Consider the following 115,343-nt stretch of genomic DNA (forward strand, 5'->3'; position numbering starts at 1 on the left):
TTATCACCAATTGGATTATCAATGGTTTCTAAATTAGCACCATTACGTTTATCATCTTTAATGATGGGAACTTGGTTCTTAGCAAATGCTGCGGCTAACAAATTTGCAGGAACATTAAGTGCTTTAATTCCTGGTGGTGAAGATGGTACTGGAGGAGCAACTTCATTTATAGGTTTTCAAATTACTAACCTGTATGAATTTTTCATTTTGTTTATTATTATGTCGGGAGCTGCTGCAGCCATTCTTTTCGTACTGAGTTCTTGGTTAGAAAAAAGAATGCACAACGACCATATTGAAGGTCAAACAGAATAAGTGATAAAATAAAATATTTTTTATATCTTTCAAACCTACAAGAAACCCTTGTAGGTTTGTTTTTTTAATACAATAAATTATGTGGAAAAGTCATCCTAAAGCATTGCCTTACTTGTTTTTATCTGAAATGTGGGAGCGTTTCGGTTACTATTTAATGATTGGTATTTTTACCTTATATCTTAAAGATGTTGAAGCCGGATTCGCTATGACCGAGAAAGAAGCATCCGATTTATACGGAACTTTTATCGCTTTGGTCTTCTTAACACCTTTTATTGGTGGATTAGTTGCCGATAGATATTGGGGCTACAAAAAATCTATCGTAATTGGTGGTATTATGATGGGAGCGGGTTATTTCATGATGGGAATTCATGATATTACAATGCTTTACATTGCCATGACTTTAGTTATTGTAGGGAACGGTTTTTTCAAACCAAATATCTCAACACTTTTAGGTAATTTCTATACTGAGGATAAATTCAAAGACAAAAAAGATGAAGGCTACAACATTTTCTACATGGGAATTAACGTTGGAGCGTTCATTTGTAACTTCTTCGGAGCCGCTTTACAAATTTTATTAGGTTGGCAATATGCCTTCATGGCGGCTGGAGTTGGAATGTTCATTGGTGTAATTGTTTTCTTATTAGGAACAAAACACTACGGAAATCAAACTGATAAAAAAGGAGTACAACCTGGCGACATGCCTTTTTATAAAATTGTACTTTTCATTTTATTACCATCAGCAGTTTTTGGAGTTATTGGTTGGTTATTAAAAGGAGTAACTTCTGAAGCAAATCCTGGTGGTTATATTTTTGGTTCGGATAGTACCGATGCCTTTATTTTTGCTTGTATTCCAGTAATTTTCTTCTACGGAAGTTTGTATTTCAAAGCTAAAGTGGAAGACAAAAGACCAATCGGAGCTTTGTTAACCATTTTCGCAGTGGTAATTTTATTTTGGGGAGTTTTCAAGTTGAATGGTTCTGCATTAAACACTTGGGCAGACCGTTATACCGATAGAGAAATAACAGGAACGACTCAAACCGTTTTCAATGGATTGAAATTAGCCAAAGAAGTAGAATACAAAAAAGACACGGTTGAATTATACGATGCCAGTTTCCGTATTCAAAAAGTGGATGGAGAAGTTCAAAAAACGGTAGATTATCCTGTTTATTTCAGAAACGTAGCAAAAGATAAATTACCTGAAGAAGGAGCAACAGTTTCGCTTTGGGCAACCAATTTAAGTCAGTCGATTAATCCAGGTTGGGTTATTATTTTAACACCTTTAGTCGTAGCTTTTTTCACATTCTTAAGAAGCAGAAAGAAAGAACCTTCAACACCAACAAAAATCGCATTTGGATTATTAATTTCAGCTTTGTCAGTTTTAGTAATGATTGCTGCTGTAAATATGGGAGCAAACGGTTCTGAAAAAGTAAGTGTTTGGTGGTTAGTGGCTAATTACGGAGTAATCACCATTGGAGAATTATTCTTAAGTCCGATGGGATTATCAGTAGTTTCAAAATTAAGTCCAACGAACATTACTTCATTAATGATGGGCGGTTGGTTTTTATCTACTTCTATCGGAAATAAATTAAGTGGTGTATTAGCAAGTCTTTGGGATACTTATGATAACAAGCAAGACTTCTTTTGGATTAACTTCGGATTATTAATGTTTGCAACTTTGTTAATGTTCATTTTATTGAAACAACTAAACAAAGTAATGCAAGAAAAAGGAATTCACTAAGATGCAAGCAACTCAAACTATAGAAGAAATTCAAAATTTTGAAGGAAAATATCCAAAACAACTTTGGTATTTATTCTTTAGCGAAATGTGGGAGCGTTTCTGTTTCTACGGAATGCGCGGTATGTTAACTTTTTTCATGGTTCACGAATTATTCATGAAAGAAGATGTGGCTAATTTACAATACGGAGCAACACAAGCCTTCGTTTATGCTTTTACATTTGTTGGGGGATTATTTGCTGATAAAATTCTAGGATATAGAAAATCGCTTTTTTGGGGAGGAATTATGATGATTATCGGGAGTGCAATTTTAGCATTCGATCCCAAACAATTCTTTTTCCTTGGAATAGCTTTTACTGTAATTGGAACTGGTTTTTTTAAACCTAATATTTCTACTATGGTAGGAACATTATACAAAGCCAATGATGCAAGAAGAGATGCTGGTTTCTCATTGTTTTATTCTGGAATTAATATTGGTGCACTTTTAGGAGGTTACGCTTGTATTTATTTAGGTAAAAATTATTCTTGGAACTTAGCTTTTGGTTTAGCAGGAATTGTAATGACAATTAGTTTAGTTACTTTTCTATTTACGCAAAAAAGTATGGCAAATATTGGACTTTCTCCTTTATTGCATCTGCAAGATTCGAAAAGAAAATTATATGAATATGCAACGTATATTGGAACAATAGTAGCTATTCCACTAATTATGACAATGGTTTCCAATCCAGAATATACTGATTATTTCATGTACACAATCGGACCAATTACATTGTTGTATTTGGTTTACGAAATGCGAAATTTTTCAATTCAAGAAAATAAAAAATTAATTGCCGCAATGGTGTTTATTGTTTTTTCAATTTTCTTTTGGGCATTTTTTGAGCAAAGTGGTGGTTCATTGAGTTTGTTTGCTGCTAATAATTTAGATAGTGATTTTTTAGGTGTTAATTTAGATCCAAATGGAGTAAATAATGCAGCTAACTCTTTATTCGTAATCATTTTTGCACCACTTTTAGGATTGGTTTGGGTTTGGTTGAATTCAAGAAAAGCCGAACCTAATACGGTTGTTAAATTTGGTTTAGGATTTTTGTTTTTAGCTTTGGCTTTTTATACGTTTTATTTCACTCGATTTTTTGCTAATATTGATGGAATGACTTCGTTGGAAATTTTTACATTGGCATATTTCATTATTACATTTGGAGAACTTTGTTTATCACCAATCGGGTTGTCGATCATGACCAAACTATCTCCATTAAAATTACAAGGAGTAATGATGGGAATGTGGTTTTTAGCAAGTGCTTACGGGCAATATGTCGCTGGTATTTTAGGTGCTGGAATGTCAAGCGCTAATGAAAATGCCTCAAAGGCAGAAAAGCTAATTACTTATACAGATGGCTATCAACAATTAGCTATTTATGCCTTAATCGCAGGGGTTGTTTTAATAGCGATATCACCTTTGGTTAAAAAATTAATGCAGGAAGTTAAGTAGTTAACATTTTCTGGCATCTAATTTGATTAATTTTGTTTTATAAAATTTAAAATATGAAGAAGATTTTAGTAATAGCGTTTTTAACTTTGACTAGTATGTCAATGCAAGCGCAAGAAGAATTAACTTGGCATACTGATATGTCAAAAGCAACCGATATTTCTATAAAAGAAAATAAACCTATGTTCTTGTTTTTTACAGGTTCCGATTGGTGCGGATGGTGTATTCGTTTGCAAAAAGAAGTTTTTAAAACGCCAGAATTTATTAAATGGGCAAAAGAAAATGTTGTTTTAGTTGAATTGGATTTTCCAAGAAAAAATAACCAAACAGAAGATATTAAATTGCAAAATGCTCAATTACAACAACAACTTCAAGTTAGAGGATATCCAACTGTTTGGTTTGTAAGTGCTGCAAAAACGGCTGACGCTAAAGTAAATTTAAATGCTTTAGGAAGTTCTGGTTATGTAGCTGGTGGTCCAAAAGTTTGGATTGACGGAGCTAATCAGATTATTCAGAAAAAATAAGAATTATTTCAATCTATAGAATCCCTTTTCAGCAATAGCATGAAAAGGGATTTTCTCTTTTCTACAAGTCGCTTCCCAAACTTTAATGGTGTTTTTATAATTGCTTTTATCTGCAATAATTTCTTTAGGTTTCATTTCTAAAATCAAACGTGATAAATTGATTTTTGGATTTTGGGTAAGCACAATAATTTCAGGACGAATTGAGGTTTTATATATTCCTAAACTATCAATAACTAAAATTCTTTTATTCTGAAATGAAATCGTGTTTTGTAATGGAAAAATGCGCAACGAATCAGAAAATGTCCCTCGGGTGTAGTGATTTAAAGTAGTGTTGTGATTTTCTGGAATATCGCTAAAAGCCATTACGTTGTTTTGATTTTTGATACCAATTAGCGTTGTTTTTTCATTGAAAATCACCAATTCACTGCTGTTGTTTTCGTTCCATTTTATACTGATGTAACTCAATTGGAAGAGTAAAAGTGTTCCTAGAATATATTTTACATTTTTAACTTTAGCGTGATACAACCAATAGACAAAAGCAATTATGACTAAGTACAACGAAAAAGTCAGCCAACCAGAAAACGAAATATTCGTAATAATACCACTTTTAAATTGTGCAATCCAATGAATGTAATCGTTCATAAATTGAATGCTGAATTCTAAAATTTTCCCAAGAAAAACCGCAACAGAAGGAAGAATGTAATTAAGTGGTAAAATCACAATTCCAACAATTAAAACCAAACTCGATAGCGGAATGATTACCAAATTAGCTAATAAAAATAATAAAGGTAATTGGTTAAAATAATACAAACTCAAAGGTAAAACACCAATTTGCGCTGCTAAGGAAACTAAAATTGTATCGGTGAAGTAAATCGAAATTTTATTGTCTGTAAAATAAAACTTCTTATAAAAAGGTTGAAATAACACAATCGATAAAACAGCAGCATAACTCAATTGAAAACCAATATCAAAAATGGCATTTGGTTTCACTAATAAAATAAGAAAAGCAGAAATAGCCAAGGCGTTATAAATCGCTTTTGGTTGGTTAAAGTAATTCCCAATACTAATGAAACTAAATAAAGTCACTGCTCTGGTTACCGAAGCTGGCAAGCCGGTAAGTAAAGCAAACAACCATAAAATTCCCAAGAAAATCAACAATTGAATTTCCGCTCCAAATTTCATTCTTTTTAAAGGTTTCAATAAGAACACAATAAAGAAGTAAATGATGGAAATATGCAAACCCGAAATAGCTAAAATGTGAATTACACCAGCATTGGAATAATCGGCAATGGTTTCTTTGTCTAATTCCAATCGTTGTCCTAAAATTAAAGCGTCAATGATGGCTTTGGTTTTGGGTTCAAAATGATGAATGTCGAAACTTTTACTAAGATTATTTCTTAATGTTTCAATATAAAAATCAATCGTTTTATGTGTTTGAATGATTTTAATTTGATTTTCACGAGTATAAATTTGATGAAATACGTTCTGCTTTTCAAGGTATTTAGAATAATCAAATTGGTACGGATTAAAAGCTTTTGGGATAGGATAAACGGCATTATTTAACCAAATTTCATCACCTGAATGTAAGGTTTCATAGTTTGTTTTTGGAACATAAAGTAATAGTTGCCCTGAAGCTATTGTATCATTAAAATGTGAAAGTGTAATAAAATATTTGTTGTATTTTTCATTTGGTTTTAATGTAGTTGAAACGATTGCTCGAATTGAATTCGTTTCTTCAAATGACTTTTTAGAGTAATGATTTTTCGAATTTAGATCAGAATGAATATAAAAACTCATCATTCCTAAAGTAAAGGCGAGTAGGTAAGTGGCAATTCCAAAAAGAGTATTTTGAAGCAAAGCTTTTTTACTTTTCCAAAATAGAAAACAAAAAATCCCTAAACACAAAAACAATGAAACAATAAGAGTTGATAAACTCCATTGCAAGTTATATTCTGCAATAATACCTATCGCAAAACTAATGGTAATGGTAAGTAAAGGAAACTTAAATACTTTCAATCACTGTTGTTTTTGAAGTAGTATTTAGTTTTAAGGAGTTGGGACTTCTCATCCCAAAAATATAAAAAATCAGTTAAGTTTCTAATAAAATGATGAGAATCTTCTTTATTTTTTAAAAGAATTTACAATCAATTCGGCTGTTTTTTTGCTAGCGCCTTCTCCTCCTAATTTTTGTTTCAATTCAGTGTAATTGTTCAATAACACAGCGCGACTTTCGGAATTTAGAATTTTATTCAATTCTAATTTTAAGTTTTTTGTGTTCAATTCTTCTTGAATTAATTCTTTAACCACTTCTTTGTCCATGATTAAATTTACCAATGAAATGTATTTTAGAGTGATAATGCGTTTAGCAATTTGGTACGAAATATAACTTCCTTTATAACAAACTACTTCAGGAACATTAAATAAAGCGGTTTCTAAAGTTGCCGTTCCAGAAGTTACTAATGCAGCATGAGAATGACTCAATAAATCATAAGTTTTATTCGAAATAAATTTCACGTTTTCATTGGTCAAAAACGTTTTGTAAAATTCGTATTCCTGACTTGGAGCACCAGCAATCACAAATTGATAATCCGGAAAATCTTTCACTACCGAAAGCATAATCGAAAGCATTTTAGCAATTTCTTGTTGGCGACTTCCTGGTAATAAAGCTATAATTGGTTTTTCAGATAACTGATTTTCTTTTCTGAAAATTTCATCCGAAACTTCAGTTCTACTTGCAATGGCATCTATTAACGGATGACCTACAAAATGAACTGGAAAATTGTGTTTTTTCTCGTAAAAATCTTTCTCAAACGGAAGAATTACATACATAAAATCCACATCGCGTTTGATAGCTTTGATGCGATTTTCTTTCCAAGCCCAAATTTGAGGTGAAATGTAATAATGTGTTGGAATGTTGCGCTCTTTTGCCCAAGTCGCAATGCGCATATTAAATCCAGGATAATCGATAAAAATAATCGCATCAGGTTGAAATGCTTCAATGTCTTTTTTACAAATTTTGATGTTGTTCAAAATCGTTTTTAGGTTCATGATAACTTCAATAAATCCCATGAAAGCCAATTCACGATAGTGTTTGACTAAAGTACCGCCTACATTTTGCATCAAATCGCCACCCCAAAAACGAATTTCGGCTGATGGATCTTTTTCATACAAAGCCTTCATTAAGTTTGAACCGTGTAAATCGCCCGAAGCTTCTCCTGCTATGATGTAATATTTCATTTATTTTTTCTTTATAATTCCCAAGAATTCAATTGTTGCATTGCATGATGTGCAGTTAAATCAAATTGTACCGGTACAATCGAAATGTAACCATTTTCTAAAGCCCATTCATCGGTATCTGTTCCTTTGTCTAAATTGACAAACTTACCAGTTAACCAATAATATTCTTTTCCTTGTGGATTTGTTCTTTTATCAAATTCTTCTTGCCACATAGCTTTCGCTTGGCGGCAAATTTTTACTCCTTTTATTTCTTCTTTGCTTAATTTCGGGAAATTAACATTCAAAATTACACCTTCAGGTAAACCATTTTTCAAAACTTCATATGCAATTTGTTTGATATGACCTTTGATGGGTTCAAAATCGGCATCCCAACTATAATCTAACAATGAAAATCCGATTGCAGGAATGCCTTCGATTCCAGCTTCAACCGCAGCACTCATGGTTCCAGAATAAATAACATTAATTGAAGAATTAGAGCCGTGATTAATTCCAGAAACACATAAGTCGGGTTTTCTTTTTAGTATTTCGTTTACTGCAATTTTCACGCAATCTACTGGAGTTCCACTACAACTGTATTCTTGTTCAAGTTCATTGTCTAAATGTACTTTTTCTAGTTTTAAAGTGTTGTTAATGGTAATCGCGTGTCCCATTGCGCTTTGTGGACTATCTGGAGCAACAACTACAACATCACCAAGTTCTTTCATTACTTCAATTAAAGCGCGAATTCCCGGTGCAACAATACTATCGTCGTTAGTTATCAGTATAAGTGGTTTTGACATTCTTCGTACATTTTTTGCTAAATTAAATAATTTAAACCAAAACCTTTTTTTTGTATGCCTATTTTTGTTGGTTTAACAAAAAATTATAGTATTTTGCACACTTGTGGCACGATTTTTTGTTTAATTTAGTTGAAAATTTTTCAATGAAACGAATAGTGGAATTTATGAAAAGAAATTATAAGGTTATATTGTTGGTAACTGCTTTATCAGCAATATTGTGGAGTTTTGTTCCTAGTGAAAAAAAGGAAGACCCAGAAAAAGACAAACTTTTGTTAGAACTGCTAACTTTTGTTTTAGAAAAAGGACATTATAGTCCGGTTGAGTTAAATGATGACTTTTCTAAAAAAGTGTACAGTAAATATTTGAACAATATTGACCCAACAAAACGATTCTTTTTACAAAGTGATATAGATGAGTTCAGTAAATATGAAACTCAAATTGATGATATGATTAAAAATAAAGATTTAACATTCTTTAATTTAACTAATTCTCGTTTGTTGAAAAGAATGAAAGAATCTAGAGCTATTTATGAAGAAATTTTAGATAAGCCTTTCGATTTCAAGATTAATGAAAGCATAAATGTAGATTATGAAAAACTGCCATTTAGTAAAAATAAATCTGAATTAGTTGACAGATGGAGAAAGCAATTAAAGTTGTCTGCGCTTTCTTCTATTACAGATAAAGAGCAACTTGAGGAAGATAAAAAGAAAAATGATGCCAAATATGAAGTAAAATCATTTGAGACGCTTGAAAAAGAAGTTAGAGAAAATTCTTTAAAATCTTTAAATGAATATTTTGATTTTATTGAAAAAGAGTTAGAAAGAGACGATTGGTTTGCAATATTTTTAAATTCAATTGTAGAACGTTTTGATCCACATACATTCTATTTTTCTCCAGATGATAAAGAGAAATTTGATGTAAGTATGAGTGGAACATTCCAAGGAATTGGTGCGCGTTTACAAAAGAAAGAATCTGGAGTTGAAGTTTCAGAATTAATTTCTGGTGGTCCGGCTTGGAGAGGAAAAGAATTAGAAGCTGGAGATTTAATCCTTAAAGTAGCTCAAGGAAAAGAGGAGCCACTTGATATTGCAGGAATGCGTTTGGATGATGTAGTGAAAAAAATCAAAGGGCCTAAAGGAACAGAAGTTCGATTAACAGTTAAAAAAGTTGACGGTACAATAAAAGTTATTTCAATTATTAGAGATGAAGTTGAAACTGAAGAAACGTTTGCTAAATCTAGTGTAGTTGAGAAAGATGGTAAAAAATATGGAATTATTTATTTGCCAAAATTTTATATCAGTTTTGAAAACAAAGAAAATCGTGATGCCTTCAAAGACGTCGCAGCTGAAATCGAAAAATTAAAAGCACAAAACATCGATGGTCTTGTTATGGACTTGCGCGATAATGGAGGAGGTTCTTTGGAAACAGTTGTTAAAATGGTAGGGTTGTTTATTCCAGAAGGGCCAATTGTTCAAGTAAAAGCTCCAGGAAGAAACCCTGAAATTTTACCAGATCCAGATAAAAGAGTTCAGTACGATGGACCACTTGTAGTAATGATTAATAATTTCTCGGCATCAGCTTCAGAAATTTTTGCGGCAGCAATTCAAGATTATAAACGAGGAATTGTTGTAGGTAGTAAACATTCTTATGGTAAGGGAACTGTTCAAAACATGATTGATTTGAATCAATTCATCAGAGGAAATTCTTATGGTGATTTAGGAGCCTTAAAAACAACTATTCAGAAGTTTTATAGAATTAATGGAGGGTCAACTCAAAAAGAAGGTGTAAAAAGCGATATCGTTTTTCCAGATCGTTTTGCCTATTTAGATATGGGAGAACGTGATGAAGAAAGTGCATTGCCTTGGGATAAAATAGAACCAGCAAAATACCAACCGTTAAATATTAACTATGATAATGTAATTGCAAATAGTAAGAAAAGAATTGCTGCTAATCCAACTTTTAATCTTATTGATGAAAATGCAAAATGGATTTTTGAACGTAAAGATGAAAATGATTTCAGTTTAAATTTAAACGAATTTAATAAAGAAATTGCAGTTGCAGATGAGAAGATTAAGAAGTTTAAAGCTATCTCAGATTATAAAAACAAGTATCAGTTTACTTCTTTACCCGATGAAGTTGCGTTGTTTGAAAAAGACACGTTATTGAAACAAAAAAGAGAGCGTTGGCATGAAGACATGCAAAAGGATATTTATATGGAAGAGACTTTAAATGTCATATCTGATATTAAATTGTTAACTAAAGCAAAAGGATTTACTCAGAAATTGAGTATGAATTAATAAAGTAAAAGGAACAAAAAATCCCGATTCGTGAGAATCGGGATTTTTTGTTTTTAGTTGTTTCTACTAGTTAAAAGCTTGTTCTAAATCAGCTAATAAATCTTCGATATCTTCAATTCCTACGCTCAAACGAACTAAATCATCTGAAATACCTACTTCTTTTCTTTTATCTTCTGGAATAGAAGCGTGTGTCATTAAAGCTGGATGATTCGCTAACGATTCCACTCCACCTAAAGATTCTGCTAAAGTGAATACTTTTAAATTTTCTAAGAATTTAATCGCATCTTCTTTTTTACCTGATTTGAAAGTAAAGGTTACCATTCCTCCAAAACCACTCATTTGCTTTTTAGCAATTTCATGAAATGGATGTGATGCTAAACCTGGATAATACACTCTTTCCACTAAAGGATGATTATCTAAATATTCCGCTACTTTCTCACCATTTTCGCAATGACGTTGAACACGCAAATGCAATGTTTTAATTCCTCTTAAAACCAAGAAAGAATCCATTGGCCCTAAAGTTGCTCCAGTTGCAAATTGTTTGAAATGTAATTCTTCGCCTAATGCTTTATCTTTGATAATTAAAGCACCTGCAATAACATCTGAGTGACCTCCTAAATATTTAGTTGCTGAATGCATTACAATATCTGCACCTAAATCCAATGGTTTTTGTAAATATGGCGTTGCAAAAGTATTGTCTACAGCAAATAAGATATTGTGCTTTTTAGTAATCTGAGCAATCGCAGCTATATCCGCTAATTTCATTAATGGATTAGTCGGTGTTTCTACCCAAACCAATTTTGTGTTTTCGTTGATTAACGATTGGAATTTCTCCAAATCATTCATATCTACAAAATGAAATTTGATACCGCTATCTTTGTATAATCTTGTGAATAATCGGTATGTTCCTCCATATAAATCGTCCATTGCGATGATTTCGTCACCTGCTTTGAACATGCGCAACAAACAATCGGTTGCTGCTAATCCAGAAGAAAAAGCTAAACCTCTTGCTCCGTTTTCGATACTTGCTAAAGCATCTTCTAAAGCGGTTCTTGTTGGGTTTGCTGCTCTACTGTATTCGTAGTCGCCAATTGGTTTTCCAGGACTTGATTGCACATAAGTCGATGTTTGAAACACAGGAGGCATTACCGCTCCCGTTACTTTTTCATGATGTTGTCCACCATGTATCGTTTTTGTATTGAATTTCATTTTAAAAAATTTTTACAAAGGTAAATAAAAGTTGGTTGATGCTACTTTTCGAATCGTTAACAATTCGCTAAATATGCTTTTTAATCGACATCATAATTCCTAAATGAATTCCTTCATGATAATTATTGAACTCCATCGCTTCTTTCCAAGTTCCTAAATGAAATCCGGTTTTGGTTTGATACGGATGATATTCTTTGAAAATTCCGACTTCAAAATCAGCTTTCGTTTTTTCAACCATTTCGGATAATAATTTCTTGATTTCATCTACTTCTGCTTGAGTAGTTTTTCCATCTGGACGCGATCCATTTTGATATTTCTCAAAAAGCGAATCGGAAATATGCATTGGTAAACCTGATAAAGCATAGACCAATTTCTGTTGGGAAACAACTACGTGTCCCAAATTCCAAATCAAATTATTGCTCATTCCTGCTGGAATTGTATTGAGTTGTTCTAATGAATAATTATCAAAAAACTTCAAATAAATATTTCTGCTGGTTTCCCAAATTCTAAAAGTTGCTTCCATTGCTTAATTTTTTATAAAATTACTGATTTTTAGAATTCAAAAGGCTGTATTTTTGCATCAGAAATTGAAAAACATCAAAATGAACAAAATATACTATTTGGCTTCGTGTGATACCTGCCGAAAAATCATCAAATCACTTCCAAATTCTGATAAATTAACGTTTATCGATATTCGCCAAAATCCAATTTCGGAAAGCGATTTAGAAGAAATGTATCAACTTTCGGGAAGTTACGAAGCGCTTTTCAGCAAAAAAGCTCAGTTATATAAATCATTAGGTTTAAAAGATAAAAATCTAACTGAAGCCGATTTCAAAAAATACCTTTTAGAACATTACACGTTTTTGAGTCGTCCCGTTGTTATTTTTAATAATGAAATTTTTATCGGGAACACGCAACCTAATATACTTAAACTAACAAAAGCTCTTCAAAGTGTCTAAAAGAAGTTGGGCATTAGTTGCCGCCACCTTAGTTTCCATCATTTACGGCGTAACTTTTACGATTGCTAAAGATGTGATGCCAAAATATGTTGACGCATTCGGGTTTATCGTAATGCGTGTTGGTGGTTCGGTTTTGTTATTTTGGTTGATTTCCTTTTTTGGTCCAAAAGAAAAAATTGCTAAAGAAGATTTTCCTCGAATTGTTGCAGCTGCGTTCTTCGGAGTAGCTTTTAATATGCTGACTTTTTTCAAAGGATTGAGTTATACTTCGCCTATTATGGGAGCCGTTTTGATGGTTACAACACCTATGATTGTGCTTGTTTTATCGGCATTCATCATGAAAGAACGCATGGAAAACCGAAAAGTATTGGGAATCATTTTAGGCTTAGCTGGAACGATAACTTTAATTTTATACGGAAAATCATTGGTAAACGCTACAAATGCAAGTTTAGGAAATTTATTGGTTTTTGTAAACGCGGTTTCATACGGATTTTACCTCATTATCGTGAAGAAATTAATGGATAAATACAACGCCTTTACCTTCGTAAAATGGATTTATACTTTTGGTTTTTTGATGGTATTACCTTTTGGTTGGGGCGAATTTCAAGCTATAGATTTCGCTAATTTACCAACGGATATTTTCTGGAAAATTGGTTTCGTAGTGGTGTTTTCAACGTTCTTAACGTATTTGCTAAATTTAGTTTCCATGCGCGAACTAAAACCAACAACCGTAGCGGTTTTTATTTATTTACAACCACTTTTTGCCACTATTTTTGCAGTAAGTTTAGGAAAAGACGATTTGAGTTTGGTGAAATTAATTTCGGCAGTGTTGATATTTGTCGGAGTTTATTTGGTAACGCAGAAAGCCTCCCCCAACCCCTCCAAAGGAGGGGAGAAAACTTCCTAAATAATTTTAAATCACAAATAAATACACAAACTTATTCCCCCTTTGGGGGTTAGGGGGCATTTTCTTATCTTTGAAGACATTTTTATAACGTATGATACACTCCATGACGGGTTTTGGGAAAGCATCTTTGCAATTACCAACCAAAAAAATTACCGTAGAAATCAAATCGCTAAACAGTAAAGGTTTAGACTTAAATACGCGAATGCCATCGGTTTTTCGTGAAATGGAATTGGGTTTACGCAATCAAATTTCGCAACGTTTAGAGCGTGGAAAAGTTGATTTTTCGCTTTATGTTGAAGTAACTGGCGAAGAAACCACTTCAAAAATCAATGTACCGATTGTGAAAGGGTACATTAACCAAATGAAAGCCGTAATTCCAAATGCAGATGAAACAGAATTGATGAAAATGGCGGTTCGTATGCCTGATGCTTTAAAAACCGAGCGCGACGAAATCGATGAAAACGAATGGAAACAAATCCAAACCGTGATTGATGAAGCGTTGGAAAACATCGCGAATTTTAGAAAAGATGAAGGCGCTTCTTTAGAAAAAGAATTCCAATTGCGCATTTCAAACATCAATAATTTAATGAACGAAGCGGTTTCTTACGATGCTGAACGCGTTGAAACCGTAAAAACTCGTTTACGTACTGCTTTAGATGAATTAAAAGTCAATGTAGATGAAAATCGTTTCGAACAAGAATTGATTTTTTATCTAGAAAAATACGACATTACTGAAGAAAAAGTACGTTTGGGCAACCATTTGAACTATTTCTTAGAAACCTTAAACGGAACAGAAGCTAACGGAAGAAAATTAGGTTTCATCACGCAAGAAATGGGAAGAGAAATCAATACCATGGGTTCAAAATCGAATCATACCGAAATGCAAAAATTGGTGGTGATGATGAAAGATGAATTGGAAAAGATTAAGGAGCAAGTATTAAACGTTTTATAGTTTAAGCCACAGATTACACAAATTTTCACGGATTAAAATCGTTATAATCCCTTAATCCGTGGCAAAAATAACAACACAATGACCAAAGGAAAATTATTAGTATTCTCTGCGCCATCAGGTTCAGGAAAAACCACTATAGTAAGACATTTATTAGCCCAACCCGATTTGAATTTAGAATTTTCGATTTCGTGTACAACGCGTGCACCTCGTGGCGAAGAAGTACATGGAAAAGATTATTATTTTATTTCTTGGGACGAATTCAAAAAGCATATTAAAGCGGAAGATTTCGTGGAATGGGAAGAAGTCTACACCGATAATTTCTACGGCACTTTGAAAGCCGAAGTAGAACGAATTTGGGCTTTAGGAAAACACGTAATTTTTGATATTGATGTAGCGGGCGGATTGCGTATTAAAAGCAAATTTCCAAACGAAACGTTAGCGGTTTTCGTAAAACCACCAAGCGTTGACGAATTAAAGCGTCGCCTAAAACAACGTTCTACAGAAAGCGAAGACAAAATCAACATGCGTATCGCAAAAGCATCAGTAGAATTAGCAACTGCACCTCAATTTGACACCATCATCAAAAATTATGATTTAGATGTGGCAAAAGAAGATGCGTACAAATTGGTAAAGGATTTTATTAGTAAATAAAAAGTATAGCACAAAGTCTCACTAAGTTATGCACCAAGTAGCACAAAAAACTTCGTGAAACTCTGTGTAAAACTTCGTGAAACTCTGTGTAACAAAAATGAAAATAGGTCTGTATTTCGGAACGTTTAATCCCATTCACATTGGGCATTTAATTATTGCCAATCATATGGCAGAGCATTCTGATTTGGATCAAATTTGGATGGTGGTTACACCTCATAATCCGCACAAACAGAAAAACACCTTGTTAGATGATTACCATCGTTTGCACATGGTGCATTTGGCAACGGAAGATTACCCAAAAATCCAACCTTCGGATATCGAATTCAAATTACCACAGCCGAATTATACCGTAAATACCTTGGCGCATTTACAAGAAAAATTTCCAAAACACGAATTTTCTTTAATCATGGGCGAAGACAATTTGAACTCGCTTCACAAATGGAAAAACTACGAAGTTATTTTGCAAAACCATAATATTTATGTTTATCCGCGACTAAATTCAGGTGAAATTGACGAGCAATTTATAAATCATGAAAAAATTCATAGAGTTGGTGCGCCAGTAATTGAATTATCCTCAACCTTCATTCGCGAAAGCATTAAAAACGGTAAAAATGTGGTTCCAATGTTACCGAATAAAGTTTGGGAATATGTGGAGCATAATATGTTTTATAAAAAGTAATCGAATGCAAAATGCCGAACTAGAAAAGCTGATTGAAAAGCAACCAAAAAAGAAGCTTTCGGTAGTAGATTCTATTTTTGACAATCCATATTTTGTTAGGTCAAAAGAGTACGGTTCGACCATTGAAAATTATAGTGAAGAAATCGTTTTTAATAATACAGGCTCTGATAAATACATATATTTTGTTTTCGGATTTATGATTTTTATTTTTGGCTTTCGTGCGATTGAAGATGTTTTTAGTAGATATTTAGTTTTCGGTTTATTAGTTGTCTTAATACTTCTTGTTTGGTATAATAAAACAAAAAAAATAGAAGAAATTAAAATTTCAAAAGCAGGTATTGAAATTAATAAAACCCAATATTTTTGGAATCAAATTTATGATTATGGTTTTACGATTGAACCCAAACACAAAAGTTCTACGTATTATTTAGAAATCTTTATGATAACTGGTAAGAAGGAACGTTTCGGTTTATATAATTATTCAAACCCTGAAGAAATTATAGAAACAATGAATTTTTTCAGAAATAAATATAATTCTAATCGAAATCATTCTTAACATTCCTTTACCATTCGTTCCCAATCCCATTGCGTAACTTTGTATTCTTAAAAAGAAAAAGTTATGAAAAAAGTATTATTTGTAGTTACCTCTCACGACAAATTAGGAAATACAGGAGAAAAAACTGGTTATTGGACTGAAGAATTGGCTGCCCCATATTATGAATTATTAGACCAAGGAATTGAAATTACTATTGCAACCCCAAAAGGAGGCGAACCACCAATTGATCCTAAAAGCGAAGACCCAAGTGCTGCAACTGAAGACACAAAAAGATTTGACAATGATAGTGAACTTCAAGAAAAACTTAAGAATACCATTAAACTGTCAGATGTAAATCCAGCAAATTATGATGCGGTATTCTATCCAGGTGGACATGGTCCATTATGGGATTTAGTTGATGATAAAAATTCTATTTCTTTAATTGAAACTTTTTACAACAGCAATAAGCCTGTTGCATTTGTGTGTCATGCTCCTGCTGTTTTGAAAAACGTAAAAATAAATGGTGAATTTCTTGTTAAAGGAAAAAATGTAACCGGATTTTCAAACGAAGAAGAAGATGCGGTTGGTTTAACTAATGTTGTTCCGTTTTTACTTCAAGATGTATTTAAAGAAAATGGTGCAAATTACTTAAAAACAGAAAATTGGCATCCCTATGCTGTAGAAGATGGTCTATTGATTACAGGACAAAACCCTGCTTCATCTAAACCTGTTGCACAAATATTATTGAACAAATTAAAATAAAATGTTATGCTAAACTTCGAATTATACAATCCTGTAAATTATGTCTTTGGAAAAGGGCAAATTGAAAAACTAACTGAATTAGTTCCTTCAAATACTAAAATTCTTATCGCTTATGGTGGCGGAAGTATCTTCAAAAATGGTGTTTACGACCAAGTAAAAGCCGCTTTACCCAATCACGATATCGTAGAGTTTGGTGGCATCGAACCAAATCCTCGATTTGAAACTTTAATGAAAGCTGTTGCAATTATTCGTGCTGAAAAAATCGGATTTATTTTAGCTGTTGGTGGCGGAAGTGTGATTGATGGCGTGAAATTTATTTCGGCAGCTGTGAATTTTGAAGGTGACGAAGCCGATATTTTGAAAAAACGAATTTTATTCAAAGATGCTTCTAAAGTAATTCCTTTTGGAACTGTTTTAACCTTGCCAGCGACAGGTTCTGAAATGAATTCAGGCGCTGTGGTTACGATTGAAGCTACACAAGAAAAATTAACGCTTGGCGGAAGCGCTTTGTTTCCAGTATTTTCAATTGTGGATCCAACCGTGATTACTTCATTACCAAAAAGACAATTGCAAAACGGTGTTGTGGATGCATTCACACACGTTATGGAGCAATATTTGACCTATACTCACGATGCTTTATTGCAAGACCGAATTTCAGAAAGTATTTTACAAACATTAATTGAAATTGGTCCCGATGTAGTGGAAAACCCGAGTGATTATAAATTGGCTTCCAACTTTGTTTGGAGTGCCACAATGGCATTGAATGGATTAATTCAAAAAGGTGTTCCTTCGGATTGGGCAACGCATATGATTGGTCATGAATTAACGGCTTTATACGAAATTGATCATGCGAGAACTTTGGCTATAATTGGTCCAAATTTATACCGCGTGATGTTCGACACGAAAAAAGAGAAATTAGCACAATACGGTCAACGCGTTTGGAACATTCAAGGCAATTCAACTGAAGAAATTGCAGAAAAAGCGATTGAAAAAACGGTTGATTTCTTCCACAAAATGGGCATGAAAACCAAAATTTCAGAAAACGTAGAAAACATCGAAAAAACAGCCGATTTTATCGTAAAACGTTTCGAAGAAAGAGGTTGGAAAGCCATGGGTGAAAAGCAAAACATCACTTTAGAAAAAGTGAGAACTATTGTAGAAATGAGTTATTAAAAAATACCTATTCATCATAATAAAGGCGCGGAGTTTTTCTTCGTGCCTTTGTATTAAAAAGAGTTTCGCAAACGTTTTTTGTAAATCCTTTTTAAATGCCTATTTTTGATGTTCTAAATTAAATCGTAAAATGGAAAAAAAGCCAAAATTTGCCGTCATTGGAGGAGGAAGTTGGGCTACTGCAATTGCGAAAATGCTTTGTGAAAATCAAGACGAAATCGCTTGGTACATGCGAAGCACGTATGCTATTGAGCATTTGAAACATCAAAAACACAACCCAAATTATTTAAGCTCGGTTGCGTTTGATACCAATAAATTAAAACTTACAAACGATATCAACGAAGCAGTTGCTTATGCTGATTATGTGATTTTTGTAGTTCCTTCTGCTTTTTTGAGTAAAGAATTGGAAAGTTTAACTGAAAGTTTAGAAGGAAAAATCATTTTCTCTGCGATTAAAGGAATTGTTCCAGAATCGAGTTTGATTGTTGGTGAACATTTTCATACCAAATACGATATTCCATTTGATAATATTGGGGTAATTACGGGTCCCTGTCATGCGGAAGAGGTGGCTATGGAACGTTTATCGTACTTAACCATTGCTTGTAGCGATAGAAAAAAAGCCAAATATGTGGCTAAAAATCTGAGCTCACATTACATCAAAGCAAAAACTACTGATGATATTATTGGAACAGAATATGCTGCCGTTTTAAAGAACATATATGCTATTGCCGCCGGTATAGCGCATGGTTTAGGCTATGGCGATAACTTTCAAGCGGTTTTGATGAGTAATGGTATTCGCGAAATGAAGAAATTCATTCGTAAAGTACATAAAATGAAGCGAAACATTAATAATTCGGCTTATTTGGGCGATTTATTGGTTACTGGATATTCGGTATTTTCTCGAAATAGAATGTTTGGAAACATGATTGGAAAAGGTTACACTGTAAAATCAGCACAAATGGAAATGAGCATGGTGGCTGAAGGATATTACGCTGTAAAAAGTGCCTACAAATTAAATAAAGAATACGGAGCTGATACTCCGATTATCGACGCCGTTTACGAAATTTTATACGAAAACAAAGACGCTAAAGCCGTTTTTAAAGAACTAACAGATAAATTAAATTAATACATGCTATCATTAAAAACAGGTTCAATCGATCATTTAATTGATCATCCTGGTATTATTACGGCTTTTACAATTACCATCATTGCGATGTTGGTTTTAGATTTAGGAGTTTTAAACAAAAAAGGTCACGTAGTTTCCAATCGCGAAGCGGCTATTTGGTCGGTGATTTGGATATCTTTAGCCATGGGATTCAGTGGTATTATATATCACTACATGGGAGCGGAGAAATTCATGCAGTTTCAAGGCGCGTATTGGATAGAAAAAGCGCTTTCGGTTGATAATTTATTCGTGTTTATCTTGGTATTTGGTTACTTCAATGTTGCAAAAGAAGCCCAACACAAAGTATTATTTTGGGGTGTAATTGGCGCTTTAGTTTTTAGAGCAATCTTTATTTTTACCGGAGTTTGGTTACTAAATTATACGTATTTACCCGAAATGGAATTGTTCGGTCAAGTGGTGAAAATTAATTATTTGCTAACCATTTTCGGAATTATTCTAATTGTTGCTGGAATCAAATCTGGTTTTAGTAATGAAGAAGATGAAGGAAGTAAAGATTTTAGTAAAAGTGCGGGTTCAAAGCTAGTACACAGGTTTTTTAAAGTGAGTCCCAATTTTGATGGTGATAAATTCTTCACCATTCAAAACGGAATTAGAATGGCAACACCTTTATTTGTGGTGGTTGCAATTGTTGAGTTTACGGACTTATTATTTGCTGTAGACAGTATTCCAGCTATTTTTGCTATTGCACCAGACGATCCATTTATTTTATATACGTCTAACATTTTTGCGATTTTAGGATTACGTTCATTGTATTTCCTTTTGGCGAACTTTATGTACATGTTTAGTAAGTTGAAATACGGATTAGGATTTATTTTGGCTTTTATCGGAACTAAAATGATTATAGCGCCGTTCTACCACGTTCCAACGAGCTTATCTTTAACTGTTGTTGGTTCTGCTTTAATCTTGTCTGTAATCGCTTCTTTGTTGTTTCCCGATAAGGATTAATTTTTATTCAACACAATATAAAACCGCAGATTCACAGATTAATTAGTTTAAATCTGCGAATCTGCGGTTAATATTTGGTTTTTATTTTATTGTAATCTCATCTACAAAAATAAACGCATCGCCACCAGCGCCTTGATGCCATTCTGGTAATTTACCGAAGTTTTTAGCGATAACTTTTACGTAACGTGCTTTTTTTCCTTTGTTTTCGTTTGATGTGAAATTCAAAATCGTATTTTCTTCTAATTTTGGATCTAACGTATTGTTTACCGAACCGAAATACGTAAAATTCACATTATCATCCGAAATGTAATATTCCACTTTTGTAGGCATTAAAATCCACGAACGTTGGTCTTGTAAAAAACGAGCTGAAATTTCTGAAATGTTTTTCACTTCTTTTAAATCGACAACCGCTTCAAAATCCTGACTTTGGTAACCTTGCCAATCGCCTTTTCTCCAGTTCTCTGTTCCTAAAATACCATCTAACAACCCTTCTGGACCACCCGCATGATATTGCGGATTGTAAACCGATTTTATATTGATGCTGTAGTTGTTTGGTTTTTTGAAAAAGGTTGCGGAAATGGTATCACTTGTTTTACCAAAACCATCATCAGAATAAAATCTTATTGTTGCTGTTTTGTCTAACATTATCTTTTCATTGAACATAACAAATTCGGAATTATTTATGCTATAAAAAAACTCTGTAGGATCATGAAATGAATCAAATGTAATTTCTAAAATATCTTTAAATGATTTGCTTGAAGCCATGATAACTGGAACTGGAAAAATATCATCATTACCAGCTGCTCGATAAATATTAATTTTTTCAACTTGTTCGTTTTCAATATATTCATTATCCTGAAATTTACTCTCTTTAGAAATTAGTTTATTATTTCCGTCTTCAAAATGAATTTTGGCTGAATCAAAATATGGTTTAGTCAAAACCCAATGATTCTCAGCAGGTGTAACCTGATATCTACCAATCGAACTCAACACATACCAAGCACTCATTTGACCGCAATCTTCATTTCCAATTAAACCATCTGGCGAATTAGTGTAAAAATTATCTAAAATGTAATGTACTTTTTCTTTTGTTTTTTCAGGTTTTCCCACATAATTATACAAATACGCAACATGGTGACTTGGTTCGTTCCCATGCGCATATTGTCCAATTAAACCCGTAATATCAACTTGTTCTCTCCCGGTTGTTTTACTTTCAGTAGTGAACATTTCATCTAACTTGGCTTCAAATTTTTCCTTTCCTCCATAAGCCTGTATCATACCATCAATATCTTGAGGTACAAAAAAAGTATATTGCCATGCATTAGCCTCAGTGAAATTATTATTTACCTCTTTTGGATCAAAAGGTGTGTCCCAACCACCATTTTTCTTAGGTTGGATGAACGTATTTTTTCCATTGAAAAGGTTTTTCCAGTTTTGAGAACGCATCATGAAATATTGGTAATCATCAGAATGCCCCAAAATAGCTGCCATTTGGGCAATACACCAATCGTCATAAGAATATTCTAAGGTTTTGGAAACGCTTTCGTGTTCGTCGTCAATAGAAATGAAGCCGTTTTTCTTGTAGGCATCCAAACCTAATACATCACGCATAGCAGAAGCTTTACTGGCTTCAAAGGCTTTTTCGTAATCAAAACCTGTAATTCCTTTTGCCATCGCATCTGCAATTACAGAAACAGAATGATAGCCAATCATACAATCGGTTTCATTGGAAGCCAATTCCCAAACCGGTAATCTACCGCCTTGCTCGAATTGTTTGATGAAGGTGTTAATGTAATCGGCTGTTCGTTTTTTATCAATTAAAGTATACAACGGATGCGCAGCTCTAAACGTATCCCAAAGCGAGAAAACTGTGTAGTAATCAAATCCTTCTGCTGTGTGAATTTTGTTATCTCTACCGCGATATTTTCCATCTAAATCTTGTGCAATATTCGGTTGCATCATGGTGTGATACAAAGCCGTGTAGAAAATCGCTAACTTGTCTTTATCATTGGAAGTAACTTCAATTTTTGATAATTCTTTGTTCCAAAGGGTTTCTGCTTCTTTCTTAACTTTATCAAAATCCCAATTTTTGATTTCAGAACTGTTTAATTTGGCTCCTTCATAACTCGTTGGTGAAAGCGATACTTTTACGAGGATTTTTTCACCTTTTTTGACTTGTTTTGAGAAACTCATAGCCACTTTTGACCCAGAATATTCTTTTCTATTACTTACTGAATCAGATATAAATTTGTTGAAGTTCATCGGTTTGTTAAACTCAATTCGTGCATACACATATTGATCTCTTGCCCAAGCTTCGCTTCTTCGTAACACTTCAATAGTTTTATCATCGATTACTCGAATTCTTCCTTCCAAAAGCTTATCGCGATGATTCAAATCTAAAATAATATTAGCTAAACCAGCTTTATTAAACGTATATTCATGAAATCCCACACGAGTTGAAGTGGTCAAACGTACATCAATATTGTGTTTGTCTAATTTCACGGAGTAAAATCCAGCGGAAGCTTTTTCATTGGCATGCGAAAAAGTTGAAGAATACACTTTATTATCAAACGAAGGCTCACCCATTGTTGGCATCAACATAATATCACCATAATCTGAAACACCGGTTCCATTCAAATGTGTGTGCGAAAATCCGTAAATCAAATTATCCGAATAATGATAACCGCCACAGCCATCCCAACTGCCATCGATTCTTGTATCGGGAGAAAGTTGTACCATTCCGTAAGGCACAGTTGCACCAGGAAAAGTATGTCCGTGACCGCCTGTTCCAATAAATGGGTTGACGTGTTTGGCGTAATCTTGTGCTTGGGAAAAAGTAGTAGTTAAAAAGGCTAAAGCAATAAGAAATGGTTTCATGTTGTGTTGTTGAAAAAATTTCTTAAAGGTAAAAATATTTTCTTTTTTTAAAGAATGATAACTCAGATTTTATGGATTATCTAAAAGATAAAAATGAAAACCGCAGATTCGCAGATTAATAATCCAATCTGCGAATCTGCGGTAAGTTTTTTAAAATCTAATTTGCAAAAACGCCTCTTTTGTTGATAATTGGTAAATCGGCAGTAGCTTTTTCGTTGATGGAATTGGTTCTAAAAACAAAAGTTTTATCGAATAATTGACCGTTTGCGAAGTATGACAGCATGAATTCGTTATTCAATTGCAAAACATTGTTTTCTAACAATTCAACTTTAACGGCGGTTCTTGGTTCTACTTTGGCAAACGCATGACGGAATGTTCCTGTTCTACGTTCTTCACCATTGATTAAACCATAAGCGCGAGAAACTACCATAGCCATTTCTAGCAAATCATCGGTATCGTTTATTAAATAAGCGTACCAAGAATTTTCCATAAAATCGTCGTTCCATTCTTGAAAGGCTACAATGTGAACGTTTGCTACTTTTGGGATGATAATATCTTTTTTCATATTCTGAAGAATCCTGACAGGTTTTTGAAACCTGTCAGGATTTAAATTATATACTTGATTTAAATTGCTCTAAGAAACGTACATCGTTTTCATAAAACATACGGATATCACCAATTTGGTACAACAACATAGCAATACGTTCTACACCCATTCCGAAAGCGAAACCAGTATGTTCGTCTGGATTGATGCCGCAGTTTTTCAAAACGTTTGGATCTACCATTCCGCAACCACCAATTTCTAACCAACCGGTTCCTTTGGTAATTCTGTAATCGGTTTCAGTTTTTAATCCCCAATAAATATCAATTTCAGCACTTGGTTCTGTAAATGGGAAATACGAAGGACGTAAACGAATTTTCGATTTTCCGAACATTTCTTTCGTGAAATACAACAACGTCTGTTTTAAATCGGCAAACGAAACGTCTTTGTCAATATACAATCCTTCCACTTGATGGAAAATACAGTGTGAACGCGAAGAAACTGCCTCGTTACGGAAAACTCTTCCTGGAGAAATCGTACGGATTGGCGGTTTGTTGTTTTCCATATAACGCACTTGCACTGATGAGGTGTGTGTACGCAATAAAACATCAGGATTAGTTTGAATGAAAAAAGTATCCTGCATATCTCTTGCTGGATGATATTCTGGTAAATTTAATGCGGTAAAATTGTGCCAATCGTCTTCGATTTCTGGACCTTCAGACACGTTGAAACCAATGGTTGAAAAAATATCAATCATTTGATTTTTTACAATAGAAATTGGATGGCGCGAACCAATGTTCATCGCTTCTCCCGGACGCGTTGTGTCGCCGTAAATTCCTTTTGCTTCTTCTTTATTTTCTAAAGCGTCTTGAATGGCTTTTACCTTTTCTTCTGCCGAAGTTTTCAATTCGTTGATAACTTGTCCAAATTCTTTCTTTTGTTCGTTTGGAACATTTTTGAATTCAGCAAAAAAGTCTTTCAACAAGCCTTTACTTCCCAAATACTTGATTCGGAAGGCTTCTAATTGTTCTTTATTATCGGTTTGAAAAGATTTTACTTCTTCAATATGGGCTTTAATCGTTTCTGTCATCGCTCTTTGTATAAAGGTGCAAATTTAGTGATTTTTAGTGATTAGTAAATAAAAAAGTGAATAGTAACTAGTAATTAGTGATTAGCAAAAAACACAAAAGAAGAAAAGCTAATCACTCTTCACTCTTCACTAATTACTCTATCAATTCTTTCTCTAAAAAGTAACTCACTATGGCTTCTTTCATTAGTACGGCTTGTTCGCCTGCTTTTAAAGGTGGTAATTCTTCTTTTACTTTGTAATGTGGCCAACCTTCGTTATCAAAATACTCAAATTCGTAGTAACCATAAGGTTCTAACAAACGGCAAATGGCAATGTGCATTAGGTTTACTTTTTCGTCTTTTTTGAAAGTAGCATGAATTTTTCCTAATTCTTGTACACCGATTAAGTAGATAATTCCTTCTAAATCAAGGTCTTCTCCGCCTGAAAATTTTTCTGATAATATAGTGACAACGCTTTCCCAACGCTGTTTTAATTGTTCGTCTCTTGACATTTTTTTAAGTTTGAAGCTGGAAGCTGGAAGCACGAAGTTTCCCATCAATCCAATAATGTTTCTGCAAAGATAACAACAGAAAACTACTTTCAACAATTCTTTTATCTTTATTCTTTATTCTTTATTCTATTTTCTTTCAAATGAGTTTTATTGATATTGTTTTTGCGGTTTTATTAGGTTTTGCGGTTTATAAAGGATTAAAAAACGGACTTTTTGTGGAAGTCGCTTCTCTATTAGCCTTGGTTGCTGGAATTTATTTAGCGATTAAATTTTCGAGTTTAGTAGGTGCTATTTTTACTGGATTTGTTCCAAGTTGGAATCCGAAATATATTGAAATTACCGCTTTTATCATCACTTTTTTGTTGGTAGTGATTGGAATTCATTTAAGCGCGAAAATTTTAACAAAATTAGCTGATTTTGCTTTTTTAGGTTGGATTAACAAAATTGCTGGAGTGATTTTTAGCTTATTGAAAACCATTTTAGCGTTGAGTGTCGTGCTTTTTATTTTTGAGAAAATCAACATCAATAACATGTTGCTTTCGAAAGAAACACAAGATAATTCAATGTTTTATAACCCAATTCAAAATATTTCAAAAGCGATTTATCCTACGATTGAAGGTTGGTATGATAGTTTGAAGAAAGGTGTTTCCGAAGAAAAAACTAATTCTTAGCTTTCACTTCCTTAATCGCTTCTTTGTCAATCCACGCTTTGGTTTTGTCGGTGAGTTCTACTTGTTTCCAGTTGCCTAATTCTTCTAAGACGAAAACTTTTGTGCCTTCGTGAAGCGTTACAACATCTTCAGAACTGTTTTTGGGTTCAGCTTTTAAAGTCGTTGATTCTGCAAAAACGATGGCTGGATTGTAATTCGCATCAAATTTCCTCTGTAAAAATGCGGAGAAAACGGTTACGCCAATTCCAACTAAAAACAATAGAAACAAACTGAAAAAAGTGCGTTTTAAAAATACGGTATTTCCAAAATAATAGCCTAAAAACGAAAGTAAACTCAGCAAAGCAATAAAAACGGCAATCCAAGCCCAAGTATCGTAATGAAATGTGCTTGTAAATTCTTTCACCATTTTCTTAAAACCGACTTCTGGAAGGATTTTAATGTCGTCTATTGCCGTTTTTTGGGCAAATGATAGATTGGTTTGAATAGCTTCGTCATCTGGGTTTAAAAGCAATGCTTTTTCGTAATTGTAAATCGATGGCGCTACTTTTCCTAATTTGTAATAGCAATTGGCAATATTAAAATATAAATCAGCTGATTCGTTACCTTGGTTTACAATGCTTTCGAAAGATTGAACCGCTTGTTCGTAATCACCTTTGTTATATAAATCGTTTGCTTTTTTGAAGGTAGCATCGATTGATTCGCTTGCATTAGCAAATGAAACCAAAAACAAAAGGAAAAGTATAATCTTGTTTTTCATTATTTCAATTGTTTTTCAAGTTCTGAAATTCGTTCCACAGCTCGTTCAAAATCATTTGTCATGGCAATATCTGTTGCTGGTGCATATCTTGCAAATTCGCAATCGTTCATTAATTCCATGAATTGAGAGATACTTTGTTCGGAAGCGTTTCTTTGTTGTAATAATTCAATGATATTGTCTTTGCTCATTTCAACGGTTTCGATGTGTAATTTGGCTTTTAAGAAATTGTGTAATGCTTTTTCCATTGCCATATAAAACGGCACTTTGTCACCCATTTGTTTTTTGGCTTCCGACAAATATTTCTTCACTAATCGGTTATTATTTCTAACTCGGTTTCCTACAACATCGGCATCTTTTGCTTCTTTTTGTTTTCTGGCAATCATCACAATTGGAATCAATAATAATGGTGCAAATAACAAACTATAAAACAATCCAGAACCTAAGAAATCTTCTCTAGAAGCAGAAACAAATTCTGTTTTCAACTTATTGAATTGGAATACTTCTTTTTTCTGAATGGCTTGTTTATTAGCACTTGGTGTATTGGCTACAAATGTTCCGTCACCTTCCGCTACATCAATGGTAATTTCTTTTGAAGTGATGGTTTTGTACGATTTACTTGCCAAATCATAGTACGAAAACTCCATTGGTTTAATCGTATATTTTCCTTTAAATTGAGGAATAATGGTGTATTTGTCCGAAATTTTTCCTGTCATACCCGTAACTGGTGTTTGTACATTTTCGGTATGAGCTGGTTCGTACATTTCTAACGCACTTGGAACCACTGGTTTTGGTAATGTAAATAATTTTAAATTTCCTTTACCCAAAACACTAACTTCTAAATCTAAAGATTCACCTGCTTTTAAAGACGTTTTTGATGGTTTTACTACAAAATCAAATTTTCCAACCGCACCTGTAAATCCTGCAGGTTTTCCGTTTTCTGGAAGTGGTTTTACATTGATGGTTTGCATTCCTGTAGAAAGTGATTTTTGAATTACACGCATTTCGTATTCGCCAAACCAATCACGACGGCCTGTTGGCACCTCAGCATCTAAATCAATTTTGAATGGTTCTATAGTTTTGGCTCCAGCTTCCAACGGATACAAAATTACTTTGCGAAGCACAACCATACTGTAATCTTTTCCGTTGTACTTTCCACGTTCTGCACGCAGTTGTTTCATGTCGATGTACTGACTCCAGAAATCATTGTATTTTGGTGCTTTGAAATTTCTAAAATTACCAACAGTTGATCTTGGTTCGAAATACAATTTATAAATCACGGTAACTGGTTCATTCACATACGGATTCTTGGTTGACATTTCAGCTACCAAATGAATTCCTTCTCCATAATTCACATTCGTTGGTTGCTGACCAGGATAGGTTGGCATTTGGATAGGATCTGTAATCGTAATTTTTATGGGTGCCGATTTATAAATGGTTTCATCAAACTCGATAGAAGCAGCAGCAATTGTAAATGTTCCTTTTTTTGTAGGTGTTAAATAATAAATAACTTGGGTTGAAATTTCTCTTTTTTGGGTAACCTTACCATTAATTATCGTAATTGAAGTTTGATTTCCCTTATTAATAAATGGACCTTCAGCTTTAAATCCGGGAAATTTTGGCGGTACAAAATTATCACCTTCGTTATTGATAGAAAAAACCAATTGAATTCGCTCATTTAAACCATAAGAGCTTCTTTCTGTTTGCGCTTCAAATTTTACTTGAGCGGAAACAGAATTATAAAAAAACGATATAAATAAAACTAAAAGTATCTTTTTCATGAATTACCAATCTTTTTCATTTGAAACCGGACGTGCTTTTACTTTCTTCGCATTTACTTTGTCCTGCACTTTCTTCTCTGCATTATTAACCGCATCTAAAATATTATCGATACGTTGTTTATCGGCGCCACTTGGCTTTGGATTTTCGTTTTTATCTTCTTTTTTCTCTCCGTCTCCTTTTCCTTGTTGTTTATCGCCTTGTTTATCTTTGTTATTCTGATTGTCTTTATCAGAATCTTTTTTGTCGTTTCCTTTATCGTTTTTACCGTCTTTGTCTTTTGGCTGTGGTTTATTATCCTGACCACCGCCACCTTTATTATCTTTTTTATTGTCTTTTGGAGGTGGATTATCTTTGTTTTTTCTTTTGGCTAAAGCGTAATTGTAACGCGTTTCTTCATCTTTTGGATTATTTCGAAGTGCGTTTTTATAAGCATCAGCTGCTAAATCATATTTTTTTTCCAACATGAAAGTGTTGCCTAAATTATGATAAATTCGGTGTTTTTCTTCTTTAGTTTTAGCAACTTCTAATGCTTGAATATATTTGACTTGCGCTTCACCTTGCTGATTTTGTCGGTAAATGCTATTTCCTAAATTATATCCTGCAACGGCTTTTTTTGGTGATTTTTTCGATTCTGTTACCCGATAATCGGCTTCGGAATCCACGTATTTCTTTTCGGTAAACGATTGATTTCCGTTGTACAGATTTTTATCTTTTTCTTGACTGAAAAGCGTGATGCAATTCAATAATAGCAATATGTAAACTATCTTACGCATGTTTCTTTTCATTAAATAAGTTCAACTTTTGCACCCATGCTGTTTTTTTCTCCAAAAGGAAAATATCTACCAATAATAACAAAAACCCTAACGCTAAAAACCATTGATATTGCGATTCAAAATCGGCTATTTGTTGTGATTCGAATTCAGATTTTTCTATTTTATCTAATGATTTCTTTAATTCCTCTACCACTTCTTTTGTTGATGTACCAACAATATATTTTGACTTGGTTTTATCGGCAATATTTTTTAAAACTTCAGGATATAATTTTGTTGTAACCGTTTGTCCTTCTGAGTCTTTTTTATATGAAGCTATGGTTCCTTTATCATCTCGTAATGGAATTGGAGCACCTTTTTCAGTTCCCACTCCAATAGTCAAAATACGAACGCCTTTTTCTTTAGCCATTTCAATTGCATCTTCTGCGCCTTCGCCATGGTCTTCACCATCGGAAATCAGGATAATTAACTTGCTAGTATCTTTCACATCAAAGAAATCAACCGCTAATTGAATGGCATCATTAAAAGCAGTTCCTTGCGAAGAAACCATGTTGGTATTCATGCTTTGCAAGTACATTTTAGCAATGCTATAATCAGTAGTCATTGGTAAAACTGGATAAGCGCTTCCGGCATAACCTACAATTCCTACTCGGTCATTTCCCAATTGATTAATGATTTGCGAAACAATTTGCTTGGTTTTTTCTAGTCTATTTGGTGCTACGTCTTCGGCTAGCATACTTTTGGAAATGTCGACTGCAAAAACAATATCAATTCCTTGACGTTTTACGGTTTCCATTTTGGTTCCCATTTTTGGGTTTACCAAAGCAATTATAATGCAAGCCAATGCCAACAACAAAACACCTAATTTTAAAGCGGGTTTAAACCTTGATTTTTCTGGAGCTAATTGGTTGAATAATTCCAAATCGGCAAAAACAGCTTGTCTTTTTCTTTTCCAAAACAAATTGAATAGAAAAAGTGCCACTATTATGGGTAATAGCGCTAACAAATAAAAATATATTGGACTTTCTAATTCAAACATTTTTTCTTTTTCTAAACGATTCCTCTAAAAACTGAATTTCTCAACAATACCTCAACACCTAACAACACAAAAGCAATTAAAACGAAAGGTTTGTATTTTTCATCATAATTGTAGAATTTTTTCTCTTGGATTTCTGTAGTTTCTAACTTATTAATTTCGTCGTAAATGGCTTGTAATTTCTTATTTGATGTAGCTCTAAAATATTTCGCATCGGTTGCTTTTGCAATTTCTTTCATCAGTTTTTCATCAATTTCTACTGGCATCATTCTGAAAACTAATTTTCCATTGGCGTCTTTTGCTACAGGAAACATTGCTTGTCCGTTTGTTCCAATTCCGATGGTATATACTTTTATACCGTATTCTTTTGCGATTTCGGAAGCGGTTCTTGGGTCGATGGTTCCTGAATTATTCACACCATCCGTCAATAAAATGATGATTCTGCTTTTCGCTTTGCTGTCTTTTATTCGGTTAATAGCCGTAGCTAAACCAACGCCTATTCCTGTTCCATCGGCAATAATAGAATCATCATATTCGATGGTTTTTAACGATTGTAAAATGATAGTTTTATCCGAAGTTACAGGAGTTCTCGTATAACTTTCACCAGCATAAACTACTAATCCAATTCTATCGTTAATTCTATCTTGCACAAACGTTGAAGCCACTTTTTTCAGAGCTTCTAAGCGATTTGGTTTTAAATCATTAGCCAACATACTACTCGAAACGTCGATTGCCATTACAATATCAATTCCTTTTGTAGTTTTCGATTTTGAAGTTACATCAACGCTTCTTGGTCTTGCTAATGCTATGATTATCGAACTTAATGCTAAAATTCGCAATACGTATAAAAAAGGTTTTGCTTTAGCCAAGAAAGTTCTATTTTGTTTAAATGGTTCCAACGAACTCATTTTTACCGTTGCTGAAAGTTGGTTTCTTTTATAAAACAACCAACCTATTGCAATTGGTAAAACCAAAAACAACCACAAAAATTCCGGATTTAAAAAGGTTACTTTTCCCATTATTTCTTGGCTTTTCTTAGTTCGATTGAATTCTGAATTTTCTCAATAATCTGCTTCGCGTGTTCGTCTTCTTCTCTATACATAAAGAAAAATTCTTGAGCACCACCTGGTTGCGATAACACCATAATGTCGTACTGCATTTTGATAACTTCTTCACTATCAGGATCAAAAGCTTTAAAAGTTCCATACGCTTTTTTACCCGAAAGTCCTTTTACGTTTTCGAATTCGCCAGTTTTTACGATAATATTTTTAGCTCCAAACTTTTCTAATTCTTTTAAATCAACTTCAAGCGCTAAATCTAAATCTATCTTAGTTGTGTCTTTGTAAGCGGTTGTAATTAAAACAATTGAGAAATCGTCTGTAATACTTCCATATATAAAACGACTTGTTGATTTTACGTTTTCTGGAAGATTATTTTGAATTTTCTCGTCAATTGTTCGTTTTAAAACTTTAGGTGATGAAATAATAATCGCAGGTTCTCCATATTCTGACGTTATCCATTCTTTCTCTAACAATTCTTCGGTAGAATGTCCAATGTAATTGTCTTTGATGAAATCGAATCCAACCGTGTAAGCGAAAATTACAACAGAAGCCACCAATAAAAACATCGAGATTCCAATTGACATCACCAAACGTTTGAATTTTTGCTTTTGCATTTCTTTCTTGCGAACTTCTTCAGCGAATAAAATTGCCGCTTGGTCTTCGGTTCTTGGTAAGGCTTTATCGATGATTAACAAAAACTTATCAATGATTTTTTTATCAGTTTCAATTTCAAACAACATAGGTTGCGATTTAGCGAATTTTACTAAATCCGAATTTTCTAAAACGCGACTGAATTTTTCCAAATCTTCACGATTTACAAACATTTTCTTGTCTTTAATCGCTTTTTTTAGTGATTCTATTAACTCGCTCGAAGTACTTTCCATTGCTGGAATATGAACCGATTCCTCGATGTACGTTCTGGTAATATCGGTCATTTCAGAATAATATTCTTTGACATCACCGCGTTGCACCAATTGTTTTTTATCTAAGTTTTGAAGATACGCAATCGCTTTTTCAATTGGCGAAGCGAAAAATTCTTCTTTTTGCTCTTTCTCTTTTTGTAATCTTTTGATGATGAAGTACGATGCAAAACCAGAAGCGATAATCAACACCAATAAAATCAGTAATTTCCACCATTCGCTCATCGGTTTTTCTTCGGTAGCAATGATGTCTTTGATGTCGTACATTTGTTGTTTGGTAGTATCAACTTTTACATCGTTTACCAAAATCGAAAGCGAATCAGTACGAAATTCTTTTTGATTGATTTTTACTAATAATTTCGGAATCACATAGCGTCCCGAATCAAATTGGGTTAACCCGTATTTTTTGATTAATTCGTATTGGTTATCGTTTTTTACTGTGTCAATTGGATAGGATTCTAAAATTTCCAATGCGCCAAAAAACTTTCCAGCAGGAAAAACTACTTTATCTTTGGCGTTTACTTTTGCTTTGATAGTTAAATTGAATTGCGATCCAATTTTAATCTGAGTAGAATCAATAGAAGATGAGATTTGTTGAGCAAAACTCAAAAATCCGAACAATAAAGCAATATATAAGTAAAGTTTCTTTTTCATTTTTCTTAATTACGCGCTTTAAAATAACCTAATAATTTGGTTACATAGCTTTCATCTACTCTCGAACTAATTGTTCCGGCTCCACATTTTGAAAAAATATCTTTGAAATAATTTACGTTTTCACGATAGTATTTTTCGTAATCCATTCGCACTTTTTTGGATGTGGTATCAACCAAAAGAGTTTCGCCAGTTTCAGCGTCTAACATATTTACAATTCCAATGTTTGGAATACTTTCTTCGCGTTGGTCAAACACTCGAATTCCGGTTACATCATGGCGTTTTGAAGCGATTTTTAGCGTGTGTTCGTAATCTTTCACCATGAAATCGGAAATTAAAAACACAATGGCTTTCTTTTTCAAAACGCTTGATAAATATTTCAAGGCTTGCGATAAATCGGTTTTTTTACTTTTCGATTCGAATTCGATTAACTCGCGAATGATTCGTAAAACGTGCGATTTTCCTTTTTTAGGTGGAATAAACAATTCGATTTGATCTGAAAATAAAAGCAAACCAATTTTATCATTATTTTGAGTGGCCGAAAACGCTAATGTGGCAGCAATTTCGGTAACCATATCTCTTTTTAGTTGGTTTTTTGTACCAAAACTCTCTGAACCTGAAATATCCACCAGTAACATCATGGTTAATTCGCGTTCTTCTTCAAAAACCTTTACGAAAGGTTCGTTGTAGCGTGCCGTTACATTCCAATCGATAGCTCTTACGTCATCACCGTATTGGTATTGGCGCACTTCTGAAAACGTCATCCCGCGTCCTTTAAAAGACGTGTGATATTCTCCCGAAAAGATATGATCACTCAATCTTCGGGTTTTGATTTCAATTTTTCGAACTTTCTTTAGAATTTCTTTGGTATCCATTGTTATTTTGTTTCAGGTTTCAGGTTCTCTTTGTTTCAGGTTTCTTTAACTTGAAACTTTAAACTTGAAACAAAAAATTAAGGCACTTCAACTTCGTTAACAATTCTGCTAATAATGTCTTCTGTAGTTACATTTTCAGCTTCTGCTTCGTATGTGATTCCGATTCTGTGACGTAATACATCGTACACAACGGCACGAACGTCTTCTGGAATTACGTAACCTCTACGTTTGATGAAAGCATAACACTTAGCAGCAGTTGCTAAGTTGATACTTCCACGTGGCGAAGCTCCAAAGCTGATTAATGGTTTTAGACTTTCTAATTTATATTTTTCTGGATAACGCGTTGCGAAGATTAAATCTAAGATGTATTTCTCAATTTTCTCGTCCATGTATACTTCACGAACAGCTTCTTGAGCTCTTAAAATTTGTTCAACAGAAACCACTTGGTTTACTTTTTCAAAAGCGCCTTTTAAGTTTTGACGAATAACCAAACGCTCGTCTTCCATTTTTGGATAATCGATAACGACTTTCAACATAAAACGGTCAACTTGTGCTTCTGGTAATGGATATGTTCCTTCTTGGTCAACAGGGTTTTGGGTTGCCATTACTAAGAACGGTTTGTCTAACTTAAACGTTTCATCACCAATCGTAACTTGCTTTTCTTGCATAGCTTCTAACAATGCTGATTGTACTTTTGCAGGAGCACGGTTAATCTCATCGGCTAAAACGAAATTAGCAAAAATTGGTCCTTTACGAATGGTGAAATCGTTTTGTTTGATATTATAAATCATGGTTCCTACAACGTCTGCAGGTAATAAATCTGGTGTAAACTGAATTCTACTAAACGAACCGTGAACGGCTTGAGAAAGCGTATTAATTGCTAAAGTTTTTGCTAATCCGGGAACTCCTTCTAATAGAATGTGTCCTTGTCCTAAAAGTCCAATTAACAATCGTTCTACCATTTGTTTTTGACCTACAATAACTTTGTTCATTTCCATTGTAAGCAAATCGATAAAAGCACTTTCTCTTTCTATTTTCTCATTGATTGCTCTTATGTCTAAACTCGATGTATTTTCTTCCATTTTAAGGTTTAATTTGGTGGTGTGAAATTAACAACATTTTTTAACATTGCAAATTGTAATTTTTTTTAATTTTTAGTTGTTAATTAAGCGTTAAAATGTGATTAAAAAAGTGCTTTTTGTGAGTGTTTTATGATTCTATTTTATAATTTTAAGGAAATTTTAAAAAAACAACATGCTATGTCAATAAAATTGTCACCTATAATTGCCGGAGTAATGAATTGGGGTGTTTCGGATAAAAACCTTAACACAAAAGAAATGAGCCATTTAATTAACCTTTATTTGGAAAACGGAATTACGTCATTTGATCATGCCGATATCTATGGAGGTTACACAACCGAAGCTCAATTTGGAAAAGCATTTAATGAAAGTAAAATTTCTAGAGAAAAGCTACAGTTGATATCGAAATGTGGAATTCAATATACTTCTGAAAACAGACCCAATAATACCATTAAACATTATGAATATTCTAAAGATTACATTATTTGGTCAGTTGAAAATTCTTTAAAAAATCTACAAACAGATTATTTAGACGCTTTACTTTTGCATAGACCAAGTCCATTAATGCAAGCTGATGAAATTGCCGAAGCGGTTGAAAAATTAAAATCGGAAGGAAAAATTAAATCCTTTGGTGTTTCTAATTTTACACCTTTTCAAACAGAACTTTTGCGTCAAAAAACCGAAATTTCATTTAATCAAGTGCAATTTTCGGCAACGCATCATGAAGCTATGTTAGATGGAAGTCTAGATTACATGCAAATTCATAAGATTCAGCCCATGGCTTGGAATCCGTTAGGAACTGTTTTTAGAGAAAATACAGAGCAAACTTTTCGATTAAAACAGCTTTTAGCTACGCTTGTAGATAAATATCATGTAGGTTCTGATTTAATTTTATTGGCTTGGATTTTACAACATCCTGCGAATATTTTACCTGTTGCCGGAACTGTAAATGTGGCACGAATTCAGCAATTATCGAAAGCGTGTTCATTGGAATTAGACAAGCAAGATTGGTTCGCTATTTGGACAGAGAGCATGGGAAATAAAGTGCCTTAAAAAAGTAATTAGTGAAAAGTGATTAGTAAATAGTCCATTTTTTCTGCTAATCACTTTTTACTTATAACTATTCACTTAAAAATGATAAACAAGCGCCTTCTTATAAAAAACATATTATCTCATCACGATGAGAATAGTTTTTATGATAAGAAGCGTCAATTGAATTTGCACACTAAAGAAGGAAAAGCAAAATTTCTAAAACACATTTGTGCACTTTCAAATTCTAATCCAAGTAACAATTCTTACATTGTTGTTGGAGTTGAAGACGAATCGAATGAAATCGTTGGTGATGATTTTTTTGATGATAGCCGAATTCAGAATTTGGTGAATGCTTTTTTGGAAAATCCGCCTAAAATTCACTACGAAAATGTGCCTTTTCCTAATCTTCCAAAAGATAAAGTGGTAGGATTGGTTACGATAAAACCCAAATCGAAAACTTCTTATTTTAAAAAAGGAATTCACACTATTGAAGCCAATAGTACTTTTGTTAGAAAAGGAAGCAATACTTCGCCTACGAAAGAGAAAATTCCGTATTCGAAACAGAATATTGAAACCGTCATTAGCATAGAAAATAGCTCACGTAATAGCATTGCGCATACGTTAGAAAGCGTTTTGGATTTCATCAACAATCGCCATAAAGACATTCCTTCTAACTATCATGTTTTTAAAGAATTGTTTGTGGTTTGCTGGGCGGGAAATAAAAAGAAAATTCGAGATAAAGTATATTATTCTAGAGTTGATATTGAATTGATTAACGAGCAAGTGAAGTTGTTTTATTCGGCATTAGATGAAGTTAGCATTGAATATGATGATAGTACGTTTTCTATCACCGAATATGTTTCTTTAGGTTTAAATGACAAAACTAGTTATTATCCGTTTGAAAAAGTAACATTAACTTTTTTTGATAATGGCTATTACAAAATGAATTCAGAAATGTTATTTGAGCCTCCTCAATACAACCGAAAAATGTTGCATCATATTTATAATTCAAATTTGACCTTATTAGGAAAACTCCAAAAAGGATTGCCTTTACAAGAATCAGAAAAAAGAGATTTGGAGAATTTACCTCACATTCTAATGATTTGTTACTTGAATGGATTTGATGAAGCGAAACAAAAACTAATTGATGCTAAACCTTTTTTGAAATCACTAGAAAATCCTATGATTTATGTCTCATTTAAAGAAGTAATGCGGATTTTAAGAAAAATGAAATACGATTAGTACAAGTTTTTATTGTTCTTTTTAAAAAAAATCAGCATCAGATAAGAAACAAAAAGTAGAACTCCCAATATGTAGACTAATTTGAATTGCAAACTATAATCAAGAGTGTTAAAAAAGGTTGCCTTTTCTTGAAAAAGGCTATAATACGTTAAATCAACGATAAAGTAAATCCAAATTAGACTAAGGATTAACAGCACGATAACTAATTTTGTATATAACTTCATTTTCTATATCATTTAGATTATAAAGTTACTTCTATTCAAAAGAAAAATTGTTACAGATTTTCTGTATATTTTTACTTCTATTTTTCAGTGTTTTGGGCTTTTTTTGAAAAATTTTAGATCAATCCGTGCTTTTTAGCTTCGCGAATGATGTCTTCGTCGCTACCTTTTTCAATTTTAAAGAAGTGTTTTATTTGTGCTTTTCGTTTGTCGATTGTACTTATGGATAAATTCATGCGTTGAGGTAAATTTTTAGTTTTTACACCTTCAGCTAATAAGGTAATTAGTTTTCTGTTCTTCTCGTCCAAGAAAACACTTTTTTCATGCAATTCTGCAATATTATCTACAACTGTTTTACTTGTGTAAAAATGATTGTTGTATATTTTTTCAAATGCTAATAAAAACTCATCTGCCGTAAAATCACTTTTTACTAACAAGCCGTTTGGGGCAATGTTTTTTTGAATAGCATCTAGAATAAAAGCTTCTGCATGCGAAGTAAGAATAACAATTTTACAATTTGGGAATTTGTTTTTAATAAGAAGTGCTAAATCTTCTCCGCTTTTAATGTTTTTTTCTAAATATGGTGGTAAACTCAAATCAACAAAAGCAAAATCAAATGCCTTAAAAACTGGCGTGCTGTCAATTATATTATATGCCGATTCGCAGTTGTAAGCTGGAGTTGTCGTTATTCGTAAACCTAGATCGTTGAAAGACAATATGCTTTTATAACCCTCAATCATTGATGGATGATCGTCAATCATTAAAATATGTAAGTCTGTTTTATTCACGAGATTTTATTTATTTCAAATTTACAATTTATTTAATTTACCAACGGAACATTTAACTTTATAAGTGTACCTTTTCCTTTTTCGGATGTAATAGAGATTTCACCTTTCATGGCTTCAGTTCTGCTTTTCATGTTTTTTAAGCCAATTCCGTTTTTGACTTTTTTCTCGTTAAAACCAATGCCATTATCATTTATTTCTAGATGTAAAAAATCGTCTTCTGTGTCTAGTATTAGTGCAATTTTACTAGCATTAGCATATTTATTAATGTTGTTAAACGCTTCTTGTATTATCCGATAGACATTCATTTTGATTTCAGGATTCATATTATTCATTGCATCATCATAATATATTTCGAAATTACATTCTGGTGGATACGTTTCCTTTTGATTTTTCAAAAGTTCTTCTAAAATATTTTTAAAACCACTTTTATAAATTTCGGATTCATTATGTAAATGATGCGAAAAAGCTCTGATTTCTTGTTCAATAACTCTAATATAATCAATGTGTTCAAGGGCTTTCTTGATGGTTTCTTCGTCTTGTCTTCTAGATATTGAAAACAAATTAAATCTAACTCCTGCCAGTCTATTTAGAATATTATCATGAAGTTCTAAGCCAATATTTCGTTTAACATTTCTTCGAACTTCATCTATATCTTCCTGATTATTAAGCATTAATCTGTAAATTTCTTCGTTTGATTCTTGTTGCTGCTGTGCGAAAACCAATTCTTTGTGTTTACTTCTTTGATAGAGAATTATATAGAATAGAAAACTAAATGAAATAATTAATAATGAAGCTATCAAAATAATTTTTCGTTGGTTAGAAATTGTTTCTTTTTCAGAAATAATTTCGTCGGTTTCAAATTCAATTCGAGCCAATTTGTTTCGAGTAGCTCTTTCTTGTTTTTGGAGACTATCGTTCAATTTGATGTAATCTCTAGCATAAGATAAGCCTTCTTTGGGAAGTAGTTTCGTAAAGAAATCGAGTGTTACCAAAACTTCTTTGTTATAATGCGATTCTTTGGCTAATTTGTTGGCTTCACTATTAAGTTGAAGTGCTTTTAAAGTGTCTTTTTGAGAAAGGTAATATTCGGTAAGATGAATTCTACTGTTAATTTTTCCATACACATCATTTATTTCATCTCTTACCGCTAAAGCTGTTTGAAAATCTTTTAAACCTTCATTTTTATTAATTTTAAATCGAGAATAAGCAAAATTATCAAGTAAAGATGTGTATAAAACAGGTTGGATTTCTTGAAGGTTGTTAATTTTTAATCCTTCAGCAAAAATTTGACTTGCTTCGTTGAATTTACTGATGCTTAGATATACAAAGCCAATATTATTTAAGGTTTGAGCTTGTAATATTGGTTTATAGTTTTCGTCTTCAATTTTTTTAATTTGAAGTAAGGATTTTTGATGGTATTCTAAGGCTTTTTCATAATCTCCTAAACCAGATAAAGCACTTCCTAAATTAACATAGCACTCATATATTAAAGATTGGTCTTCAATTTTTTTAGCTATATTTAATACTTTAATAGTTTCTGACTCGCTCCCTAAAAAATCTTTTTCATACGATAATATATAAGCTTTGTGTAATTTGGTATTTGCAAGGCTCGATTCATCATTAATTTTTAGATATTTCTTTTCAGCTGATAAATAATAATAATAGGCACTATCATTTTTAGAGGTAGAAAAATAATAATCACCTAAATAATATTCTGCTTTAGCAATGCTTAAAGAATCATTAATTGATTCAGAAATTTTTAAAATCTCTTTTGTTTTTTCTTTATATTTTTCATACTCCAATACCATAAAAAAACGATTCGCAATCTTAAAATAATTTTTAATTTTTATGGAATCATTTTCATTCGCTTCTTGAATAATATTTTCGGCTGAATCAATATATTTTAATCGAACTTCCTTTTCTAAATTTACGTCTGAACTTTTATCAAAATAAGAGTCTAATTTTTTTTGAATAGCAGGGTTTTTCTCGTTTGAATTACACCCAACGAGAAAAATTAAACTAAATAAACTTATTATCTGTCTCAATTAAAAGATTCGCTTTTGAACAAATTTAGTGTTTAAAGATAATAATTAATCTCTTTTTACAATTATTATAGGTGCTCTTGAATTTACTATACTCTCTGTTTTAATGTTGCTCGTCTTTTCAATCTTATAAGCCATTACTTTTTCTATTGAATCATTTTCTTTGCTCTCCGGTATATTTGACAAAAACAAAGAACTTACTAGTAAAACTAAAATTGTTTTCATTTTTAAAGTATTTTAAATTATTAATCTTTTTTTATAATTATTATGTGTGGATTACCTTCTTCTTGTATTCCATCACCTTCTCTTGATTGCGTTTGTTGCATATTTTCTGATAGTTTAATGGCTTTTTCTAAGTCCTCATCTTGCTCATCTGTTGAACATGAAAATAATACAATACTAACCATTAATAGTCCGAATAATTTTACTGTGTTTTTCATTGGGATTGAATTTTAATTGTTTGTTATTTGTTTTTTATGTTTTAATCGAATTTTTTATCCATTTTTGCATTATAAAGATACTTATACCTTTTTATAATGTTGTTACAGATTTTCTGTATATTTTCACTTTAATTTTTCAGTGTTTATTGAGTTTTTATGAAAAAATTTGTCATTGGAGACATCCACGGAGGTCTAAAAGCATTACTTCAAGTACTAAAAAAAATTAACTGTGATGAAAACGCCACATTAATTTTTTTAGGTGACTATGTAGATGGTTGGAGCGAATCGCCTGCCGTTTTAGATTTTCTAATAGAATTACAAAAAAAACAACCTTGTGTTTTTATTCGAGGTAATCACGACGAACTTCTATTGGATTGGTTATTAGGTAATAACGAAAATATCGATGAAAAATTATGGTTTCAACATGGTGGTGAAGCTACAGTGTTATCCTATCAAAATATTAATGCTGAAACAAAAGAAAAACACATTCAGTTTTTACAGTCATTACAAGATTATCATTTAGATGATAAAAACCGATTGTTTATTCATGCCGGATTTACCAATATGAAAGGAGTGGAACACGAATTTTTTAAACCTTTATTTTACTGGGATAGAACCCTGTGGGAAACGGCTTTAGCAATTGATAGTCAACTTTCAAAAGACGCTATTACCTATCCATTGCGTTTAAAAATTTATAACGAAATTTTCATTGGACACACACCTGTTACTAAAATTGATGAAACAATTCCAGTAAATAAAGCCTGCGTTTGGAATGTGGATACTGGAGCTGCTTTCAAAGGTAAACTTACCATCATGGATGTTGATACTAAAGAATTTTGGCAAAGCGACTCACTACCAGACTTATATCCAAACGAAAAAGGCAGGAATTAATTTAACCCTATATTTGTACTCAATTTTAATTTTAATATGATGAAAAAAATTTTAGCCGTAATTTGTTTATTAGCCGCAGTTCAAATGTCAAATGCGCAAGTTTTTAAAGGAAAAGGAGATACTAAATTTCAAGTTGGAGCCAACTTACAAGAAAAAGGTTCAGGAATAATTGCCACTTATGATAGAGGAATAGGAACAAATATGTCGTTTGGTTTTACCTCTTTATATTTATTAGGAATTGAAGAAGTAGCTGGTGAAAAACCAAATTTTGATGATCGTTTTGATCTTAGAGCTCGTTTTAGTGCTAACATTGCTGATGTTTTTGGTATTGAAGAAAAAGTAGATATTTATCCTGGATTAAATATTGGGATTAAAAATTTTGGTGCGCATTTTGGTGTTCGCTATTTCATTACAGATGGTTTCGGCTTGTACTCTGAAATACAATTACCAATTGCTCATTATGATAATGACCCTAGAGGATTTGAAAAATATAATAATCAGTTTAATTTATCAATTGGAGCTTCTTTCAATTTATAAAATAGTTTAAACAATATATTTTTAAGCAACTCCTTAAAAAAGTTGCTTTTTTTTATGCTGTTATGTAACAATTTATACCTTTGCTTCAAATTATTTATTTACGTAAAATCCATTCAAAATGAGTGTAATAGAAAAAAAACTGAAAGACCGCAGTGGTTCAGTTTGCGAGATTAGTGGTGCCGAACATGATTTAGTTGTGTACACGTTACCACCTCACACTGCAGAGAGCTTAGAACATTCGGTTTTAGTTGCAAAACACTTGAAAGACCAAATTGAAAATCCAGAAACCATGAATGAAAACGATTGGAGAGGGTTGTCAGATAGTATGTGGAACGAGCATTTGCCGGTTCAAATTTTATCTTGGCGTATGTTAGCACGTTTGAAAAACAACGATTTACTTGACATGATGTACTTAGATGAAGAAGCCTTAGAATGGGCAAAAGCAACCGGTGAAGGCGCTGAAGAAGACGAAAACAAAGTTGTGCATAAAGACAGTAACGGCGTTATTTTACATGATGGCGACTCAGTAGTGTTAGTTAAAGATTTAGACGTAAAAGGCGCTACTTTTACCGCAAAACGTGGAGCTGCTGTACATAACATTAAATTAGTTTGGGATGATGCGAATTTGATTGAAGGTAGAGTAGAAAACCAAAGTATTTATATTTTAACACAGTACGTGAAGAAAACAAAGTAGTATTAATCCGTAATGTTAAAATATAAAGTGCGCTAAATCAATAAAAAAAATCCCGATTCATTTGAATCGGGATTTTTTTTATTCTAGTTTTCTTAATTTGTTTTCAGCTTTTTCTAAATCTAATTGTAGTTCTAAAGCTTTGTTTTCTTTTTTAAGAATTTTCTCTCTCCATTTTAGTTCGTCTTCTGGAGTTAGTACGCCTTTTCTTCTAAGCTTTTCAAATTTTTCTTTGTCTTTTTCTAAATCTTTTTTGTTACTATCAATTTTAGATTTAGCTTTTTCGATATTGTTTTTAGCTTTTTCTCTTTGGGCTACCGCTTTTTCAGCTTGTTTTAGTTCCTTTTCAGCTTTTTTCTGAGCTTTTTCTGCATCCTTTTTTGCTTTTTCTGCTTCTTTTAAAGCTTTTTGGCGCTCTTTTTCGGCCTTTTGCTGCTCTTTAATTATCTTTTCTTCGGCTTTGATTCTTTCTTTTTCGGCTTTTTGTTGCTCTAAAACTAATTTTTCCTGTTTAACTTTTACACTATCAATTACAGTTTCTTGAGCTAAAGCAGATTGCAAACTAAACAAACCTACTAGAATTAAAAAATTTATTCTCATGATTTTGGATTTTAAAATTTATCTTTACAAAGATAACAAAAACTGAGCCAAAGCATGAAAAGATTCATTTATCTCCTTATAGTTGTTTCTGTATTTTCTTGTAAAGAATTTAATATTGATGAAGGTACTTCCATTAAAAAAAATGAGGTTTCAGTTGATAAAAGTGTGATTTCTGGTGATTTTGATTTTTTGCCAACTTCAACCACAAATGATGTTTATAAACGTAATACTTATGTTTTTTCTTATTCTGAAGAGCACGAACAAAGCGAATGGGTGGCGTACTATTTGGATAGTGAAGATGTAAAAGCAACTAATTTTGATAGGCCTTTTTTTGAACAAGATCCACTAGTGGAATCTGTGTCGGCCGATTGGAGAAATTATAAAAATTCAGGTTACGATAAAGGTCATTTGTGTCCAGCTGGCGATAGAAAAGGTTCCTTTGATGAGTATAACGAAACTTTTTTTACGTCTAATATTAGTCCGCAAGAACATGACTTTAATTCGGGTGTTTGGAATCGTTTAGAGGAAAAGGTTAGATATTGGGCAGTAAAAAGTGATGGATTATATGTAGTAACTGGTGGTGTTTTGAGCGATAATCTAAAAACTATAGGTAAAGAAGATGTTTCGGTGCCTAATTATTTTTACAAAGTGCTGCTGTCTAAAGATGGTTCTAAAATGATTGGTTTTTTAGTACCGCATGAAAATTCAAATCAACCTTTGTATGAGTTTGTGGTTTCGGTAGACGAAATTGAAAAAATGACAGGGATTGACTTTTATCCTAAATTAGAAGATACAATTGAAAATCAATTTGAATCTAAATCAGATTATAAAGGTTGGAGTTTTTAAATTTACCACTCATTTACTTTATTAGCATCTAGCTTAATAAAGATAAAAAGTAATATTGTAAATGCCCATAAACTTGAACCTCCGTAAGAGAAAAAGGGTAGAGGCACTCCAATAGTTGGGAATAATTTAATAAGCATCGCAATATTTACAAAGAAATGCGTAAATAAATAAGTAGCAACGCAATAGCCATAAACTCTACTGAATTTTGTTTTTTGATTTTCGGCCAAGTAAATAATTCTTAGGAATAAAGCAACAAAAAGTAGAATTACTACAACACTTCCTACGAAGCCCCATTCTTCACCTACTGTTGTAAAAATATAGTCGGTATGTTGCTCAGGTACGAAACCTCCTTTAGTTTGTGTGCCTTCTAGATAACCTTTACCAATTAAACCTCCAGAACCAATGGCAATCATCGACTGATTCAGGTTGTAACCTTCTCGTTTCATGTCAACATCATCACCAATTAATACATTGATACGATCTTTTTGATGCGGTTCTAAAACACTATCATATACATAACTTACCGAGAAAGCAAACCCAGCCATAACTAAATATAGCAATCCGTAAACAATTGGATTTCTTGAAATTTTTCGGTTAAATATGTAATGAATCACCATTATTACAAATACAATTCCAATTAAATAAATAGGTTCAATTACTAATGATAGAAAGAACAATGCAATAGCAATTATGCCAGAGAAAAAGTACCAGCTTGGCAATCCTTCACGGTTTAAAACAAAGATTAGCGAAATGAAAATCATAGCACTACCTGCATCGGGCTGCATTAGAATTAGCAAAACAGGTATAAAGACAATTGCTAAACCTATTATTTGATGTTTAGTGTACTTTAAATTAATTTGGGAATAACTTAAATATTTTGCCAATAATAAAGCAGTTGCAGTTTTAACAAATTCGGAAGGTTGAAATCCAAATCCGCCAAATTGATACCAGTTGGTTTGTCCTTTTTTGGTAACTCCAAATACAAATAAACCAAGTAATAATATAATTCCTAAACCATAAAACACAAAAGAAAGACGTTCAAAAATTTTAGCATCGGTGAATAAGATGATAAAAATAAGAGGAATGGTTAAACCAATGAAGAGCATTTGTCTACCGTAAATTTGAGAAATATCAAAAATGGAAGTTTCTTCTAAAGGTAAAGAAGCGGAATAAATAGTCATCCAACCCATGATTACTAATACGATGTAAAGTAATATGGAGATATAGTCAATTCTATTTCCTACGCTTTGATTTTTCATCTAGTTTTCCTCTTCTTCTTTTTTGGCTTCGCTAATTTCTACATTGATTTTGTTCAAAGAATCCTGAACTTTTATTGGATCTACTTTTCTTTGAAAAATAATATTTTCAATTTTTTCATATTCTGAAAGTAAGCTTCCATTTAGCATTCTATCCTCTAAATCTTTACGAGTGATTTTGCCATTTACATATTTTTCAACCATTAAAGTAGCAATTGGTCCAGCCCATCTACTTCCCCAATAACCGTTTTCAATGAATACAGCAATAGCAATTGTAGGGTTTTCTTGCGGTGCAAAAGCCACAAAAATTGAGTGATCCTTTAGTTGGTAAGTTTTACCCGCTACTCTAATTTTGTTTTCAGCAGTTCCAGTTTTTCCACAAATATTAAGACCTTGTACTCTTAAGCCTGCAGCAGTACCTATCGGGTTATTGTAAACATCTGCTAAACCTTGAATTATAGGGGGAAAGTATTGTTTATCAATAGTAGAATAATGTTTTGTTGTAAATTTTTTATCTAAAGGTTGGCCTTTTATCTTTTTAACGATATGTGGTGTATAATAATAACCTTGATTGGCAACAACAGCCATCATATTAGCTAATTGAATTGGTGATGTTAGAACTTCACCTTGTCCAATGGAATTCGAAATAATGTATGAACTTCTTATTGGAGATCCATTGTACATTTTTTTATACATTTTTGATGTTGGAACCAAACCTTTCGCCCCAATTGGCATATCGGTTCCTAAAAATTGACCCAATCCAAAACTTTTCACATGGTTGGCCCAATTGTCAACACTGTAATACGAATCTTTATATTTTTCAATAGTTCTTTTGTAGGTGTTTCCAAAATAACTGTTACAAGATTTATAAGTTCCATTGTTTAATTGTAAGCTGTGGAGACCACAGTGACATTTCATAAAACGTCCAAAATTAGCTCCATGATTACAATAAAAAGTAGTTTGTTCATCAATTACTTCTTCTTGAAGTCCAATTAATCCGGTAACAATTTTAAATGGAGAACCAGGAGGATACGTTGCTTGAAGACCTCTATCATACAATGGTTTTGATATAGAATCGTTGTATAAAGCGGTATAGTTTTTTGAACGTTGTCTTCCAACCAACAAAGCTGGATCATATGTAGGTGCAGAAACTAAAGCCAAAATCTCACCAGTTTTAGGTTCGATAGCTACAATTCCACCTCTTTTATTAATCATTAAATCGGTGCCGTATTTTTGAAGTTCATGATCAATTGTTAAGGTTAAATCTTTTCCTTGTTGAGCAATGGTGTCAAATTGCCCTTTTTTGTAAGGACCAATAATTTTATTGTGCTTGTCACGAAGTAAGTATTTAACGCCTTTAATTCCTCTTAAAATTTCTTCATATTCTTGCTCAACACCTTGCTTTCCTATCAAATCACCACTATTGTAGTATTTGTTTTTATTAAGAATAGCTTCGTTAACCTGTGTAATAAATCCGAAAATATTAGCACCTTCTTTAACTTGATAATCGCGTAAAGAACGTTTTTGCGTATAAAATCCTTCAAATTTTCTTTCTTTTTCCTGAAAAGCAGCATATTCCGCCTTGTTTAATTGCGATAAGAAAACCGAAGGAAGTCTTGGACTATAAACATTCGCTTTTTCAATTTTCTTAATAAAATATTCCTTTGTAATGTGAAGTAAATTACAAAATTCTGTTGTATCAATATTTTTGATTTCTCTCGGAACCACCATGATATCATACGAAGGCTGATTGGCAACTAAAAGTTTACCATTACGATCATAGATATAACCTCTTTCTGGAAAATCGAATACTTTTTTAATAGCATTATTTTCCGATTGTAGTTTTAAATTTTCATCAATTACTTGAAGATAGAAAATTCGTACAATCAGAAGAATGGAAGTAATAATGATTACGGCAGGTAAAACAGCTTTTCTCATCGTCTATTGCTTGGCTTGATTAAATAGATGGTTAACAAACATATAATAAACGTAAATAGGGTGCTAAATAGTGTTCGAGACAAAACAGTCAATAATAAATCGAATCTGAAATATTCAAAAAAGAATAAGATGAAATGATGAATAAAAATCGCTAATAGCAACAATGTAATTCGCTCTGGTGAAATTTTATCAGCAATTTTTACAGTTTGATATTCATAACTCAATCCAAAAGCAAATTTAAAAAGCGACGGTCTTATGTAAGCCAAAACCAAAGATGCCATTGTGTGAATTCCGCCTGAATTACAAAACATATCCAAAAGAATTCCCATAGCAAAACTACTCAATAACAAAACAGATTTATTGCTGTTAACAGGATATAGTAAAATAAATAACACATAAGGATACGGATTTAAATACCCAAACAGATTAATATTATTGAATATTAAAATCTGAAGAAGTAAAAAAACAACAAAACGTACGCTATTTAAAATGTTATTGTTCACTATTTTTTAGGTGCTGTGGTTTCTAATTCTAATTGTTTTTTCTCTTTTTTTCTTTTGTTTTCAATTACATACACATAACCAAGCGATGTCATGTCATTAAACAAACGAATATTGATAGTGTAATAATTTGTTTTCTTATCAATAAAAATCTTATCAATTTTTCCAATTGGAATATTCTCTGGAAAAATGTCTGAATTTCCACCTGTTACAATTGAATCTCCATGTTTTAAGGAAGCCAATCTAGGCACATCAATAAGTTGAGCAAAACCAACATTTCGGCCATCCCAAATTAAAGAACCAAAGTGATTCGAGTTTTTAATCTTCGCATTAATCTTCGATTTGGTGTTCAAAACACTTTGAATGGTAGAGAAGTTAGTTGACGTTTTTTCAATTAAACCTACAATTCCTTTATCGTTTACAACACCCATGTCGACTTCAATTCCTGAATTTTTCCCTGAATTGATAGTGATATAATTCTCGCGTGAGTTAAACGAATTTTTCACCACTTTTGATACCACAACATTGTAATTGTTAAGGTCGTTTCTAAATAAGGTTTTAGAAGTTAAAATGGTGTCTTTTTTGTTGAAAAGCAATTCTTTTAATAAAGCATTTTCAGATGCTAAGTCTTTGTTTTTTTGTTTCAGACTTAAATATTCGTTTGCTTCATTCACTTTTTCATAGTAAGCACCTGTAACAGCGTTAGCCGAATTTACATACTCACTTCTGTGGTAGGAATGCGATTTTATAATCAAAGAAAATGAGATGCCCAAAAGCAGCAAAAACAGCAATCGATAGCTGTTTTTTATGATAAAATTAATTATTTGCTGCATGGATTATTTTTTATTTAATCAGGATTCCTTTGTATTTGTTGATATTCTTTAAGGTCATTCCCGTTCCTCTTACAACGGCTCTTAAAGGATCTTCTGCGATGTAAACAGGTAAATCTGTTTTCATTGAAATTCGTTTGTCTAAACCTCTTAACATCGAACCTCCACCTGCTAGGTAAATACCGGTGTTATAAATATCGGCAGATAATTCCGGTGGCGTTTGTGATAAGGTTTCCATAACCGCATCTTCAATACGTTGAATCGATTTGTCTAATGCTTTTGCAATTTCTCGGTACGATACATCAACACGTTTTGGTTTTCCGGTTAATAAATCTCTTCCGTCTACTGCCATATCTTCTGGTGGACTATCTAAATCTTCTGTAGCAGCACCAATTTGAATTTTTACTTTTTCTGCGGTAGTTTCTCCAACAAATAAATTGTGTTGCGTTCTCATGTAGTAAATGATATCATTTGTGAAAACGTCTCCGGCAATTTTAACCGATTTATCACAAACAATTCCACCTAATGCAATAACTGCAATTTCTGTTGTTCCTCCACCTATATCCACAATCATGTTTCCTTTTGGTTGCATAATATCTAAACCGATACCAATTGCAGCCGCCATAGGTTCATGAATCAAATACACTTCTTTACCATTTACACGCTCTGCTGATTCTTTTACCGCACGCATTTCCACTTCTGTAATTCCAGAAGGAATACAAATTACCATACGAAGTGCTGGTGTGAATAATTTTTTCTTTAAAGCGGGAATACTTTTAATAAACATTTTAATCATCTGCTCTGAAGCATCAAAGTCAGCGATAACTCCATCTTTTAACGGACGAATGGTTTTGATGTTTTCATGAGTTTTACCTTGCATCATGTTGGCTTCCTTACCAACGGCAATAATTTTGCCCGTAATTCGGTCTCTGGCAACAATAGATGGACTGTCAATCACGACTTTATCGTTGTGAATGATTAGTGTATTTGCGGTACCAAGGTCGATAGCGATATCCTCGGTCATGAAATCAAAAAATCCCATAAGTAAGAGAAGGGTTTAGCGTTTTTTGTATAATAGTATTCAACTAGCAAAACTATGAAAATTATCTGATATATTTTCAAATAAAAACGCATTAAAAAATAATATTTTAATGCGTTTTAAAAATCTATATTTTTAAGTAAATTTTAGTGCTTAAAATGACGGATTCCTGTGAATACCATTGCCATGTTATTGTCGTTGCAATAATTAATACTTAATTCGTCTTTTATAGAACCTCCTGGTTGAATTACCGCAGTAATTCCAGCTTTGTTCGCGATTTCTACACAGTCTGGGAAAGGGAAGAATGCATCACTTGCCATTACAGCTCCTGTTAAATCAAATTCAAATGAAGTTGCTTTTTCAATTGCATGACGTAAAGCATCTACTCTTGAAGTTTGTCCTGTTCCAGAAGCGCACAATTGTTTGTTTTTTGCAAATACAATCGTGTTCGATTTAGTGTGTTTACAAATTTTCGAAGCAAATAATAAATCTTCAATTTCTTCTGCTGTTGGAACTGCCGTTGTAACTGTTTTTAAATGCTCTTTTGAATCGGTAACATTGTCTTTATCTTGTACTAAAACACCGTTTAAACAAGTACGAACGGTTGTTTGTGGCAATTCAACTTCGTTTTGAATTAAGATAATTCTGTTTTTCTTTTCTTCTAAAATGTCAATCGCCTCTTGGTCATACGCTGGAGCAATTACCACTTCGCAGAACAATTGGTTGATTTCATTCGCTGTAGCAACATCAATTTTTCCATTAGCAATTAAAACTCCACCAAAAGCTGAAGTTGGGTCGCCTGCTAAAGCATCTAAATACGCTTCTTTCATGGTGTTTCTTGTAGCTAAACCACAAGCGTTATTGTGTTTTAAAATCGCGAAAGTTGGATTGTCTCCTTTAAATTCGTTCATTAAATTTACTGCTGCATCAACGTCTAATAAATTGTTGTATGACAATTCTTTTCCGTGAACTTTGGTAAACATTTTATCAAAATCGCCATAGAAAAATCCTTTTTGATGTGGATTTTCGCCATAACGTAATACGTTTCCGTTTTGCTCGCTGATTTTTAAAACTGGTTCTTCAAAAACTTGATTGAAGTAGTTAAAAATAGCCGAATCATAATGTGAAGAAACATTAAAAGCTCTTGAAGCTAATAATTTTCTATTTTCTAAAGTAGTAGCACCGTTATTTTCGGTGTAGAAATTCAAAAATGGCGCATATTGCTCAACTGAAGGAACAATTACTGTGTCTTTGAAATTTTTAGCAGCTGCTCTAATTAATGAAATTCCACCAATATCAATTTTCTCAATAATATCTTGTTCGCTAGCACCAGAAGCAACAGTTTTTTCAAACGGATACAAATCCACAATCACTAAATCGATTTGCGGAATGTTGAATTCTTTCATTTGCTCCACATCACCCGCATGGTCTTGACGGTTTAAAATACCACCGAAGATTTTTGGATGCAACGTTTTTACTCTTCCTCCTAAAATTTCTGGAAAAGCCGTAATATCTTCTACAGCAACTACTGGAATGCCTAAATCTTTAATAAAAGTTTCAGTTCCGCCGGTAGAATAAATGGTTACATTGTTTTGGTGAAGCGCTTTAACAATAGGTTCTAAACCGTTTTTGTCAAATACAGAAATCAATGCCGAAGCAATTTTTTTTGTTGTGTTCATGGTGTTGTGTTGTTGTATCTGAATAGGTCTCAGATAAATGTTGTTGTTTTCGTGGTGCAAAAGTAGTTATACTTCTTAAAATAGTCAAACTTTATTGTTTTATATTTTACTTACTCATGTAAAATAAAACCAAAATTTTTATTGTATTTATTGTTTTTTAAATCAGGATTCTTGTTGAAAAATGAGTTTAAATCGGTTTTGATTTTTTCAGTCAATTTTTCATTTAAGTTGTCATTACATTTACATGCAATTTTATTGTTTTTAAATGTGAAAAGTAACTTTTTAAATCTAAGTTTTTCTTTGAAATCTATTACATTGTATTTTTTAGCACTTATTGTGTCATAGTTTTTTACTTGTAAAATATTCTAATTTTTTATTAAATATCAAATAATTACTATCGGATGAATATTGGTTAAAACTTAAATATTTTAATAATCTATCTTCATCACAAATTTTTGAGGTATCAATTTTTGTTTCAATTATATTAAATTTTTTGTCATTGAAATTAAGAATATTTTTAACTGAAACTGTGACGCTGTCTTTTTTTCTTTCAAAAGAATATTCGTTCTCAAAACTTTTATATTTAACTGTATTTATTTGATTTGCATAGATAACAAAATTTTCAAATTCTTTTTTTGAATCAGGAATTCCGTTTTCTATACAGAAATTCTCAAATTCATACAATATTTCTTTTTTCTCATTTTGAATTGTATTTATGGTATTAAATCTGTAAAATAATAAACTGATAGTAATTAAAATAACTAAAACTATTGATGAAAATATTTTTTTCATTTGCTTGATTTTGGTTTTCAAATATAAATAAATTCCCTCCAATTGTAACATTTTCATACATAACTCTACTTATAGTAATAGCTCAGTATTATGCTTTTATATTTACGATTACTTTCAGAGAGTTTCAGTTTTGCCATTAACGCGTTGCGCAACAATAAATTGCGTACACTTTTGTCGTTGTTAGGCGTTACCATTGGTATTTTTTCCATTATTGCGGTGTTGGCTGCGGTAGATTCTATGGATAAAAAAATTAAGGAAGATTTGAGTGATATGGATATGAATACCATTTACTTAATGAATTTTTCGTTTGGTCCTTCTGAAGTGCCTCGTTGGAAAAGAGAACAATTTCCAAAAGTATCTTATGATGAATTTGAATATTTGAAAAAAAGTGTTCCTAGTATTGAAAAAATTTCTTTTAATTTCTTCGCTAGAAACGAAAGTGTAAAATACGAATCCAATACGGTGAATTCTATTCGAATGAAACCTTCAACAGATGAGTTTTTTGATATTGAACCTATTAAAGTTGAAACGGGACGATTGTTTAATGAAGCCGAATCCAATTCTGGAAGTCCTGTTATTGTAATAGGAAGCGAAGTGGCTAAAGGCTTGTTTGAAAATAGCGACCCTATTGGAAAGAAAATTCGTTTGTACGGACAAAAGCTAACAGTTATTGGCGTGCTAAAAAAACAAGGGCAAGGTATGTTTGGCGACAGTAATGACGTGGCCGTATTTTTTCCAGTGAATTTTTTAAGAAGAATGTACGGTGATGAGAATGACGCTTTGCGTGCAGCAATTTTAATAAAACCAGAAAAAGGTGTTGATATTGAAGAGTTTAAAGCTGAATTATCTCAAAAACTGAGAAATTTTAGAGGTGTAAAAACAGGAGATATTGATAATTTCTTCCTAAATGTATTATCTGGTTTTACCGATTTTATTGATAACATCATAGGTCAAATGAACATGATTGGTTGGATTATTAGTGCATTTTCGCTTTTAGTGGGAGGATTTGGTATTGCTAATATTATGTTCGTATCGGTAAAAGAAAGAACTAACTTAATTGGAATTCAAAAAGCATTAGGTGCTAAAAATAAATTCATTTTGTTTCAATTCTTGTTTGAAGCTATTATTTTGTCATTAATTGGTGGAATTGTCGGTATGTTTTTAGTTTGGATTATTGCTTTAATATTGTCTAGCGCTTTGGATTTCGAATTTGTTTTAAGTGCTTCAAATATGTTATTAGGTTCAGGATTAGCAGCTTTTATCGGATTAATTTCTGGAATTATTCCAGCAATTTCCGCATCTAAGTTAGATCCAGTGGAAGCTATTAGAAGTGGCATGTAATTTGTGGCAATAAGTGACAATCATTTTGTAAATTTGTTCTCACTAATTATTAAAACATTTCGGAAATAATGCTTAAGCAATTATTACTCATTATATTTTTTGGATTCACGACAACGTTATTTTCTCAAACAATAACCATAAAAGACCAAGAATCGGGTGAGCCATTAGAATCGGTTACGCTTGCTTCCGAGGATAAAAAAGTCTACGTTATTACGAATAACAAAGGTCAGGCTGATGTTTCTGATTTTGTTGGATTTAATAAAATTATCATCCAATCTTTTGGATATGAAACTCAAATTGTGAGTTATAATCAGTTGGAATTAGCTTCTTTTCAGTTGAATTTAACAGCTTCGTTATTGGCAATGGATGAAATAATTGTTTCTGCAAATCGTTGGAAACAAAATACTCGTGATATTCCAGTAAAAATCACCTCTATTTCTAAGAAAGATATCCAATTACAAAATCCGCAAACCGCAGCCGATTTATTAACGGTTTCAGGGAAAGTATTTATGCAAAAAAGTCAGCAGGGTGGAGGAAGTCCTATGATTCGTGGTTTTGCTACTAATCGTTTGCTGTATGCTATTGATGGTGTGCGAATGAATACCGCAATTTTTAGAGGTGGAAATATTCAAAATGTCATTTCGTTAGATCCATTTGCAATTGAAAAATCAGAGGTGCTGTTTGGACCAAGTTCTGTTATTTACGGAAGCGATGCTATTGGTGGTGTAATGAGTTTTCAAACCTTAACACCACAATTTACAACGGAAGAAAAACCATTTGTTTCAGGAAGTGCTTTTACTAGATATTCTTCAGCAAACAATGAAAAAACCGGACATTTTGATGCCAATGTAGGTTGGAAAAAATGGGCTTCGGTTACGAGTATCAGTTCTAATGATTTTGGCGATTTAAAAATGGGAAGTCATGGTCCAGATGAATATTTGCGACCATTTTATGTGCAAAGACAAAATGGAGTAGATATAGTTGTAACGAATGATGATCCTTTAGTACAGAAACCAACGGCTTATTCTCAAATCAATTTGATGCAAAAAGTGCGTTTTCAACCTAATGAAAAATGGGATTTCCAATATGGTTTTCATTTTTCGGAAACATCTAGTTATTCGCGATACGACAGACATATTCGTTATACCAATTCAGGAATGCCACGTTATGGCGAATTTGATTATGGTCCACAAAAATGGATTATGAATAATTTATCCATTTCTAATATGCAAGCGACGAAAGCGTATGATGAACTTTCTATTCGTGTGGCGCATCAGTTTTTCGAAGAAAGCAGAATCAGTCGTAATTTTAATAATCCAAATCGCGCCATTCGTACCGAAAAAGTAAATGCAGTTTCTGTAAATGCCGATTTTACAAAGAAAATTAGTACTAAAAATTCTCTTTTTTACGGAGTGGAATATGTAATGAACGATGTGGTTTCGGAAGGAGTCGATGAGAATATTGTCGCAGGAACAAGTCAAATAGGACCTGCTCGATATCCACAATCTAAATGGAATTCGTATGGTGTTTATGTAAATGATCAATATAAATTTTCTGAAAAAATGTTGCTTCAAGCGGGATTGCGATACAATCAGTTTGTATTAGATGCCGATTTTGATACTACTTTTTATCCGTTTCCTTTTACCGAAGCAAAAATCAATGATGGCGCTTTAACTGGAAGTTTAGGTCTGGTGTACCGTCCAACAGCGAAATGGGTGATCAGTTCTAATGTAGCTACAGCTTTCCGTTCTCCTAATGTGGATGATTTAGGAAAAGTGTTTGATTCAGAGCCAGGTTCGGTAGTAGTTCCTAATCCTGATTTAAAGGCAGAATATGCGTATAACGTAGATTTGAATGTAGCTAAATTATTTGGTAAAAATGTGAAAGTGGATGTTTCGGCTTATTATACTTTACTAGAAAATGCTATGGTAAGAAGAGATTTTACTTTGAATGGCGCTACCGAGATTATCTATGATGGCGAATTGAGTAATGTGCAAGCCATTCAAAACGCAGCCAATGCCAAAGTATACGGAATTCAAGCCGGAATTGAAGTAAAATCGGCAACTGGATTTTATTTTCATGGCGATTTGAATTTTCAAAAAGGAGAAGAAGAATTGGATAATGGTGAGAAGAGTCCGTCTCGTCATGCTGCGCCATTTTTTGGTGTAGGTCGTTTAGGTTATGCTAATTCTAAATTAGATTTACAATTGAATGTGCAATTCAGCGATGAAGTTTCTTACGAAGATTTAGCTGAAGAAGAAAAAGGAAAACCAGAAATTTACGCCATTGATGGTAACGGAAATCCATATTCTCCAAGTTGGTACACCTTAAATTTAAAATCGATGTATAAGCTTACCGAAAACTTTACCGTTACAGCAGGTTTAGAAAACATCACCGACCAACGTTATCGTCCGTATAGTTCTGGAATTGTAGCGCCAGGAAAGAATTTTATTCTGGCTTTGCGAGCTAAGTTTTAAATATAAAAAAATCCCGATAGTGATATCGGGATTTTTGTTTTTATCTAATTTCTTGATTTTGAATCAAATCTAAATACAAGTTAATTTTGTTTTTCAACTCTTTTCTGTGAGCGATGAAATCTAAGAATCCATGCTCTAATAAGAATTCTGATGTTTGGAAACCTTCTGGTAAATCTTTACCTGTTGTATCTCTTACAATACGTGGTCCTGCGAAGCCAATTAAAGCTCCTGGTTCACCGATATTGATATCACCAAGCATAGCATAAGAAGCTGTTGTTCCGCCCGTTGTTGGGTCAGTACATAATGAAATGTACGGAATTCTTTCTTCTGCCAATTGTGCTAATTTTGCAGATGTTTTTGCTAACTGCATTAAAGACATTGCAGCTTCCATCATACGAGCTCCACCTGATTTTGAAATCATTACAAATGGGATTTTATGTTTGATAGAATAATCAATTGCTCTTGCAATTTTTTCACCTACAACAGCTCCCATAGAACCTCCAATGAAAGCAAAATCCATACAAGAAACAACTAAGTCTTTTCCTTTTGATTTTCCAACACCAGTTCTAATAGCGTCTTTTAATTTGGTTTTGTCCATTACATCTTTTAAACGATCACTATATTTTTTAGTGTCTTCAAATTTTAATGGATCTTTTGAAGTTAAATTCGCATCTAACTCTTTGAATTCGTTATTGTCGAATAAAATTTCGAAATATTCTTTACTTCCAATTCTTACGTGATAATCGTCTTCTGGACTTACCCATAAGTTTCTTGCCAATTCATCTTGGTCAATAATTTTTCCTGTTGGTGATTTGTACCATAAACCTTTAGGGACATCTTTTTTGTCCTCAGTTGCGGTTGTAATTCCTTTTTCTTTTCTTTTAAACCAAGCCATAGTATTAATGGATAATGGATAATTGACAATTTTATAATTATCAATTATCAATTGTTAATTAAAGTGTGTTTACGTTATTTAAATCGGCAAAAGCTTGTTCTAATCTTGTGTTGAACGTAACTTCTCCTTCACGAACCCATTTTCTTGGATCGTAGTGTTTTTTGTTTGGACTATCTGCTCCGTCTGGACTTCCGATTTGTGTTTTTAGATAATCGATTTTAGAAGTCATATAATCACGAATTCCTTCTGTGAAAGCAAATTGTAAATCGGTGTCGATATTCATTTTGATTACTCCGTAAGAAATAGCTTCTCTAATTTCTTCTAAAGTAGAACCTGAACCTCCGTGGAAAACAAAATCAACCGGATTGTGACCAGTATTGAATTTATTTTGAACGTATTCTTGTGAATTTTTAAGAATTTTTGGAGTCAATTTTACATTTCCGGGTTTGTAAACACCATGTACATTTCCGAAAGAAGCTGCGATAGTAAATCTTGGACTTACTTTCATTAATTCTTCGTAAGCGTAAGCTACTTCATCAGGTTGTGTGTATAATTTTGAACTATCTACATCAGAATTATCTACACCGTCTTCTTCACCACCAGTAATTCCTAATTCGATTTCTAATGTCATGCCCATTTTGCTCATTCTTTCTAAATATTTTTTAGAAATTTCAAGATTTTCTTCAATCGGTTCTTCCGATAAATCAATCATGTGAGAGCTATATAGTGGTTTTCCAGTTTCAGCAAAATGTTTTTCTGAAGCATCTAATAAACCATCAATCCATGGTAAAAGATTTTTTGCACAATGGTCGGTATGTAAAATTACCGTTGCGCCATAAGCTTCAGCTAAAGTATGAATATGTTTAGCACCTGCAACAGCTCCTAAAATAGCTGATTTTTGATTTTCATTAGACAATCCTTTTCCAGCATTAAATTGTGCACCACCATTAGAAAACTGAATGATAACTGGCGCATTTAATTTTGCAGCTGTTTCTAAAACACCATTAATAGTACTAGATCCTACAACATTAACAGCAGGTAATGCAAATCCTTTTTGTTTTGCGTAATTAAAGATTTCTTGTACTTGATCTCCGGTAGCAACACCAGGTTTAATATTGTGACTCATAGTTGTATGTTTTTAGTATAGTTGTGCAAAAATAATAATTTAAAAAATTAGAACGGATAATTAATACCAAAATTTAGCACTGTTTTGCTAAAGTTCACCCCTTTTAACCATCGGTCGCCGACTTCTCTTCCTGGGTCGTAGGCTTTGTAACCTAAATCGAAACGGAAAACAAAGAAGTCAAAATCATATCGTAGACCAATTCCAGAACCAAATGCTAAATCTTCAAATGAGCTAAATCCGTTAAAAGTATAGTCTTCATCTGTAATATTATCAAATACATTCCAAATGTTTCCAATATCGGCAAAAAAGGCACTGTAGAAATTTCCTCCCACTCTAAAACGGTATTCTAAACTGTAGGCTAATTTAAAGTTGGCTTCGTTAAAGTCATTAATTCCGCCACTTCGACCTGGTCCTAGACTATAGGCTTGCCAACCTCTGTTATCATTTGAACCTCCAGAAAAATAACTTCGCGAGAAAGGAATCGATTGAGCATTACCAAACGGAACTGCTAAGCCAGCAAAAGCTCTCATAGCTAAGGTGTTTTTCTTGCCAAAATCCCAGTGTTTGATAAAATCGATTTCCCCTTTTATGTATTGCGAATATTCAATTCCAAACATGGTTTCGTTACCGTTTTGGTTCAAATCTTCGTTTTTTGTACCCGCTAATAGTGAAAGCACATTTCCTGCGGATTCGATTTTAGTTCGTATCGAATAAAAACTATTGTCTAATAAGCTTGCTTTAGTGTTTCGGAAGAATGTTATACCAGAAGAAACAATTAAGTTGTTTTCTATTAAACGTTCTCTTCTTTCGCCAATACTTCGTATGACTTTATAATCTTGGTCGCTTGGGTTTAAAGAAGTACTTCCGTTTTCAACATCATTGATGAAATTTACAGCTCCTTGTGTTGTTAAATTTCCATTTTCAAAGTTAGCAGGGTCAATATTGTAATCCTGTGCTAAATCATTTAAAGTGTTGTAGGAAGAAGTATAAACGTTAAAGTAGTTTTCAGGATTCAAGTTTTTAATAAACTGAATGTTTAATAAGTCAAATCGAATGGTGTTTTTTTGTTTTGGAGTCCAATTATAATTAAAAACTCCTGTTAAGTTTTCCTTGTCTAAACCAATATTTCTTTGACTGGTTAAACCAATGTTCGCATTGGTGGTAGGCAGCATTTCTTTTTTGATGATTTTTCTTGTATCTAAAGGGAAAACAATTCTTGGAAAACTTAATTTTCCTTCTACACCATATTCAGAAATATTGAAAAACACGTTATTTGGATTGGCCAAATCTTTAGAAGAACCAATGTTTCCTTTTGCTGATAACTCAAATGTTTCGGCTCTTTTAAATAAGTTTCTCCATGTAAATGCCATTCTGCCGCTAATTCCAAATTCTTGTACATCGGAAGTTGTAACATCAATAGAAGGTTGCCAAATATATTTTGGTTTACTCATCAAATAAATGTTAGCAATAAGCGAAGTGTTTGTGCTGTCACTAGGGTCTTCAACATATTCAATGTTTGGATAATTAAAAACCTTTAAATTGCTTAACGATTTTGAAGTTAACGTTCTGTCGTTGTCGCTAAATAATTTCCCTTTTTCAATAAAAATGGCGTTTGTGATAGCTTTAGGTTTGTATTTTAATTTACCTGCGCTGTAAATATTAAAATTTCGATACGTTACACTATCATTAAACTGATTGCGTTCTTTTTTTGAAGTATTATTAGTAAAAATATTAACCTGGCTAATTTTATAAACTGTAAATGGACGCTTTGTTAAGGTGTCGCCATCTTTTACATAACGGTCTTCAATTTTTAAATTGATGTCCATTTTTTGAACCGAATCATCTATGATAGCATCATATTTTACGTTACTTTCCTGAAAATGGTACACACCATTATTTCTTAGATATTGAGTGATTCTTTTTCTTTCATTGTCAAAATTAAGATAAGAATACTGATCGCCTTTTTTTATAAAACTCTTTTTTTCTTGAAGCGTGTACATGCTATCAATTGCTGGAGTTTCAATAAATTTAGAAATGGAATCAATAAAGTAAGGCTTTCCAGTAGTTATTTTATAAACTATTTTTCCCTTTTTCTTTCCAAGAGAATCAATAGACATTGTAACTGTATTTCTAATAAATCCGTTGTTGTAATAAAATCCACTCAATCTTTCTTTAGAACGTATTGCTTTTTTTTCATCAATAATAACAGGTGCTTCTCCTGTTTCTTTCATGAAATTAGATAATCCACTAACGAAAAAAGATTTACCTAATCGATTCACTTGTTTGGCAGATAAAAAACGATTCAGATTTTTTATTCTATTGGGTTTTTTGTTCAACCAAGCTTGGTAAGAAGAATCCGGATTTGGTTTTGCAGCATTGTATAAGGTTAGTCCAAATGGGTAATTTAAAAATTTAGTATTAGGTTGTTGTACCACTAAATTATTAATGCGGTCTTCCTTGTTCAATTCGTCATTAACGAAGATTTCGTTTTTGGTCAATAACTTTTCACTTTCGGGTACTCGCTTCACTAACGAACACGAATAAATTATTGTTCCGATTACAAATAATAATGTTATTTTTGATAAATTATTTCTCAAAGCACTTTTTAAAAGTTAGTCAAAAATACAATTTTTATGGTTAGTAAAAACCAAATTAAACTAATAACGAGTTTACAGCAAAAAAAATATAGAAAACAAGAACAACTTTTCTTTGCCGAAGGTGTAAAGGTAGTTCAAGAATTGCTGAATTCTAACTTTGAATTACAAGATTTATTTACAACAAAGCAAGATTTTCTTACAGTTTCAAAAGACAAAGTTCATGCCATTTCTGAAGCCGAGTTAAAGAAAATCAGTGCTTTAACTACTCCAAATACTTGTTTGGCGGTTTTTAAAATGCCAAAATCAAAAGATTTCGTTGAAAAGGGACTAATTGTAGCTTTAGATGATGTTCGCGATCCTGGAAATTTAGGAACAATTATTCGTTTGTGCGACTGGTTTGGAATTGAAACGTTGTTTTGTTCGGAAGAATCGGTAGATATTTATAATCCAAAAGTGGTTCAAGCTACTATGGGTTCAATCAGTAGAGTAAATGTGGTGTATGGAAATTTAGAAACGTTTTTAATAAAATCTAAGCTGCCTGTTTTTGGTACTTTTATGGATGGAAAAAATATTTACCAAGAAAAATTACCAAAAGAAGGAATTATTATCATGGGGAATGAAGCGAACGGAATTTCGTCTTCAGTTGAAAAGTTAGTTTCTGAACGAATTGCCATTCCACGTTTTGGAAATCTTCAAGTTACAGAAAGTTTAAATGTTGCAACCGCTACAGCCATTATTCTGAGCGAATTTAAACGAAGTTAACTCTTAGTGGAAAGAAAAATTGATGAAGAAACCACGCGTTTTCATCTCATGCACATTTCCTGTCCAAGGACTATTAGGGTCGTTGTCGCGAATTAACTCATCGTTCATACTAAAGACACCTCTGATAGATGGTGAAAAAATGAAATATTCCAAATATAAATCAATTCCAAATCCTACTTCGTAGAAATTAGTCCATTTGGTCATTCTAAAACGATTATTCAAATTGTCATCTGGAGAAGCCGCATTACTACTAAGATTTAAAGCAGTTGAAACACCACCCACTAAATAAGGTCTAACATTGCCAGTTCGTAAAGCAGAATATTTTAGTAATACAGGAAAGAAAATATAAGTTGACTTCACTTCTCTTAAACGATCCCCAGTATCGATAATGTTAGGGAAGGTTAAATTACGTTGGGTTATAACTAAACCAGGTTCAAAACGTAAATCGAAATACTCAGCCAACCTAAGATTTCCGATTAAACCTACATTAAAACCAGTAGTTGTTCCTACTTCAATATCTTCGGTAACGGATAAATAATCGGTTTTAAAATCCAAACTATTAAATCCAAGGTAATAACCCCAGTGAACGCGCTGTTTGTTCCAATTTTCTTTATTGATAATTGGGTCTTTGCTAAACATGCCTTCCTGAGCAAAAAGGATAGGGGAAAAAAGTAATAAAAATAAAAACTTCTTCATATTATTTTTTAGATGCTTGATAAATAGTAGCTACTCCAAATGTTTGAGGTAGATGCTTTACATCTATAAACCCAATTTTTCTCAAAATATTGTTCAATACTTCTCCAAACGGAAATTCGTTTGCTGAATTTGATAAGTATGTGTAAGCGGTTTTGTCTTTAGAAAACAATTTTCCGATTAAAGGTAAAATTACTTTTGAATGAAAAGCATAACCTTGTTTGAACGGAAATTTAGTAGGAACCGAAGTTTCTAAAATAATAAATTGTCCGTTAGGTTTTAATGTTCTTAAGATTTCTGACAAACCTTTTTCAAGATTTTCAAAATTACGAACGCCATAAGCTACGGTGATTACATCAAAATAATTATCAGGATACGGAATGTTTTCGCCATCACCTAAGACCATTTGAATTTTTGAATCCAAATGTTGGGCAGCAATTTTTTTCTTCCCAATGTCTAACATGCCTTGCGAAATATCTAAACCAATGATTTCAGTAGCAGAAGTTGTTGCAAATAAAATAGCCAAATCACCCGTGCCAGTTGCAATATCTAAAATAGATTTTGGCTGACTTGCCGTTACCATTTTCAAGATTTTTTGCTTCCATTTTGCATCGGTGCCAAAAGAAATTACTTTATTAAGACCATCATAGTTGCCAGAAATGTTGTCAAACATTTGAGCAACTTGTTCTTTTTTACCTAATTCTGAATCTTTGTATGGCGTTATATTTTTTGACATTTTCTTAATTTTGGACAACAAAAGTACGATTAATAATCAAGAACTTAAAAATTTTACCTTTTAACATACGTTAAAAAAGTAAAATCGTAATCGTGTTTTTCGTCTTTAGTGTGGAATTCTTCGAAAACTAATTCCCATTTATCAGTATCAATTTCTGGGAAAAAAGTATCCGCTTCAATGGTAGTATGCACACGCGTTAAATCGATTTTATCCGCAATTTCGATGGATTGCTTATAGATTTCGCCTCCACCAATGATGAAAACTTCTTCCTCTTTTGGACACAAATCAATAGCTTTTTGTAAACTACTCGCTACTAAACAACCTTCTGGAACTTCGTAGTCCTTTTGTCTAGTAATGATAATATGCGTACGATTTGGTAACGGTTTCGGGAAACTTTCGAAAGTTTTTCTCCCCATCACAATATAATGTCCTGAAGTCAAACTTTTAAAACGCTTAAAATCATCTGGCAAATGCCAAACCAATTGATTATCTTTTCCTAAAGCATTGTTTTCGGATGCGGCTGCGATTATGGTTAACATAGAAATTATTTGAAGTGCTAAGATAAGTATTTTGTGAGGAATTATTTTCCTTTACACTTTAAAAATGGCGAGTAGCCATAAATGACTTTTGAGGTTGATTTTTAACGTTCCGGCGCTTGGCGAGGTTGCGAACTTCGGAACCGATTATTTTCTATCAAAGATAAAATTTCTTGCGAGAAATAAACGTGAATTCACCACAAAATTCGCAATCTTGCCAAACGCCTGTTAGCGGATGTTTTTATTTTTTAAAGTATATGTTTTTCAGAAATTCAATTTTTTCGGTTCTGCTTTTCGGCTTTTTTTTATTCTCGTCGGATAAACTTATTCCAATTAATTTGTTATTTCTTATTCCGCTAAAAATGAAACTTTCAATATTTTTATCTATAATCTTTAATCTCCAAATTATATATTTTTCTTGTTCGTTTGTTTCAATTTTTTCAATTTCTACATTTTTATCATCTTTTGCCCAAAATTCGGTTTCCCAGATGTAGAATTTATTTAAAAATTCAAATTCAGATAATTCTTTGTTGTAAAATTCAAAATTTTCTGGTTTTCTAACATTTATAAGCAATGTGAGTTTTAACTTTTCATTTGCAAAACCCCATTGAGCAGAATTCTCAATTTTTCCAATATGTTTCCATTTTCCTGGTAATTCGAACAATTCGTTATTAATTAAAAATGGTGATTTAGATTGTCCAAAAGATAAATTTGAAAAGATAAATATCGCAAAGATTATTTTTAAAAGTTTTAATTTCATAACGTTATATTCAATGTTTCAATTTCTATTTTTTTTAATATTTCTTATACGCAATTTTCGTCCCAAAATATCCGCTAACTTGTATATATGCGCTATAAAGTTTCGCATATACACCCAAATATGGGTAGATTGGCGCTACTTAGTTGCGTTTATTGATTTTTTTTAAACCGCCACAACTCCCTTAATATGCGGATGTGGGTCATAACCTTCTAACGTAAAATCTTCAAACTTGAAATCGAAAATATTTTTAATTTCTGGGTTTAATTTCATTGTTGGTAATGGTCGGCACTCACGAGACAATTGTAATTCTAACTGCTCCATGTGGTTGTTGTAAATATGCGCATCACCAAAGGTGTGGATGAATTCGCCTACTTGTAAATCACAAACTTGTGCAATCATCATCGTAAACAAAGCATAAGACGCAATATTAAAAGGAACACCTAAGAAAATATCAGCACTGCGTTGGTACAACTGACAACTTAATTTTCCATCCGCCACATAAAATTGAAAAAAAGCATGACACGGAGGCAAAGCGGCTTTTCCATTGGCAACATTTTCAGCAAACGAAACCGAAGTATCCGGCAAAACACTAGGATTCCAGGCAGAAACCAACATTCTTCTACTGTTTGGATTGGTTTTTAGCGTTTCGATTAATTCGGTAATTTGGTCAATTTCTTCGCTGTTCCAATTGCGCCATTGGTGTCCATAAACTGGACCTAAATCGCCATTTTCATCCGCCCATTCGTCCCAAATTTTCACTCCGTTTTCTTGTAAATATTTGATGTTCGTGTCACCATTTAAAAACCACAACAATTCGTAAATAATCGATTTTAAGTGTAGTTTCTTAGTGGTTACCATTGGGAAACCTTCGCTTAAATCAAAACGCATTTGGTAACCAAACACACTTAAGGTTCCAGTTCCTGTACGGTCGCCTTTTTGGTTGCCGTTTGCTAATACGTGTTTTACTAAATCGTGATATTGTTGCATTTTTAAGTCAGAAGTCAGAAGTTAGAAGTTAGAAGTCAGAAGTTTTTGAAATCTTCAACAACTTATTTCAATAATAAAATTAATGTGTAATATTAGCTACATCCTTTGGGTTATGCTTGTGCTTGAATAGAATAGCAAAAGCAATTGCAATTACTAAAGCGTAAGCAGCAAAAGTTAACCATATGTTGTGCCAATCTTTTTCTCCTGTTGCAGCATCTGTAAAATACATGCTGATGATTTGTCCGCTGACAACACTTCCTAAAACCGCACCGAAACCGTTAGTCATCATCATAAATAATCCTTGAGCTGAAGAACGAATTTTAGAATCGGTTGAGGTTTCTACGAATAATGAACCTGAAATGTTAAAGAAATCAAATGCCATTCCGTAAACCACACAAGATAAAATAATCATCCATAATCCGTCTCCTGGATTACCGTAAGCGAATAATCCGAAACGTAATACCCAAGCAATCATACTAAACAACATTACTTGTTTGATTCCAAAACGTTTTAAGAAAAACGGAATCGCTAAGATGAATAAGGTTTCTGAAATTTGAGAAATCGACATAATTAAAGTCGAATATTTTACTACTAATGAATCAGCGTAAACAGGATCGTGTTTAAAATCATCTAAAAATACATCACCATAAGCATTCGTTAATTGTAAAGCTGCTCCAAGAAACATACTGAATACAAAGAATAAGGCTAATTTATAATCGGCAAATAATTTAAACGAACTTAATCCCATAAGTTCCATAAATGATTTGTTTTCTGTGGTATTTCCTTCTGGTTCACATTTTGGTAATGTAAAGGAGTATAATCCTAAGAAAATAGCAGCAATGGCAGCAATGTAAAATTGATTTTCAGAAGCTTTGTTTCCGGTTAAGTTGGTAATCCACATGGCTACAATAAAACCAATAGTTCCCCAAACGCGAATAGGTGGAAAGTCTTTCACCACATCTAAACCACCTTTTTTCAAGGCGTTGTAAGCAACTGAATTTGAAAGAGCAATAGTTGGCATATAGAAAATCATCGCTACTAAAATCACCCAAAAGAAATCAGATGGATTGCTAACTTGTGGAACATATAAAAGTGTTAAACCTCCTAAAATATGAAGCGCTCCGTATAATTTTTCAGCATTTATCCATCGGTCGGCAACAATTCCGCAAAGGGTTGGCATAAAAATCGAAGCAATTCCCATAGTAGAAAAAATAGCTCCAAATTGTGCTCCATCCCAATTTTTAGTTCCAAACCAATAATTTGCTACTGTGATAAGCCAAGCTCCCCAAACGAAGAACTGGAAAAAGTTCATTATCGTTAATCTGAATTTTACATTCATACTGTTATAGTTAAAGTATTAAGATTCTTTTTTTGAGATTTCATCTCTAATTTTTGCTGCTTTTTCGTAGTCTTCGTTTTGCACAGCTTCGTCTAATTTTTCGTATAATTCTTTTAGCGAATATCCTGAATAACTGTCGGCAGGAACAACTACATCTTCTTGTCCAAAAGTTTCTGGAGTAGAAAGAATGTCATCGTTTTCCTGGTTTTCGGCATTTTCAGAAGGATTGATGCTTAGGTAAATTCCGGCTTTATCTAAAATGTTTTTGTAAGTAAAAATAGGAGCATTAAAGCGTAACGCTAACGCAATAGCATCTGAAGTTCTAGCGTCGATAATTTCTTCGATTTTGTCTCTTTCGCAAATAATACTCGAATAGAAAACACCATCAACTAACTTATGAATAATCACTTGTTTTACCACGATGTCAAATCGGTCGGCAAAACTTTTAAATAAATCGTGTGTAAGTGGGCGAGGTGGTTTGATTTCTTTTTCTAAAGCAATAGCAATAGATTGAGCTTCAAAAGCACCGATAACGATAGGTAGTTTTCGATCACCATCCACTTCATTTAAGATTAAGGCATAAGCTCCGTTTTGCGTTTGGCTATAGGAAATACCTTTTATAGTTAATTTTACTAAACTCATTTCAAATTGTTAATTATCATTTCTTTGATGCCTGATTTGGATTTTTAAACACCATCACAAAGTCAGAAAATGGCTAACAGAAAAACGGTTAGCCATTTGCTCCAAAAATAAAAAAAAGAGCTATCTAAACAAAGATAACTCTAATTTTAATTTAATATATTTTTTAAACAACTATTTTGTTACGAGTTGCTTGCTTTAAATGCTTTTAATTTTTCAATTAATTGAGGTACAACAGTGAAAGCATCACCTACAACACCATAATCAGCTACTTTAAAGAAAGGTGCTTCTGGATCTGTGTTGATAACTACTTTTACTTTTGATGAGTTAATACCTGCAATGTGTTGGATTGCTCCAGAGATTCCAACTGCAATGTACAAGTTAGAAGCTACTGGTTTTCCAGTTTGTCCAACGTGCTCACTGTGAGGTCTCCATCCGATGTCAGAAACTGGTTTAGAACATGCTGTTGCAGCACCTAAAACAGAAGCTAATTCTTCAATTATTCCCCAGTTTTCTGGACCTTTCATTCCACGACCTGCAGAAACTACGATTTCAGCATCAGCGATAGTTACTTTTCCAGTTACTTTTTCTACGTTTTCAACTTTGATCCCGAAATCAGCATCATTTAATGATGGAGCGAAACTTTCTTCAGTCATAGCAGCTGCATTTTCTACTAATCCGAAAGAGTTTTTAGCAATTCCTAATACTTTTACTGGAGTTGAAATTTCAGTAATATTGAACGCTTTGTTTGAGAAAGCAGTTCTTTTTACTTGGAAAGGCGAAGTGCTTTCTGGTAACGCTACAACATTTGAAGCATAACCTGCTTCTAAAGCTACCGCTACAAGTGGAGCTAAATATAAACTATCTGTAGTTGAAGAAACCAATACAATTTGAGTTCCTTCTTTTTTAGCCGCTTGAGCAATTACATCAGCATATGCTTTTGCGCTAAAATTGTTTAATTTATCGTTAGAAACGTTTAAAACTTTGTCTACTCCGTAAGCAGCTAAAGCACTGTTGTCAGAGTTGTTAATAGTTACAGCGGTAACTGTTGTTCCCATTGAAGCAGCTACTTTTTTTGCGTAAGAAGCTAATTCGAATGCTACTTTTTTAATTTTTCCTTCTGCTGATTCAGCATATATTAATATAGACATGATTCTTTAATTTTTAGGTTTGAAATTAGATAACTTTCGCTTCGTTATGTAATAAGTTAATTAACTCATCTAAGTTGTCAGCATTTACTAATTTAACTGCTGATTTAGCAGCCGGTTTTTCAAATTTAACAGCTTTGGTTGCAGTAGCGTCGCCAGTTGGTTCTACTAAAGTTAAAGCTTTAGTTCTTGCCATCATGATTCCTCTCATGTTTGGAATACGTAAATCTTTTTCTTCTACTAAACCTTTTTGACCACCAATAATTAATGGTAAACCTGCAGAAATAGTTTCTTTTCCACCGTCAATTTCTCTAGTTACTTTTGCTTCGTTTCCATTTACGTCGATACCAACACAAGCGTTTACGAAATTGAAACCTAATAATCCAGCAACCATTCCTGGAACCATTCCACCATTATAGTCTAACGATTCTTTTCCAGCAATTACTAAATCATAACCTCCGTTTTTAACAACTTCAGCTAATTGTTTTGCAACAAACATTCCGTCTGTTGGGTTTGCATTGATACGAATAGCTTCGTCTGCTCCAATTGCTAATGCTTTTCTTAAAGTTGCTTCAGCGTCAGCTCCACCAACATTTACAACAGTAACATTTGCTCCTTGTTGCTCTTTAAACCAAATGGCTCTTGTTAAACCAAATTCATCATTAGGATTAATTACAAATTGAACACCGTTAGTGTCAAACTCACTGTCACCATTGACAAAATTAATCTTTGAAGTAGTATCAGGTACGTGACTGATGCAAACTAATATTTTCATTTTTATGTATTTTGTTAGTGAATATTTTCTGTCCCAAAAATACAAAATAATTTCTAAATAAAAACTATGCACGCATAATAAATATGTTTTTCTTAGATAAATTAGCTTTTTTTTAGGAATAGTTTAATTACGGAGTTGTGTTTTGTGTTTTGATTGAATATTTTTAACGCTAAAACGTTTTAGTAGAAAGTGTTGCCATTTTTTTTAATAACGAATTAGAATAATTATATTTTTCTTACTTTTGCCAATCATAATTCAAAGAAATTAATTTCATGAGAACGATACAATTTAGAGAAGCTATTTGTGAAGCGATGAGCGAAGAAATGCGTCGCGATGAATCAATATATTTAATGGGTGAAGAAGTAGCAGAATATAATGGCGCTTACAAAGCTTCAAAAGGGATGCTAGATGAATTTGGACCAAAACGTGTAATTGATACACCTATCGCGGAGTTAGGATTTGCAGGAATCGCTGTAGGTTCGGCTATGAATGGGAATCGTCCTATTGTAGAGTTCATGACGTTCAACTTCTCATTAGTAGGAATTGACCAAATTATCAACAACGCAGCAAAAATGCGTCAAATGTCTGCTGGACAATTTCCAATGCCAATGGTATTTAGAGGTCCAACAGCTTCTGCAGGTCAGTTAGGCGCAACACACTCACAAGCTTTTGAAAACTGGTTTGCAAACACACCAGGATTAAAAGTAGTAGTTCCTTCTTCTGTTTACGATGCTAAAGGTTTATTAAAATCGGCAATTCGTGATAATGATCCAGTTATTTTCATGGAGTCAGAACAAATGTATGGTGATAAAGGTGAAGTGCCAGAAGGAGAATACACTATTCCATTAGGTGTTGCTGATATCAAGAGAGAAGGTACAGATGTTACAATTGTTTCATTTGGTAAAATCATTAAAGAAGCTTACGCTGCGGCTGATGAATTAGCAAAAGAAAATATTTCTTGTGAAATTATCGATTTAAGAACGGTTCGTCCTATGGATTACGATGCGATTTTAAATTCGGTTAAAAAAACAAACAGATTAGTAGTTTTAGAAGAAGCTTGGCCATTTGCTTCAGTTGCTTCTGAGATAACTTATATGGTACAAGAAAAAGCATTTGATTACTTAGATGCTCCAGTTCAAAGAATTACAACTGCAGATACTCCGGCGCCTTACTCACCAACTTTATTAAAAGAATGGTTACCTAATTCGCAAGATGTAATTAAGGCTGTGAAAAAAGTTATGTATAAATAATAATTAACTTATTATATTTGGAACTTCATCAGTAACTTTCTGATGAAGTTTTTTTTTCCTATGAAGACAAAAATTGTATTATTCTTTTTATTTCTAAGCTCAATAGTTATTGGGCAAACCAAGGTTGGTGGAAAAGTAACTGATGAATTTGGTGATCCTGTAGCTTTTGCAAATGTTATATTTAAAAACTCAAAAGAAGGAGTAATTACCGATGAAAATGGGAATTTCTATTTTGAATCTAAAGAGAATTATTCCACTTTAGTGGTTTCTTATGTGGGATTCGAAAAGAAAGAAATTAATTTAAAGCCTGGTTTGAATTCGGGGTTAAAAATAGAGTTGAAGTCGGGTACAGAGCTTAAGGAAGTTGTAATTTATACAGGTAAAACATCAAAAAAGAACAATCCAGCTATCGATATATTGCGAAAAATTTGGGAACGTAGAAGAAAGAACGGACTCAAAATGTTTAAACAATACGAATATGATAAGTATGAAAAAGTTGAATTTGACTTAAATACCATCGATTCTGCTTTCATGAATAGTAAAGTGTTTAAAGGAATGGAATTTGTTTTTGACCAAATTGACACTTCAAGTATTTCAGGAAAAACCTATTTGCCAATTTTTATCAACGAAACACTAAGTGAAGTTTATGGCGATAATGAAGCAAAAAAAACAAAAGAAATTACAAAAGCCAATAAAAATTCTGGATTTGGTTCAGGTGATGGAGTAAATACATTCATCAAAGATTTATATGCTGATTTCGATATCTATGACAATTACTTAAAGTTTTTCGATAAAGATTTCGTAAGTCCATTGTCAAGAACAGGAATCAATGTTTATAATTATGTATTAAACGATAGTATGTATATTGATAACAAATGGTGTTATAATATTGTTTACTATCCAAGACGTAAAAATGAACTAACATTTAAAGGTGATTTTTGGGTAAACGATACCACTTTTGCTATTAAGAAAATTAATTTAGAAGCCAGTAAAAGTGCCAATATTAACTGGGTAAAAGAAATTTATATAGAGCAAGAATATGAAGTTTTAAATGATTCTGTTTTTTTATTGACAAGAGATTACATGATGTCTGATTTTAGTTTTTCTAAAAAAGAAGAATCGAAAGGAGTTTACGGAAAAAGAACAACGCTTGCTAAAAATCATAAATTCAATATTAAGAAAGACGATAAATTCTATAAACAAGAAGTAAATTTTTATGACAATGCTGTTTTTAACAAACCCGACGAATATTGGGAAGCCAATCGATTTGAAGCTTTAAATAAAAACGAAGCTGGAATTTACAAAATGCTCGACACTTTAAAAGAAGTGCCGCGTTTTAAACGAATTTACAGTCTTGCCTCAATTTTAGGAAGTGGTTATATTGAAATTCCAAAATGGAAAATGGACTACGGACCAATATTTTCAACCTTTGGATATAACGATGTTGAAGGGCAGCGAATAAGAGCTGGTGGTAGAACTTATTTTGGTTCAAATGATAAGTGGCGCATTCAAGGCTACACGGCTTACGGATTTAGAGATAACCAATTCAAATATGGAATTTCGGGTAGATGGATGGTGAATCCAAACAAAAGATTGATTTTATCCGTAGGAAATCGTCGCGATGTCGAACAAATGGGAGTAAGTTTGACAACTTCTAATGATGTTTTAGGAAGAAGTTTTGCTTCGTCTGCGCTTTTTGCAAGTGGTGTTAATAACCAATTGACGTCGGTGAATCTTACAACTTTAGGATTTGAAATAGAGCCAGCAAAGAATTTTACTTTCCAAACGAATTTAACTTACAGAACATTAAAATCGGCATCAAGTGAATTTAGCTTAGATTATTACACTGATTTGACTCAAACCGAAATTAAAAGTGAAGTAAAGCAATCAGAAATAAATTTTGTTGCAGAATATACTCCAAAACGTAAAACCGTTGGTTATGGTGTTGATAGAATGGATGTAGATTTTAATTATGCTCGAGTTTTCCTAAGTTATAGTAATGGTTTAAAAGGGGTTTTAAATAGTGATTTTAATTATCAAAAATTGCAACTTTATTATCGTCAACCAGCTATGATTGGTGGTTTTGGTCGATTATTTACCACTTTCGAAACCGGAAAAATTTTCGGAGAAGTGCCACTTGGTTTAATGGGGGTAATTCCTGGAAATCAATCTTGGTTTGTAATCGAAAACACTTATAACTTATTAGATTACTACGATTTTGTGGCAGATGAATATGCTTCTTTACATTTTGAACACCATTTTAACGGAAGATTATTTTCAAGGGTTCCTTATTTAAGGAAATTAAATTTACGTGAAATCATTGGAATAAAAGGTGTTTACGGAAGAGTTTCTGATGAAAATGTAATGTTAAATGCATCAGGTTTAACGTATATTGCGCCAGAAGATGTGTACTGGGAATATCACGCAGGTATTGGAAATATTTTTAAAGTATTGCGTGTCGATTTTGCTTGGAGAGGAAGTTACTTAGAAATGCCAGATGCTAGAAAATTTGCTGTAAGGGCTTCATTTGGTTTTTATTTCTAAACCTATATTTTTTTTGCAAAACTCTTTTGTTTCTCATGTTTTATAGTGGTAACTTTGCACCCGTTTTAAAAACATAAGATAAAATGACAGCAGATAAAATTACTACATTTGATGTATTGATTGAGATTCCAAGAGGAAGTAGAAACAAATACGAATACGATTTTGAATTAAAAAGAATGCGTTTTGACAGAATGTTATTTTCGTCAATGATGTATCCTGCAGATTACGGATTTATTCCAGAAACGTTAGCATTAGATGGTGATCCATTAGATGTTTTGGTTTTAGTAAACGAGCCAACTTTTCCAGGTTGTGTAATGGAAGTAAAGCCAATCGGTGTTTTCCATATGGCAGACGACAAAGGACCAGATGAGAAAGTGATTTGTGTACCAGTTTCTGACCCAATTTGGAATAAATTGAACGATTTAAGTGATGTCAATCCACACTTAATTAAAGAAATCGAGCATTTTTTCCAAGTTTATAAAGATTTGGAAAACAAAAAAGTTGACGTGGAAGGTTGGGGAGACGTTAATGAAGCAAAAGAAATTTTAATGAAATGTACCAATCGTTTCAACGAAATTGAAAATAAACCAGAAGGATTGTTTAGTATTAAATAAACTTCAATTGTAAATAATCAAATAAAAGGTATTAAGTTTGTGCAACAAGTTTAATACCTTTTTTTATGAGAAAAAATTACATTTTATTTTTAGTCGCAATTATCTTTTTTCAATTAAGTTCTGCACAAACGCTTAGCTCAGCTCCAACATTAACATTTACTACTAACACTGGAATTTCTTCGGACAACATTGCCAGTGACGGTGACGGTGGTTCTGTTAATATTTCGGATTTTAATATCCAAATTTATAATATTTCAGATGTAAATGGAACAATGGTTACTCCATTAACATGGGAAAATGCGGGTTTTTACACCGCTGGAACTTACACAGGTATTACCGCAAATGTGGCAACTGGAAGAAAAGGAATGGCTATTAAATCTGAAAATGGTTCTGAATTCAAATTGAATCAGTTTCAATATTTAAATTGGGGTGAAAGTCAAGCAGAAGGTGCAGTAAATACAATTAAAGGATATAAAAATGGAACTGAAGTTGCATCTACAACTTTTCAAGGTTATAATAATCCATTTTTACCAAATACTGTTATCTTAACTGCTGCGTTTAATGACGTTGATGAGGTAAGGTTTTATATTTCTGCAGGAGGATATGAAGGAAGTCAAAATTTCACAAATCATAGTATAAATTCAATTCAAGTTAGTATGCCTGTTTTGAGTGCAAATAGCTTTGACTTAAATTCAAAATTAAATGTTTACCCAAATCCTGCTTCAACATATGTAAATATAGAATTGCTTACAAATGAGACTTCTACACTTGAAATTTATGATGTTTTTGGGAAATTATTATTTTCACAAATTTTAACAGACAAATTAAATACTATTGATGTTGATAAATTAAGTTCTGGAATTTATTTCTTTAAAGTAAATTCTAATAATGGCATTGCTACAAATAAGATTATAAAAACTAAATAAAATATTTACAACAATTTTATCAAAAAAGGCAATTATCGTTAGTATAATTGCCTTTTTTGTTTATTTTTGTTAAAGTAAGATTATAATTAACAAACAAAACCAAATAACTATTTTATGGAATCAATGATGATTTATGTGCCAATAGTAATGGCGCTATTAGGATTAGCATTTATGGCTGTCAAACGCGCTTGGGTCCTTAAACAAGATGCTGGAGATGGAAAAATGAAAGAAATTTCAGATTACATCTACGAAGGAGCCTTAGCATTTTTAAAAGCAGAATACAAATTATTAACGTTTTTTGTTCTTGGAGCAAGTGTTGTTCTTGCGGGAATTTCATTTATTGTTCCAACAACACATTGGTTAATCGTTGTTGCATTTATTTTCGGAGCTATATTTTCTGCATATGCAGGTAATATTGGAATGAAAATCGCAACTAAAACTAATGTTAGAACTACGCAAGCTGCTCGTACAAGTTTACCACAAGCATTAAAAGTTTCTTTTGGTGGTGGAACTGTAATGGGGTTAGGAGTTGCCGGTTTAGCAGTTTTAGGATTAACCGGATTCTTTATAATATTCTTTAGATTTTTCATGAACGGAGAATGGACATCAACAGATGACATGACTATCGTTTTAGAAACTTTAGCTGGTTTCTCTCTTGGAGCAGAATCTATCGCATTGTTTGCTAGAGTTGGTGGAGGAATTTATACAAAAGCTGCCGATGTAGGTGCTGACTTAGTAGGAAAAGTAGAAGCTGGTATTCCAGAAGACGATCCACGTAATCCTGCTACAATTGCAGATAACGTTGGAGATAACGTTGGAGACGTTGCAGGTATGGGTGCCGATTTATTCGGTTCGTATGTAGCAACTGTTTTAGCGGCAATGGTTTTAGGAAATTATGTAATTAAAGATATGGGTGGTAAAATCGATGACGCTTTTGGCGGAATTGGACCAATTTTATTACCAATGGCAATCGCAGGTTTCGGAATTTTATTTTCTATCATTGGAACAATGTTAGTTAAAATTTCAAGCGACGATGCTAAAGAAGCACAAGTTCAAAAAGCATTAAACATTGGAAACTGGGTTTCTATTGCTTTAACAGCTATTGCTTGTTTTTTCTTAATTACTTTCATGTTGCCAGAAACTATGCAAATGTCATTCTTTGGTGAAGGAATTCAAGAGATTTCTTCAATGAGAGTTTTCTATGCATCTTTAATTGGATTATTTGTTGGTGGAGCTATTTCATCAGTAACTGAATATTATACAGGATTAGGTACAAAACCTGTTATGGCTATCGTACAAAAATCGTCAACTGGAGCAGGAACTAACGTAATCGCTGGTTTAGCAACAGGTATGATTTCTACTTTCCCAACAGTAATTTTATTTGCTGCTGCAATCTGGTCAACTTATGCTTTAGCAGGATTTTACGGAGTAGCTTTAGCCGCTTCTGCAATGATGGCAACAACAGCTATGCAGTTAGCTATTGATGCTTTTGGACCAATCTCTGATAATGCTGGTGGAATCGCTGAAATGAGTGAATTACCAAAAGAAGTTCGTACTCGTACAGATATTTTAGATTCAGTTGGTAACACAACAGCTGCAACTGGAAAAGGTTTCGCAATCGCTTCTGCAGCATTGACTTCGTTAGCTTTATTTGCTGCTTATGTAACATTTACTGGAATTGACGGAATTAATATCTTCAAAGCGCCGGTATTAGCAATGTTATTCATTGGAGGTATGATTCCTGTAGTTTTCTCTGCATTAGCAATGAATTCAGTAGGAAAAGCAGCAATGGACATGGTGTACGAAGTACGTCGTCAGTTCAAAGAAATCCCAGGAATTATGGAAGGAACTGGAAAACCAGAATACGGAAAATGTGTTGAAATTTCTACAAAAGCCGCTTTACGTGAAATGATGTTGCCAGGAATCTTAACAATCGGTTTCCCAATTGCAATTGTATTATTAGGTAAATTAGTTTACGCTGATAACAATCAATTAATCGCTGAAATGTTAGGTGGTTATATGGCAGGAGTTACCGTTTCAGGTGTACTTTGGGCTGTGTTCCAAAATAACGCTGGTGGTGCTTGGGATAACGCTAAAAAATCTTTCGAAGCTGGAGTTATGATTAACGGTGAAATGACATACAAAGGTTCTGATGCTCACAAAGCAGCAGTAACTGGTGATACTGTTGGAGATCCATTCAAAGATACTTCTGGACCATCAATGAACATCTTAATTAAATTAACGTGTTTAATTGGTTTAGTAATCGCTCCAATCTTAGGAGGTCATGGTGCTACAACTGAAAAAGGAGCTTGTTGTGCAAAAACAGAAATGATGTGTTGCGATACAGGAAAATGCGATATGTCTAAATGTGCTGATATGACAAAAGAAGAATGTGCTAAAATGTGTGAAGACAATGGCTGTTCTCAAGAATGTAAAGAAAAATGTATGGCAATGTATGATGAAAACGGAAAATTCATCGGCGATGCTGGACATGTTCATGACGAAAATTGCAACCATGGAAAGCATGAGGAAATCATTAAAATGGATGTAAAAAAAGTAAAAGACGATAACGGAAAAGTAAAAGCAACTGTTACTATCACTAAAAAAGTAGATGGTAAAGAAACTACAGAAGAAAAAGTTTTTGAAGGCGACGATTTAGAAGTAGAAGCAAAAATTGCTGAACTAGGAAAATAATCTTTTTCGACACAAATAATGAAAACCGCACAGCAATGTGCGGTTTTTTTATTTAATTTTAGCCAAACAAACACAACTCCAATGAAATATAAAATACTGACTTTGTTGTTGCTTATTTCTGTAATTAGCGTAGCGCAACAGAATCTTAATTTAATTCCGAAACCGCATTCAGTCAAAATAAAAAAAGGACATTTTGTTTTAAATAAAGAAACGGTAATCGTAGCTGATGAAAATTCTTTTGAAGCAAAGTATCTTCAAAATGAAATTTATAATAGAACAGGATTGGAATTAAAAATCTCATCAAAATATCGTTCTAAAAATAGTATTCAATTTGGTGTTAAAATTCCTGATACTACAAATTTTGATAGAGAACAATACGATATTCAAGTTTGGAAAAATAAAATTCATATTTCTGCCTTTTCATATCAAGGGGTTTTTTACGGAATCCAAACTCTAGTACAAATGATTCCTTATGATAAATCAAGTGAAATTAAATTAAAAGAAGTTTCTATTTCAGATCAACCCAAATTCCAATGGCGCGGCATGCATTTAGACGTTTCTCGTCATTTCTTTCCAAAAGATTTCATCAAAAAATATATTGATTATTTAGCAATGTATAAAATGAATACCTTTCATTGGCATTTAACCGATGACCAAGGTTGGCGCATCGAAATCAAAAAATATCCAAAATTAACCGAAGTTGGTGCCTGGCGAAACGGCTCCATGATTGGACATTACACCGACCAAACTTTCGACAACATTCGTTATGGTGGATTTTACACGCAAGAAGAAATCAAAGAAATTGTAGCTTACGCCAAAGAACGCCACATCACCATTGTTCCCGAAATCGAAATGCCAGGACACGCTTTAGCTGCTTTAGCATCGTATCCTGAATTTTCTTGTAAAGGTGGACCATTTGAAGTGGGAAAAACGTGGGGTGTTTTAGAAGATGTTTTTTGCCCAAAAGACGAAACGTTTACTTTTTTAGAAAATATTTTGACAGAAGTAATCGCTTTATTTCCATCTGAATACATTCACATCGGTGGTGATGAATGCCCAAAAGTTCGCTGGAAAACTTGTCCACATTGTCAAAAAAGAATCAAAGACGAAAACTTAAAAGACGAGCACGAATTGCAAAGTTATTTCATTCAAAGAATCGAAAAATTCGTCAATAGTAAAGGTCGAAAAATCATCGGCTGGGACGAAATTTTAGAAGGCGGACTAGCACCAAACGCTGCCGTAATGAGTTGGCGCGGCACCGAAGGCGGAATCGCAGCAGCCAAACAAAAACATTTTGTAGTAATGTCACCAGGTTCACATTGTTATTTTGACCATTATCAAGGCGAACCTAAAAACGAACCGATTGCTTTTGGCGGTTATACCAATGTCGAAAAAGTGTATTCTTTCAATCCCATTCCAAAAGAACTTTCACATGAAGAATCGAAATATATTTTAGGTGCTCAAGCCAATCTTTGGACGGAATATATCAATACGCCAAAACATGTTGAATATATGCTTTTCCCAAGAATAGCAGCACTTTCCGAAGTGGTTTGGGGAACTTCAAATCCAAATGATTACAAAGAATTTGAAAAAAGATTGATTTCACATTTTGAAATCTATGATAAAAAAGGAATTAACTACAGCAAAGCCATTTTCGAAGTAACTTCCAAAGTACAACCTGCTGAAAACGGTGTGGCTTTCGAATTAAAATCAGTAAATCCAAACGGTATTAAATACACAATCGATGGTTCGGAACCAAATGTAAATTCGATTTCTTACGAAAAACCAATTCTAGTAACTTCAAATCAAACCATAAAAGCGGCTTACTTCGAGAATGGTAAAGCTAAAAGTGCCACCATCGAGCAATACTTTTTCATTACAAAATCAACTGGAAAAAAGATTGAATTGGTGCATCAACCGCATGAAAATTACGGTATTGGGGGGCCTTTTACTTTGGTCGATGGAATGAAAGGAAACACTTCTAAATTTGGAAGAGATTGGTTAGGCTTTTGGGGAAAAGATATGAATGCCACTATCGATTTAGGAAAAATAGAAACGATTTCAAAAATCAGCATCAACACACTTTTATCAGAAGGAAGTTGGATTTATTATCCAAAAAGCATCGGAATTTCAGTTTCAAAAGATGGTGAAAATTATATTCCAATTACGATTGTTTCTTCCAATGAAATTCATGAAAATAAAGGAAAAATTGTGGTGAAATTCGATAAACAAAATGTTCAATTTATAAAAGTCATTGCAGAAAACAACGGAATCATTGCAGATGGAAATCCAGGAGCAGGTTCCAACAGTTGGTTATTTGTAGACGAAATAAGTGTAGAATAATGACAAACAGAAGAAATTTTTTAAAAACAACAGCATTAGCAACAGCTGGCGTAGCATTTCAGGCTTTCAATGGAAAATCTGATGAAACTGAAATGGATATCAATTTAGGAAAAGTAAACAAACCAATTGTGCTTTCAACATGGAATTTCGGCTTGCAAGCCAATGAAGCCGCTTGGCAAGTACTTAAAAATAAAGGTCGCGCTTTAGATGCTGTTGAAGCAGGAGTAAAAATTCCAGAAGGTGATGTAAATGAAAGAAGTGTGGGTTACGGCGGTCGTCCAGATAGAGATGGTCGCGTAACATTAGACGCTTGTATCATGGACGAATTTTCGAATATAGGTTCGGTAGCTTGTTTGGAACACATCAAACATCCCATTTCAGTAGCAAGAATGGTCATGGAAAAAACGCCTCACGTAATGTTGGTTGGCGAAGGTGCTTTGCAGTTTGCCATCGCACAAGGATTCAAAAAAGAAAATTTGTTAGTAGAAGCTTCCGAAAAAGAATGGAAAGAATGGCTGAAAACGAGTGAATATTTACCAAAAGCAAACATTGAAAATCACGACACCATAGGAATGATTGCGTTAGACTCGCAAGGCAATTTATCAGGGGCGTGTACTACAAGCGACATGGCGTTCAAAATGCACGGAAGAGTAGGTGATTCTCCTATTATCGGTGCTGGTTTGTATGTGGATAATGAAATTGGTGCTGCAACCGCAACAGGTCATGGCGAAGAAGTAATCCGAATTACAGGTTGTCATTTGGTAGTAGAATTAATGCGTCAAGGAAAATCACCACAAAAAGCCTGTGAAGAAGCGGTGATGCGAATTGTAAAACTGACGCAAAACAGAGGAAAAAATCTAAAAGATATCCAAGTTGGGTTCATCGCTTTAAATAAAAAAGGAGAATACGGTTCGTATTGTGTGCAGGGAGGTTTCAATTATGCCGTTCATGACGCAACCGGAAATAAATTAATTGATGCGAATTACTTTTTGAAATAATGAAAAAAATAGAAATCGCTTGTTTTAACCTTGAATCCGCTTTAATCGCTCAAAATTCTGGAGCTGATAGAGTAGAATTATGCGCAAACATGTCAGTTGGTGGCACAACTCCAACAGTAGAAATAATTCAACAAGCTCGAGAAAATTTGACTATTGATTTATATGTGATGATTCGACCAAGAGGAGGGAATTTCATCTATTCTGGTGCTGAATTTGAACAAATGAAATCGGAAATCGAAGCCATCAAGAAATTAGGAGTCAACGGATTTGTTTTTGGGATTTTGAAAGATGATAATACGATTAATATCGAACAAAATAAAGTCTTAGTTGAATTGGCAAATCCATTTCCTTGTACGTTTCATCGTGCTTTTGATGCCATTTCTGATTACGAAAAAGCAGTGGAAGATGTTATCTCGTGCGGATTTTCAACGATTCTAACTTCTGGAACTTTTCCAAATGTGATGGAAGGAAAAGAAGTTTTAAAACAATTAGTCAAACAAGCTAATAATCGCATCGAAATAATGCCCGGTGGAGGATTGCGTTCGACCAATGTTTTGGAATTAAATGAAGTGGTAAGTGCCAATTGGTTTCATTCTTCTGCTATTACCGATGGAAGTGAAATTGCTAGTCCAGAGGAAATTGTTCAATTGAAGAAAAAGTTGCAATCTTAAATGAACTTAAATGACTTATATGTTTAAAAAAATATTTCTGTTTTTGATTCTAATTTGCTGTTCGATTTCAGCACAAACTTCCTATCGCAATTTGTCATCCGAAAACTGGATATTCAACAAGCAAAACGAAGCAAAAAAGCACAAGGCAACCATTCCCGGAACTGTTCACACCGATTTATTTCAAAACCAATTAATTCCTGATCCGTTTTTTGGAAATAATGAAAAAAAATTACAGTGGATTGAAAATGAAAACTGGGAATACGAAACGCATTTTACTCTTTCGAAATCCGAACTAGAAAATCAAAATATTGATTTAGAATTTGAGGGTTTGGATACTTATGCGACTGTTTTTTTGAATGGAAAAGTAGTTTTAGAAGCGGATAATATGTTCCGAAAATGGACAATTTCTGCCAAATCACATTTGAAAATTGGAAACAATCATTTAAAGGTAGTTTTTCATTCAGCAGTTCAAAAAGGAAAAGAAGAAGCGAAAAAACTATCCTATACTTTACCTGAAAAAGAGCGTGTCTTTGTTCGAAAAGCGCAATATCAATTCGGCTGGGATTGGGGTCCACGATTTGTAACGGCTGGAATTTGGAAAAAAGTCCAATTGAAATTTTGGAATTCGGCTAAAATTGAAAATGTAAAATACAATCAAAAAGTTTTGAATAAAACGGTTGCTGATTTAGATTTCATTTTTACCATTTTTGCTGAAAAATCAGGAAAGTATCAAATTAAATTAGGTCAAAAACCGTTTCCTTTTATTTTGAAAAAAGGACAAAATGTGGTGAAAGTTCCACTGTCGATTCCGAATCCCATTTTATGGTGGAGCAACGGTTTGGGCGTGCCTCATCAATACGCTTTCCGTTTTTCATTGGAACAAAATCAACAAAAAATTGAAGAGAAAGAACTTAAAATTGGACTTAAAACCATCGAATTAATTCAGGAAAAAGATCAAACTGGGAAAAGTTTTTATTTCAAATTAAACGGAAAATCGGTTTTTATGAAAGGTGCTAATGTGGTTCCACCCGATAGTTTTTTACCGCGAGTTTCTGATTCTACTTATTTTTCTTTAGTCGAAAATGCCAAAAAAGCGAATATGAATATGCTACGTGTTTGGGGTGGCGGAGTTTATTTTGATGATGCGTTTTATGAAGCTTGTGATGCTAACGGAATTTTAGTTTGGCAAGATTTTATGTTTGCCTGTTCGATGTATCCAGGCGATGAAAAATTTGTTGAAAATGTAAAACAAGAAGTAATTGATAACGTAAATCGCTTGCAAAATCATCCAAGTATTGCGATTTGGTGTGGCAATAATGAAAACGACGAAGGTTGGCACAATTGGGGTTGGCAAAAACAGTTTAAGTATACTAAAGCTGATTCCACTCAAATTTGGAACGATTACAAAAAAGTATTTCACGGAATGATTCCGAAAACTTTGGATAGTTTACTTCCGAAAGAAAAGAATATTTATTGGTCTTCATCGCCATCGATTGGTTGGGGACGAAAAGAAAGTTTAACTCAAGGCGATTCGCATTATTGGGGCGTTTGGTGGGGAAAAGAACCGTTTGAAATTTATGAGAAAAAAGTTGGACGATTTATGAGCGAATATGGTTTTCAAGGCATGCCCAATTTAGAAACCTTACAAAAAGTGATGAAAAAAGAGGACTTGAATTTTACTTCTGAAGCCTTTAAAAATCATCAAAAACATCCAACAGGTTATGAAACCATAAACGAATATATGGAGCGCGATTATGTGGTTCCAAAAGATTTTGAAGATTATGCTTATGTTTCCCAATTACTTCAAGCTCGTGGCATGAAAATCGCAATTGAAGCCCATAGAAGAGCCAAATCATATTGTATGGGAACGTTATATTGGCAATTCAATGATTGTTGGCCCGTTTCGTCATGGAGTTCGTTGGATTATTATGGAAATTGGAAAGCGTTTCATTATCAAGCGAAGCGAAGTTTTGAGAACGTGCTTTTGTCAGCCGAGGTAACGGATAGTAGAATTTATAAGTTTTTTGTTATCAATGATGGAATGCAAAATTACGCTGGAGAATTAAAAGCTGAAATCAGAAATTTTAAAGGTCAACTTTTATGGGAGAAAAAGGCGTATTGTAAATCAGATGCTAGTTCAAATGTGTCAGCTATTTTATTGCCTTTTCCTTCATTAAAGGAAATTGATACTCAAAATTCATATATAAAATTAGAATTTATTTCAGGCGATAATCATTTTGTAAGTGCTTTCTTTTTTGATAAACCAAAAGATTTAAAATTATCAAAACCAAATATCGAAATCAAAATTATTGATGAAGTAACTATTGAAATTTCTTCAGATGTTTTAGCAAAAGATGTTTTTCTGTCTTCAGAAAATGAATTGTTTTTTGGAGATAATTATTTTGATTTATTACCGAATGAGAAGCGAATCATCAAATTGTCGAAAGCTGCAAAAGGGATAAAAGTGAAATCGTTGTTTGATACAATGAAATAAAAAAAACGCCTTAGTTGAGGCGTTCTATAAATTATTTATTTTAGCTGATTCTTCAATTTCAGCATCTAAATTATCATCAAATTTGAAGTTTTGTATTTTCCACACGTCTTTAGGTTTGTAAAAAAGAAAAGTAAATCGAATGGGCTGTCTATCATACTTAATTATATAACTTACAAGTTTTAAACTTTCACCTAAACTTTTTTCGGTAATTTTTTCGTAACCATGATAATCTCCAACTAATCCTGTGAAATTTGATAATTGTGATTTAACATTTTCAACATCATAATTTTTTTCTTTCGACATCCAATTATTTGTACTAAAAATGTAATCAACAGCTTTTTGAGGATTTTTTTCGTAAACTTTAAAGAACTCATTTGTAATCTCATTAATTGTAGATTGAGCTTTTGTGAAATTTATTGTTAAAAAAAAGAGTATGAGAAATACTGTTAGTTTAGATTGTCTTTTCATAGTTTAGTTGTTTAATTATTACTAAAATAATCCGTTTAATTCGGCATCAATTCTATTAATGATGGTTCCTAAATCTTCTGGATTGTTAACAAAATCAATATTATCTACATCAATAATGACTAATTTACCTTTATCATACGTTTGAATCCAAGCTTCGTATCTTTCGTTTAGACGACTTAAATAATCAATCGAAATCGAGTTTTCGTAATCTCTTCCTCTTTTGTGAATTTGGCTTACTAAATTTGGAATCGAACTTCTTAAATAAATCAATAAGTCTGGCGAACCTACTAAACTTTCCATCAATTCGAAAAGTGAAGTGTAATTATTAAAATCTCTATTTGACATTAATCCCATTGCATGAAGATTAGGTGCAAAAATATGTGCATCTTCATAAATGGTTCGGTCTTGAATAATGTTTTTACCACTTTCACGAATTTGCAATACTTGACGAAAACGACTGTTTAAGAAATAAATTTGAAGGTTAAAACTCCAACGCTCCATTTGGTGGTAAAAATCATCCAAATACGGATTGTCCACCACATCTTCAAAGTGTGGCTCCCATTTAAAATGTTTGGCTAATAATCGAGTTAACGTTGTTTTTCCTGCTCCAATATTTCCTGCTACTGCTATGTGCATTATGGTAAAATTATTTTGTAATTAGTAATTTCATTTTGGGTAAAAATAGACAAAATTCCATCTCTAAAGAAAAATTTTGAAATGATTTTTTCATCAATTGCTATTTTACTGCTACTCTTAGAAGTTAAGTCGTAATAATACAATTGATGTTCTATTTGATAAATTAAATTGTTGCTTTTTGTTAGTTGAATAGCTTCAAATTTTGGAAGAATTACTAATTTTTCAATAGTTCCATAAATAGAAATGCGATATAAACTCAAATTAATATCGGTCCAATAAAAATGCGTGTAATCGGATTCATAGTGTAATATCGGATTTTCAAGCATCGTAGAAATCCATTTAAAAGTATCTGTATTTACGTTGTATAAACCAATTTTTGATGAAATACTGTCGTAAATCCAAATTTGGTTTTGGGAAGACAATGCAACAGCTTCTAAAGTGACCGGAGTTGATTTTAAGTTGAAATCTATTTTTTTGATTTCGTTTAATTGATTGTCTAAAAGGACTACAGTGTTGAAATTTTTATAAAAAACAACAATTTGAAGCGGATTTTGAAAGTCTACTCTTGTGATTTTCCCTAAACTTAGATTGTTATATTGATAGATTGTGCTATCACTATTTTTTGATAGAATATTGTTTTTTAAACTATAAATACTTTTTTGATTGTCAAATCCTAAAAAAATATCGCATGTTAATTTCGTATCACTTTGTTTAACAGCAGAAATAATTTCTTGACTTTGTAAAGAAAAGCACAAGAAGTTTATAATTAAAATAAATAGTATTTTTTTTACCGTCATTGTTAAACGAATTTTGAAAATCAGGGTCTAAGATACTACTTTAACACAAAAATAGCAGTTAAATTGTGTAACAAATCGATGTAATAGTAGTCTTGTAGTTAACTCAAATAAACTTTAATCATGAAAAAAATATTTTTTGTTTCAATTTTGATGGTTTCTGGATTTATAAATGCACAAAATTTCCAAGGAATGGCGGTTTATGAATCTAAAACAAGTACTTCAGATATGACTTCTAATTTTAGAGGAAATAGAGAAATTACGCCAGAAATGCAAAAACAAATCGAAGAACGTATGAAAGCAATGTTTGAAAAAACATTTGTATTGACTTTTGATAAAAATGCTTCCACTTATGTTGAGGAAGAAAAAATTGAAGCGGCTGGCCAACAAGGTGGTTTTAGAATGATGTCTTCTATGATGGGAGGCGGAGGAACACATTATAAGAATGTGAAGGAGAAAATATTTAGTGTTGATAAGGAATTTGCTGGAAAAGAGTTCTTAGTTCAAGATTCTTTACCAAAGTTAGATTGGAAACTTTCCGGAGAGACAAAGCAAATTGGTAATTACATGTGTTTCAAGGCAACTGCTGTGCGACCTGTAAGTCAGTCTGATTTTAGAAATTTCCGAAGAAAAAAAGAAGATGAAAAGAAAGAAGAAGTAAAACAAGAAGAAACTAAAACTGAAGAAAAGAAACAAGATCGTAATACCAATTTTATGGACCAATGGGAAGTTCCTAAAGAAATTGTGGTAACGGCATGGTATACACCAGATATTCCTATTAATCAAGGGCCAGAAAATTATTGGGGTTTACCAGGTTTGATTTTAGAGGTAAGTGATGGGAAAACGGTAATTTTATGTTCTAAAATTGTGATTAATCCTAAAGAGAAAAAAGAAATCAAAGCGCCAAAAAAAGGAAAATTAGTTACACAATCTGAGTACGACAAAATTGTAGCTGAGAAAATGGAAGAATGGAGAGAAATGGGACGTCAAGGTGGAGGAAATTTCAGAATGGGTCGTTAATTGGCATTAATTTTAGATAAATAAAATGATAAAAAAATTAATTTTTGTATTGTCGATTTTGACATTTAGCTTTGGTTATTCTCAAAACATTAAAATAGAAGGAATTGTTCAAGATACACTAGGAAATCCGTTAGAAATGGCTAACATTATGGTGGTAAACCAAGCTACAAAAGCCATGGATGGTTATGCGATTTCAAATGAACAAGGGAAATTTCAAATTAGTATCAAATCAAATACTACCTATCAATTAAAAGTTAGTTTTATAGGTTTTCAAGCTTTTAATCAAGAATTTACAACGACTACTGAAAATATTCGAAAAGTAATTACTTTAAAAGAAGGAGGAGTGCTTTTAAATGATGTAGAAATCGTTCAGGAAATGCCAGTTTCAATAAGTGGTGATACTATAATTTATAATGCTGATTCATTTAAAACCGGAACCGAAAGAAAACTGGAAGATGTATTAAAAAAACTGCCAGGAGTTCAAGTAAATGAAGATGGTGAAATTGAAGTTGAAGGGAGAAAAGTAACCCAATTATTAGTGGAAGGTAAGAAGTTTTTTGAAGGCGATACTAAAATTGGTTCAAAAAACATTCCGTCAGATGCTGTTGATAAAGTGCAAGTGTTGAGAAATTTCAATGAAGTTTCTCAATTAAAAGGTTTGGAAAACAATGAAGAAAATATTGCATTAAATATCAAGCTAAAGAAAGGTAAAGACAAGTTTTGGTTCGGTGATATTTTAGTTGGTGGCGGACCAGATGAACGTTACGTAATCAATCCGAAAATATTTTATTACAGCCCAAAAACTACTGCTAATGTAATTTCAAATTTCAATAATATTGGAGAAGTTCCTTTTTCTATTCGCGATTTCTTTCGTTTGACTGGTGGAGCAAGAAATACAATTGCTAGAAGTGGAACAAACATCGGAATTTCGAATAATAACTTAGGTATATCAACCACTCAAAATGATAGAGCTTTAGAACTTGATACAAAGTTTGGCGCTTTAAATTTAACCCAGCAAGTTACAGATAAATGGAATCTTAGTGGATTTGGAGTGATTTCTTCTAACAAAACTCTAACGAATACTAAATCTAATTTTGGAATTTTTCAACCTAATTCATCAGAGTTGCAAACCATTGAAGATCGTTCTGATGTATCTAGTTTAAGAGATAATTTGGTGGTTTTTAAATTAGGTTCGAAATACAAAAAAAGTGCAGATTTTCAATTAGATTATGATGCAACATTTCGTCGTTCAAGTCAATCGGAAGATAATATAGTAAATTCACAATCTACTATCTTTTCTAATTCAGGAAATGTTGATAGAACAAATAATATTATTTCTTTTAAAGATCAAGATCCAGTTTCTTTTCAACAAAGTTTAAATATGTTTTGGACAAAAAACGAGAAAAACACATTTGTTTTAGAAGTCCAACATTTATATCAAGATGAGGATCCGTTTTACAATCCTAGCTTACTTGAAGATCCATTCCCAGGAATCGGATTTCAATCAGGTCAAAGTCGTTATGATATTCGCCAAGAGCGTTTTGTAAAAACAAATAAAGTTGATGCCAAAGCAGATTATTATTATACCATCAATAATAAAAGTATTTTAAATATTACTTTAGGAAATACAAATTCATATCAAGGTTATAATTCGTCAATTTTCCAATTGTTAGATAATGGTTCACTTTTTCAATTACCTGATAATGGGGATTTAATTTTTGATAACGATGTGAAGTATAGTTTTAATGATGCTTATTTAGGAATGCATTATAAATTTATTATTGGTAAAAATTTTACTTTTAATCCAGGTGTGAATTTTCACCAATTTAATATTTACAATGATCAATTGAACTCAAGAGTTCGAGATGATTTCTTCAGAGTTTTGCCAGATGTATTTGCGCAATGGGATATCAAGAAATCAGAGTCGTTGACATATAATTACAGAATGAGTAACTTTTTTAACGATGTTAATACATTGGTTGACGGTTTTACTTTAAATAATTTCAACTCCTTAAGTTCGGGTAATCGTTTCATTGATAATGCATTGCAACAAAATCATAATTTACGTTACTCAAAATATAATTTGTTTAATTACACAACGATTTTTGCATTTTTGAATTATACATCGACTAAAGATCCTGTGGTTAATCGTTCATTTTTCAACGGAATTAGCCAAATTAGCGATAGAGTAAATGCTAATTTTACAAATGAATCGGTTTCAGGAACTTTTTCGTACCAACGTTCATTTAAAAAATTCTATAAAGCAAGCGCTGTAACTAATATTACTTGGTCGAAAAACAATCAGTTATTTGTTAATCCAGCAGATCCAACAAATCCGGCAGTTGATTTTTCTAGAAGTATCGAAAACTGGAATCAATTTTACCGTGTGAGTTTAGGAACTCAATTTCAAAAATTGCCTAATTTAGAAGCGGCTTACGGAATTAATGTTAATGAAAATCCAGGTGCAGTTTTTACAACGCATAGTCCATCAGTAACTTTAGATTATAGAATTATTGAAGGTTTAGCGTTGACATCAACTTATACTTATAATGATTTCAGATCGAGAGATGGAAACATTAATAATACTTTTGATTTGTTAACGGCAAGTATTAACTACAGAAAAAAAGATTCGAAATTAGAATATAGAATTAGCGGAACAAACTTGTTAAATACAAAATCGATAAACAGAGATAGTTTTAATGTAGTAAGTTTTAATTCTTCTCAATATTTTGTTCAGCCGAGATACATCATATTTTCACTACAATATAGTTTGTAGTAATTTTGATATTTTTTTTACAAAAAGAAAGGCTTCAGATAATCTCTGAAGCCTTTTTTATTATTTGTTACTCGCTTATAATTTAAAAGCTGCTTTTACTTTGTCTACGAAATCTAATTTTTCCCAAGTAAATAACTCAACAGAAACAGTTTTTGTTAAGCCTCCTGGAGCAGAAAACGTTTTGGTTACAGTTTCTGGGGTTCTTCCCATATGTCCGTAAGCAGCTGTTTCGCTGTAGATTGGATTTCTTAATTTTAAACGCTGTTCAATAAAGTAAGGACGCATATCAAAAATGCTTTCTACTACTTTGCTGATTTCTCCATCAGTTAAGCTTACTTTTGCAGTTCCGTAAGTGTTTACGTTGATAGATGTTGGCTCAGCAACTCCAATCGCATAAGAAACTTGTACTAAAATTTCGTCAGCAACACCTGCAGCTACTAAATTTTTAGCAATATGACGTGTAGCATATGCAGCAGAACGGTCTACTTTAGATGGGTCTTTTCCAGAGAAAGCACCACCACCGTGAGCACCTTTTCCACCGTAAGTGTCTACAATAATTTTTCTACCTGTTAAGCCAGTATCTCCGTGAGGTCCTCCAATTACGAATTTTCCTGTTGGGTTAATGTGGTATTTGATAGCATCATTAAATAAATGAGCATATTGAGGATTTTTAGCGATTACTCTTGGAATCAAAATTTCAATTATGTCTTTTTTGATTTTCGCTAACATCGTTGGTTCATCAGCAAAATCATCGTGTTGAGTTGAAACTACAATAGCATCAATACGGACTGGTTTGTTATCATCAGAATATTCTAAAGTAACTTGAGATTTAGCGTCTGGACGTAAGTATGTGATTTCTTTGTTCTCTCTTCTTAAATCCGCTAAATCTTGTAATAGTTGATGAGACAATTTCAATGCTAACGGCATGAATTCAGCAGTTTCGTTTGTTGCGTAACCAAACATCATTCCTTGGTCACCTGCTCCTTGCTCTTCTTTACTTGCTCTGTCAACTCCTTGGTTAATATCGGCAGATTGTTCGTGAATTGCAGATAGAACACCACAAGAATTTGCTTCGAACATATATTCGCTTTTCGTATAACCAATTTTCTTGATTACATCTCTTGCGATAGTTTGTACATCTAAATAAGTGTTTGATTTTACTTCTCCAGCTAAAATTACCTGACCTGTTGTAACTAAAGTTTCACAAGCTACTTTTGACTCAGGGTCAAATGCTAAAAAGTTATCAATTAATGCGTCTGAAATTTGATCCGCAACTTTGTCAGGATGTCCTTCACTCACTGATTCTGACGTAAATAAATAAGCCATAATAAATTATTTTTTAAAATTTAGCGAGGAAAAATAATTGCAGAGATTGCGTAAAGGAGTAGTAATACTGCTTTAGCATTTTTTTAATGAGGTTGCAATCAGTTCAAATTTTTCCTCTTTGTTTTCGTTTGCAAATGTATGAAATGAAATTGAATTCCAAATAGTTGTTCACTTTTTTTTATAGTTTATTAATTGAAGAATTATGAAACCGTCTTTTTTATAGATTATTTTTCCATTAATAATTCATTTTTAATGAAAATAAATCCATTTTATTTAATTTAAACAACAAAATTTAGAAAAATAATCTATTTATTTTTTTATTGTAGAAAATAAATCTAATTTTGCCCTGTCAAATTAAAAGAAATAGAAAATGAACTTTACAATGTGCAATATGTGTATGATGATGTGGAATAATCCGCAGAGGAAACCTATTGCATAATTTTAAAAGTAAATTAATTCAATATAACCTCTGTCGAAAGCAGAGGTTTTTTTATGTCTAATCTCAAAATAAATTTATGAATACAAAGCTTATACAGTTTTTAGAAACCACTAATAATCTAGAGCTTGAACTTGATTTTTTAGCTAACAATTTTAATGAAAAGATAGTTTTTTCGACCAGTTTTGGGATAGAAGATCAAGTAATATCGCATGAAATTTTTTCTCAAAATTTAAACAATATAGAAGTATTTACATTAGACACGGGACGATTTTTTGCGGAAACCTATGCGGTTTGGGATAAAACATTACTTCAATATAATAAAAAAATAAAAGCCTATTATCCCAATACTGAAAAAGTAGAAAACTACGTAAATGAAAATGGAATTAATGCCTTTTATAATACTATAGAATTAAGAAAAGAGTGTTGTTTTATTAGAAAAGTAGCGCCGTTGGGAAGAGCTTTAAAAGGCGCTAAGATTTGGATCACAGGTTTACGTGCAGAACAATCGGAAAATAGAAATACTTTAAAAAAAATAGAATGGGATGAAGAAAGGCAGTTGTACAAATATAATCCATTACTCAATTGGTCAACAGAAGATGTGGTAACGTATTTAAAAAAATTTGGAGTTCCATACAACACGCTTCACGATGAAAACTTTGTAAGTATTGGTTGTGCTCCTTGTACCAGAGCGTTAAAACCAGGGGAAGATTTTAGAGCAGGACGTTGGTGGTGGGAAGATAAAACAAAAAAAGAATGCGGCTTACACAGATAAATTACTAACCGAAAAAGAAATAAAATGGCAATAACAAATCAATATTTAGAACAATTAGAAAACGAAGCGATTTATATCCTTAGAGAAACTGCAGCGCAATTTGAAAAACCAGCATTACTATTTTCCGGAGGTAAAGATTCCATTGTTTTGGTGCACTTAGCATTAAAAGCATTTCGACCAGGAAAATTTCCGTTTCCTTTAGTGCATATTGATACCGGACATAATTTTCCTGAAGCAATTGAATTTAGAGATTACTTAGCTAATAAAATTGGTGAAAAACTAATTGTTGCTTCGGTAGAAGATAGTATTAAAAAATACAATTTGCAAGAAACGGCAGGTCGTTTTCCATCGAGAAATGCATTACAAACCTATGCTCTTTTGGATGCCATTGAAGAAAATCAATTTGATGCATGTATTGGTGGTGCAAGAAGAGATGAAGAAAAAGCAAGAGCCAAAGAACGTATTTTTTCGGTTAGGGATGATTTTGGACAATGGGATCCAAAATTACAGCGCCCCGAATTATGGGATATTTTAAACGGAAAAGTGCAAAAAGGACATAATGTTCGGGTTTTTCCAATAAGTAATTGGACCGAATTAGATGTTTGGAATTACATTCAAAAATATAACATTGAATTACCAAGTCTATACTTTGCACATGATAGAGAATGTATTGTTCATCAAGATAAATTGGTAGCAACATCCAAATTTATTCAACCTTTAGAAGATGATGAGGTGGTGATTGAAAAAGTACGATACAGAACGGTTGGTGATATGACATGTACGGCAGCAGTTCCTTCTGAAGCAGCAACTATTCAAGACATTATTGATGATATTATTCAAACTAGAATAAGTGAAAGAGGACAAACTCGTTTAGATGATCAACTCTCAGAAGCAGCCATGGAAGACAGAAAAAAACAAGGATATTTTTAAACTTGAAACAAAAAACACATGAACACATTAAGATTTATAACAGCAGGAAATGTAGACGATGGCAAAAGTACTTTGATTGGGCGTCTTTTATATGATTCTGATAGTATTCATACGGATCAATTAGGGGTTTTACAAAAACAAACGAAACAAGAAGGTGTTGCTATCGATTTGTCATTAATTACCGATGGACTTCGTGCCGAACGTGAACAAGGGATTACAATTGACGTGGCTTACAAATACTTTTCTACTAAAAAGAGAAAATTCATTATAGCGGATGCTCCAGGACATGAACAATACACGAGAAATATGATTACGGGCGCTTCCAATTCTGATTTGATTATTATTCTTGTTGATGCCAGAAAAGGGATTACAGAACAAACCAAGCGACATGCAAGTATTGGCTCGTTAATGGGACTTAAGAAAGTAATTATTGCAGTGAATAAAATTGATTTACTAAACTACTCTGAAGCGGTTTTCAATCAAATTAAAGCTGATTTTGAAACTATTAAATCAAAATTAAATTATAACGAAATTAGCTATATACCAGTGAGTGCTTTGGTTGGGGATAATATCGTAACAAAATCTGAAAATACGTCTTGGTACCAAGGAAAAGCATTGTTAGAAACATTAGAAGATATAGAAGTTGAAACCACATTAAATCTAGAATCTCGTTTTCAGGTGCAATGGGTCATTCGTCCAAAAGATGAAGTAAATCACGATTATCGAGGTTATGCTGGTTTAGTTTTAAGCGGAAGTTACAAAGTAGGTGATGAGATAACCATTTTACCCGCAAGAATAACAACTAAAATTGTAAAAATCGAAAACAATTTAAAAACAATCGATGTAGCAAAAGCAGGAGATAACGTGGTGTTGCATTTTGAGAATAATATTGATGTCAGCCGAGGTGATACAATTGTACTATCAAATCAATTACCAACAGAAGCCAATCAAATTAATACTTGGATTTCTTGGTTAGATAATGCCCAACTTCAATTAGGGAAAACCTATTTGCTACAGCATCGATTTAAAAATGTAAGAGTAAAAATTCAATCGATTAATCAAAAATGGAATATTAATGAATGGCAATTCACACCAACAGAAGAAATCAAATTAAACGATATTGCTCAGATAACTTTAAAAACTAATCAACCCTTGTTTTTTGATGCTTTTGATAAAAATGCAAAATCTGGAAATGCTATTCTAATTGATGAAACCACATTTAATACGGTGGGCGCTTTAATGTTTTTAGAAAATTAAAAAGAATATGAATCAATCCAATTTCAATAGCGAACTGTTATTCCAAAGAAATTTAAAAGAAAAGCGAAACTTTCTTGATAAAACCAAAGCAGAAAATTGGTTGGAAAATCTATTTGCATGGTTGTTTTGCACTCAAGAAGAATGTTTGGACTATGATTCGTTTCAAGAAAAGGAATTGATTTTAAGAAATGAGTTACAAACATTGTTAAAGCAATCAGAAGTTGTTTCGGAAATAGATTTTACAAATAGATTTTTCGAGAGTTTAGTTGCAATTCATTCCGATTTGTTGTCCGATTTAGAAGCTATTTTAGATTTTGATCCAGCTGCAAAATCAAGAGCCGAAGTGCTTCTAGCTTATCCTGGTTTTTTTGCCATTTTCGTTTATCGAATTGCAAATAATTTATGGGTGCATAAAGTGAATATTTTGCCAAGAGTTCTTTCAGAATTGGCACATAGTAAAACAGGTATTGATATTCATCCTGGAGCTAATATAGGAAAGCGTTTCTTTATCGATCATGGTACTGGAATTGTAATTGGTGAGACAGCAAAAATAGGAAGCAATGTTAAAATTTATCAAGGTGTAACACTTGGAGCATTAAGTGTTAGTAAAAAGAAAGCAAAAGAAAAAAGACATCCTACGATTGAAGATGATGTAATAATTTATGCCAATGCCACAATTTTAGGAGGAAATACAACCATTGGAAAAGGAGCCATAATTGGCGGAAATGTATGGATAACCGAATCCATTCCTGCACAATCGCTAGTGTATCATAAAAGCGAAATCATCGTGAAAACAAAAATAGAGTACAACAACATTATCGATTTTAGTATTTAAAAAAAATAAAACTTAGTAAGATGAAAGTAAATAATATCTTAGAAACCATTGGAAATACGCCAGTTGTAAAAATAAATAAGCTTTTCGGAGCTAATAAAAATGTATTTATAAAATTAGAAAGAACGAATCCAGGAAACAGTATAAAAGATAGAATTGCATTAGCAATGATTGAAGATGCCGAAGCAAAAGGATTACTAAATTCAAACAGCGTGATTATTGAACCAACTTCTGGAAACACCGGAATTGGATTGGCGCTTGTAGCAGCTGTGAAAGGCTATAAAGTAATTTTAGTAATGCCAGAATCGATGAGTGTGGAACGTAGAAAATTAATGGAAATTTACGGTGCCGAATTTGATTTAACGCCAAGAGAAAAAGGTATGAAAGGAGCTATTGAAAGAGCCGCGGAATTAGTTTCTCAAACACCAAATGCATGGTCGCCTTCACAGTTTAAAAATCCAACAAATGTTGAAGTGCATCAAAAAACAACTGCTCAAGAAATTTTAGCTGATTTTCCAAATGGATTAGATTATATTATTACTGGTGTAGGAACTGGTGGACATATTTCTGGAGTAGCTGCAGTTGTTAAGGCTAAATTTCCAAATGTAAAAGTAATTGCAGTGGAGCCAGAATTATCACCGGTTTTGAGTGGAGGAAGTCCTTCACCACATCCGCTTCAAGGAATTGGCGCTGGTTTTATTCCCGAAAATTATCACGGAAATTTAATCGATGAGGTGATTCAAGTTTCAAAAGATGAAGCCTTCGAGTACACCAGAAATATTGCCAAACAAGAAGGAATTTTAGTAGGAATTTCCACAGGAGCATCTCTGGCAGCAGTAGCAAAAAAAGTAGCCTCATTACCTGATGATGCTGTAGTGTTAACCTTTAATTACGATACCGGAGAACGATATCTTTCCATAGAAGGATTGTTCTAAAAATCAGTAATTTATTGTAGAGATTTTACTCCGATTTATACGCGGAGCAGCCATTTCTATGCCTAATTTCAAAAAAATATAATGATACAAATAGCAAAAAAAGGAAAGGTGATTTTAGCAGGAGCAGGTCCTGGTGACCCCGATTTAATAAGTCTGAAAGCACTAAAATATTTGCAAACAGCAGATGTAGTTTTAACCGATAGATTGGTTTCGCCTGAATTAATTGAAGAGTATGCGCGTAAAGATGCTGAAGTAATTTATGTTGGCAAACAATGTTCAAAAGGAATTTGGACACCTCAAAAAGATATTAACGAACTTATTGTTGAGTTTGCATTGCAAGATAAACTAGTGTTAAGGTTAAAAGGAGGTGATGCTACTCTCTTTTCTAATGTATTAGATGAATTACATGCAGTGAAAAGCAATAATATTCCGTATGAAATTATCCCAGGAATTTCTGCTGCTTTTGGTGCAGCTTCTTATACAGGAATTCCATTAACGGCTAGAGAATATTCAAGAGGAGTACGTTTTTTAACCTTGTATGATTTAAACGCTGTGAATCAAAATCAATGGCAAGATTGGGCTACAACTGAAGATACTTTGGTCTTTTATATGAGCGGTCAACGATTAGATGTGCTGACAAAACAGCTTTTAAATTTCGGAATTGATACATCCAAAGGAATTGCTGTAGTGCAACAAGCAACAACTCCAAATCAAAAAACAAGTGTGTTTTCTTTTGAAGAAATACAAAGTAAATCTTTACCAGAATTCGAATATGTTCCCACTTTATTAATCATCGGTAAAGTAGTGAATTTGCATCCTGATTTTGCTTGGTTTACCGAGAAAAATTCATCTGAATCCTATTTCGATAATCATAAAAATATTTACCAAAATGCTATCTGAAACTAAACTATCACTATTACAACAATTGGTGCAAAGTGCATCAACAGAAGAAATTATTTGGACAAAAGGCTATTTAGCTGGGTTTTTAGATAAAAATCTGATTAAAAATGCGGTTCCAACTATTGAAAACCCAATTGCAGTTGCTGTAAAGCCATTAATTATTTATGGGACTGAAACAGGAAATTCTAAAAAAGTAGCTTCTAGTTTATTAGCGAATTTCAAAAAGAATAAAATTCAAGCTAAAGCGATTGATGTGTTCCAATTTGATATTAACAAACTTGAGAAAGAAACTCTTGTGTTGTTTGTGATGAGTACGCAAGGTGAAGGCGAATTTCCTCAGAATGCCGTTGCGTTTTATGAGAATTTAAAAGCTACAAATGCGAATTTAAGCAAAGTTTCTTTCGCTGTTTTAGGACTTGGAGATTCTTCTTATCCGCTATTTTGTAATGCAGGGGTTTTGTTAGATGAAGCTTTAACAGAAAAAGGAGCAAATCGTTTATTACCCTTGGTAAAAGCAGATGTTGATTTTGCTGAAACGGTTTCAATTTGGGAATCAGAATTACAAAAAGTGATTCAAAATTTTGGTTCAAATGTTACGAATGAAGTCAAACCAACAAGTTCAATAGTTGCTTCTGGTAAGAAAAATTATTTAGGAAAAATCAGTCATAAGATAGTATTGAATGATATAGGTTCTAACAAAGAAACCTTTCATATTGAAATTGAATCGGATGACGAAATTAGTTATGAACCTGGCGATGCTTTGGGAATTGTTCCGAAAAATAAAGAAGAAGAAATCAAAGCAATTGCAACGTATTTTAATGAAGAAAATTATTCAATTCTTGCGGATAAAAATATTCGAGGTTTGTCTAAAAAATCACTAGAAGCTTTTTCAAAGTTGTTTGAAATTGAAATCAATGAAGAGAAAGCTAATTTGTTAGATGTAATTCATAAATACCAACCTAAAAAAGTAAAATTAGAAGAAGTAATTGCTTTGCTTTTGCCAATTGCACCAAGATTGTATTCCATTTCTTCGTCTTCGGAAGCGCATGACGGACAAGTACATTTGACTGTAAATCTGAATAAATTTAAAGTAGATGAGGGAATAAAATCAGGTTTAGCATCAGAGTTTTTAGCCGATTTTCCTATAGATGAATCACTAGAATTCTACATTCATAAAAATCAAAATTTCCGACTGCCAAGTGAAGAAACGGATATTATTATGATTGGACCAGGAACTGGAATCGCACCTTTCAGAAGCTTCTTAGCAGAAAGAGATGTCACTGGCGCCGAAGGGAAAAACTGGTTGTTTTTTGGAGAACAACATTTTGTACTCGATTTTTATTATCAAACCGAAATTCAAGAATGGCTAACCACAGGTGTATTAACCAAATTGGATACCGCTTTTTCTCGTGACCAAGAACGTAAAATTTACGTGCAAGATAGAATTCGTGAAAAAGCAACAGAATTTAATTCTTGGTTAGAAAACGGAGCAAGCATTTACATCTGCGGTCAAAAAAATCCAATGAGTCAAGATGTGGAACAAGCTATTGTTGCCGTAATTGCTCAAGAGAGAAATATCTCAGAAGAACAAGCCAAACAAATTTTAGAAGACTTAGAAAATCAAGGAAAATATCAAAAAGACGTGTATTAAATAGCAATATGCTATAAGCTGTAAGCAATATGCCTAAAGCTTAATGCGTAATGCCTAAAGCAAAATAAAATGAGCGAAAAATTATCAGCAGTAGAATATATCAAGACCAAAAGCGATGGTCTTAGAGGAACTTTAAAAGAAAGTATCGATTTAGACAATCATACAGGAAATGTCCGACCAGACGACGAAACTTTAGTGAAGTTTCACGGTATGTACGTGCAAGACGACCGTGACCGAAGAGCAGAGAGAGCCGCCAAAAAACTAGATAAATTGTATTCATTTATGATTCGTTTAAGAATTCCAGGCGGAGTAATTTCAGCAGAACAATGGTTAGCCACTCATGAAATTTCGGAACAATTCGGAACGGGAACGTTGAAAATTACGACAAGGCAAACGGTCCAATTACACGGATTGTTAAAACATCAATTAAGACCAACGATTCAAGCTTTCAATACCGCAAAATTGGATTCAATTGCTGCTTGTGGCGATGTCAACAGAAATGTAATTGTGAGTTCGCATCCGCAAATTTCTCCAATACATCAACAGATTTACGAATATGCAGATAAAATCTCGACGTTATTATTGCCAAAAACGCAATCATATTATGAGGTTTTTATCGATGGTGAAAAAATTTATGAACGTTCTGCAGAAGCCGATCCTTTGTATGAAGATAGATATTTACCTCGAAAGTTTAAAATCGCAATCGCTATTCCGCCTAGCAATGATGTAGATGTTTTTGCAAATGATATTGGATTAATTGCTGTAATTGAAAATGATGTATTGAAAGGATTCAATATTGCAATTGGTGGAGGATTAGCTACAACACATGGAAATCCGAATACATATGCCCGCTTGGGAAGTATTATTGGGTTTACCGATACGGAAGAAAAAACACTGAAAGCGGTTTACGAGATTTTAACAGTACAACGAGATTTTGGTAACCGTGTGGATAGAAAATTGTCTCGACTAAAATACACTGTCGATAAATTAACGGCGGAGGGTTTCAAAAAAGAATTAGAGAGCAGAATCGGATTTGATTTGTTACCAGCGCAACCATTCAAATTTTCCGAAAGAAATGATCGTTTCGGTTGGGAACAAAATCATCAAGGTAAATGGTTTTATACATTGTTTGTAGAGCATGGAGTAGTGAAGTCTTGTCAAAAGCAATTCTTGTATGAATTAGCTCAATTAAAGATTTCGAACTTTATTTTTTCGGGTAATCAAAACTTAATTTTAGGAGAAATTAATGATGAAGATAAGTCAAAAGTTGAAGCTTTATTGGTTGCTCACGATATTGAAAAACAAGTAAGCGCACTTCGAAAAAGTTCGATGGCTTGTGTGGCTTTACCAACTTGTCCGTTAGCCTTAGCTGAAGCGCAACGCTATTTGCCAGAATTAGTGACTAAAATTGAACCTTTATTAGAAAAACATGGTTTAACTGAGGATGAAATTTCAATACGAATGACAGGTTGTCCAAACGGTTGTGGTCGTCCTTATGTAGCAGAGCTTGGATTTATAGGAACGGGACCAGGACAATATAATTTTATGTTGGGAGGCGATAGATATGGAGAAAGATTGAATTTTTTATACAAAGAAAAGCAAACAGAAACTCAAATTTTAGAAGAAGTAGATAGTTTGTTTTCAAATTATATAGCTAACAAAACAATTGATGAAACATTTGGAGATTTTGCTTTTAGAACCTTTTTTAAAGATTAAAAACCATTTAAAAGTAGCATTGGTTTTATCAGTGCTACTTTTTCAAAATAGTTATGGTCAGAAAAAGACACAACATCAAAAGTTAATTTGGTATGGCTATTACAATACTTTGCAATTGAATCCAAATTGGAGACTCCATTCAGAAATACAAGAGCGTCATTTTATTAATCCAGTGGCGCAACATCAATTGGTTTTTAGAGCTAATATCGAAAGGAGACTAGTAAATAATTGGTCGACATTACTAGGAATGACTTTGTTTTTACAAAGTCCACAAGATCCAAATTCGGCATCAAATTTAATGGTTCCAGAACTTCGGCCAAGTGTTGGTTTTGTAAATTTTGAACGTTTTGGTTTATTAAAAATGAACCACAAATATCAGTTGGAAGCCCGCTTTTTTCACAATCAAGTAAATGGAGAATTGACTTCGGGATATGCTTTTTCAAATTTCCGTTTCCGATATCAATTGGGTTTCGATTATCCATTGCTAAGAGTTGATGAATCAGATAAAATTATACTAAAAATAAAAGATGAAGTAATGTTAAACATTGGAAATCAAATAGTAAAAAACACCTTTGATCAAAACCGGATTTATTTGGGTTTAAATTATGTAGTTACTCCAAATTTAGCTTTTGAAGTGGGTTATATGAATTGGTTTCAGCAACAAAAAAGCGGAACGGATTATTATGATAGAAACATAATTCGATTTTCAATTTTTCACTTCATTTCTTAAACAGAACTAATTATGACGAATACACTTTTTCCTGTTTTTCTAAAAACCGAAACCGCTCATTTTCTAATTGTTGGTGGTGGAAATGTTGGTTTGGAAAAAACCGAAACGTTACTCAGACAAAATCCTGAAATTAGAATTACAGTTGTTGCTACCTATTTTCATCCAAAATTAGTTGAAATTGGTAGAGTTCATAATACTATTACTTTTTTTGAGCGTCCTTTTGTAGTACAAGATTTACATAATATTGATTTTGTTATCATCACAACTGATAAGCCAGAAGTAAATTTAGCTGTCCGTGATTTAGCCAAATCAAAAGGAATAAAAGTAAATGCGGCCGACCAACCGGCTTTATGTGATTTTTATTTGGGCTCGATTGTAAATAAAGGAAGTTTAAAAATAGCTATTTCACCCAACGGAAAATCGCCAGTTCTTGCAAAGCGAATGCGAGAATATTTTACAGAAGTAATTCCCGATAATATTGAGGATAGTTTAACGATTTTAAACGATTTTAGAAGCAAGCATAAAGGCGATTTTAGTCAAAAATTAGCCGATTTAAATAAGTTGACAGAAGGTTTTCAAAAAAGCAGAGAAACAAAGAAGTATAAACGTTTGGCCTTTACATTGGCGACTTCTTTTCTAATGTTTTTTATTGGGTATGGTTGTTCTACTTTAGTTTCACTTTCTGATATTCAAAATGGACTAAGTCAGGTGCCAAATGAGTTTTATTATATGCTTTTGATTGGTTTTGTTGCCCAATTAATCGACGGAGCAGTGGGTTTAGGTTATGGGGTTACTTGTGCTACGAGTATGATGATTTTAGGTATTAAATTGCCCGCCATAAGTGGAAGTATTCATACTGCAGAAATGTTTTCTAGTGCCATAAGTGGTTTCTCTCATTACAAATTTGGAAATGTAAACAAGAAATTACTTTTTTGGTTGGCTTCTTTTGGAGTAATTGGTGCGGTTTTAGGCGCTTTATTTTTAGTGTATTTAGGGAATGAATATGAAAAATTAGCCTACTTGATTTTATCTGCATATACTTTTGTTATTGGTATCCGATTAATCGTGATTGCTTTTAAAAAGTTTCAGTTCAAAAAGAAAATTAAATTTTTAGGTGCGTTAGGATTCACAGGAGGATTTATGGATGCTTTTGGAGGAGGAGGTTGGGGACCAATAGTCACATCAACATTATTGGCAAAAGGAAGAAAGTCTAAATATGTGGTAGGAACAGTTAGTTTGGCTGAGTTTTTTGTAACACTTGCTGCTTCAATAGTGTTTTTTACCTCTTTAGGAGTGAGTCATTGGTATATTGTTTTAGGGCTTATTCTAGGTGGGGTTATTGCCTCGCCAATTGCGGCAAAATTAGCAGGAAAATTGCCTCAGAAAGCAGCTTTGTTATTTGTATCTTTCTTAGTTATAGTGTTTAGTGTTAGGGTGTTTTTAAAAATTGTTTGAGATTTTGAAATAATTTAGATTTATAAACTTTTATTTTGTTCTCAATAAGATATTTTTTCTATAGTAATAGATTTAAATAACAAAATTTAGAAAAATAATCTATTTATTTTTTTATTGTAGAAAATAAATCTAATTTTGCCCTGTAAAACTTAAAGAAATAGAAAATGAACTTTACAATGTGCAATATGTGTATGATGATGTGGAACAATCCGCAGAGGAAACCTATTGCATAATTTTAAAAGTAAATTAATTCAATATAACCTCTGTCGAAAGCAGAGGTTTTTTATTTCTATAAATCAACAAAATAATGAAAATAGCAATTTACAATCCAAGACGATGTTGTCGAATGTGTAGCTGAATCAAACTCAGTAAAATCAAAAAAATACATTTAAAAAATACAATACATCAAAAATAAAAATATCATGAGCACAAATAAATTTGCAACAAACGCATTACACGCAGGACACGATACCACTAAAAACGCAGGAACAAGAGCCGTTCCAATTTACCAAACCACATCATACGTTTTCAATAACTCAGACCACGCTGCCAATCTTTTTGGTTTAGCCGAAGCTGGTTTTATTTATACAAGATTAAATAACCCAACAAACGATATCTTAGAACAACGTTTGGCCAAATTAGAAGGCGGAATTGGAGCTGTCGTAACTGCATCAGGAACTGCAGCCATCTCAACTGCTTTATTAACGTTGTTAAAAGCTGGCGACCACATCGTGGCTTCTAACAGTTTATACGGTGGAACGTACAATTTATTAAACGTGACTTTGCCTAGATTAGGCATCACAACGACCTTCGTAGATCCATCAAATCCTGAGAATTTCTTAAACGCAGCACAAGAAAATACCCGAGTATTCTTCGCGGAAAGTTTAGGAAATCCAAAATTAGATGTACTCGATTTAAAAGCCATTTCAAAAGCCGCACAAACTTACAAAGTGCCTTTTATTGTGGATAACACAGTGGCAACTCCCTTTTTGCTAAACCCGATTGAACACGGAGCAAACATCGTAATTCATTCGTTAACAAAATACATCGGTGGAAATGGAACTTCGCTTGGAGGTGTCATCATCGATGCAGGAAATTTCGATTGGAGCAACGGAAAATTTCCAGAATTCACAGAACCTTCAGCAGGTTATCACGGATTGAAATATTATGAAGTTTTAGGTGCTGCATCGTTCATTGCAAAAGTTAGAATCGAAGGTTTACGCGACTTAGGAGCTTCGTTAAGTCCATTTAATGCATTTCAAATTATTCAAGGATTAGAAACATTGGCTATCCGAATCAAAAAGCACAGTGAAAATGCTTTGGAATTAGCCAAATGGTTGCAAAAACGTTCAGAAGTAGCTTGGGTAAATTATCCAGGATTAATTTCTTCAAAATATTATGATTTAGCGCAACAATATTTACCAGAAGGACAAAGTGGTATCGTAACTTTTGGATTAAAAGGTGGTTATGAAGCAGCTAAAAAAGTAGCCGATGAGACTCAATTTTTCTCATTGTTAGCGAATATTGGTGATACGAAATCATTAATCATTCATCCAGCAAGTACAACGCACCAACAATTGTCAGAAGAGCAACAAATCACAACTGGAGTAACGAAAGATTTAATTCGTTTATCCGTTGGATTAGAAGATATTGAAGACTTGAAAGCTGATTTACAAAGTGTTTTCGAAAAATTGCCAGTTCAAAATTTAGTTTAGGTTTTTGTTTGTTTGAAGGCTGCCGATAGACCTACCTACAGGCAGCCTTTTTTTAAAAAGAAAGATGAGTAAAATTCAAAAAATAGTATTCCAAAATGTTCCATTGCAGAATGTAGTTATGCAAGCAAAAGTGATTTTGTCCTATCAACTGTTTGGGCAACCAGTTGGTTCTGCGCCTTTGGTAGTGGTGAATCATGCTTTAACTGGAAATTCGCAAGTAATTGGTGAAAACGGTTGGTGGCAATCGTTAATTGGTGATAATAAAATTATTGACACCAAAAAGTATGCGGTTTTAGCCTTCAATATTCCTGGAAACGGTTATCATGATGAAGAAAATTTAATTGAGAACTATCAAGATTTCACTACTTACGATGTGGCTAATTTATTTTGGAAAGGAATCGATTCGTTTAAAGTGAATCAAGTTTTTGCGGTAATTGGTGGAAGTTTAGGCGGAGCAATTGCGTGGGAAATGGCTGCAGTTCGACCAAAAGCGATTGCGAATTTAATTCCTGTAGCAACAAATTGGAAAGCTTCTGATTGGTTGATTGGAAATGTATTAATTCAAGATTTAATTCTGAATAATTCTAAAAATCCAATTCATGATGCCAGAATTCATGCTATGTTATTGTATCGAACACCTGAATCACTAGAAGAAAAATTTCACACCAAATTGCAAAATTCGGAAGGATTGTTTCAAGTGGAAAGTTGGTTGTTGCATCACGGAGAAAAATTGCAAAATCGATTTCAACTTTCGGCTTACAAACTCATGAATCATTTATTGAGAACTACGGATATTTTTAAAAACAACAGTAAATCGGAAGTCATAAAAAGCATCACATCGAATATTCATTTAATCAGTGTGGACACCGATTATTTTTTTACAGCAAACGAAATCAAAATAGCTTTTCAGGAATTCAAAAACTACAAAAACAATACATTTTATCACGAAATAAAATCCATACACGGACACGATGCTTTCTTGATAGAATTCGAACAATTAAACAACATACTTAAACCTATATTTAATTAGAAAACAAATGAAAATACTAAAATTTGGAGGAAAATCATTAGCAAACGGAGAAGGATTGCAAAAAGTAATTCAAACCATTGCTCAAAAATATTTCAATAACGAACCTATTGCAGTCGTAGTTTCGGCAAGAGGTAACGCTACAGATGAGTTAGTAATTTTACTAAAAAAAGCACAAGCCAACATCAATTTTCAAGCGGATTTTGAGCAATTCAAAAAATACCAATTGGAAGGTTTGAGAGAAAATATCTTCGTAGAAGAATTTTCGGTTTTACAGAAATTACTAGAAGGTGTCTCGCTTTTAGGAGATTACAGCGAAAAAATCAAAGACCAAGTCATCGCGTATGGCGAAATTCTATCCGCAAAATACGTGGCTTATGTTTTAAACGAAAACAGCATCAAAGCACAATTTACAGATTCACGTCAGTTAATAAAAACGGATACCAACTTTGGAAATGCGCAACCTATTGAAGCGATTTCTAAACAAAATGTACTAGAGTATTTTGTTAAGAACTCAGATAAAGTAAATATTGTGACAGGTTTTATCGGTTCAACGTTACACAACGAAACCACTACTTTAGGAAGAAACGGAAGTAATTATACCGCTTCCTTATTAGCAAATTATTTAAACGCAGAAGAATTTCAAAATTATACTCACGTTGACGGAATTTTTACCGCTAATCCCGATTTAGTAGCTGATGCAAAAAAAATTGAGCGATTGTCTTTCAATGAAGCGAATGAGTTGGCAAATTTTGGAGCTCAAATTTTACATGCCAAAACGATTATTCCTTTGGTTGAAAAAAATATTCCATTACGCATTTTAAACACTTTCAATCCTGAAAATGAAGGGACGTTAATCACTGCCGAGCAAACCAATGAAGGCATCAAATCGCTTTCAGTTTTAACCAATGTTTCGCTGATTAATTTAGAAGGAAGAGGTTTATTAGGAAAAACAGGGGTTGATGCAAGAATTTTCCGTGTGATGGCTGAAAACGATATTAGTGTTAGTATTATTTCGCAAGGTTCTTCGGAAAGAGGAATTGGTTTAGTCGTGAGTTCTGATAAGGCTTCGAAAGCTTTGGTTGGTTTGGAAAAAGAATTTGAAACCGATTTTTATACGAAAGATGTCAATAAAATTTCGGTAAACGATAACATTGCCGTGATTTCGATTATTGGGCAAGATTTAACGAATTTCCATAAACCTTACACGGCTTTAATCCGAAATAAAATCACACCAATTTTGTTGAATAATACCGTTACGGGAAGAAATATCAGTTTGGTTATTAGTCAAGATGAATTCAAACGTGCTTTAAATGTAATTCATGGCGAAATTTTTGGTGTAGCAAAAAAAATCAACATCGCCATTTTCGGTCACGGAACGGTTGGTGGAACTTTGATTTCCCAAATTTTAGAATCAGCAAAAAATATCGAAAAGCGAAAAGGGATTAAGTTGAATGTGTTTGCTATCGCGAATTCAAAGAAAGTGTTGTTGAATAAATTCGGAATCAGCGAAAATTGGAAAGCTACGTTAGAAGATAAAGGGCAAGATTATAAAGTAGACGATATTATCGCTTACGCGAAAGAACATCATTTAGAAAATTTAATCGCAATTGATAATACTGCAAGTGCGACTTTCATTGAAAATTATATTTCGCTAGCCGAAAATAGTTTCGATTTAATTTCGTCAAATAAAGTAGCGAATACCGTAAGTTTCGATTTTTATAAAACGTTGCGAAAAGTACTAAAAGAAAATCAAAAAGAATATTTATACGAAACGAATGTTGGTGCTGGATTACCATTGATTGATACGATTAAATTACTGCATTTGTCAGGTGAAAATATCACTAAGATTAAAGGTGTTTTCTCTGGAACATTGAGTTATTTGTTCAATAATTTTTCGATAGAAGACAAAAAATTCAGCGAAGTTTTAAAAGAAGCCATCGACAAAGGTTTCACTGAACCCGATCCAAGAGAAGATTTAAACGGAAACGACGTTGGACGAAAATTATTAATCTTAGCCCGCGAATTAGATCTACAAAACGAATTCGAAGAAATCCAAATTCAAAACCTAATTCCAGAACCTTTACGCGAAGGAACTGCAACTGATTTTCTAAAACGTTTATCAGAATTAGATGGAATTTACCAAAACATCAAAGACGCTCAAGGTCCAAATGAAGTGTTGCGTTACATCGGAGAATTATCAGGTGATTTGCAACAAGATAAAGGAAAATTAGAAGTGAAATTAATTTCCGTTCCAGCTAATTCAGCTTTAGGTTCTTTAAAAGGTTCTGATTCTATTTTCGAAATTTATACAGAATCTTATGGAGAACAACCTATCGTAATTCAGGGCGCTGGAGCAGGAGCATCAGTAACCGCTAGAGGTGTTTTTGGCGATATTTTACGCTTATCTGAAAAAAAATTATAAACTCAACCTGCAAGGTTTTCATAACCTTGTAGGTTTTTAAGCTTAAATGAACTTAAACTATTCATCATAAGTCAAGTAAAACTTATATGACTTATATGTTTAAAAAAAAACAAAACCATGAGCAATCAAAATTTAGGATTAGAAACCCAAGCCATTAGAACGCAATTAGAACGAACTCAATATTTAGAACATTCTGTTCCGTTATATTTAACATCAAGTTTTGTTTTTGAAGATGCTGAAGACATGCGCGCTTCATTTGCGGAGGAAAAAGAACGCAATATTTACAGTCGATTTTCCAATCCCAATACATCCGAATTTGTAGAGAAAATTTGTTTGATGGAAGGAGCAGAAGAAGGCTACGCTTTCGCAACCGGAATGGCAGCGGTGTATTCTACTTTTGCTGCTTTATTGAATTCGGGCGATCATATCGTTTCTGCAAGTAGTGTTTTTGGTTCGACGCATACGTTGTTTACCAAATATTTTCCAAAATGGAATATTACGACGAGTTATTTCGATGTCAACAAACCAGAAACAATTGAAAATTTCATTCAACCAAATACAAAAATACTTTACGCAGAATCACCAACTAATCCAGCAGTTGATATTCTAGATTTAGAATTGTTGGGTAAAATTGCCAAAAAGTACAATTTAATTTTAATTATCGATAACTGTTTTGCAACACCTTATATTCAAAATCCAATTCAATTCGGAGCCGATTTAGTGATTCATTCTGCCACCAAATTAATCGATGGTCAAGGTCGTGTTTTAGGTGGAGTAACTGTTGGTCGTTCTGATTTAATTCGCGAAATTTATTTGTTTTCCCGAAATACCGGACCCGCTTTGTCGCCTTTCAACGCTTGGGTGTTGTCTAAAAGTTTAGAAACCTTGCCAGTTCGTATCGAAAAACACTGCGAAAACGCTTTAAAAGTCGCTGAATTTTTAGAAAATAATCCAAATGTCGCTTCAGTGAAATATCCATTTTTGAAATCGCATCCGCAATATGAAGTCGCTAAAAAGCAAATGAAATTAGGTGGAAATATTGTAGCGTTTGAAATTAAAGGAGGAATTGAAGCAGGAAGGAAATTTTTAGACAAAATCAAATTATGTTCGTTGTCTGCGAATTTAGGTGACACGCGTTCGATTGTAACACATCCAGCTTCTACTACACATAGTAAATTGACGGAAGAGGAACGTTTGGCGGTAAGTATTACTGATGGTTTGGTGCGCGTTTCTGTTGGTTTGGAAACCGTCCAAGATGTAATTAATGACTTAAAACAAGCGTTAGAATAAAACTTTTTAAATTATTTTATAGATTTATATTCTTAATTTAAGATTAAAATAGGAATATAAATCTATAAAAAATATATTTTTAATGAAATTTTAGAAAATATTTCATAATTTCAATTTTGTCACTACATTTGCAGTGTTCATAATTATAGTGTTTGTTATCACGAAAGCTGGAGGGAATAGACCCTGCGAAAGCTTAGCAACCTCCCGCGCTAGTGGAAAGGTGCTACATTCTATTCCGATATTTATCGGAAGCAGATAACGTTAGAATTGCTCTCCAACTTTCTACGGTAACAAATTAAGTTAATCAAGAAAAATAGGCAATTAGCCTTTGAGAGAGAATCCAATGTCAAAAATTCAAGAAGAAATTAAAAAACGAATTCTCGTGCTCGACGGAGCTATGGGAACGATGTTACAACGTTATAAATTTGAAGAAGAAGATTTCAGAGGCGATCGCTTCAAAGATTTTCCGCATCCTTTAAAAGGAAACAACGATTTGCTTTCCATTACCCAACCAGAAGCTGTAAAATCAGTACATCGCGCTTATTTTGAAGCCGGTGCTGATATTGTAGAAACCAATACTTTTTCGGGAACAACTATTGGAATGGCCGATTATTATTTGGAAGATTTAGTCTACGAATTGAATTTTCAATCGGCTAAAATCGCCCGTGAAGTAGCGGATGAATTTACCGATAAGCCGAGATTTGTGGCTGGTTCCATCGGTCCGACGAACAGAACAGCATCAATGTCACCTGATGTTAATGATCCAGGTTTCAGAGCAGTGAATTTTGATGATTTAAAAATCGCTTACAAACAACAAGTAGAAGCTTTAATTGATGGTGGTTGCGATTTACTTTTGGTAGAAACAATTTTCGATACCCTAAATGCAAAAGCCGCATTGTTTGCTATTGAAGAAGTAAAAGAAGAACGCAATATCGATATTCCAGTAATGGTTTCAGGTACAATTACCGATGCTTCTGGAAGAACATTATCGGGACAAACAGTGGAAGCTTTTTTAATTTCGATTTCACATATTCCTTTATTGAGTGTTGGGTTTAATTGCGCTTTAGGAGCAGACCAATTGAAACCGTATTTAAAAACATTGGGAAATAATACCTCGTTAAATATTTCAGCACATCCAAATGCTGGCTTGCCAAATGCCTTCGGACAATACGACCAAACGCCTGAAGAAATGCAACAATTAATTCGGGAATATTTACAGGAAAATTTAGTAAATATCATTGGTGGATGTTGCGGAACTACACCAGAACACATCAAATTAATTGCTGAGGTAGCAAAAGAATTCAAACCACGCCCCGTGTAGAGAAAACGCATGCGTTGTCTCAATAATTGATTTAATCAATTATTAAATATCAAAAAATGAAAAACAGAACAATAAAAATAAATTTCGAATCATTTTTAAATTCACAACGATGTTGGGTTTGCCAATATGTTAGTGATAGTAAAGTCTTTTGGAAGTCTGTTGCAAAACATTATAAAAGAATAAGTAATGAGTTATAGTTCCGATAAATATTTAAAATTATCAGGTTTAGAACCTTTGATTGTAACTCCAGAAACCAATTTTGTTAATGTTGGAGAACGAACAAACGTAACAGGTTCGCGTAAATTTCTTCGATTAATTAAAGAAGAAAAGTACAACGAAGCGCTTTCGGTTGCACGTGAACAAGTAGAAGGTGGTGCACAAATCATCGATGTCAACATGGATGAAGGAATGTTGGATGGCGTCTATGCAATGACAAAATTCCTAAATCTAATCGCAGCCGAACCCGATATTGCAAGAGTTCCTGTTATGATTGATTCTTCAAAATGGGAAATCATTGAAGCAGGTTTAAAGGTGATTCAAGGAAAAGGTGTGGTAAATTCAATTTCTCTAAAAGAAGGAGAAGCTACTTTTATTCATCATGCCAAATTAATCAAACGATACGGCGCTGCGGTAATTGTTATGGCTTTTGACGAAAATGGTCAAGCGGATACTTACGAAAGACGTATCGAAATCTGTAAAAGAAGTTATGATATTTTGGTTAATCAAGTTGGTTTTCCTGCTGAAGATATCATTTTTGATCCCAATATTTTTCCAGTTGCAACCGGAATGGAAGAGCATAAATTAAATGCATTAGATTTCTTCCGAGCGACCAAATGGATTCGCGAAAATCTTCCATATGCGAATATTTCTGGTGGTGTGAGTAATGTCTCTTTTTCCTTCCGTGGAAACGATAAAGTGAGAGAAGCAATGCATTCCGCGTTTTTATACCATGCCATCCAAAATGGAATGACGATGGGAATTGTGAATCCTGAAATGTTAGAGATTTACGATGAAATTGATCCTATTTTATTAGAACACGTTGAAGATGTTTTATTAAATAGAAGAGATGATGCAACAGAACGTTTATTGGATTTAGCCGAAAGTTTCAAAGGCGATGTAAAATCGAATGAAAAAGCGATTGCCGAATGGCGAAATGGTTCGGTTCAAGAGCGATTAACGCATTCGTTAGTAAAAGGAATCGACGAATTTATCGAAATTGATATTGAAGAAGCGCGTCAGTTAGCCAAAAAACCAATCGAAGTGATCGAAATCAATTTGATGGCTGGAATGAATGTAGTGGGTGATTTGTTTGGAAGCGGAAAAATGTTCTTGCCACAAGTTGTTAAATCGGCTCGTGTGATGAAAAAAGCGGTTGCTTATTTGCTTCCTTATATCGAAGCTTCAAAAGATGGTTCTACTTCGTCAAGTGCTGGAAAAGTATTGATGGCGACTGTAAAAGGCGATGTGCATGATATTGGAAAAAACATAGTTTCAGTAGTTTTAGCGTGTAATAATTTCGAAATTATTGATTTAGGTGTGATGGTTCCGCCAGAAAAAATCATTGAAGTTGCGGTTAAAGAAAATGTAGATATTATCGGTTTGAGTGGTTTGATTACGCCTTCGCTGGACGAAATGGTGTATTTGGCCAAAGAAATGGATAAATTGAATATCAAAATCCCCGTAATGATTGGTGGTGCTACAACTTCACGTGCACATACGGCTGTGAAAATTGCTCCAGAATATAAAGAAACCGTGGTTCATGTGAACGATGCTTCGCGTGCGGTAACAGTAGCAACCAATTTATTGCAACCCGATACTAAAATTACTTATGCAAAATCGCTTCGTGAGGAATATGATTCACTTCGAGAAGGATATTTAAATAGAAGTCGTGAGAAAAATTTCTTATCGATTGAAGAAGCGCGTAAAAATAAATTCAAAATCGATTGGGATACGTTCGAACCAGTAAAACCAAATTTCATAGGAACAAAAACAATTGAAGTTGAACTTTCAGAATTAGTAGATTTCATCGATTGGACACCGTTTTTCCAATCTTGGGAATTATACGGAAAATATCCAGCGATTTTAACAGATGAAATTGTAGGCGAACAAGCGACTCATTTGTTTGAAGATGCACAAAAAATGCTTGCTCAGATTGTTAAAGAGAAATGGTTCACCGCAAAAGGAATTTTAGGAATTTTTCCAGCGAATACAATTAATCATGATGATGTTGAGGTTGTCACTTCGAGCGGAGTCGAGAAGTTTTTGAGTTTAAGACAACAGAGTGCTAAAACAGTTGGAGCTCCAAATATCGCTTTAGCGGATTTTATTGCTCCAAAAGAAATTGGTAAACAAGATTATATTGGATGTTTCTGTGTTTCAACTGGTTTTGGTGTTGATGAAAAAGCTTCGGAATTCGAAAAACAATTAGATGATTATAATTCCATTTTGGTAAAAGCTTTGGGAGATAGATTAGCAGAAGCTTTTGCAGAATATTTGCATTTAAAAGTGCGTAAAGAAATTTGGGGTTATGCTTCTGATGAAGTTTTGTCAAATGATGAGTTAATCAAAGAACAATACAAAGGAATTCGTCCTGCTCCAGGTTATCCAGCTTGTCCTGACCATTTGGAAAAGCCAACGATTTGGAAATTACTAAATGTAGAACAAGAAATAGGCGTGAAGTTAACTGAAAGTATGGCGATGTGGCCAGCGTCATCAGTTTCGGGTTATTATTTTGCGAATCCAGGAAGTAAATATTTTGGTTTAGGAAAAATTAAAAAAGACCAATTAGAAGATTACGCCAAGAGAAGAAATAGTAGTGTAGAATTAGCCGAAAAATGGCTCTCACCCAATTTAGCAGATTAAAGATTTGTTTCAAGTTTCAAGTTTAAAGTTGCGCAACTAACCTGAAACTTGAAACCTGAAACCTGAAACTAAAAAAAACATGAAAGTAACTGAACATATACAAAACGCCAACGGAAAACCTTTGTTTTCCTTCGAAATTTTACCGCCTTTAAAAGGGCAAAATATTCAATCTATTTTTGATAGCATTGATCCATTGATGGAATTCAATCCGCCCTTTATTGATGTAACCTATCATCGTGAGGAATATGAATTCAAAGAATTAGAAAACGGCTTACTTCAGAAAAAAGTAGTTAAAAAACGTCCGGGAACTGTAGGAATTTGTGCCGGAATTCAGAATAAATATCAAGTGGATGCCATTCCGCATATTTTATGTGGCGGTTTTACGAAAGAAGATACTGAAAATCTTTTGATTGATTTAGATTTCTTAGGAATTGACAATGTAGTAGCACTTCGTGGCGATGCCGTAAAAAGCGAAATTTATTTCAAACCTGAAAAAGAAGGTCATGCTTATGCTTCGGAATTAGTGACACAAATCAGTAATCTGAACAAGGGAATTTATTTGGACGAAGATTTGCAGAATTCAACAAAAACTGATTTTTGTATCGGAGTTGCTGGTTATCCAGAAAAACACATGGAAGCACCAAGTTTAGATAGTGATATTCATTTCGTAAAGCAAAAAATTAAAAACGGCGCTGATTATATCATCACCCAAATGTTTTTTGATAATAAAAAGTTCTTCGATTTTGTAGCAAAATGCAGAGCGGCTGGAATTACCGTTCCAATTATACCAGGATTAAAACCAATTGCTACGAAGAAACAATTGAATTTAATTCCACACCGATTCAGTTTAGAATTGCCTGATGATTTAATTATGGAAGTTGTGAAGGCAAAAGATAATGATGCTGTGAAACAGATTGGTATAGAATGGTGTACCCAACAAAGTAAAGAATTAATCGCTGCAGGAATTCCAGTTTTACATTACTATTCTATGGGAAAGGCTGAAAATGTTAAGGCTATTGCAAAAGAAATTTTTTAATTATAATTCTTTTTTAAAGTTGAATCTCCTAAGTATTTTGTACTCAGGAGATTTTTTTTTAAACCACAAAGGGTTTTTATTCGTAGATAAATTAAGTGTTTGAAAAAGTATTGTTTATTAAATTGTAACCATTAAGGCTTTAAATTAACAAATTGTTATCTTAATTGATATACGATATTTAATTGACTATTTAGTAATAAATTTATCGACGAAAAGCTTATAAATTCGATTAATAACATTTTGAAGCTTTTTTTTAGAGGTGCATTTTTCCGAATATTTCTGTTTTCTATCTGTTTTAAAAGTTTTAATTTAAAATGTATCGCTTTTATAAGATTTAAATTATTTATAATTCATTAAAAATGTTAAATATGTGTATTTTATTCTTGCTAAAATAGGTGTGATTGATAAAAATATATTTTTTTATTCGAAAAAGAATTGTAAATTTATAATAACAAAAAACTAAAACTCATGAAAAAAATTATCTGTTCGTTCGTAATTTTATTCATTTCCCAGTTAACCTTCGCAAATGAATTGGATTCTATCTTAACAAAAGCTAGGTCATTAACTGAAAAAAAGAATTATACTGAGGCAATTAAAGAGTATGAAAATTACATCAAATTGTCAAAAGGTGAAAATTTAAAAGATGTTTATATAGAAGTAGCCAATTGTTATTTCTATCAAAATAAAAAGGAAACTGCTGTAAATTACATAAAAGATGCCATTTCAAAGTATGGCTTTACAGAAGAGGATTTTATTTACAGTTCTATTTTGGATGAAAAATTGTCATCGTACGCGCTTTCTGTAGTTTATGACGATTATTTCAAGTTAAGAAAAAAGTATTTGGCAACATTGAATTAGTTTATTTTAGCCAAAGCTTTTTGAAATCTCCTTACAGGTTTATTTGTAAGGAGATTTTTTTATTTCTTCTTAGCTGTTTTCTCTCTAAAAATTTGCTCCAAGTTTTTGCTTTTCAATACAATTTGTAGCGTTCTCAAATTATTGGCTTGAGCAAAATCAAATAACGCTGGTCGCATATCTGTTGATGTAGTAAAAGTAAGTTCCCAAACTAAATCATGTGTATTTTTTGCCGATTTCAAATTTGGTAAAGCCACAAAATCAGATTCAGAAACTTTTTTATCAAATTCTACTTCGATAATTTGTTCTGCTTCTTCTGCTACTAGATTGTTTAGTTTTTTATCGGTAACGATTTTTCCTTTATCGATAATGATAATTCTATCGCAAATAGCTTCTACTTCTTGCATAATATGTGTTGATAGAAAAACCGTTTTGTCTTTTCCAATGTTTTTAATTAAATCACGAATTTCTACTAATTGATTTGGATCTAAACCTGTTGTGGGTTCATCTAAAATCATAACATCAGGATTGTGTAATAAAGCCG

The 115,343-nt window shown here is 32.9% G+C and carries 100 protein-coding genes and 1 riboswitch (2 of these 101 running past the window's edge); of the genes, 54 read left to right on the forward strand and 46 right to left on the reverse strand.

Annotated features, from left to right (window positions below):
- From AAEO58_RS04180 to AAEO58_RS04195, 4 genes are all read left to right on the forward strand, one after another.
- Window positions 1-312, forward strand: the 3' portion of a protein-coding gene (locus AAEO58_RS04180; protein WP_341682138.1) for a peptide MFS transporter. 1,197 nt of this gene lie to the left of the window's left edge; 312 of the gene's 1,509 nt are visible here — the last part of the coding sequence; the start codon falls outside the window, past its left edge; the stop codon is at window positions 310-312.
- Window positions 313-391: 79 nt separating this feature from the next.
- Window positions 392-2,050, forward strand: a complete 1,659-nt coding sequence (locus AAEO58_RS04185) for a peptide MFS transporter (RefSeq protein WP_341682139.1) — start codon at window positions 392-394, stop codon at window positions 2,048-2,050.
- Window position 2,051: 1 nt separating this feature from the next.
- Window positions 2,052-3,533, forward strand: a complete 1,482-nt coding sequence (locus AAEO58_RS04190) for a peptide MFS transporter (RefSeq protein ID WP_133610230.1) — start codon at window positions 2,052-2,054, stop codon at window positions 3,531-3,533.
- A 53-nt stretch (window positions 3,534-3,586) separates the two neighbouring features.
- The gene (locus AAEO58_RS04195; RefSeq protein WP_341682140.1) at window positions 3,587-4,054 is read left to right on the forward strand and encodes a thioredoxin family protein; all 468 of its coding nucleotides are present in this window, start codon (window positions 3,587-3,589) and stop codon (window positions 4,052-4,054) included.
- 3 nt (window positions 4,055-4,057) lie between these two features.
- Here AAEO58_RS04195 and AAEO58_RS04200 read toward each other — a convergent pair whose 3' ends face one another.
- The 3 genes from AAEO58_RS04200 to surE all read right to left on the reverse strand — a co-directional run bounded on the left by AAEO58_RS04200 (window position 4,058) and on the right by surE (window position 8,070).
- Window positions 4,058-6,070, reverse strand: coding sequence for a ComEC/Rec2 family competence protein (locus tag AAEO58_RS04200; protein ID WP_341682141.1), 2,013 nt, complete (start codon window positions 6,068-6,070; stop codon window positions 4,058-4,060).
- A gap of 105 nt (window positions 6,071-6,175) precedes the next feature.
- A complete protein-coding gene (gene lpxB, locus AAEO58_RS04205; RefSeq protein ID WP_341682142.1) occupies window positions 6,176-7,291 on the reverse strand; it encodes a lipid-A-disaccharide synthase in 1,116 nt (371 codons plus the stop codon).
- 11 nt (window positions 7,292-7,302) lie between these two features.
- A complete protein-coding gene (gene surE, locus AAEO58_RS04210; protein WP_341682143.1) occupies window positions 7,303-8,070 on the reverse strand; it encodes a 5'/3'-nucleotidase SurE in 768 nt (255 codons plus the stop codon).
- Window positions 8,071-8,213: 143 nt separating this feature from the next.
- Between surE and AAEO58_RS04215 the strand changes: the two genes are divergently transcribed.
- Entirely contained in the window at window positions 8,214-10,367 is a 2,154-nt protein-coding gene (locus tag AAEO58_RS04215) for a carboxy terminal-processing peptidase (RefSeq protein ID WP_341682144.1), read from the forward strand.
- Between the two features lie 66 nt (window positions 10,368-10,433).
- Here AAEO58_RS04215 and AAEO58_RS04220 read toward each other — a convergent pair whose 3' ends face one another.
- Window positions 10,434-11,576 (reverse strand): cystathionine gamma-synthase, encoded by a 1,143-nt coding sequence (locus AAEO58_RS04220; protein WP_341682145.1) that lies wholly within the window; start codon window positions 11,574-11,576, stop codon window positions 10,434-10,436.
- Between the two features lie 67 nt (window positions 11,577-11,643).
- Entirely contained in the window at window positions 11,644-12,099 is a 456-nt protein-coding gene (locus AAEO58_RS04225; RefSeq protein ID WP_341682146.1) for a DinB family protein, read from the reverse strand.
- A 79-nt stretch (window positions 12,100-12,178) separates the two neighbouring features.
- Between AAEO58_RS04225 and AAEO58_RS04230 the strand changes: the two genes are divergently transcribed.
- The 10 genes from AAEO58_RS04230 (at window position 12,179) to AAEO58_RS04275 (ending at window position 20,325) form a co-directional block, all read left to right on the forward strand.
- Window positions 12,179-12,535, forward strand: coding sequence for an arsenate reductase family protein (locus AAEO58_RS04230; protein WP_341682147.1), 357 nt, complete (start codon window positions 12,179-12,181; stop codon window positions 12,533-12,535).
- Window positions 12,528-13,442, forward strand: a complete 915-nt coding sequence (locus tag AAEO58_RS04235) for a DMT family transporter (RefSeq protein ID WP_341682148.1) — start codon at window positions 12,528-12,530, stop codon at window positions 13,440-13,442. The genes AAEO58_RS04230 and AAEO58_RS04235 overlap by 8 nt, the downstream gene beginning before the upstream one ends.
- A 91-nt stretch (window positions 13,443-13,533) precedes the next feature.
- Complete coding sequence (locus AAEO58_RS04240; protein ID WP_341682149.1) at window positions 13,534-14,394, forward strand: YicC/YloC family endoribonuclease; 861 nt, start codon at window positions 13,534-13,536, stop codon at window positions 14,392-14,394.
- A gap of 78 nt (window positions 14,395-14,472) precedes the next feature.
- Window positions 14,473-15,045, forward strand: a complete 573-nt coding sequence (gene gmk / locus AAEO58_RS04245; RefSeq protein ID WP_341682150.1) for a guanylate kinase — start codon at window positions 14,473-14,475, stop codon at window positions 15,043-15,045.
- A gap of 97 nt (window positions 15,046-15,142) precedes the next feature.
- Entirely contained in the window at window positions 15,143-15,724 is a 582-nt protein-coding gene (nadD, locus tag AAEO58_RS04250) for a nicotinate (nicotinamide) nucleotide adenylyltransferase (protein ID WP_341682151.1), read from the forward strand.
- Window positions 15,725-15,728: 4 nt separating this feature from the next.
- The gene (locus tag AAEO58_RS04255) at window positions 15,729-16,280 is read left to right on the forward strand and encodes a hypothetical protein (protein WP_341682152.1); all 552 of its coding nucleotides are present in this window, start codon (window positions 15,729-15,731) and stop codon (window positions 16,278-16,280) included.
- A gap of 63 nt (window positions 16,281-16,343) precedes the next feature.
- On the forward strand, window positions 16,344-17,021 hold the full coding sequence (locus AAEO58_RS04260) for a type 1 glutamine amidotransferase domain-containing protein (protein ID WP_341682153.1): 678 nt from the start codon (window positions 16,344-16,346) through the stop codon (window positions 17,019-17,021).
- Window positions 17,022-17,027: 6 nt separating this feature from the next.
- Window positions 17,028-18,194, forward strand: coding sequence for an iron-containing alcohol dehydrogenase (locus tag AAEO58_RS04265; protein ID WP_341682154.1), 1,167 nt, complete (start codon window positions 17,028-17,030; stop codon window positions 18,192-18,194).
- A 130-nt stretch (window positions 18,195-18,324) separates the two neighbouring features.
- Window positions 18,325-19,320, forward strand: a complete 996-nt coding sequence (locus tag AAEO58_RS04270; protein ID WP_262317375.1) for an NAD(P)H-dependent glycerol-3-phosphate dehydrogenase — start codon at window positions 18,325-18,327, stop codon at window positions 19,318-19,320.
- Between the two features lie 27 nt (window positions 19,321-19,347).
- Window positions 19,348-20,325 (forward strand): TerC/Alx family metal homeostasis membrane protein, encoded by a 978-nt coding sequence (locus AAEO58_RS04275; RefSeq protein ID WP_341682367.1) that lies wholly within the window; start codon window positions 19,348-19,350, stop codon window positions 20,323-20,325.
- Window positions 20,326-20,406: 81 nt separating this feature from the next.
- Here AAEO58_RS04275 and AAEO58_RS04280 read toward each other — a convergent pair whose 3' ends face one another.
- The 4 genes from AAEO58_RS04280 to AAEO58_RS04295 form a co-directional block, all read right to left on the reverse strand.
- Entirely contained in the window at window positions 20,407-23,202 is a 2,796-nt protein-coding gene (locus AAEO58_RS04280; RefSeq protein ID WP_341682155.1) for a GH92 family glycosyl hydrolase, read from the reverse strand.
- A gap of 157 nt (window positions 23,203-23,359) precedes the next feature.
- Window positions 23,360-23,767: a hypothetical protein gene (locus AAEO58_RS04285; RefSeq protein WP_341682156.1), complete on the reverse strand. Its 408-nt coding sequence runs from the start codon at window positions 23,765-23,767 to the stop codon at window positions 23,360-23,362.
- 46 nt (window positions 23,768-23,813) lie between these two features.
- Window positions 23,814-24,833, reverse strand: a complete 1,020-nt coding sequence (gene pheS / locus AAEO58_RS04290; protein ID WP_341682157.1) for a phenylalanine--tRNA ligase subunit alpha — start codon at window positions 24,831-24,833, stop codon at window positions 23,814-23,816.
- 133 nt (window positions 24,834-24,966) lie between these two features.
- On the reverse strand, window positions 24,967-25,323 hold the full coding sequence (locus tag AAEO58_RS04295) for a hypothetical protein (protein WP_341682158.1): 357 nt from the start codon (window positions 25,321-25,323) through the stop codon (window positions 24,967-24,969).
- Window positions 25,324-25,463: 140 nt separating this feature from the next.
- Here AAEO58_RS04295 and AAEO58_RS04300 point away from each other — a divergent pair, with 140 nt between their 5' ends.
- Complete coding sequence (locus AAEO58_RS04300) at window positions 25,464-25,994, forward strand: CvpA family protein (RefSeq protein ID WP_341682159.1); 531 nt, start codon at window positions 25,464-25,466, stop codon at window positions 25,992-25,994.
- On the opposite strand, the gene AAEO58_RS04305 is transcribed toward AAEO58_RS04300, so the two are convergent.
- From AAEO58_RS04305 to AAEO58_RS04340, 8 genes are all read right to left on the reverse strand, one after another.
- On the reverse strand, window positions 25,984-26,751 hold the full coding sequence (locus AAEO58_RS04305; RefSeq protein ID WP_341682160.1) for a tetratricopeptide repeat protein: 768 nt from the start codon (window positions 26,749-26,751) through the stop codon (window positions 25,984-25,986). The two genes, AAEO58_RS04300 and AAEO58_RS04305, sit on opposite strands and share 11 nt — an antisense overlap.
- The gene (locus AAEO58_RS04310; protein WP_341682161.1) at window positions 26,751-28,529 is read right to left on the reverse strand and encodes a BatD family protein; all 1,779 of its coding nucleotides are present in this window, start codon (window positions 28,527-28,529) and stop codon (window positions 26,751-26,753) included. Before AAEO58_RS04310 ends, AAEO58_RS04305 begins: the two co-directional genes overlap by 1 nt.
- A 3-nt stretch (window positions 28,530-28,532) precedes the next feature.
- Window positions 28,533-29,303 carry a tetratricopeptide repeat protein gene (locus tag AAEO58_RS04315; RefSeq protein WP_341682162.1) on the reverse strand — a complete coding sequence of 257 codons (771 nt, stop codon included), beginning with the start codon at window positions 29,301-29,303 and terminating at the stop codon, window positions 28,533-28,535.
- Window positions 29,296-30,339, reverse strand: coding sequence for a vWA domain-containing protein (locus AAEO58_RS04320; protein WP_341682163.1), 1,044 nt, complete (start codon window positions 30,337-30,339; stop codon window positions 29,296-29,298). Before AAEO58_RS04320 ends, AAEO58_RS04315 begins: the two co-directional genes overlap by 8 nt.
- A gap of 11 nt (window positions 30,340-30,350) precedes the next feature.
- Window positions 30,351-31,355, reverse strand: a complete 1,005-nt coding sequence (locus AAEO58_RS04325; protein ID WP_341682164.1) for a vWA domain-containing protein — start codon at window positions 31,353-31,355, stop codon at window positions 30,351-30,353.
- A complete protein-coding gene (locus AAEO58_RS04330; RefSeq protein ID WP_341682166.1) occupies window positions 31,355-32,971 on the reverse strand; it encodes a hypothetical protein in 1,617 nt (538 codons plus the stop codon). The genes AAEO58_RS04325 and AAEO58_RS04330 overlap by 1 nt, the downstream gene beginning before the upstream one ends.
- Before the next feature lie 5 nt (window positions 32,972-32,976).
- Window positions 32,977-33,843 carry a DUF58 domain-containing protein gene (locus AAEO58_RS04335; protein WP_341682168.1) on the reverse strand — a complete coding sequence of 289 codons (867 nt, stop codon included), beginning with the start codon at window positions 33,841-33,843 and terminating at the stop codon, window positions 32,977-32,979.
- 77 nt (window positions 33,844-33,920) lie between these two features.
- Window positions 33,921-34,925 (reverse strand): AAA family ATPase, encoded by a 1,005-nt coding sequence (locus AAEO58_RS04340; RefSeq protein ID WP_341682170.1) that lies wholly within the window; start codon window positions 34,923-34,925, stop codon window positions 33,921-33,923.
- A 177-nt stretch (window positions 34,926-35,102) separates the two neighbouring features.
- Here AAEO58_RS04340 and AAEO58_RS04345 point away from each other — a divergent pair, with 177 nt between their 5' ends.
- Both AAEO58_RS04345 and AAEO58_RS04350 read left to right on the forward strand, forming a co-directional pair.
- On the forward strand, window positions 35,103-35,975 hold the full coding sequence (locus AAEO58_RS04345; RefSeq protein WP_341682172.1) for an aldo/keto reductase: 873 nt from the start codon (window positions 35,103-35,105) through the stop codon (window positions 35,973-35,975).
- Window positions 35,976-36,056: 81 nt separating this feature from the next.
- Window positions 36,057-37,196 (forward strand): ATP-binding protein, encoded by a 1,140-nt coding sequence (locus tag AAEO58_RS04350; RefSeq protein ID WP_341682174.1) that lies wholly within the window; start codon window positions 36,057-36,059, stop codon window positions 37,194-37,196.
- 337 nt (window positions 37,197-37,533) lie between these two features.
- Here the strand turns inward: AAEO58_RS04350 and AAEO58_RS04355 are convergent, their stop codons facing one another.
- The 4 genes from AAEO58_RS04355 to AAEO58_RS04370 are packed head-to-tail and all read right to left on the reverse strand — an operon-like array spanning window position 37,534 to window position 40,687.
- The gene (locus AAEO58_RS04355) at window positions 37,534-38,205 is read right to left on the reverse strand and encodes a response regulator (protein ID WP_341682176.1); all 672 of its coding nucleotides are present in this window, start codon (window positions 38,203-38,205) and stop codon (window positions 37,534-37,536) included.
- Window positions 38,206-38,237: 32 nt separating this feature from the next.
- The gene (locus tag AAEO58_RS04360) at window positions 38,238-40,250 is read right to left on the reverse strand and encodes a tetratricopeptide repeat protein (protein ID WP_341682177.1); all 2,013 of its coding nucleotides are present in this window, start codon (window positions 40,248-40,250) and stop codon (window positions 38,238-38,240) included.
- Window positions 40,251-40,295: 45 nt separating this feature from the next.
- Window positions 40,296-40,472: a hypothetical protein gene (locus tag AAEO58_RS04365; protein WP_341682178.1), complete on the reverse strand. Its 177-nt coding sequence runs from the start codon at window positions 40,470-40,472 to the stop codon at window positions 40,296-40,298.
- A gap of 20 nt (window positions 40,473-40,492) precedes the next feature.
- The gene (locus AAEO58_RS04370) at window positions 40,493-40,687 is read right to left on the reverse strand and encodes a hypothetical protein (protein WP_341682179.1); all 195 of its coding nucleotides are present in this window, start codon (window positions 40,685-40,687) and stop codon (window positions 40,493-40,495) included.
- A 156-nt stretch (window positions 40,688-40,843) separates the two neighbouring features.
- On the opposite strand from AAEO58_RS04370, the gene AAEO58_RS04375 reads away from it, so the two are divergent.
- From AAEO58_RS04375 to AAEO58_RS04385, 3 genes are all read left to right on the forward strand, one after another.
- On the forward strand, window positions 40,844-41,578 hold the full coding sequence (locus AAEO58_RS04375) for a metallophosphoesterase family protein (RefSeq protein WP_341682180.1): 735 nt from the start codon (window positions 40,844-40,846) through the stop codon (window positions 41,576-41,578).
- Between the two features lie 36 nt (window positions 41,579-41,614).
- Complete coding sequence (locus AAEO58_RS04380; RefSeq protein ID WP_341682182.1) at window positions 41,615-42,115, forward strand: DUF6646 family protein; 501 nt, start codon at window positions 41,615-41,617, stop codon at window positions 42,113-42,115.
- A gap of 118 nt (window positions 42,116-42,233) precedes the next feature.
- The gene (locus AAEO58_RS04385) at window positions 42,234-42,809 is read left to right on the forward strand and encodes a PhnA domain-containing protein (protein WP_341682184.1); all 576 of its coding nucleotides are present in this window, start codon (window positions 42,234-42,236) and stop codon (window positions 42,807-42,809) included.
- Window positions 42,810-42,887: 78 nt separating this feature from the next.
- On the opposite strand, the gene AAEO58_RS04390 is transcribed toward AAEO58_RS04385, so the two are convergent.
- Window positions 42,888-43,406 (reverse strand): hypothetical protein, encoded by a 519-nt coding sequence (locus AAEO58_RS04390; protein ID WP_341682186.1) that lies wholly within the window; start codon window positions 43,404-43,406, stop codon window positions 42,888-42,890.
- A gap of 54 nt (window positions 43,407-43,460) precedes the next feature.
- Here AAEO58_RS04390 and AAEO58_RS04395 point away from each other — a divergent pair, with 54 nt between their 5' ends.
- The gene (locus AAEO58_RS04395) at window positions 43,461-44,252 is read left to right on the forward strand and encodes a DNA/RNA non-specific endonuclease (RefSeq protein WP_341682188.1); all 792 of its coding nucleotides are present in this window, start codon (window positions 43,461-43,463) and stop codon (window positions 44,250-44,252) included.
- A 2-nt stretch (window positions 44,253-44,254) separates the two neighbouring features.
- Here the strand turns inward: AAEO58_RS04395 and rodA are convergent, their stop codons facing one another.
- The 7 genes from rodA to AAEO58_RS04430 form a co-directional block, all read right to left on the reverse strand.
- Window positions 44,255-45,511 (reverse strand): rod shape-determining protein RodA, encoded by a 1,257-nt coding sequence (gene rodA, locus AAEO58_RS04400; protein WP_341682190.1) that lies wholly within the window; start codon window positions 45,509-45,511, stop codon window positions 44,255-44,257.
- Window positions 45,512-47,446 carry a penicillin-binding protein 2 gene (gene mrdA / locus AAEO58_RS04405; protein ID WP_341682191.1) on the reverse strand — a complete coding sequence of 645 codons (1,935 nt, stop codon included), beginning with the start codon at window positions 47,444-47,446 and terminating at the stop codon, window positions 45,512-45,514.
- Entirely contained in the window at window positions 47,443-47,949 is a 507-nt protein-coding gene (locus tag AAEO58_RS04410) for a rod shape-determining protein MreD (RefSeq protein WP_341682193.1), read from the reverse strand. The genes mrdA and AAEO58_RS04410 overlap by 4 nt, the downstream gene beginning before the upstream one ends.
- Complete coding sequence (gene mreC, locus AAEO58_RS04415) at window positions 47,949-48,779, reverse strand: rod shape-determining protein MreC (RefSeq protein ID WP_341682195.1); 831 nt, start codon at window positions 48,777-48,779, stop codon at window positions 47,949-47,951. Before mreC ends, AAEO58_RS04410 begins: the two co-directional genes overlap by 1 nt.
- A 10-nt stretch (window positions 48,780-48,789) precedes the next feature.
- Window positions 48,790-49,818, reverse strand: coding sequence for a rod shape-determining protein (locus tag AAEO58_RS04420; RefSeq protein ID WP_026725280.1), 1,029 nt, complete (start codon window positions 49,816-49,818; stop codon window positions 48,790-48,792).
- A 143-nt stretch (window positions 49,819-49,961) separates the two neighbouring features.
- Complete coding sequence (gene purH, locus AAEO58_RS04425; protein ID WP_341682198.1) at window positions 49,962-51,494, reverse strand: bifunctional phosphoribosylaminoimidazolecarboxamide formyltransferase/IMP cyclohydrolase; 1,533 nt, start codon at window positions 51,492-51,494, stop codon at window positions 49,962-49,964.
- Between the two features lie 339 nt (window positions 51,495-51,833).
- Window positions 51,834-52,286 carry a hypothetical protein gene (locus tag AAEO58_RS04430; protein WP_341682200.1) on the reverse strand — a complete coding sequence of 151 codons (453 nt, stop codon included), beginning with the start codon at window positions 52,284-52,286 and terminating at the stop codon, window positions 51,834-51,836.
- A 90-nt stretch (window positions 52,287-52,376) separates the two neighbouring features.
- On the opposite strand from AAEO58_RS04430, the gene AAEO58_RS04435 reads away from it, so the two are divergent.
- On the forward strand, window positions 52,377-53,627 hold the full coding sequence (locus tag AAEO58_RS04435; protein WP_341682202.1) for an ABC transporter permease: 1,251 nt from the start codon (window positions 52,377-52,379) through the stop codon (window positions 53,625-53,627).
- 68 nt (window positions 53,628-53,695) lie between these two features.
- Window positions 53,696-56,104, forward strand: coding sequence for a TonB-dependent receptor plug domain-containing protein (locus AAEO58_RS04440; protein ID WP_341682204.1), 2,409 nt, complete (start codon window positions 53,696-53,698; stop codon window positions 56,102-56,104).
- Window positions 56,105-56,144: 40 nt separating this feature from the next.
- Here AAEO58_RS04440 and accD read toward each other — a convergent pair whose 3' ends face one another.
- The 3 genes from accD to tamL are packed head-to-tail and all read right to left on the reverse strand — an operon-like array spanning window position 56,145 to window position 60,722.
- Window positions 56,145-56,999, reverse strand: a complete 855-nt coding sequence (gene accD, locus AAEO58_RS04445; RefSeq protein ID WP_133610331.1) for an acetyl-CoA carboxylase, carboxyltransferase subunit beta — start codon at window positions 56,997-56,999, stop codon at window positions 56,145-56,147.
- Between the two features lie 58 nt (window positions 57,000-57,057).
- A complete protein-coding gene (fbaA, locus tag AAEO58_RS04450) occupies window positions 57,058-58,125 on the reverse strand; it encodes a class II fructose-bisphosphate aldolase (protein WP_341682207.1) in 1,068 nt (355 codons plus the stop codon).
- Between the two features lie 47 nt (window positions 58,126-58,172).
- Window positions 58,173-60,722 (reverse strand): translocation and assembly module lipoprotein TamL, encoded by a 2,550-nt coding sequence (gene tamL, locus AAEO58_RS04455; RefSeq protein WP_341682209.1) that lies wholly within the window; start codon window positions 60,720-60,722, stop codon window positions 58,173-58,175.
- A gap of 36 nt (window positions 60,723-60,758) precedes the next feature.
- Here tamL and AAEO58_RS04460 point away from each other — a divergent pair, with 36 nt between their 5' ends.
- Window positions 60,759-61,484, forward strand: coding sequence for a TrmH family RNA methyltransferase (locus tag AAEO58_RS04460; RefSeq protein ID WP_341682211.1), 726 nt, complete (start codon window positions 60,759-60,761; stop codon window positions 61,482-61,484).
- Between the two features lie 3 nt (window positions 61,485-61,487).
- On the opposite strand, the gene porT is transcribed toward AAEO58_RS04460, so the two are convergent.
- The 9 genes from porT to AAEO58_RS04505 form a co-directional block, all read right to left on the reverse strand.
- Window positions 61,488-62,180, reverse strand: a complete 693-nt coding sequence (porT, locus tag AAEO58_RS04465; RefSeq protein ID WP_341682213.1) for a type IX secretion/gliding motility protein PorT/SprT — start codon at window positions 62,178-62,180, stop codon at window positions 61,488-61,490.
- A gap of 1 nt (window position 62,181) precedes the next feature.
- Entirely contained in the window at window positions 62,182-62,913 is a 732-nt protein-coding gene (gene ubiE / locus AAEO58_RS04470) for a bifunctional demethylmenaquinone methyltransferase/2-methoxy-6-polyprenyl-1,4-benzoquinol methylase UbiE (RefSeq protein ID WP_341682215.1), read from the reverse strand.
- 53 nt (window positions 62,914-62,966) lie between these two features.
- Window positions 62,967-63,452 (reverse strand): dihydrofolate reductase, encoded by a 486-nt coding sequence (locus AAEO58_RS04475; protein WP_341682216.1) that lies wholly within the window; start codon window positions 63,450-63,452, stop codon window positions 62,967-62,969.
- A gap of 238 nt (window positions 63,453-63,690) precedes the next feature.
- Window positions 63,691-64,209, reverse strand: coding sequence for a hypothetical protein (locus tag AAEO58_RS04480; RefSeq protein WP_341682218.1), 519 nt, complete (start codon window positions 64,207-64,209; stop codon window positions 63,691-63,693).
- 162 nt (window positions 64,210-64,371) lie between these two features.
- Window positions 64,372-65,196 (reverse strand): thymidylate synthase, encoded by an 825-nt coding sequence (locus AAEO58_RS04485; RefSeq protein WP_153200642.1) that lies wholly within the window; start codon window positions 65,194-65,196, stop codon window positions 64,372-64,374.
- 79 nt (window positions 65,197-65,275) lie between these two features.
- Window positions 65,276-66,535 (reverse strand): nucleoside permease, encoded by a 1,260-nt coding sequence (locus AAEO58_RS04490; RefSeq protein WP_341682221.1) that lies wholly within the window; start codon window positions 66,533-66,535, stop codon window positions 65,276-65,278.
- 18 nt (window positions 66,536-66,553) lie between these two features.
- Complete coding sequence (locus tag AAEO58_RS04495; RefSeq protein ID WP_111567342.1) at window positions 66,554-67,177, reverse strand: bifunctional nuclease family protein; 624 nt, start codon at window positions 67,175-67,177, stop codon at window positions 66,554-66,556.
- 179 nt (window positions 67,178-67,356) lie between these two features.
- Window positions 67,357-68,325 carry an electron transfer flavoprotein subunit alpha/FixB family protein gene (locus tag AAEO58_RS04500; RefSeq protein ID WP_341682225.1) on the reverse strand — a complete coding sequence of 323 codons (969 nt, stop codon included), beginning with the start codon at window positions 68,323-68,325 and terminating at the stop codon, window positions 67,357-67,359.
- Between the two features lie 25 nt (window positions 68,326-68,350).
- Window positions 68,351-69,097: an electron transfer flavoprotein subunit beta/FixA family protein gene (locus AAEO58_RS04505; protein WP_290821894.1), complete on the reverse strand. Its 747-nt coding sequence runs from the start codon at window positions 69,095-69,097 to the stop codon at window positions 68,351-68,353.
- Window positions 69,098-69,369: 272 nt separating this feature from the next.
- Between AAEO58_RS04505 and AAEO58_RS04510 the strand changes: the two genes are divergently transcribed.
- The 9 genes from AAEO58_RS04510 (at window position 69,370) to AAEO58_RS04550 (ending at window position 83,631) form a co-directional block, all read left to right on the forward strand.
- Window positions 69,370-70,347 carry a pyruvate dehydrogenase complex E1 component subunit beta gene (locus AAEO58_RS04510; protein WP_133610360.1) on the forward strand — a complete coding sequence of 326 codons (978 nt, stop codon included), beginning with the start codon at window positions 69,370-69,372 and terminating at the stop codon, window positions 70,345-70,347.
- A gap of 60 nt (window positions 70,348-70,407) precedes the next feature.
- On the forward strand, window positions 70,408-72,891 hold the full coding sequence (locus AAEO58_RS04515) for a DUF5686 and carboxypeptidase-like regulatory domain-containing protein (RefSeq protein WP_341682229.1): 2,484 nt from the start codon (window positions 70,408-70,410) through the stop codon (window positions 72,889-72,891).
- Between the two features lie 83 nt (window positions 72,892-72,974).
- Entirely contained in the window at window positions 72,975-73,505 is a 531-nt protein-coding gene (locus tag AAEO58_RS04520) for an inorganic diphosphatase (protein WP_008254763.1), read from the forward strand.
- Between the two features lie 65 nt (window positions 73,506-73,570).
- Window positions 73,571-74,431: a T9SS type A sorting domain-containing protein gene (locus AAEO58_RS04525; protein WP_341682232.1), complete on the forward strand. Its 861-nt coding sequence runs from the start codon at window positions 73,571-73,573 to the stop codon at window positions 74,429-74,431.
- A 114-nt stretch (window positions 74,432-74,545) separates the two neighbouring features.
- Complete coding sequence (locus AAEO58_RS04530; protein WP_341682234.1) at window positions 74,546-77,125, forward strand: sodium-translocating pyrophosphatase; 2,580 nt, start codon at window positions 74,546-74,548, stop codon at window positions 77,123-77,125.
- A gap of 81 nt (window positions 77,126-77,206) precedes the next feature.
- Window positions 77,207-79,468, forward strand: coding sequence for a glycoside hydrolase family 20 protein (locus AAEO58_RS04535; protein ID WP_341682236.1), 2,262 nt, complete (start codon window positions 77,207-77,209; stop codon window positions 79,466-79,468).
- A complete protein-coding gene (locus AAEO58_RS04540; protein ID WP_341682238.1) occupies window positions 79,468-80,466 on the forward strand; it encodes an isoaspartyl peptidase/L-asparaginase in 999 nt (332 codons plus the stop codon). The genes AAEO58_RS04535 and AAEO58_RS04540 overlap by 1 nt, the downstream gene beginning before the upstream one ends.
- Complete coding sequence (locus AAEO58_RS04545; RefSeq protein ID WP_341682240.1) at window positions 80,466-81,137, forward strand: copper homeostasis protein CutC; 672 nt, start codon at window positions 80,466-80,468, stop codon at window positions 81,135-81,137. The genes AAEO58_RS04540 and AAEO58_RS04545 overlap by 1 nt, the downstream gene beginning before the upstream one ends.
- A 19-nt stretch (window positions 81,138-81,156) precedes the next feature.
- The gene (locus AAEO58_RS04550) at window positions 81,157-83,631 is read left to right on the forward strand and encodes a beta-mannosidase (RefSeq protein WP_341682242.1); all 2,475 of its coding nucleotides are present in this window, start codon (window positions 81,157-81,159) and stop codon (window positions 83,629-83,631) included.
- Between the two features lie 24 nt (window positions 83,632-83,655).
- Here the strand turns inward: AAEO58_RS04550 and AAEO58_RS04555 are convergent, their stop codons facing one another.
- Genes AAEO58_RS04555 through AAEO58_RS04565 form a run of 3 tightly spaced genes read right to left on the reverse strand, consistent with a single transcriptional unit; the run spans window position 83,656 to window position 85,532 of the window.
- Window positions 83,656-84,099 (reverse strand): hypothetical protein, encoded by a 444-nt coding sequence (locus AAEO58_RS04555; protein WP_341682244.1) that lies wholly within the window; start codon window positions 84,097-84,099, stop codon window positions 83,656-83,658.
- Window positions 84,100-84,120: 21 nt separating this feature from the next.
- Entirely contained in the window at window positions 84,121-84,735 is a 615-nt protein-coding gene (locus tag AAEO58_RS04560) for a deoxynucleoside kinase (protein ID WP_324068210.1), read from the reverse strand.
- Window positions 84,735-85,532 (reverse strand): hypothetical protein, encoded by a 798-nt coding sequence (locus AAEO58_RS04565; protein WP_341682247.1) that lies wholly within the window; start codon window positions 85,530-85,532, stop codon window positions 84,735-84,737. Before AAEO58_RS04565 ends, AAEO58_RS04560 begins: the two co-directional genes overlap by 1 nt.
- A 120-nt stretch (window positions 85,533-85,652) precedes the next feature.
- Between AAEO58_RS04565 and AAEO58_RS04570 the strand changes: the two genes are divergently transcribed.
- Complete coding sequence (locus tag AAEO58_RS04570; protein ID WP_341682249.1) at window positions 85,653-86,549, forward strand: GLPGLI family protein; 897 nt, start codon at window positions 85,653-85,655, stop codon at window positions 86,547-86,549.
- 25 nt (window positions 86,550-86,574) lie between these two features.
- A complete protein-coding gene (locus AAEO58_RS04575) occupies window positions 86,575-89,325 on the forward strand; it encodes a carboxypeptidase-like regulatory domain-containing protein (protein ID WP_341682251.1) in 2,751 nt (916 codons plus the stop codon).
- A gap of 75 nt (window positions 89,326-89,400) precedes the next feature.
- On the opposite strand, the gene metK is transcribed toward AAEO58_RS04575, so the two are convergent.
- Window positions 89,401-90,651 carry a methionine adenosyltransferase gene (gene metK, locus AAEO58_RS04580; protein ID WP_341682252.1) on the reverse strand — a complete coding sequence of 417 codons (1,251 nt, stop codon included), beginning with the start codon at window positions 90,649-90,651 and terminating at the stop codon, window positions 89,401-89,403.
- Window positions 90,652-91,166: 515 nt separating this feature from the next.
- Between metK and AAEO58_RS04585 the strand changes: the two genes are divergently transcribed.
- The 18 genes from AAEO58_RS04585 (at window position 91,167) to AAEO58_RS04670 (ending at window position 114,802) form a co-directional block, all read left to right on the forward strand.
- On the forward strand, window positions 91,167-91,862 hold the full coding sequence (locus tag AAEO58_RS04585; protein ID WP_341682254.1) for a phosphoadenylyl-sulfate reductase: 696 nt from the start codon (window positions 91,167-91,169) through the stop codon (window positions 91,860-91,862).
- Window positions 91,863-91,886: 24 nt separating this feature from the next.
- Window positions 91,887-92,792, forward strand: a complete 906-nt coding sequence (gene cysD, locus AAEO58_RS04590; RefSeq protein WP_264368919.1) for a sulfate adenylyltransferase subunit CysD — start codon at window positions 91,887-91,889, stop codon at window positions 92,790-92,792.
- Between the two features lie 18 nt (window positions 92,793-92,810).
- Window positions 92,811-94,049: a sulfate adenylyltransferase subunit 1 gene (locus tag AAEO58_RS04595; RefSeq protein WP_341682258.1), complete on the forward strand. Its 1,239-nt coding sequence runs from the start codon at window positions 92,811-92,813 to the stop codon at window positions 94,047-94,049.
- A gap of 7 nt (window positions 94,050-94,056) precedes the next feature.
- On the forward strand, window positions 94,057-94,884 hold the full coding sequence (gene epsC / locus AAEO58_RS04600; protein WP_341682259.1) for a serine O-acetyltransferase EpsC: 828 nt from the start codon (window positions 94,057-94,059) through the stop codon (window positions 94,882-94,884).
- Between the two features lie 20 nt (window positions 94,885-94,904).
- Entirely contained in the window at window positions 94,905-95,816 is a 912-nt protein-coding gene (gene cysK, locus AAEO58_RS04605; protein WP_341682260.1) for a cysteine synthase A, read from the forward strand.
- Between the two features lie 81 nt (window positions 95,817-95,897).
- Window positions 95,898-96,716: a uroporphyrinogen-III C-methyltransferase gene (cobA, locus tag AAEO58_RS04610; protein WP_341682261.1), complete on the forward strand. Its 819-nt coding sequence runs from the start codon at window positions 95,898-95,900 to the stop codon at window positions 96,714-96,716.
- Window positions 96,706-98,367, forward strand: a complete 1,662-nt coding sequence (locus AAEO58_RS04615; RefSeq protein ID WP_341682263.1) for a diflavin oxidoreductase — start codon at window positions 96,706-96,708, stop codon at window positions 98,365-98,367. The genes cobA and AAEO58_RS04615 overlap by 11 nt, the downstream gene beginning before the upstream one ends.
- 69 nt (window positions 98,368-98,436) lie before the next feature.
- Window positions 98,437-100,083 carry an NADPH-dependent assimilatory sulfite reductase hemoprotein subunit gene (locus AAEO58_RS04620; RefSeq protein WP_341682265.1) on the forward strand — a complete coding sequence of 549 codons (1,647 nt, stop codon included), beginning with the start codon at window positions 98,437-98,439 and terminating at the stop codon, window positions 100,081-100,083.
- Entirely contained in the window at window positions 100,037-100,813 is a 777-nt protein-coding gene (locus AAEO58_RS04625) for a DUF2490 domain-containing protein (protein WP_341682266.1), read from the forward strand. The genes AAEO58_RS04620 and AAEO58_RS04625 overlap by 47 nt, the downstream gene beginning before the upstream one ends.
- A gap of 12 nt (window positions 100,814-100,825) precedes the next feature.
- A complete protein-coding gene (locus tag AAEO58_RS04630) occupies window positions 100,826-102,268 on the forward strand; it encodes a TSUP family transporter (protein WP_341682268.1) in 1,443 nt (480 codons plus the stop codon).
- Between the two features lie 422 nt (window positions 102,269-102,690).
- Window positions 102,691-103,983 (forward strand): O-acetylhomoserine aminocarboxypropyltransferase/cysteine synthase family protein, encoded by a 1,293-nt coding sequence (locus tag AAEO58_RS04635; RefSeq protein ID WP_133610384.1) that lies wholly within the window; start codon window positions 102,691-102,693, stop codon window positions 103,981-103,983.
- A 64-nt stretch (window positions 103,984-104,047) separates the two neighbouring features.
- Complete coding sequence (locus AAEO58_RS04640; protein WP_341682270.1) at window positions 104,048-105,013, forward strand: alpha/beta fold hydrolase; 966 nt, start codon at window positions 104,048-104,050, stop codon at window positions 105,011-105,013.
- A 7-nt stretch (window positions 105,014-105,020) separates the two neighbouring features.
- The gene (gene thrA / locus AAEO58_RS04645) at window positions 105,021-107,435 is read left to right on the forward strand and encodes a bifunctional aspartate kinase/homoserine dehydrogenase I (protein WP_341682272.1); all 2,415 of its coding nucleotides are present in this window, start codon (window positions 105,021-105,023) and stop codon (window positions 107,433-107,435) included.
- 117 nt (window positions 107,436-107,552) lie between these two features.
- Window positions 107,553-108,725: a trans-sulfuration enzyme family protein gene (locus AAEO58_RS04650; protein WP_341682274.1), complete on the forward strand. Its 1,173-nt coding sequence runs from the start codon at window positions 107,553-107,555 to the stop codon at window positions 108,723-108,725.
- Window positions 108,726-108,877: 152 nt separating this feature from the next.
- Window positions 108,878-108,987: riboswitch (SAM riboswitch) on the forward strand.
- Window positions 108,988-109,068: 81 nt separating this feature from the next.
- On the forward strand, window positions 109,069-110,046 hold the full coding sequence (locus AAEO58_RS04655; RefSeq protein ID WP_341682275.1) for a homocysteine S-methyltransferase family protein: 978 nt from the start codon (window positions 109,069-109,071) through the stop codon (window positions 110,044-110,046).
- Between the two features lie 186 nt (window positions 110,047-110,232).
- Window positions 110,233-112,908, forward strand: a complete 2,676-nt coding sequence (gene metH, locus AAEO58_RS04660) for a methionine synthase (RefSeq protein ID WP_341682277.1) — start codon at window positions 110,233-110,235, stop codon at window positions 112,906-112,908.
- A 79-nt stretch (window positions 112,909-112,987) separates the two neighbouring features.
- Window positions 112,988-113,944: a methylenetetrahydrofolate reductase [NAD(P)H] gene (metF, locus tag AAEO58_RS04665; protein ID WP_341682278.1), complete on the forward strand. Its 957-nt coding sequence runs from the start codon at window positions 112,988-112,990 to the stop codon at window positions 113,942-113,944.
- Window positions 113,945-114,412: 468 nt separating this feature from the next.
- Entirely contained in the window at window positions 114,413-114,802 is a 390-nt protein-coding gene (locus AAEO58_RS04670; protein WP_341682280.1) for a tetratricopeptide repeat protein, read from the forward strand.
- A 59-nt stretch (window positions 114,803-114,861) separates the two neighbouring features.
- On the opposite strand, the gene gldA is transcribed toward AAEO58_RS04670, so the two are convergent.
- A protein-coding gene (gene gldA / locus AAEO58_RS04675; RefSeq protein ID WP_341682281.1) for a gliding motility-associated ABC transporter ATP-binding subunit GldA crosses the window boundary here: on the reverse strand, window positions 114,862-115,343 show its 3' portion. 424 nt of this gene lie beyond the right edge of the window; 482 of the gene's 906 nt are visible here — the last part of the coding sequence; the start codon falls outside the window, past its right edge; the stop codon is at window positions 114,862-114,864.

The sequence above is a fragment of the Flavobacterium helocola genome (genome assembly GCF_038289885.1).
GTDB classification, from domain to species: domain Bacteria; phylum Bacteroidota; class Bacteroidia; order Flavobacteriales; family Flavobacteriaceae; genus Flavobacterium; species Flavobacterium cheniae.

Bases quoted from the DNA above. Each gene is read 5' to 3' on its own strand.
- AAEO58_RS04585 (WP_341682254.1), top strand. From the start codon at position 91,167: ATGAATACAAAGCTTATACAGTTTTTAGAAACCACTAATAATCTAGAG.
- AAEO58_RS04335 (WP_341682168.1), bottom strand. From the start codon at position 33,843: ATGGATACCAAAGAAATTCTAAAGAAAGTTCGAAAAATTGAAATCAAA.
- AAEO58_RS04295 (WP_341682158.1), bottom strand. From the start codon at position 25,323: ATGTCAAGAGACGAACAATTAAAACAGCGTTGGGAAAGCGTTGTCACT.
- metK (WP_341682252.1), bottom strand. From the start codon at position 90,651: ATGGCTTATTTATTTACGTCAGAATCAGTGAGTGAAGGACATCCTGAC.
- AAEO58_RS04480 (WP_341682218.1), bottom strand. From the start codon at position 64,209: ATGAAATTAAAACTTTTAAAAATAATCTTTGCGATATTTATCTTTTCA.
- AAEO58_RS04520 (WP_008254763.1), top strand. From the start codon at position 72,975: ATGACAGCAGATAAAATTACTACATTTGATGTATTGATTGAGATTCCA.
- AAEO58_RS04310 (WP_341682161.1), bottom strand. From the start codon at position 28,529: ATGAAAAAGATACTTTTAGTTTTATTTATATCGTTTTTTTATAATTCT.
- mreC (WP_341682195.1), bottom strand. From the start codon at position 48,779: ATGCAGCAAATAATTAATTTTATCATAAAAAACAGCTATCGATTGCTG.
- metF (WP_341682278.1), top strand. From the start codon at position 112,988: ATGAAAGTAACTGAACATATACAAAACGCCAACGGAAAACCTTTGTTT.
- AAEO58_RS04350 (WP_341682174.1), top strand. From the start codon at position 36,057: ATGATAAACAAGCGCCTTCTTATAAAAAACATATTATCTCATCACGAT.
- cobA (WP_341682261.1), top strand. From the start codon at position 95,898: ATGATACAAATAGCAAAAAAAGGAAAGGTGATTTTAGCAGGAGCAGGT.
- AAEO58_RS04280 (WP_341682155.1), bottom strand. From the start codon at position 23,202: ATGAAACCATTTCTTATTGCTTTAGCCTTTTTAACTACTACTTTTTCC.
- AAEO58_RS04375 (WP_341682180.1), top strand. From the start codon at position 40,844: ATGAAAAAATTTGTCATTGGAGACATCCACGGAGGTCTAAAAGCATTA.
- AAEO58_RS04525 (WP_341682232.1), top strand. From the start codon at position 73,571: ATGAGAAAAAATTACATTTTATTTTTAGTCGCAATTATCTTTTTTCAA.
- surE (WP_341682143.1), bottom strand. From the start codon at position 8,070: ATGTCAAAACCACTTATACTGATAACTAACGACGATAGTATTGTTGCA.
- mrdA (WP_341682191.1), bottom strand. From the start codon at position 47,446: ATGAGAAAAGCTGTTTTACCTGCCGTAATCATTATTACTTCCATTCTT.
- AAEO58_RS04635 (WP_133610384.1), top strand. From the start codon at position 102,691: ATGAGCACAAATAAATTTGCAACAAACGCATTACACGCAGGACACGAT.
- AAEO58_RS04620 (WP_341682265.1), top strand. From the start codon at position 98,437: ATGAGCGAAAAATTATCAGCAGTAGAATATATCAAGACCAAAAGCGAT.
- AAEO58_RS04270 (WP_262317375.1), top strand. From the start codon at position 18,325: ATGGAAAAAAAGCCAAAATTTGCCGTCATTGGAGGAGGAAGTTGGGCT.
- AAEO58_RS04550 (WP_341682242.1), top strand. From the start codon at position 81,157: ATGTTTAAAAAAATATTTCTGTTTTTGATTCTAATTTGCTGTTCGATT.
- AAEO58_RS04510 (WP_133610360.1), top strand. From the start codon at position 69,370: ATGAGAACGATACAATTTAGAGAAGCTATTTGTGAAGCGATGAGCGAA.
- pheS (WP_341682157.1), bottom strand. From the start codon at position 24,833: ATGACAGAAACGATTAAAGCCCATATTGAAGAAGTAAAATCTTTTCAA.
- AAEO58_RS04505 (WP_290821894.1), bottom strand. From the start codon at position 69,097: ATGAAAATATTAGTTTGCATCAGTCACGTACCTGATACTACTTCAAAG.
- AAEO58_RS04515 (WP_341682229.1), top strand. From the start codon at position 70,408: ATGAAGACAAAAATTGTATTATTCTTTTTATTTCTAAGCTCAATAGTT.
- AAEO58_RS04365 (WP_341682178.1), bottom strand. From the start codon at position 40,472: ATGAAAACAATTTTAGTTTTACTAGTAAGTTCTTTGTTTTTGTCAAAT.
- epsC (WP_341682259.1), top strand. From the start codon at position 94,057: ATGAATCAATCCAATTTCAATAGCGAACTGTTATTCCAAAGAAATTTA.
- AAEO58_RS04530 (WP_341682234.1), top strand. From the start codon at position 74,546: ATGGAATCAATGATGATTTATGTGCCAATAGTAATGGCGCTATTAGGA.
- AAEO58_RS04220 (WP_341682145.1), bottom strand. From the start codon at position 11,576: ATGAAATTCAATACAAAAACGATACATGGTGGACAACATCATGAAAAA.
- AAEO58_RS04670 (WP_341682280.1), top strand. From the start codon at position 114,413: ATGAAAAAAATTATCTGTTCGTTCGTAATTTTATTCATTTCCCAGTTA.
- AAEO58_RS04500 (WP_341682225.1), bottom strand. From the start codon at position 68,325: ATGTCTATATTAATATATGCTGAATCAGCAGAAGGAAAAATTAAAAAA.
- AAEO58_RS04240 (WP_341682149.1), top strand. From the start codon at position 13,534: ATGATACACTCCATGACGGGTTTTGGGAAAGCATCTTTGCAATTACCA.
- AAEO58_RS04495 (WP_111567342.1), bottom strand. From the start codon at position 67,177: ATGAGTTTAGTAAAATTAACTATAAAAGGTATTTCCTATAGCCAAACG.
- thrA (WP_341682272.1), top strand. From the start codon at position 105,021: ATGAAAATACTAAAATTTGGAGGAAAATCATTAGCAAACGGAGAAGGA.
- AAEO58_RS04345 (WP_341682172.1), top strand. From the start codon at position 35,103: ATGTCAATAAAATTGTCACCTATAATTGCCGGAGTAATGAATTGGGGT.
- AAEO58_RS04260 (WP_341682153.1), top strand. From the start codon at position 16,344: ATGAAAAAAGTATTATTTGTAGTTACCTCTCACGACAAATTAGGAAAT.
- metH (WP_341682277.1), top strand. From the start codon at position 110,233: ATGAGTTATAGTTCCGATAAATATTTAAAATTATCAGGTTTAGAACCT.
- gmk (WP_341682150.1), top strand. From the start codon at position 14,473: ATGACCAAAGGAAAATTATTAGTATTCTCTGCGCCATCAGGTTCAGGA.
- AAEO58_RS04300 (WP_341682159.1), top strand. From the start codon at position 25,464: ATGAGTTTTATTGATATTGTTTTTGCGGTTTTATTAGGTTTTGCGGTT.
- fbaA (WP_341682207.1), bottom strand. From the start codon at position 58,125: ATGAGTCACAATATTAAACCTGGTGTTGCTACCGGAGATCAAGTACAA.
- AAEO58_RS04630 (WP_341682268.1), top strand. From the start codon at position 100,826: ATGACGAATACACTTTTTCCTGTTTTTCTAAAAACCGAAACCGCTCAT.
- AAEO58_RS04655 (WP_341682275.1), top strand. From the start codon at position 109,069: ATGTCAAAAATTCAAGAAGAAATTAAAAAACGAATTCTCGTGCTCGAC.
- AAEO58_RS04255 (WP_341682152.1), top strand. From the start codon at position 15,729: ATGCAAAATGCCGAACTAGAAAAGCTGATTGAAAAGCAACCAAAAAAG.
- rodA (WP_341682190.1), bottom strand. From the start codon at position 45,511: ATGAAAAATCAAAGCGTAGGAAATAGAATTGACTATATCTCCATATTA.
- AAEO58_RS04390 (WP_341682186.1), bottom strand. From the start codon at position 43,406: ATGAGAATAAATTTTTTAATTCTAGTAGGTTTGTTTAGTTTGCAATCT.
- AAEO58_RS04330 (WP_341682166.1), bottom strand. From the start codon at position 32,971: ATGAAAAAGAAACTTTACTTATATATTGCTTTATTGTTCGGATTTTTG.
- AAEO58_RS04380 (WP_341682182.1), top strand. From the start codon at position 41,615: ATGATGAAAAAAATTTTAGCCGTAATTTGTTTATTAGCCGCAGTTCAA.
- AAEO58_RS04540 (WP_341682238.1), top strand. From the start codon at position 79,468: ATGACAAACAGAAGAAATTTTTTAAAAACAACAGCATTAGCAACAGCT.
- accD (WP_133610331.1), bottom strand. From the start codon at position 56,999: ATGGCTTGGTTTAAAAGAAAAGAAAAAGGAATTACAACCGCAACTGAG.
- AAEO58_RS04435 (WP_341682202.1), top strand. From the start codon at position 52,377: ATGCTTTTATATTTACGATTACTTTCAGAGAGTTTCAGTTTTGCCATT.
- AAEO58_RS04420 (WP_026725280.1), bottom strand. From the start codon at position 49,818: ATGGGATTTTTTGATTTCATGACCGAGGATATCGCTATCGACCTTGGT.
- AAEO58_RS04325 (WP_341682164.1), bottom strand. From the start codon at position 31,355: ATGGGAAAAGTAACCTTTTTAAATCCGGAATTTTTGTGGTTGTTTTTG.
- lpxB (WP_341682142.1), bottom strand. From the start codon at position 7,291: ATGAAATATTACATCATAGCAGGAGAAGCTTCGGGCGATTTACACGGT.
- AAEO58_RS04640 (WP_341682270.1), top strand. From the start codon at position 104,048: ATGAGTAAAATTCAAAAAATAGTATTCCAAAATGTTCCATTGCAGAAT.
- AAEO58_RS04555 (WP_341682244.1), bottom strand. From the start codon at position 84,099: ATGAAAAGACAATCTAAACTAACAGTATTTCTCATACTCTTTTTTTTA.
- AAEO58_RS04185 (WP_341682139.1), top strand. From the start codon at position 392: ATGTGGAAAAGTCATCCTAAAGCATTGCCTTACTTGTTTTTATCTGAA.
- ubiE (WP_341682215.1), bottom strand. From the start codon at position 62,913: ATGTCAAAAAATATAACGCCATACAAAGATTCAGAATTAGGTAAAAAA.
- AAEO58_RS04265 (WP_341682154.1), top strand. From the start codon at position 17,028: ATGCTAAACTTCGAATTATACAATCCTGTAAATTATGTCTTTGGAAAA.
- AAEO58_RS04575 (WP_341682251.1), top strand. From the start codon at position 86,575: ATGATAAAAAAATTAATTTTTGTATTGTCGATTTTGACATTTAGCTTT.
- AAEO58_RS04535 (WP_341682236.1), top strand. From the start codon at position 77,207: ATGAAATATAAAATACTGACTTTGTTGTTGCTTATTTCTGTAATTAGC.
- AAEO58_RS04565 (WP_341682247.1), bottom strand. From the start codon at position 85,532: ATGACGGTAAAAAAAATACTATTTATTTTAATTATAAACTTCTTGTGC.
- porT (WP_341682213.1), bottom strand. From the start codon at position 62,180: ATGAAGAAGTTTTTATTTTTATTACTTTTTTCCCCTATCCTTTTTGCT.
- AAEO58_RS04560 (WP_324068210.1), bottom strand. From the start codon at position 84,735: ATGCACATAGCAGTAGCAGGAAATATTGGAGCAGGAAAAACAACGTTA.
- nadD (WP_341682151.1), top strand. From the start codon at position 15,143: ATGAAAATAGGTCTGTATTTCGGAACGTTTAATCCCATTCACATTGGG.
- purH (WP_341682198.1), bottom strand. From the start codon at position 51,494: ATGAACACAACAAAAAAAATTGCTTCGGCATTGATTTCTGTATTTGAC.
- AAEO58_RS04615 (WP_341682263.1), top strand. From the start codon at position 96,706: ATGCTATCTGAAACTAAACTATCACTATTACAACAATTGGTGCAAAGT.
- AAEO58_RS04570 (WP_341682249.1), top strand. From the start codon at position 85,653: ATGAAAAAAATATTTTTTGTTTCAATTTTGATGGTTTCTGGATTTATA.
- AAEO58_RS04440 (WP_341682204.1), top strand. From the start codon at position 53,696: ATGCTTAAGCAATTATTACTCATTATATTTTTTGGATTCACGACAACG.
- AAEO58_RS04320 (WP_341682163.1), bottom strand. From the start codon at position 30,339: ATGTTTGAATTAGAAAGTCCAATATATTTTTATTTGTTAGCGCTATTA.
- AAEO58_RS04545 (WP_341682240.1), top strand. From the start codon at position 80,466: ATGAAAAAAATAGAAATCGCTTGTTTTAACCTTGAATCCGCTTTAATC.
- AAEO58_RS04215 (WP_341682144.1), top strand. From the start codon at position 8,214: ATGAAACGAATAGTGGAATTTATGAAAAGAAATTATAAGGTTATATTG.
- AAEO58_RS04485 (WP_153200642.1), bottom strand. From the start codon at position 65,196: ATGCAACAATATCACGATTTAGTAAAACACGTATTAGCAAACGGCAAC.
- AAEO58_RS04490 (WP_341682221.1), bottom strand. From the start codon at position 66,535: ATGAATGTAAAATTCAGATTAACGATAATGAACTTTTTCCAGTTCTTC.
- AAEO58_RS04225 (WP_341682146.1), bottom strand. From the start codon at position 12,099: ATGGAAGCAACTTTTAGAATTTGGGAAACCAGCAGAAATATTTATTTG.
- AAEO58_RS04395 (WP_341682188.1), top strand. From the start codon at position 43,461: ATGAAAAGATTCATTTATCTCCTTATAGTTGTTTCTGTATTTTCTTGT.
- AAEO58_RS04460 (WP_341682211.1), top strand. From the start codon at position 60,759: ATGGTTAGTAAAAACCAAATTAAACTAATAACGAGTTTACAGCAAAAA.
- AAEO58_RS04195 (WP_341682140.1), top strand. From the start codon at position 3,587: ATGAAGAAGATTTTAGTAATAGCGTTTTTAACTTTGACTAGTATGTCA.
- AAEO58_RS04595 (WP_341682258.1), top strand. From the start codon at position 92,811: ATGAACACATTAAGATTTATAACAGCAGGAAATGTAGACGATGGCAAA.
- AAEO58_RS04385 (WP_341682184.1), top strand. From the start codon at position 42,234: ATGAGTGTAATAGAAAAAAAACTGAAAGACCGCAGTGGTTCAGTTTGC.
- AAEO58_RS04315 (WP_341682162.1), bottom strand. From the start codon at position 29,303: ATGCGTAAGATAGTTTACATATTGCTATTATTGAATTGCATCACGCTT.
- AAEO58_RS04190 (WP_133610230.1), top strand. From the start codon at position 2,052: ATGCAAGCAACTCAAACTATAGAAGAAATTCAAAATTTTGAAGGAAAA.
- cysD (WP_264368919.1), top strand. From the start codon at position 91,887: ATGGCAATAACAAATCAATATTTAGAACAATTAGAAAACGAAGCGATT.
- AAEO58_RS04650 (WP_341682274.1), top strand. From the start codon at position 107,553: ATGAGCAATCAAAATTTAGGATTAGAAACCCAAGCCATTAGAACGCAA.
- AAEO58_RS04430 (WP_341682200.1), bottom strand. From the start codon at position 52,286: ATGAAAAAAATATTTTCATCAATAGTTTTAGTTATTTTAATTACTATC.
- AAEO58_RS04285 (WP_341682156.1), bottom strand. From the start codon at position 23,767: ATGAAAAAAGATATTATCATCCCAAAAGTAGCAAACGTTCACATTGTA.
- AAEO58_RS04340 (WP_341682170.1), bottom strand. From the start codon at position 34,925: ATGGAAGAAAATACATCGAGTTTAGACATAAGAGCAATCAATGAGAAA.
- AAEO58_RS04305 (WP_341682160.1), bottom strand. From the start codon at position 26,751: ATGAAAAACAAGATTATACTTTTCCTTTTGTTTTTGGTTTCATTTGCT.
- AAEO58_RS04370 (WP_341682179.1), bottom strand. From the start codon at position 40,687: ATGAAAAACACAGTAAAATTATTCGGACTATTAATGGTTAGTATTGTA.
- AAEO58_RS04625 (WP_341682266.1), top strand. From the start codon at position 100,037: ATGAAACATTTGGAGATTTTGCTTTTAGAACCTTTTTTAAAGATTAAA.
- AAEO58_RS04475 (WP_341682216.1), bottom strand. From the start codon at position 63,452: ATGTTAACCATAATCGCAGCCGCATCCGAAAACAATGCTTTAGGAAAA.
- cysK (WP_341682260.1), top strand. From the start codon at position 94,905: ATGAAAGTAAATAATATCTTAGAAACCATTGGAAATACGCCAGTTGTA.
- AAEO58_RS04230 (WP_341682147.1), top strand. From the start codon at position 12,179: ATGAACAAAATATACTATTTGGCTTCGTGTGATACCTGCCGAAAAATC.